Below are 115343 nucleotides of genomic sequence, written 5' to 3'. Positions count from 1 at the left end.
GCACCGATGGCCAAGACCATTCCCATGAAACTGGTGGATGTGCAAGAAGGATATGTTGTGTATGAAGTTACACCGGGTGAAGAACATATTAATTTACAAGGTGGCGTGCATGGTGGATTCTGTGCCACTGTTCTAGACAGCGTAACGGGCGGTGTTGCCCACTCCATTATGGAAAAAGGCAATCGCTTTGCGACTGTAGACTTGAATATTAAAATGATTCGTCCCATGCAAGTCGGAAAAACCTATCGAGGCATTGGGCACTTAATTAATGCTGGACGGACAATTGTCAGTACTGAAGGCAAAATTATTGATGAAAATGATAAAATTTATGCGCATGCTACCGCAACCCTAATGATTATTCAAAAATAAACAAAAAGAGCGGTATCTTTTGAATAGATACTGCTCTTTATGTGATTATAGTAATAGGTATAGCGTCTTAATATCCATTAGCCAAAATCTGTACGAATGTTATTTACCATATGCACTAAACGCGGAGCGATTTCATCTTCCAGCTTTTCACGGCTTAAAATAAAGCTTGGCCCACCACAGTTAAATACCAGTAATCCATGTTGATCGTGATAATAAGGTACAGCCACTGAATTCACATCTTTATGCCAGTCACCGACCGAGAAGCAATATCCAAAATCTTGATAATCTTTAAAAGCCTTATCTAACTCACGATTTATTTTTATCCAGTCTTCTTTGTGTTTGGTGCGAATGGCATTGAGTAAAAATTCACGCTCATCTTCTGGCATAGCTGCCAAACATGCACGACCAACAGAACTTAAATGAATGGGTAAATAGGTACCGACTTGGCGTCGCATAGTAACACTACCCTTGCCTTGCACGACATCTAAGTAAATCATGTTTAAGCGGTCACGAGTTGCCATTGCAACGGCTGCACCTGCATAATCTGCTAATTCTTTCATGTATGGATGAGCAATCGAACGGATTGAAAGATTCGACAACATCGAATAACCAAATGAGAGCACGCCAACAGACAGTTGAAATTTACTTGAGTTTGATACTTGTTTTAAATACCCCAAACGTGACAGTGTATGAGTTAACCGAGTAATGGTCGGTTTCGGCAAACCCGTCATTTGAGACAGTTCTTGATTACCTAAATGTTGATGTTTTGGAGTAAAACAACGTAACAGTTCCAAACCACGGGCAAGAGCGGTAATGTATTGACGATCATTTTCATCCTGCATATCCTCAATAGGATCCAGGAGTTCATGTCGTAAAGGAGCTAATAGCTTCTCCGCTTGTTCCGATTCTGTCACTTCAGTCATTTAAATGGCCTAATTTCTTTAATTCTGTTTCGCATTGCGAAAATTATAATATAAATATCCTATTAATAGCAAAGAAGCAACTTGTAAAAGTTGCTTCTTTATTCATTTTAATAAAGCTTTTAAGATGGATTAACCAATAATACCTTTGCTTCGCAGTTCTGCTAATTTTTCAGCATCCGCTACCCGCGCCAAAATTTCATTGGTATGTTCACCCAGCATTGGCGGTGCCTTCTTGTATTCCACTGGAGTACGAGAAAGTTTGATTGGGGAACCAATTACTTTCAGCTTATCTTTTAAAGGATGTTGCATTTCAACCAGCATATCTCGGGCTTTCACTTGCGGTTCTTCAAAAGCTTGTTCAAGGTTATTAATCAATCCAACCGGTACTTTCACCGCATGAATCACTTCAACCCAATGTTTTGCATTATCGCCAAGGAAATGCGCAGATAATAACTCGCCAATTTCACTGCGGTGTTTAATCCGCAGTGCGTTAGTGGTAAAGCGTGGATCGTTAGGTAAATCAGGCAAACCAATCGCATTGCTTAATGCCACAAATTGTTTGTCATTGCCGCAAGCAATAATAAAGTCTTGGTCTGCTGCTTTAAACACTTGGTAAGGCACAATATTGGCATGCGCATTACCATAGCGCCCTGGCACTTTGCCTGACGCTAAATAGTTCATGCCTTGATTAGCAAGCGTTGCCACTTGTACATCAAGCAATGCCATATCAACGTGTTGACCTAAGCCAGTAATGGTACGATTTAACAACGCTGCTTGAATGGCAATGGTTGAATACAGACCCGTGGTTAGATCAGCAAAGGCCACACCTACTTTTTGAGGACCACCGCCTGGCAAGTCATCTTTTTCACCAGTCACAGACATTAACCCGCCCATACCTTGGATGATAAAGTCATAACCCGGTTCCGGTGCACGTGGTCCGGTTTGACCAAAACCGGTAATTGAGCAATAGACCAGTTTTGGGTTAATGGCACTTAAACTATCGTAATCCAGTCCGTACTTTTTCAGCGAGCCGGCTTTATAATTTTCAATCACTACATCAGAGTCTGTAGCTAAAGCGCGGACCAGTTCCTGACCTTCAGCGGTCGAAATATCAATCGCAACGGAAAGTTTATTTCGGTTCGTAGATTGGTAATAAGCCGCTTCACGTGTGTCCTCACCTTGATTATTCTTCATCCAAGGTGGACCCCATAAACGAGTGTCATCACCCGTTTTTGGACGTTCAACTTTAATCACTTCTGCGCCTAAATCCGCCAAGATTTGACCACACCAAGGACCTGCAAGTACGCGGCTTAAATCCAGTACGCGAATACCCTCTAATGCACCCATGTGTCTTTCCCTTTATACACGTTCAATAACCATTGCGAGACCTTGTCCCACACCAATACATAGACTGATCACAGCATATTTTTTGCCGCTGCGTTGTAGTTCACGTGCCGTTGATAAAGCCAGGCGAGCGCCCGATGCCCCCAATGGATGACCGACTGCAATCGCCCCACCATTTGGATTGACACGTGGATCGTCCAAAGCAACGTCTAAACCTTGAAGACATGCCAACACTTGAGAGGCAAAAGCTTCATTGATCTCGATGATGTCCATATCAGCCAAAGTCAGGTTAGCACGTTTGAGGGCCAGCTTGATGGCATCAACCGGACCTGCACCCATAATACGTGGTTCAATCCCGGCTGCACCCGATGCCAAAATCTTGGCAATCGGCTTAAAGCCCAAGGTTTGCTCAGCCTGCTGTGAACCAATCAACAATACTGCTGCACCATCGTTCACGCCTGAAGCATTCCCGGCAGTAACTACGCCGCCCTCAAACAATGGTTTCAGTTTTTGCAAAGCTTCCATATTAGACGATGGGCGTGGATGCTCATCAATTGCGACTAATTTAGGCGCTAATTCGCGGCCTTGAGGCACTTCGATGCCGACAATTTCACCATCAAAGAAACCGGCCTGTTTGGCTGCTTCATATTTGGTTTGCGATGCTGCCGCGAACGTATCCGCATCTTCACGCGTGATGCCGTATTCAACCGCCACGTTGTCACCAGTTTTTGGCATGGTGTCATCACCAAACTGCTTTTCAATCGCAGGGTTCGGGAAACGTGCACCGATTGCTGAATCAAAGACTTTAAAATCACGACCAAAGGCTTTTTCGGACTTGGCAAAGACAAAAGGTGCGCGTGACATGGATTCAACACCACCGGTGATAAAAATGTCGCCTTCGCCACAACTAATGGCACGTGCTGCATCAATTACAGATGCCAAACCTGATGCACAGAGACGGTTTACGGTTTGTGCCGGGGTTTTGACATCCAAACCTGCAAGCAATGCAGCATGACGCGCGATGTTACGGCTGTCTTCACCAGCCTGATTGGTGTTGCCTAAAATCACATCATCATAAATATTGTTGGGTAAATTATGCTTTTCAAGCAAAGCCTTGATCACATGTGCAGCCAGATTGTCCGGACGAATCGTGGCAAGCTGACCGGCATGACGACCAAATGCAGTACGTACGCCATCATAAATATAGGCATTTAACATAGGAGATTCCTTTTGACTCGCTTAAACAGCTGCGCTGTGAAGTAAAGATAAATTCAATTGTGCACGACGTTTCAGCCATGGGCTTGGACGGTAGCGCTGATCACCAGTATTGGCATAAATTCGCTCTATAATCAACAGGATGCGATCGCTACCCAATACATCGCCCCATGAAATTGGACCATGCGGATAACCCAGACCCAGTTTCACTGCTTTATCGATATCAGAAGCCGTGGCAATTTGCTGCTGTGCAATATCACACGCCAGGTTCACTACCATTGCCAAGACACGCTGTGCAACGAAGCCGACACTTTCTGCAATCACGGTCACGCTCTGTCCATCTTTAGCAAATATCGCATGCGCCTGATCGATGTAATTTTTCGCAGTCACAATGGATGGCATGAGCGTGCGGTGCTTGTCAAAATCAGTCAGCAGATCAATCGACACCACACGCACTGCATCTACGCCCAAACGTAAAGCAGCCGTAGTGCTGTCTTCACCATAAGTAGCAAGTATAATGAGGCTGTCTGCCGCAGGTTGTTCTGCACTGTCCAACACCAAGCCTTGCGCGCGGATGTAATCACGTAAAACGCTGACATCTTGTTCACGATCTGCCGCAATCCACACCGCATTAAAGTGGTTGACTGCCGGAACAACTTGTAACGGTGCTTCGTTGGTTTTCTTGCCATCAATATATTTATAGAAACCTTCACCGACTTTACGACCGACTTTTTTACCGGCCAACATTTGACGGGTTAAAGGGTGTGGACGATAACGGTCTTCTTGATAGTACTGGTTAAAGATCGATTCCATTACCGGATGCGATACATCAAGCGCAGTTAAGTCAAATAACTCAAGCGGCCCCATACGGAAACCCATACCGTCACGTAAAATACGGTCAATGTCTGAAACTGATGCAACCCCTTCACCGAGTGCTTTTAGTGCTTCTGTACCGTATGCACGGCCGGCATGGTTGACGATGAATCCCGGTGTGTCTTTGGTGCGTACACCGAAATGGCCCATACGCTGTGCCAGTTCAAGCAATTCGGCAATCACCTGTTCATCGGTGGCCAAGCCGGCAATCACTTCGACAATTTTCATCAAAGGCACAGGATTAAAAAAGTGGGAACCCGCCATACGCTCTTGATGCTCAAGATTTGATGCAATCGCGGTTACAGACAGTGAAGATGTATTGGTGGCTAAAATCGTGCTAGGCGCAACAATGGCTTCAATCTGTTTAAACAAGCTTTGCTTGATCTCAATGTTTTCAATGATGGCTTCAACCACCATGTCCACACCTGCAATTTGTTCAATGCTGTCTAAAATTTTAAAACGTGCCAAGGTTTCATTCAGCACTTGTTCAGTGAATTTGCCTTTAGCCTGAAGTTTTTCCAATATGCCTTGGAGTTTGGCTAAACCCGCCTCGGCAGCACCGGCTTTGGCATCAAATAAACGAACTTCCACGCCGGCTTGTGCAGCTATTTGCGCAATGCCCATACCCATTACACCAGTACCGATCAACGCCATAGATTGAATGGTCATGTCTTATTCTCCCGTGTACTGTGCAGGACGTTTTTCAAAAAATGCATTCACGCCTTCTTTTTGATCTTTGGTGTCAAATAGAATCTGGAAGGCTTTACGTTCTAAAGTCAGCGCGCCTTGCAAAGACAAGTCCTGACCCAAATTGGTCACTTCTTTAATTTGCTGAACTGCAATTGGAGAGAAACCTGCGATGGTTTTTGCAATCTCAAGTGCGTGGCTGATGGTGTTTTCATCTTCAACCACTTCAGAGACCAAGCCCATTTGGCTGGCTTCTTCAGCACTAATAAATTTACCCGACAACACCAGCAGCATGGTTTTGAATTTACCAATGGCACGCAGTAAACGTTGAGTACCGCCCGCGCCCGGCATCAGGCCGAGTTTCACTTCAGGCTGACCAAATTTAGCCGACTGGCCGGCAATAATGATATCGGCATGCATTGCCAGTTCACAACCGCCACCCAAGGCATAGCCATTGACCGCTGCAATAATCGGTTTGCTGCAATCAACCAGACTTTGCCAGTACTGTTCGGTATGGCGTAAATACATTTGCGCTGTGGTTGCAGTGGTGAAGTCTTTAATGTCAGCACCTGCCGCAAAAACTTTCTCTCCGCCAGTAATCACAATCGCGCGTACCGCGGGATTCTGGTTCAGCGCTTGAAAAGTTTCTGAAAGTGCTTGACGTAATTCCAGATTCAGTGCATTTCTTGCTTCAGGTCGATGTATTTCTACAAGCGCCACGCCATCTTCTTGAAGGGTAAGTTTTAATATTTGGGTGCTTTCCATAATCTTCACATTTCGCACAGCGGTATATTAATTGTAATATACATAAGTTTGACTCAGTTTTAAATCAAATTTTTTCATATCAAAAATAATTAATAGAGACGATAAAGACAAATTTTACTTAAATAACAATAACTTAAAGTTTTAATTTTAATAAATATTAGATACCGCAGTGCGAAATATACTTTCGTATATATTGTGCAAGTAATCTTTTTTGATTAGTATCCGGATAAATTTAGCTTAGTGACTACATCTTGTTCAATTTTATTGATTGAAAAAACAAGCTGTTAATCCTAAAAACGGAGTTAGGACATGATTCGCGATCAGGAAACCTTAGACCAATTAGTCGATATGATTCGTCAATTTGTTGAAGGTGTATTAATCCCAAATGAAGAACTCGTTGCTGAAACAGACGAAATTCCTGCAGAAATCGTTCAGCAAATGAAAGAGTTAGGATTGTTTGGTTTAACAATTCCTGAAGAATATGAAGGTCTTGGCCTAACTATGGAAGAAGAGGTTTATATTGCCTTTGAATTAGGCCGTACCTCTCCTGCTTTCCGTTCGCTTATTGGTACCAACAATGGTATCGGTGCTTCAGGTCTAATCATTGATGGTACAGACGAACAAAAACAATATTTCCTGCCTCGCTTAGCCAGCGGTGAAATTATTGGTTCATTCTGCTTAACCGAACCGGATTCTGGTTCTGATGCTGCATCTTTAAAAACAACTGCAGTAAAAGATGGCAATGAATACATCTTGAATGGTACCAAACGCTTTATTACCAATGCGCCTCATGCAGGTGCTTTCACGGTAATGGCACGTACCAATCTTGAGTTGAAAGGTTCAGCTGCTATTTCTGCATTTATTGTCGACAGCAAAACGCCTGGTATTTCTCTTGGTAAACGTGACAAGAAAATGGGCCAAAAAGGCGCACATACCTGTGACGTGATTTTTGAAAACTGCCGTATTCCAGCATCTGCTTTAATTGGTGGTGTGGAAGGCGTTGGTTTTAAAACTGCAATGAAAGTGCTTGATAAAGGCCGTATTCATATCGCAGCACTGAGCGTTGGCGCAGCAACACGCATGCTAGATGATTCGCTTCAATATGCGGTTGAACGTAAGCAATTTGGTCAAGCAATTGCTAATTTCCAGTTGATTCAGGGCATGTTGGCCGATTCAAAAGCTGAAATTTATGCAGCTAAATGCATGGTGCTTGATGCGGCGCGTCTACGTGATGCAGGCAAAAATGTCAGCACTGAAGCGTCATGCGCAAAAATGTTTGCTACAGAAATGTGTGGCCGTGTGGCAGATCGTGGTGTGCAGATCCATGGTGGCGCAGGTTACATCAGCGAATATGCGATTGAACGTTTCTACCGTGATGTCCGTTTATTCCGTTTGTACGAAGGTACCACTCAAATTCAACAAGTAATTATTGCGCGTAACATGATTAAAGAAGCTACGCGTTAACAGTTTGGCTGGGTCACTCTCCTTGCGACTCAGCCTTTTTTATAAGGTAATGGATTATGGCTGTTAATACTTTATCCAAAATTAATCCGAATACATGGAAAATTGCATTTGTATTTGCGTTCTTGGCCTTATTGGTTGATGGCGCTGACTTAATGCTTTTATCTTATAGCTTAAGCAGTATTAAAGCTGAGTTCGGATTAACATCGGTCGAAGCTGGGATGCTTGGAAGCTTTACTCTGGCAGGTATGGCGATTGGTGGTATTTTTGGTGGATGGGCATGTGACAAATTCGGACGCGTCCGTACTGTTGTTATTTCTATTTTATTATTTTCTGTGTTGACTTGCGGTCTTGGTTTTACGCGATCATTTGTCGAATTTGGTACTTTGCGTTTCTTCGCTTCATTAGGTTTGGGCTCTTTATATATTGCCTCTAATACCCTCATGGCCGAGTATGTTCCGACAAAATACCGTACAACAGTATTGGGTACACTCCAAGCAGGCTGGACGGTCGGTTATATTGTCGCAACTTTACTTGCAGGCTGGTTAATTCCAGACCATGGCTGGCGCATGTTGTTTTATGTGGCTGCAATCCCGGTTGGTTTGGCGATTCTGATGCATTTTATGGTACCAGAACCTGCTGCATGGCAAGAGAATCGTTTCAAGAAGGTTGAATTAACAGACAAACCTGCCGAATCGACTTGGAAAATGATTTTTCAAGACAAGAAAAATCGCAACATGTTCATTCTTTGGGCGTTAACAGCTGGTTTCCTACAATTTGGTTACTATGGTGTAAACAACTGGATGCCGACATACCTCGAAAGCGAATTGGGTATGAAGTTTAAAGAAATGACGGCTTATATGGTAGGTACCTATACCGCAATGATCTTGGGTAAAGTCCTTGCTGGATATATGGCAGACAAAGTTGGGCGACGTTTCACTTATGCATTCGGTGCTGTAGGTACAGCCATCTTCCTACCGTTAATCGTGTTTTATAATTCGCCAGAAAATATTCTTTATCTATTGGTCATCTTCGGTTTCTTATACGGTATTCCATACGGTGTAAATGCAACTTACATGACTGAAAGTTTCCCGACAGCCGTACGCGGTACAGCCATCGGCGGCGCTTACAATGTGGGTCGCTTAGGTGCCGCAATTGCACCAGCAATTATTGGTTACCTTGCAAGTGGGGGGTCTATTGGCCTTGGCTTCCTGGTGATGGGTGCTGCATACTTTATTTGTGGTGTAATTCCTGCGCTGTTCATCAAAGAAAAGCAATACGACCCTCAAAAATCTTAATGCTTTAAATATCTGAAAAAGCCTCTTATGAGGCTTTTTTATACAGATTTAAAAGCCAGATGAGCTTTTAAAATGAACCATTATTTGCTAAAATACCGCTAAGCGAAATAGGATTTTATATAATGGAAGATATTATCAGAGAAGCAATGGAGTTTGACGTCGTTATCGTAGGCGCAGGCCCTGCGGGTCTTTCTGCAGCGATCAAAATTCGCCAACTTGCAATTGAAAACAATCTAAACGATCTGTCCGTTTGTGTCGTGGAAAAGGGCTCTGAAGTCGGTGCACATATTCTGTCGGGTGCAGTACTTGAACCGCGCGCCATGAATGAGTTGTTCCCTGACTGGAAAGAACAAGGCGCACCTTTAAATGTGCCTGTAACAGAAGACAAAACTTTCTTCCTGCTGTCAGATGAAAAATCACAAGAAGCACCGCACTGGATGGTGCCAAAAACCATGCACAATGATGGCAACTATGTCATCTCGCTCGGTAACGTGGTGCGCTGGTTAGGCACCAAAGCCGAAGAGCTGGAAGTGTCAATCTTCCCGGGCTTTGCTGCGTCTGAAATTCTGTACCATGCGGATGGAACGGTAAAAGGCATTCAAACTGGTGACATGGGTATCGGTAAAGATGGCGAACCGACACATAACTTTACTCCGGGTTATGAACTGCATGCCAAATACACCCTTTTTGCTGAAGGCTGCCGGGGTCATTTAGGTAAACGCCTGATTGCAAAATACAACCTGGATAAAGATGCCGATCCACAGCACTACGGGATCGGGATTAAAGAGCTTTGGGAAATTGATCCGGCCAAACACAAACCGGGTCTGGTGATGCACGGTGCGGGCTGGCCTCTTGCTGAAACCGGTTCTTCAGGCGGCTGGTGGTTATACCACGCTGAAAATAATCAGGTGACCTTGGGCATGATCGTGGATCTGTCCTACACCAACCCGCACATGTATCCATTCATGGAAATGCAGCGCTGGAAAACCCATCCTTTAATCAAGCAGTATCTAGAGGGTGGCAAGCGGATTTCTTATGGCGCACGTGCCGTAACCAAAGGCGGCTTTAACTCGCTACCGAAGTTTACTTTCCCGGGCGGCTCTTTAATTGGTGATGATGCAGGCTTCCTGAACTTTGCCAAGATCAAGGGTTCACATACCGCGATGAAATCCGGCATGTTGTGTGGTGAAGCGGTGTTTGAAGCAATTCAATCCGGTGTAGAAAAAGGTGGTGATCTCGCTGTTGCACGTGTGAGCGAGGGTGAAGACTTCTTCGCTAAAGAACTTACTGCGTATACAGACAAGTTTAACAACAGCTGGCTGAAAGAAGAGCTGTATAACTCGCGCAACTTTGGCCCGGCGATGCACAAGTTTGGCCAATGGATGGGGGGTGCATTTAACTTTATCGATCAGAACGTATTTAAAGTGCCATTTACCTTGCATGATCTGGTACAGGATTTCGGTGCATTGAAAACCGTCGATGCGGCGAACTTTAAGCCGAACTATCCAAAACCGGATGGCAAGCTGACCTTTGACCGTCTGTCTTCGGTGTTTGTGTCCAACACGGTACATGAAGAAAACCAGCCGGCGCATTTGAAGCTGACCGATGCTTCAATTCCAGTCAACGTCAACCTGCCGAAATGGGATGAGCCTGCTCAGCGTTACTGTCCGGCGGGGGTTTATGAAATCATGGAAAATAATGACGGTTCGAAACGTTTTCAGATCAATGCAGCCAACTGTGTACACTGCAAGACCTGTGACATCAAGGATCCCTCTCAGAACATCACCTGGGTAACGCCGGAAGGCGGTGGTGGACCAAACTATCCGAATATGTAATTTGGGGATGGTTGGAAAAACAATGTTTGGCATCCTATAAAAATGCATGAATATTGTTTTACTCACAATGTAGACGTTCGAATAACGCCTTCATTTATTTTTTTAGGTAATCTGAGCCTTCTAGGAGGCTCAGATTAAAAATAGCTTTCTAGTGTTTTTGGATAATTTAGAAATAAAAATTTATGAGCTCTATAAAACTTTTTAATTAAACCTGACAAAAAACTTTGAACCTACACTGTTTTTCGATGTTTATTACCAAACTTTTCTCTAGGTAATGCTATTCAATTTGAATCTATAATTATATTCTATGAACTTGATATAAAATAAATTTTTATTCAATATGAAAGTGAATTGATGATTGAGAATTTAACATCCTATTCATTTGGTGATCAGTTTTAAATTGAAAATAAGAAAAACACAAATATATGAAAAATCCATAATAAATACTATTTTATTTATCATAATGCTGACAGAACATAGTACTTCAATACATGTTTTCCGAATAGAAGCTCTGTATGTATAATCTATAACTTCTATTAGTTTTAAAGAAAAACTTACTCAAATCAGTTGAGGTCTAATGATGATAAAAACAACTCTAAGCGTATTAGGACTATCTCTAGTCTCTAGCCTAGCTCTAGCTTCCGATCCCTTACATGGTACCAAATGGAAAACCATTGATGATGTGACTAAAAAGCCATTATCGGTTGTGCAATTTACTGAAACGTCTAACGGTGTGCTCTCTGCAAAAATTGTGGATGTACTGGAGGCGAGTGAAAGTGAAAAATGTACAAAATGTGCGGGTAAATTCCATAACAAACCCCTTAAAGGTATACAGATTGTCTCAGGTCTAAAAAATACTGCAAACAATATGTATGATGGCGGAAAAATTACCGACCCGAAGAATGGTAAAACATATAGTTTTAATGCCAAGCTATCTCAAGATGGTAAAACTTTAGCGGGTCGTGGGTATATTGGGATTTCTGCTTTAGGACGTAACCAAACCTGGGTTCGCGTAAATTAATTCTGACTGACATATTTAAAAAAGCGACTTTATTAAGTCGCTTTTTATTGGGATTTATCCTTATTAATGAGTTTTAATCATCATGAATATTTTCTAATATTTTGATCTCGGCCTCTCCCATTATTGATTAATATCGGGAGGTAGGCAGACGATGGCTAGCCAATCTTGAATCAAGATTAAGCGATATCTTCCAGTTGCAACTCTTGGCGCATCAATTCCTGCAATTTAAATTTTTGCGCCTTGCCTGAAGCAGTCATTGGAAATTCGGTAAAGAAGCGCACATATCGCGGTATTTTATTGTGCGAGATATGCTCTGCACAATACTGCCGAATTGCTTCTTCATTGACCTGATGATGCTCATGCAGAATAATACAGGCACACAGTTCTTCGCCATATCTTGGATCTGGCAGCCCAATAACTTGTACATCTGAAACATCGGGATGCGTATATAAAAAGTCTTCGATCTCTTTCGGAAATAAATTTTCACCACCGCGAATCACCACATCTTTAATTCGGCCTTTAATTTTTACAAAGCCATCTTCGTCCATTTCGGCAATATCACCGGTGTGCATCCACTTGGCAACATCTATCACTTCCTGAGTTTTGTCGTTGTCTTCCCAATAACCCAGCATGACCGAATAGCCGCGTACGCACAGTTCCCCCAGTTTTCCACGCGGTACCACTTTGCCATTTTCATCGACAATCTTGATTTCCAAATGTGGATGGACACGGCCGACAGTTCCGACACGGCGTTCAACCGAATCTGAAGTCGAACTTTGCGCACTGACCGGTGCAGTTTCGGTCATGCCATAACAGATTGTAATTTCGGCCATATGCATACGGTCAATCACACGCTGCATAATTTCACGTGGACATGGACTGCCCGCCATGATTCCGGTACGTAAGCTGCTCAGGTCAAACTCATCGAATTGTTCATGTTCAAGCATGGCAATAAACATGGTAGGCACACCATAGGCTGCGGTGCATTTTTCTTGTTGAATCGTTTTAAGAGTATCTAGCGGGTTAAACACGGCAGATGGATAGACCATGGTTGAACCATGGGTAATACAGGCCAAATTACCCATTACCATGCCGAAACAATGAAATAACGGTACCGAAATACAGACCCGATCTTGGGGGGTTAAATGAATCGCTTCACCGACAAAATAACCATTATTTAAAATATTATTATGCGTGAGCATAGTGCCTTTCGGATTACCTGTCGTACCCGAGGTAAATTGAATATTAATGGTTTCATCAAACTGTAAATCAGCGGCAATCGCTTGCAATTGATTTAACTGAACAGCTGTCGGTTCTGGCAGTAAATCAGCAAAACGGTGAATACCAATATGCTGTTCGTGATCAATTTTAATCACGTGCTGTAAATGCGGCAGGCGTTTTGCAGAAAGTCTTTTATCTAGCGATTGGGTAAGTTCAGGGGCAATTTTGGTCAAAATTTCCTGATAATTACTGGTTTTAAATTGCGCTGCAATCACCAATGCCTTGCAGGACACTTTATTCAGTACATATTCAAGTTCACTGCTTTTATAGGCAGGATTCAAATTGACCAGAATCATGCCGGCTTTAAAGGCTGCAAACTGGGTGATGGTCCATTCCACACAATTGGGCGACCAAATCGCAATCCGGTCGCCCTTTTCCAAGCCTAATTGAAGCAGGCTACATGCAAATGCATTGACCTGATCCTGCAGCTGTTTATAGCTTAAGCGTACATTTTGATGCACACTGACCACAGCATCCTGTTCAGCATATTGCTGACATGCCTGATCAAACTTTTCACCAATGGTCATCCCAAGTAAAGGCTGACTGCTTGTTCCATAGGCATAACTTAACCGTACTTGTGTCATTGAATCACTCTCCTTGATTCTTTGTAATTATGATTCTTTCACTTTAATTGTTTTGACTCAGACAACTTTCCCAAACAGCCTTATTTTTTGTGTTTAACCGATCACTCACCCTCCTTTAAATACACTCCACTCACACAAAAATCGGCAATCTGTTTGACAAAATAGTCTTTATACGCCTGATCAAACCTGACACTTTTAGAAGGATTTAAGGGTTCAATCACCACAAAAGTCATGGCACCCACCACACACAAGGCTGCAGTATTTAAATCTTCAAATCCAAACTCGCCATTAATTTTACCTTCGGCAAGTATTTCATTAATGCTTTGTTTAATCAGTTGTTTGCTGCGAAAACGCTCATGTTCGAGTAAAGGATCGACAGGCTCAAACATCAGCGAATACGCAAGTTGGGGGCTATTCAATGCACGTTTAACAAAAGTGGTCACCGCCTTGTGTAATTTTTCAGATGCAGAAAGATCACTTGCAGCAATGTTGTTCAAAATTTGAACTTCATACTGAATCGCTTCTGACAATACTTCAATCAACACCTGACTTTTGTTATCGAAATAACGATAAACCAGCCCACTGGATACGCCTGCACGATCAGCAATCGCCTGAATTTGCGCATCTTTAAAGCCCCCTTGAGCAATCAGTTCACGCGCAGACTGCAAAATCGTTTGACGATTTTGCTCCATTCTTTCCTGCATCAATGATGATCTTTTATAACTCATAATCTTATTCTCAACCAGATAAAATGAATTGTAAATCATTTTGTGAATATATATTCACTTTTTCAAAAAATAGTTGTATTGTAAAAATCAAGCACAAAAAAATGCTTTTTGGAACAACAAATATAACCATCAGGATGAATGAAGAAATGAATCTACAAAGTTTAAATTTCGGTTTGGATGAAACGCTAATTGCCCTTAAAGATTCAATCGCAGCATTCTGTGCAAAGGAGATTGCACCGATTGCTCAGCAAGTTGACCAAGACAATGTATTCCCTGCTCACCTTTGGAAAAAATTTGGTGATATGGGGCTACTTGGCCTGACTGTAAGCGAGGAATACGGTGGAACTAACCTTGGTTATTTGGCCCATATTATTGCCATGCAAGAAATTTCACGCGCATCAGCATCGATTGGCTTGTCCTACGGTGCACATTCTAACTTATGTGTAAACCAGATTAAGCGAAATGGTAACGAAGAACAAAAACAAAAGTATTTACCTAAACTGGTTTCCGGTGATTTTGTCGGTGCCCTGGCAATGTCAGAGCCTAATGCGGGCTCAGATGTCGTCAGCATGAAGCTAAAGGCAGAAGATAAAGGCGATCATTATCTGCTCAATGGTTCAAAAATGTGGATCACCAATGGCGGCGATGCTGACGTACTGGTAGTGTATGCCAAAACTGATCTGAAAGCCGGTTCTAAAGGCATGACGGCTTTTCTGGTTGAAAAAGGTATGCCGGGTTTTAGTCATGGTACGCATTTAGATAAACTCGGTATGCGCGGTTCAAACACCTACCCGCTTTTCTTCGACAATGTAGAAGTACCGAAAGAAAATGTGCTGGGTGGCGTGGGTAATGGTACCAAAGTTTTAATGAGTGGCTTGGACTATGAACGTGCAGTGTTAAGTGCAGGTCCGCTGGGCATTATGGATGCCTGCCTTGACACGGTACTTCCTTATATTCATGACCGTAAACAGTTTGGTCAGGCACTCGGTGAATTCCAGTTGATGCAAGGCAAAATTGCCGATATGTACTCCACCTGGCTGGCATGTAAGGCGCTGGTTTATGCCGTGGGCGCTGAATGTGACAAGGCTGAACATAGCCGCAGCTTACGTAAAGATGCAGCAAGTGCCATTTTATATGCTGCTGAAAAAGCCACCTGGATGGCAGGTGAAACCATTCAAACCTTAGGTGGTAATGGTTATATCAACGAATTTGCAGCCGGCCGTTTATGGCGCGATGCCAAACTTTATGAAATTGGTGCGGGAACTTCTGAAATCCGTCGCATGCTGATTGGTCGTGAACTGTTTAATGAAACAGCTTAAATCGCGGTCCGTGAGTACACTGAATAACAAGGAAGTTCGAAGATGAATACATTACAAAGCAGAATTAATATCCGAAGCGAAGATTTTAAAATTAACCAAGCTGCCATGCAGGTTTTGGTCGATGACTTAAAACAAAAAGCGCAGCAGATTGCTTTAGGCGGCGGTGAAAAAGCCCGTGAAAAACATTTGGCACGCGGCAAACTGTTACCGCGCGAACGCGTCGATCATCTGATTGATGCCGGAACTGCCTTTTTAGAAATTGGGCAATTGGCAGCTTATCAAGTCTATCCCGATGATGTGCCTGCTGCGGGTGTGATTGCCGGAGTTGGTCAGGTGAATGGCGTCACCTGCATGATTGTGGCCAATGATGCGACAGTCAAAGGCGGCACTTATTATCCCCTAACGGTGAAGAAACATTTACGTGCCCAAGAGATTGCTGAACAAAACCATTTGCCATGTATTTATCTGGTCGATTCAGGTGGTGCTTATTTACCGATGCAGGATGAAGTGTTCCCGGATCGTGATCACTTTGGCCGTATTTTTTATAATCAGGCGCGTATGTCGGGCCAAGGCATTGCACAAATTGCCGTGGTGATGGGAAGCTGTACTGCAGGGGGTGCTTATGTGCCTGCCATGTCGGACGAAACCATTATTGTGCGTAATCAAGGCACGATTTTCCTGGGTGGCCCGCCTTTAGTAAAAGCCGCGACCGGTGAAGTGGTCAGCTCTGAGGACTTGGGTGGCGGTGATGTGCATACTCGCCTTTCAGGGGTTGCTGATCATCTAGCTGAAAGCGATGAACATGCGATTGCGATTGCCCGTAATATTGTGGCGAACTTAAATAAAAAACCCAATAAAAGCGCAGATGAAATTGAAGCGCCATTATTTAATGCAGATGAGCTGTACGGCATCGTACCCAGTGATGCGCGTAAGCCTTTTGATGTGCGTGAAGTGATTGCCCGTATTGTCGATGGTTCACGTTTTGATGAATTTAAAGCCCGCTTTGGTACGACTTTAATCACAGGTTTTGCTGAACTTTTTGGCATGAAAGTCGGCATCATTGCCAATAACGGCATTCTGTTTTCGGAATCTGCACAAAAAGGTGCGCATTTCATTGAACTGTGTACCCAGCGCAATATTCCCCTGCTCTTTATTCAAAACATTACCGGCTTTATGGTCGGTCGCCAGTATGAAAATGAAGGCATTGCCAAAAATGGCGCCAAACTGGTGATGGCGGTGGCCAATGCCAATGTACCGAAACTGACCTTGGTGATTGGCGGTTCATTTGGTGCCGGCAACTATGGCATGTGTGGTCGTGCCTATTCTCCACGCTTCCTTTGGACTTGGCCGAATTCTCGTATTTCGGTGATGGGTGGTGAACAGGCATCAAGCGTGCTTTCTACTTTAAAGCGCGATCAGATTGAACAAAAAGGTGAAAGCTGGTCATCAGAACAGGAAGATCAATTTAAACAACCGATTCGTGATCAATACGAGCGCCAAGGTCATCCTTATTATGCTTCAGCGCGTCTTTGGGATGACGGTGTGATCGATCCTGCACAGACACGTCAAGTCTTGGGCTTAAGTCTGGCAGCGGCGCTGAATGCACCAATTTTACCAACCAAATTTGGCGTATTCCGCATGTAAGGGGTGAGAAAATGACTTATCAATTTTTACAGCTCGAACAACAGAATCAGGTGACTACGGTCTGGATTAACCGTGCTGAACTCCACAATGCCTTTAATACACAGGTGATTGAAGAATTGCATGCCTGCTTTCAAGCTTTAAATAGCCGTGAAGATGTACGTGTCGTAGTTTTGGCGGGTCGAGGCAAAAGCTTCTCGGCTGGCGCCGATCTGAACTGGATGAAACAGGCCGGACAAGCTTCGCAAGCGGAAAATGAAGCCGATGCACTAAAACTGGCGAAAATGTTGCAAAGTTTGGCGACTTTAAAACAACCGACCATTGCCCGTGTGCATGGGATTGCTTTTGGTGGCGGCATGGGTCTGGCGTCTGCCTGCGATATCTGTATCGCCAGCTCTGATGCCAAGTTTGCCACCTCCGAGGTTCGTTTAGGTCTGGCGCCATCGACCATTAGCCCTTATGTAATTCGTGCCATCGGTGCGCGTCAGGCTTCTCGCTATTTCTTAACCGCAGAACGCATCACTGCCGAGCAAGCACAAAAAATCGGTCTGGTGCATGAAGTCACGGCGATTGAAGAACTGGATAGCAAGATTGATGAAATTGTTCAAGCCTTGCTCTTGGGTGGCCCTGAAGCACAGGCATCATCCAAACAACTGATTCAACTGGTCGATCAGCAGGTGTTAACTGAAGAATTACTGCTGCAAACCGCACAACATATTGCCCATGTACGCCAAGGATCAGAGGCTAAAAATGGCTTGAGTGCTTTTTTAGATAAGCAAAGTCCTTCCTGGATTATCTCTACAGCAGAACAATAATAAGGATCATACAATGTTTGAAAAAATCTTAATTGCAAACCGTGGTGAAATCGCCTGCCGTGTGATTCGTAGCGCAAAAAAACTTGGAATCGCAACGGTGGCGGTCTATTCCGATGCCGATGCACAATCACAGCATGTCAAACTGGCCGATGAAGCGATTCATATCGGTGAATCTCCGGCTGCGCAAAGTTATTTACAGATTGATCGCATTATTCAGGCGGCTATAGACACCGGTGCTCAAGCGATTCATCCGGGCTATGGTTTCTTGTCAGAAAATGACCAGTTTGCCGAAGCGTGCCAAGCCAATAACATTACCTTTATTGGTCCACCAGTCGCAGCCATTTTGGCCATGGGCTTAAAAGCGACTTCAAAAGCGCTGATGGAAAAAGCCGGTGTTCCGCTTACGCCGGGCTATCATGGCAGCAATCAGGATGCCGAATTTTTAAAGCAACAGGCTGATGGCATCGGCTATCCGGTGCTGATTAAAGCCAGTGCCGGTGGCGGTGGTAAAGGCATGCGTCTGGTTGAACGCAGTGAAGATTTCCTGGGTTCATTGGCCTCTTGTAAAAGCGAAGCCAAATCCAGCTTTGGCAATGATGAAGTCTTGATTGAACGTTATGTGATTAATCCGCGTCATATTGAAGTACAAGTCTTCGGTGACTCACATGGCAACTATGTGCATTTATTTGAACGGGATTGTTCGGTACAGCGCCGTCATCAAAAAGTCCTTGAAGAAGCGCCCGCCCCACTGGTTTCACAAGACAAGCTCGATGCCATGCGCCAAGCTGCCATTGATGCCGCGCGTGCGGTCGATTATGTCGGTGCAGGCACGGTTGAATTTATTGTCGAGCAAGATGGTACCGCGTATTTCATGGAAATGAACACCCGTCTACAGGTTGAACATCCAGTCACTGAAATGATCACCGGCGTTGATCTAGTTGAATGGCAGTTGCGTGTAGCTTTTGGTGAGCCATTACCAAAACAGCAAGATCAGTTGAAAATTCATGGGCATGCCATTGAAGCCCGCGTGTATGCAGAAGAGCCTGAAAAAGGCTTTATTCCTGCAATTGGTCAAATTAGCTATTTGCACTACCCTGAACAAAATCAGCATGTTCGTGTCGACAGCGGTATTGTTCAAGGCGATGAAATCAGCACTTATTACGATCCGATGATTGCCAAACTGATTGTCTGGGGCGAAAACCGTGAAGCCGCTTTATTACAAATGCATCATGCCTTAGGACAGTTCCATGTCGATGGCTTGGGCAATAATATTGCTTTCCTGGACCGCATTATTCGTTGTAATTCTTTTAAAAATGCCAAGTTGGATACCAACCTGATCCAGCGTGAAGATGAATTCCTGTTTAAAAATATTCAATCACTGCAACCTGAATTAGTTGTGGCGACAGCATTGACCGAATTATTGCTGCGTTTCAGTAAAAATAAACCGGCAAGCAATCCAGTTTGGCAAAGTGAAACACTATGGCGCGTGAATATCAGCCCAAGCTATGCGATTAAATTAAAGCTCGATGAAGCCCTTGTTCAAGTCAATTTAAGCGCTGAACAAGAAGGTTTTGTTGCCGAATATCAAGGTGAAAAATTCCATATTTCCGGCCAGCTTTTAAATGCCCATACCGCACATTTCAATATTAATGGTAAACAGGCCAAAATTGCATTTAGCCAAAATGCGCAAGGTCTGACTATTTTCAAAAATGGTCAAAGCCACAAGTTTGGTTATCTGAATCAGAAATTCAGTTCTGAAGATACACAAAGCACTGAAGGCAACTTGAAAGCGCCAATGCCAGGTGTGATTACTCAAGTTCTGGTTGCCGCTAACGATCAGGTGAAAAAAGACGATGTACTGATGACGCTTGAAGCCATGAAGATGGAATATTCAATTCGTGCACCGCATGATGGCATTGTCGCAGCTTCCTATTTCCAGGCTGGTGATCAGGTCAAAGCCGGTGATGAACTGGTGGAATTTCAAGCCTTGACGGAGGAAGTTGCATGACTGGTTTCGTCAAAATTGTAGAGGTCGGACCGCGCGATGGTCTGCAAAATGAAAAAACGCCCCTCACCCTAGATGACCGTAAAAACCTGATTCTGGATTTAATGAAAACCGGTTTACAGGCAATTGAAGTCGGTTCCTGTGTTTCGGCCAAATGGGTGCCACAGATGGCAGACAGTGATGTGCTGTTTGCTCAATTGCCCCAAGATCCGAACATTCAGTTCAGTTTACTCACTCCAAACTTGAAAGGATTTGAGTCTGCGCTGGCAGTTGGTTGTAAGGAGGTTGCTGTGTTTACCGCAGCTTCTGAAAGTTTTACCCGCAAAAACATCAACTGTTCCATTGATGAAAGTTTTGAGAAGTTTGCCGACGTCATGGCGGCAGCCAAAGCCAATGATATTAAAGTTCGTGGTTATGTGTCCTGTATGGTGGATTGCCCCTATGAAGGTGCCATTGATCCGCAGCAAGTCGCTAAAGTCAGCAAACGCTTGCTGGATATGGGCTGCTATGAAGTGTCCTTAGGGGAAACCATCGGTACTGCCACTCCCGATCGGGTTAAAAAGGTCTGGGATGTTTGCCTTGCCGAGTTAGATAGCCAGGTTTTAGCCGGTCATTTTCATAATACTTACGGCATGGCGATTGCCAATATCTATCAATCGCTTAATCAAGGTATTCGGATATTTGACTCTTCGATTGCCGGTTTAGGCGGTTGTCCTTATGCCAAAGGTGCATCTGGCAATGTGGCCACGGAAGACTTGTACTATTTATTGTCTAAGATGGGTTTTGAAACCGGTATCAATTTGGATGCCTTAATGCAGGCCAGCCGCAACATCAGTCAGATGTTAAAACGTAATAATCCATCAAACTATGCCAATGCCTATTGGCAAACCCAGTGTGCTTAAAACTGCTATGATTTTTTCATTGCTAAAAAATCCTGCATCAAATTGATAAAAAGTTGCAATTCGGTCATACCCAGAAATGACTAGAAATAAAAAGAGGGATCAAATGCCAAATAAAGTTTATGAAAATGCACAGGCTGCATTACAAGATATTGTCAAAGATGGTCAAACCCTAGCGGTCGGTGGTTTTGGTTTATGTGGTATTCCAGAAGCGTTAATTGCAGCGCTTAAAGATACCGGGGCCAAACAACTGACCTGTATTTCCAATAATGCCGGTGTGGACGGTTTCGGCTTAGGGCTTTTGTTAGAAACCAAACAAATCAAAAAAATGATTTCATCTTATGTCGGTGAAAACAAAGAATTTGAACGTCAGTATTTAAACGGCGAACTGGCAGTCGAACTGACACCGCAAGGCACATTGGCGGAAAAACTACGTGCCGGTGGTGCCGGTATTCCGGCATTTTTTACCCAGACCGGTGTCGGTACTTTAATTGCCGAAGGTAAAGAAGTTCGTGAATTTGATGGCAAGGAATACATTCTGGAAAATTCCTTAACTGCCGATATTGCCCTAGTCAAAGCCTATAAAGCCGATAAGTCCGGCAATTTGATTTTCCGTAAAACCGCACAAAACTTTAATCCGGTCTGTGCTATGGCTGGCAAAATCAGCATTGCTGAAGTCGAAGAAATTGTGGAAATTGGCGATTTGGATCCAGATGAAATTCATCTTCCCGGCATTTATATCAACCGGATTATTTTAAATCGCAATCCTGAAAAACGCATCGAACAAATGACCTTAAAAGCGGAGGTGGTATAAATGGCTTGGACTCGTAATGAAATGGCACAGCGTGCCGCTTTAGAACTGGAAGATGGTTTCTATGTCAATTTAGGTATTGGCTTACCGACATTGGTGGCGAACTATATTCCTGAACATATGGATGTCTGGTTACAGTCAGAAAACGGCCTGCTCGGGATTGGTGAATTTCCCACTCAGGAAACGGTAGATGCCGACCTGGTCAATGCAGGCAAGCAAACCGTCACCGCCCGTAAAGGCGCAGCTTTTTTCTCCAGCGCTGACTCTTTTGCCATGATTCGTGGCGGTCATGTCAATATTGCCATTTTAGGCGCGATGGAGGTTTCCCAAACCGGCGATTTGGCCAACTGGATGATTCCGGGTAAAAAAGTCAAAGGTATGGGCGGTGCCATGGACCTGGTCGCAGGCGTACAAAAAGTGGTGGTATTGATGGAACACTGCGCCAAAGATGGCACGCCAAAAATTGTAGAGCAATGTGCCTTGCCACTGACCGGTAAAGGTGTAGTCCACCGGATTATCAGCGATTTGGGGGTACTCGATATTACCGCTGATGGGGTCAAACTGGTGGAACTGGCGAAAGACGTCAGCTTTGAAGAGATTCAAAAAGTCACTGGGGTAAAACTGCTTCAGTAATGCTGTATTGATATGATCTTCTATTTTCCTGCTTCCCTTAAAGCTGACTAAAGTTTTAAGGGGAAATCATTTCTGGCATAGATTTGCCTGCTTTAAAAACAAGAGTTTCAAGTATAAAAAGGAAATTAAAAGTGTGGATAACTCTCAAAATATCTTGCAACGCTTTGCCCTGAAAGTCAGTGACTGGTCAGAAAAATGGTTCCCCGATTCCTATATCTTTGCACTTTTAGGTGTCGTTATTGTTGCGATTGCAGCTATAGGCATAGGTGCACCTGTGCAAGAGGTAGCCATTTCATTCGGTAACGGTTTTTGGAGCCTGATTCCATTTACCATGCAAATGTGTATGTTAATCGTGGTCGGTTATGTGGTTTCCGTATCCAAACCGGTAGAATTGCTGATTCAAAAAATGGCGCAAATTCCGACTTCCGGTCGTAATGCCATTGTGATGGTCGCCACTGTCAGTTTATGTATTTCTTTAATTAACTGGGCCATGAGCACGGTGTTGACCGCCCTTTTGGTGATTGCCTTGGCAAAGCGCAAAGAGCTGAATATGGATTATCGCGCTGCTGCGGCAGCTGCCATTATTGGTATGGGTGCGACCTGGGCACTGGGCATCAGTTCATCCGCTGCGCAATTACAAGCCAATAAAGCCAGTTTACCTGAACCGATTTACAACTTAACTGGCGTAATTCCATTCACTGAAACCATCTTTTTGCCGCAGTCGATGATTATGACGGGTGTACTGATTATTGTCTCGATCGCGATTGCCTTCTGGTCGGCACCGAAAGGCAGTAGCATTAAAACTCTGGATGACTTTCCTATTCAGTTTGAAGAGGAAAACAAAGAGGTTCAGACAAGCAAACGACCGGGTGACTGGCTGGAAAATTCTCCCATTTTAAGTATTCTAATCGTCGCATTGGGTCTGATCTGGATGTTCAACGAATTTACCAAAAGCAATCCCATTATTGCGATCTCCAGCCTGAACACCTATAACTTTATCTTCTTAATGCTCGGAATTGCCTTGCATGGTACACCCCGAAATTTCTTAAATGCCGTATCCAAAGCCGTACCTGCGGTATCGGGCGTACTGATTCAATTTCCACTTTATGGCAGTATTGCTTTCATTATGACCAGTGCAATGAATGCACAGGATCTATCTCTGTCGCACTATATTGCGGAATTTTTCGTCTCGATTGCGTCTAAAGAAACCTTTGCCATTGTGATGGGTATCTATTCTGCAATTTTAGGTTTCTTCATTCCCTCTGGTGGCGGGAAATGGATTATTGAGGCACCTTATGTGATGCAGGCAGCACATGATTTAAAAGTTCACTTGGGCTGGTCGGTACAAATTTATAATGCAGCAGAAGCCCTTCCCAACTTAATTAATCCGTTCTTTATGTTACCGATGCTCGGGATCTTAAAACTCAAAGCCAAAGATGTGATTGGCTTTACCGTGACCCAGCTGATTTTCCATGTTCCTTTAGTGTTGTTCTTATTGTGGATCTTGGGTCGAACTTTAACTTATATGCCGCCTACTTTTTAACAAAAAGCTAAATATTAGATCCCTTTCATAAATCAAAAAATGTTCAATATTAGATTTTTTAAATCAGCACGGCCTCATTTGATTGATTTAATTTTTTATCTTTTTGTAGGCATTTTCTATACTTTTGAAAGGTCAAAATGAGGACTTAAAATATATTTTGAGTCCGCAAGAAAAACCTTTTGTTTCCCATATACGACATTCTTGTCGTGATGGGAAACGTGTAGCATCCATGCCACGCTCATGACTCTAATATTTGCTAAAAATCTATTTTCAATTTTGGTTTTAAGAACAATTTTTAGTTTCTAAAATGATTTATGGAAGAAGTTTGTTTAAGGGCATGTTTACATGCCCTTAAATGTTTAACTCACTTTGATCAAGCAATAAAGTTTAGTAAACATCCCTTCGATAACGTCCTTCGACTCTCAGCTGCTCTAATTGTTCAGCACCTAGAAGACTAAGCAAGGTTTGCTCCACTTCTTGTGCCATACCTTTTAAACTGCCACAGACATAAATGGCGGCACCCGCTTCAATCCAGCTTAAAAGCTGTTCAGATTTTTGCTGCAAGATATGCTGAACATAGATTTTTTCAGCCTGATCACGGGAAAATGCGTAATCCACTTCGGGCAGAAAACCTTGCGCTTGCCACAGTTGAATCTGGTCTTTGTAAAGATGGTCGAACTGCTGTTGTCGTTCACCAAAAATTAGCCAGTTTTGCGGCTCATTCCATTGCTGTCTTTGTGCAAGATGAGCGACCAAACCTGCAATACCGGTACCATTGCCAATTAAAATGAAAGGCTTCTGGGTGGGTTTTAAATGAAAGGTGGCATGAGAACGAATTCTGGCCACAATGTTTTGTCCCAACACAGCATATTCAGTCAGCCAACCCGAGCCTAAACCTAGACCAGTCGCGGTGATTTCCTGTCTAACCACCAATTCAATTCTTCCTCCTTGTTCAGAAATACTGGCGATTGAATATTCTCGAATAGCCAAATCATCAAAGCGTTGAATCCACTCCTCAAAAGACTCATTCAACCCTCGGTCTGGAACTCGTCTTAAATTCTTAAATTGCAATGTAACTAATAAATCTCCATCAACTATTTGTTGCTGAGCTTGTGAAAATGCCTGTATATCTTCAAGTCGATTACCACATTGAACTTCTAGAATGTCTCCAGATGACCAAGTTGTGCTTTCAGCATACGACAGTTGGATTTGATAAATCGGCTTGCCTTGGCTACCTGTATTTAAGCACACCCGATTTTTTAAGATAAAGGTATGCCAGTTTTGCTCTGGCTGATCCGAAGTGAATTGTTGTTGAGTGAGCTGTTCTAAACGTTGTGTCCAGCAATTCAAGTCTGCTTGTTTTAAATGATCGACACAGACCATTTTAAATAAAGCTTTCGCCTGATGCTGCTGTAAATGTTGATCTAAGACTTGTCCAAAACGACAAAAATGCGTATAGCGTTTATCCCCCAAAGCTAAAATGGCATACGACTGATGGGAAAGGTTTAAAGATGAATCGCTAAAAATATTTTTTATCGTTAGCCGTGCCGTATCAGGCGCATCGCCTTCCCCATAGGTACTCACGAACCACAAAACTTTATGGGCTGCTCGCAATTGTTCAACAGTCAAATATTGAATATCAACGACGCTCATTGTTTGGCCGACGCGTTCTAACTGTTGCGCCGTCTGCCGGGCATAATATTCTGCCTGACCGGACTGACTTGCAAAAACAATCAGATCATCATTTTGGCTCAATACTGGCCTTGGTTTTTGCTGATGATTGGTCAGGATCAGACAAGCGATCCATATTGCATAAAGCAACAGTAAAATGGCAAATGCAATTAAAACTATAGCAACAGAATATGTCATGAAATGATCTTTCCTATACCGCAGACCAGATCAGTAAAATAATCATCGCCAAGCTGACTGCTGTCAGCACAAGATGTATGACCAAACGGGTTTTAATGCTTAAAAACAAAATATAGCCTGCTAATGACAACACAATATAAATAATCGCACTGATATCAATCAGCCAGCTCCACGCCAGTCCAGAATTTTTACCCCGGTGCAAATCATTCAGCAGCGATACTGTAGAAGCGGGCTTTTGAGTAATTTCGGTTTCACCGGTATCGGTCGTCACAAAAATATCAGTTGCTCCGGCTGGGCTTTCCAGGCGAATCATCACTTCATTATCCATCACTTCACTACTTTGGTAACGCCCTACCAGATTGTGCTGTTGACGGACAAAATTTAAAATCGTATCGCTAGGGTTCTCGGTTTGCTTAATCGACTTTAAAAGCGACTCAGGTAAAATTAGCTTAGTGGTTTCTTCTGTTGTAGTCGGTTTAAACCATTCAGGATGATTCAGCAACAAGCCCGTCACAGAAAAAAATAGCAAAGTGATAAATGCAAAAGCTGAAAGCCAGCCATGCACATAACGTGCATGGCGGTAAAAATCACAACGTTGATACACGTATTTAGCCTTAGTTCACTTTTTGGAAATTAAGTTTAACTGCGCCAATTTCTTTTTGTGCAGCTAAGGTCTGATTGGAAGCTGTGGCTTTTACATCCAGATCAAAGGTTTGATAAGAATGCTCCCCATGCTCACGCGAGGTTTCAATATGAATCAGATATTTACCTGCTGCTACTGCTTTACCTGTTTCATCCTTACCATCCCAGGACAATTTATACTGTCCAGGTTGGCGTGAAGGTTTTGCTACTGCGTCCAGATTTGGCATTTGGCGTCCATAACGGCGATACCAGACATAATTCGAGTTAATCCATTTCTCATCTTTACCCCAAACCGCCAAGGTACGGACAATTTTTTTATTGGCATCTGTCACCCAAACAGACACATAAGGGGCACGGTAGTTTTCAACGACAATTTTAGGAATGATCAGGTCAATAATGGCTTGATAACCTGCTGGCCACTTTGCAGAGGACTGACTCGCTGCGACAGTTCGCATTTCTGCATGTTGAGGCGTTTGAACCAGGCTGTTCCAACCTGAACTTTGATAAACCTGACCATCCGTCAAAGTAACTTTAGCTTCATATCCAATCAGGGCTTCAATCAGTTCCAAACCTTCTGCTGGTGTCATTGCAGCCAAGGCAGTCGCCAAGGCATCAGCATCTGCTGCACAGGTTCCGACTACAACGCATTGTTCTACTTGCTGTAGCGGCATGCCTGTTTTTGGATACAGTAAATGGGTTTGTCCTGCAAGGCTGCGGTAACCTTTCCCACTAAAGGCAATAGCCTGATCGTTTAAGTTAAGTACTTGTTGAGGCACACTGTTATCCGTATGGTTAAAGGCATCTTGTACCCCAATTTTCCAGCCCTCTTTTTGTGGTGCATTACCCCAAACACGGATGTCACCGCCAATATCTACCAACAGACCTTGAACACCTGGAACAGCTTGACGCGCTGCAACCAGCGCACGGTCAATAATGTAGCCCTTGGCATAGGCATCAGGGGAAAATTTCACAGCTGAATTCATCGCAATGCTTTGTTGTTCCGTATCTAGTTTTACGCTGTCTGCCTTTAACTGATTTAAAACTTGGGTACGGGTGGCTTCATTCAGCTTGGCTACACCCTGCGATTGTTCCCATAGCGTCATCAGTTGACCCAAGCGCGCATCGAAAGCCCCACAGGTTTTATCACGCCAGTTTTCACAGGCAGCAATCACTTCAAAAAGCTCAGCTGAAACCTTGCCCTGTTTATTATTATTTAAAGCAGAGATTTCACTGTCATCACGCCAAGTCGATAACACCTGATCTAACTGGCTAATTTCTTTTTGTATGGCATCTACAGCGCGTTTAGCCTCTTGTTTAGAAGCCCCTTGAACCACCACATCCAAGGATGTACCTAAAATATGGTCACTATGGAAATGATGGGTTTGGGTGACGATTTGTTCTGATCGTTCGATTTTTTCACTCTGCTCAGCAGCATTTGTCTGCAAAGGAGAAATCAGTGCCAGTGCCATAACCAAGGGCGAAAGACGAAATGCCTTATGAGTTGGGTAAAAATTTCTTGCAGCAGATGACATACTGATTCTCCAGAATATTTTTAATGAATATTATTGATAATGATAGTAGTTATCAAGTAGATTACGTGCATTATATTAAATAAATATTTTCTGGAGTTCCTAACAATGAATAACTGGCTCAAAATTGCATTACTGACGTCGCTACCTATTATTTCTCATGCACATAGCATGAGTCCTTTTCTGCTTCCTGAAGTATTCGATACCAAAGCCGCACAAAGCATCAGTTTCCAAAGTGCAATTACAGTCGAGAAGTTTTTTGTTGCGGGAAATAACTTTAAAACCAGCTATGTCATCACCGAACCTGACGGTCAACAAAAAACGATAAATGCGGCAGCAGCGTTAAAACGCTTTAATATTGCAGAATTTGATTTACCAAAAGAAGGCACTTATCGCATTCGCACTCAAGATGCAGTGGGTAATCCCGGAAAATATGCCTGGGTGGATGGTCGCTGGTTACGTGTGCGTCCAGTGCGCGCCGGCATGCAAAATCCTGTACCGGCCAAACCTGCTGAAACAGTCACGACTCAAAAGGCACCTGCGCCGACTCAGCCACCGCGTATGATTGCAGCAGACCAAGTGCCGACAAATGCAAAAACCTTAGAAGTCACCAATCACCTGATTGCTGAAAGTTATGTCACCAAAGGCAAACCGTCTGCAATTCCAGCACCAAGCAAGAAAGGTTTTGAGTTCAAGTTACTGACTCATCCCAATGAGCTGTACGCAGGTGAATCACTCAAAGCTCAGGTATTGATGAATGGGAAAGCGGTGCCGAATCTTGAAATTGATATCTTTAAAGGTGCAGGTAGTTATGAGCCAAATGCAAAACGTGAACAGCCACATGTAAAAACCAATGCGAAAGGCGAAGTAGAAATTAAATTTGATCAGGCCGGTATTTATTTAATTACTGCGTCTTATCCAGAAGCCAATACGGATGCGACTAAAAAACCGGCCACTGAAAACTTTACTTATGGCTTAACGGTTGAAGTCACAGAATAATGTTTATCGTTAGATAAAATCTAAAAATTATTCATATCAAAAAACCCCTATTTTTAAATAGAGGCTTTTTGAATTTGTCGTTATAGCAGATTAAAAGTTATAGATCGCTACAGCATTCAGGCGGTTGTCTTCACCCGTCTTGCTGCCATTTGGTGCAGCACCAAATGCTTCGCGTTCACCATAAACATATTCAAGCCCAAAACTTAAAGGTTTGGTCGGGCTATAAAAAACATTTGCCCAAGCTTGCCAAAGTTCTTTATTGGCTGCAGTTTTATTGGTTAACGCATTGATATAATTTTGATCTTCATCAAAAATCATATAACCATAGCCCACAGTACCGCGTAGTTTTTCATTAAACTGTTGGGTCAAACCTACAGTAATCGAATCAAACTCGCTCTGCACAAGGCTACCATCCGCTTGTTTCACCACACCGCTATTGGTAAAGGAAACAAAACTGCTATCGCCTTTGACATGGTAATAATCGGCTTTTAAGGTTGTTCCTGGCACCACATCATACTTGGCGCCCAAACCCACACCCCAAGCCATTTCTTCATCTGAATTCACACGTTTTTCATGCCCCATAGCACGTGCGCTGACGTTCAAATTGTCGGCAAACTGGTGGTTTAAACGTGCAGTCAAAGCCGGTAAACGTTGCGTAATTGAAGCATCTTTTGGGTCTTCAAGTGCCATCACCAGATTGGTTTGTGGATTGAATTTGGTGGTATGACGCACCTGTGGCGTACGTTTTACAGCTCCCCCCACATATGCCAAGGCATCAATCGTTTCAGGCATATAATCTGGAACCGCAAAGTTTGACCAGGTTTGCCCCATCAGCCAGTTACCGTAACTTAAATAAGCATGACGAATACGCAAATTATCAAAGTTTGATCCACCCAGGAAGTCAACTTCAATTTTACCTTTTACATCTTGTTCAGAGACTTGAGTTTTAAAATCCAAGCCTAAACGTGTTGCCGCTAAAGTCGATCTTAAACGGTCACTGTTTTCACTATTTCCCTCTAATGCAACAGCATTAATATGGTTATAGGGCAAATCTCTGCTTGTGCCTTCAACTTGATAGGACGCATCAGTACGGACATTACCATACAGATTAAACTCGGCACCTTTGGCAGTTTTCAGTACAGGATTTGCTGTAGCCACAGGCGCTGGGCGTTGAACCGCTGCAATAGCAGTAGCAGTCTGCGCAGTCTGTACTTTTTGCTGTTCAACCATGTTGCGTAAAGCTTGAACTTCCTGTCTGAGCTGTTCAATTTCTTTTTGCTGTTGAGTTTGGGCTTGGGCCGCTACGCTGACTCCTCCCATACTTAGGGCAATCATGCTCAGCATAAGCGTGCGCTTCATTGCTGGTTGAACTTTTTTTGACTGAAATTCAGTTGCTTGGGTTAATAGTGTCGTGTTCATCCTAAACTCGCTTGTTATTGTCCGATTAAATTCTAGCAATAGATCGCCATCGCGACGATGGCGATCTATATCATTGATGACATTATGTTTATTAAGAATTATAGAGTTATTGAATCGCTTTTTTAGTCAAAGGCGTATCGCTAGTGCCAGACTGTGTAAGGGCTTTTGCATCAACAGAGACTTTTAAATTCACCAGATAGATAGCAATCGCTGCAATAATTCCTGGAATCGCGATGGCCAAGAAGTTCATTTGATGCGGTAATTCAAAGGTGAGTAAAGTACCAGTCAAGACTGGTCCAACAATGGCACCAATTCGTCCAATTCCTGATGCCCAGCCCATCCCTGTTGAGCGAACTGCAGTTGGATAAAACTGTGCAACGAAGGTATAAAGCAGAATTTGTGAGCCAATGGTCGCTGCACCTGCAATGGCGATCAGAACATACAGCACTGCTTGCGGGCTATTAAAACCAAGCAGAATTAAAGCAATTGCACCCACGGTAAACATAGTGGTCAGTACCGGTTTTAAATGGAATTTGTCTGCTAGAACTCCGCCACCAATTGCACCGATCATGCCGCCGATATTTAAGGCAAACAGGAACATAAGACTTGCACCCAATGAGTAGCCAGCCTGAATCATCAATTTCGGTAACCAGCTGCCTAATGCATAAACCATGAGTAAGCACATAAAGAAGGCTGCCCAAAACATTAAGGTACTGAACATACGGCCTTGCTGAAATAACGCACGTAATGGAGCTTCATCGCCAACAGTTGGTTCATTCAGAATAAAAGTCGTTTGTGAGTCAATCTGCTGTTCCGGTGCAATTTTTTTCACAATTGCACAGGTTCTTTCTGTTTCACCCTTTTTAGTCAAAAACATCAGGGACTCTGGAAGATATTTCCAAATAAACGGCAAAGTAAATAACGGAATACTGGCGATATAGAACATGATTTTCCAGCCATAATCCCCCACTAGCCATGCACCCAACAAGGCAGACGCCATACCACCAATAGCATAACCACTAAACATAATGGCAACCAAGGTGCTGCGAATACGTTTAGGGGCATATTCCGTCATTAGTGCAACCACGTTTGGCATTACCCCACCAATTCCCAGGCCCGCCAAGAATCGTAGAATTCCAAATTCGGTCGGTGTCGTTGCGAATGCACCCAGAAATGTAAAGCCACTGAAAATGGCGATACAGATCATGATGGTTTTTTTACGCCCCAACTTGTCTGAGAGTGTTCCGAAACTCATGGCACCAAACATCATGCCGAATAATGCAGTACTGGCAAGCAAACCTGCCTGCACAGTGGTAAGCACCCATTCTTGCATTAAAATAGGTAAAACGACGCCATAAATGACTAAATCATAACCGTCAAAAATAATAATCATTAAACACCAAATCAGGACTCCCCAATGAAAAGGAGTAAATTTGGCTTCATCCACTAAAGTGTTTATGTTCAGTTTATTGGTATTCACTTTGCGCTCCTGCATATGAATCTTTAGATTTGTAGTCACAATGCAGCAAAGTGATTTTATTGTCCAAAACCGATTACATATATATTCATACCTTAAAAGTAAGACAAGCGGTATTAAAAACCAAAACGATACTTTATAGATATCCAGAAATCCTATAAGGTTGGTTGGGATATTTTATTTTCTATTTCAAGCTTTGTTGTTGTGAAAAAAATGCCGGCTGATCCAATATAAAATACTGATCGGCAGGCATATTATTAAAAATAATCAAGTAATTTGTGGGATAACAATACCAATAATTATAGGAAAATTAGTTCTAATCTGTTAAATCACGGCACGGTCGTAACCAATCGCTTCTAGATCATAGACCTGATAAATACAGTCAAATAATGAACGGATATCCTCACTTTCATCCATACTGCGAATCGCCAGAAATATCGGGCTAACAGCAGCATCATCCAGTATCGGGATATAGTGCAAATGCGGTAACTGGATGGTTCTAGCGCTTTCCGGAACCACGCAAATCCCTTCACCTGCTGCAACCAGCCCTAAAGCCAGCTGGATTTCGCGAACCTCTTTTAAGCTTTTAGGATCAAGACTGTACTCCGAAAAAAGTGATCTCACTTGCGTGGAAAAATTAGGTTTTGGGTGACTTGGGTATAGAAACAGATTCTCATCCACTATATCGGTCAGAAAGACACCTTTCTTCTGCATAGCCAGTGGATGACTAGAATGTACCGCCACCATTAGGGGTTCTTCGCGCAAAAGGATTCGTCTCACCGCAGGATCAGAAATACGTAGTCGACCAAAGCCTACATCTATCCTTCCCTCTTTAAGTGCTTGAATTTGATTTTTGGTGCTCATTTCAATCAGTTCAATTTTCAAATGCGGTTGTTGCTGACGAAATAAATAGACGATTTTTGGTAGTAAACCATACAGCAGTGAACCGACGAAACCCATGGTGACTGTTTTTTCGACCATTCCCACCCGCTGGGTCATTGCCTTAATTTCTTCGGCATTAGACAAAAGTTTAACAGCATGCTGATAAAAGAATTGTCCTGCTTCAGTTGTCATTAAAGGTCGACTTCCACGCTCAAAAAGCTGAATGCCGAGCTCTGCTTCCAGGTTTTGTATCTGACGGCTTAAAGGAGGCTGGGCAATAAACAGTTTTTCAGCCGCTTTCGTAAAGCTTTGTTCCTCAACTACGGCAACAAAGTATCGTAAATGTCTTAATTCCATAATTACCCATACCTTTAAAGCATATTAAAATGCAAATTTGATCTTAGACAGCATATCTTTATTCTTTTAAGGTATACCACATGAGATAGACAAAGCAAGATGCTTGGGAAGCTTAAAGATGTACAAATCCATAGAAACGTTGCTTGTTGAAATTCCAACCATCCGTCCGCACAAGATGGCTGTGGCAACCATGCAAACCCAAACATTAGTGTTGGTGAAAGTCACGACTGAAGACGGTTTTACCGGTTGGGGCGAAGCGACCACGATTGGTGGATTGGGATATGGGGATGAAAGTCCGGAAAGCGTAAAAACCAATATTGAAACATATTTTGCCCCGTTACTGAAATCACTTTCAGGTCTGAATGTCGCTCAAACGATTAAAACGCTCAAACGTAATATTAACGGTAACCGTTTTGCCAAATGTGCCATTCAAACCGCACTACTGGATATTCAGGCACAACGCTTAGGTTTGCCGCTCAGTGAAATTTTAGGCGGCCGTCTACGCGATAGCGTTCCAGTACTTTGGGTGCTTGCTTCAGGTGATACAGAGAAAGACATTGCCGAAGCGAAAAAGATGATTGAGCTGAAACGTCATAACGTATTCAAACTCAAAATCGGTTCACGTCCTGTAGAAGACGATGTTGCCCATGTTTTAGCGATTAAGAAAGCTTTGGGTTCAGACATCTCGATTCGTGTCGATGTCAATCGTGCCTGGTCAGAACTTGAAGCGGTTAAAGGTATTCAGTTGTTACAAGATGGCGGTGTCGACCTGATTGAACAACCATGTGCGATTGAGAATCTGGATGCCATGAAGCGTTTAACCCGTCGTTTTGATATTGCCATTATGGCGGATGAATCATTATACGGTCCGCAGAGTGCTTATCAGATTGCGCGTAACAACGGTGCCTCAGTATTTGCAGTAAAAATTGCCCAGTCAGGTGGCCTGATTGAAGGTTGTGAAGTTGGGAAAATTGCCAAACTTGCAGGCATTGACCTGTACGGTGGCACCATGCTTGAAGGACCAGTCGGTACGATTGCTTCAGCACATGTATTTTCAACTTTTGAAAGTCTTGCCTACGGCACAGAATTATTCGGTCCACTGCTACTGACTGAAGACATTTTAAAAACACCGCTTCAATATCAAAACTATGAGTTGGTTTTACCGACTGCAGCTGGTTTAGGTATCGAACTGGATTTAGACAAAATTGACAACTTACGTCGTCAGTAACTTAAGGAATTAGACATGCTTTTCCACGTACGTATGGATGTAAATATTCCACTAGATATGCCAAGCGATCAAGCCAACGAAATTAAAGCAGTTGAAAAAGCTTATTCGCATGATTTACAGCGTCAAGGTAAATGGCGTCATATCTGGCGCATTACCGGTCAGTACTCAAACATCAGTATTTTTGATGTTGAGAGCAATGAAGAACTACACAATATTTTACAAGGTCTTCCGCTATATCCGTATATGAATATTGAAGTGATGCCATTAAATCGCCATCCTTCTTCTATTCATGAAGACGATCGCTAATTTTAATAATATGCAACATGGTGAATTCATTTACCGGCTGCAAAAAAAGCACCCTTAAAGGGTAATGACAAGGATTGTGGCCAGCCAGCTTTAGCCAGCCAATATAAACGCTAAACAGCCTGCCACTCAAAAATGTATACATACTTCAGGAGCAATAGTATGAATCGCCAACAAATTGATGCACTTGTAAAAGAAATGAATGTCGACACAGCGACAGGCCCTGTTGATGAACGTGTACAACAGGTTGTTGTGCGTTTATTGGGTGATCTTTTCCAAGCGATCGAAGACCTTGATATCTCACAAACTGAATTGTGGAAAGGTCTGGAATATTTGACTGATGCAGGTCAGGCCAATGAATTGGGTCTTTTGGCTGCAGGTTTAGGTCTAGAACACTATTTAGATTTACGTGCAGATGAAGCAGATGCTAAAGCAGGTATTACTGGTGGTACACCACGTACTATTGAAGGTCCGTTATATGTAGCTGGCGCACCGGAATCGGTAAGCTTTGCTCGCATGGATGATGGTTCTGAGTCAGATAAAGTCGATACCTTGATCATTGAAGGTACAGTAACAGATACCCAAGGCAATATCATTGAAGGTGCTAAAGTTGAAATTTGGCATGCCAACAGCCTAGGCAACTACTCGTTCTTTGATAAATCACAATCTGATTTTAACTTGCGTCGCAGCATTATTACAGGTGCCGATGGTCAATACACAGCATTAACCACTATGCCAGTGGGTTATGGCTGCCCTCCTGAAGGCACGACTCAATTTGTTCTAGACAAACTTGGTCGTCACGGTAATCGCCCTTCTCATGTGCATTACTTTGTATCTGCACCAGGTTACCGCAAATTAACCACGCAATTTAACATTGAAGGCGACAAGTACCTTTGGGATGACTTTGCATTTGCAACCCGTGATGGTTTAGTCGCGACTGCTGTTGATGTAACCGACGAAGCTGAAATTGCGAAGCGTGGTCTGAATAAAGCATTCAAACACATTCAGTTCAATGTTGAACTTGTGAAAGATGCTCAAACTGCGCCATCAACTGAAGTTGAACGTCGTCGCGCAAGCGCTTAATGATCTTATGATAAGGAACCGAGATGTCAATTTAATGACATTTCGGGGACTTGCCTAAATTTGGAAAGTCGGAGAACGGACATGCCTCGTATCCCTGTAATTAACACCAGCCATCTCGACCGCATTGATGAATTACTTGTTGAAAACTATGAAACAGGTGAATTTAAGCTTCATCGTTCAGTATTCACAGATCAGGCCTTATTCGATTTAGAGATGAAATATATCTTTGAAGGCAATTGGGTTTACTTGGCACATGAGAGCCAAATTCCGAATAATAATGATTTTTACACGACTTATATGGGTCGCCAACCGATCATCATTGCGCGCAACCGTCAAGGTGAACTCAATGCAATGATCAATGCCTGTTCACACCGTGGCGCACAACTTTGTCGTCATAAGAAAGGCAATAAAGCAACTTATACTTGCCCTTTCCACGGTTGGACATTTAACAACTCGGGCAAATTGTTAAAAGTTAAAGACCCTTCTGATGCAGGCTATTCAGATTGCTTTAACAAAGACGGTTCTCACGATCTTAAGAAAGTGGCCCGTTTTGAAAGCTATAAAGGCTTCCTGTTTGGCAGCTTAAACCCGGATGTTCCACCGTTAGAAGAATATCTTGGTGAAGCAACCAAAATTATGGACATGATTGTTGATCAGTCTGATCAAGGTCTTGAAGTTTTACGTGGTGCGTCTACTTACACTTATGAAGGTAACTGGAAGTTAACTGCTGAAAACGGTGCCGATGGTTACCATGTTTCTGCCGTTCACTGGAACTATGCAGCCACAACTCAACAGCGTAAAGAAAAAGAAGCTGGTGATAATGTCCGCGCAATGAGTGCAGGATCTTGGGGCAAACAAGGTGGTGGTTCTTACGGCTTTGACAATGGTCACATGCTGCTTTGGACTCAATGGGGCAATCCTGAAGACCGTCCAAACTTCCCGAAAGCCGCGGAATATACCGAGAAATTCGGTGCTGCAATGGCGAAATGGATGATCGAGCGCTCTCGTAACCTGTGTATTTATCCAAACGTCTATTTTATGGATCAGTTCGGTTCACAAATTCGTGTACTTCGTCCTTTATCTCCCTCTAAGACTGAAGTCACCATTTACTGTATCGCACCTGTGGGTGAAGACAAAGAAGCACGTACACGCCGTATTCGCCAGTATGAAGACTTCTTTAATGCTTCAGGCATGGCAACTCCAGATGACCTGGAAGAATTCCGTGCATGCCAAGCCGGCTATGCAGGTATTGCGCTTGAATGGAATGATATGAGCCGTGGTTCCAAGCATTGGATTCAAGGTCCGGATGATGCAGCCAATGAAATTGGTTTAAAACCAAAACTTTCAGGCATCAAAACTGAAGACGAAGGTCTATACCTGGCTCAGCATGAACACTGGTTACAGCTGATGAAAGAAGCAATTACTTCTGAAAAAGAACTGGCTGCAACTGAAGGAGAAAACGCATGAGCGCGATTACTTTAGAAAACATTGCTCAATTCCTCTACAAAGAAGCGCGCTTTCTGGATGATGAACAATGGGATGACTGGTTACAGTGTTATGCTCCATCAGCAGAGTTCTGGATGCCAGCTTGGGATGATGATGACAAACTGACAACAGACCCAGAGACTGAAATCTCTTTGATTTATTACCCTGACCGTCAAGGTTTAGAAGATCGTGTATTCCGTATCAAGACTGAACGTTCTTCTGCGACCATGCCCGATACCCGTACCAGTCACAACATTTGCAATATTGAAATTGTTGAGCAAAACGGTGATCAAGTAACGGTTCGTTTTAACTGGAATACTTTGAGTTTCCGTTATAAAACCAATTACAGCTACTTTGGCACGTCACGTTATGTGATTGACTGTTCAAGCGATCAGTTCAAAATTCTAAACAAATACGTGGTGCTGAAAAACGATTACATTAATCAAGTAATCGACGTTTATCACCTCTAAAACTGTTATACCGCCAGATAAAACCTTTCAGTCAGATGGAAAATTGGCTGAAAGGTCCAGTTACAAAGATTTATATAGGATATTCAGCCATGTCAAGTCACAATATTGCACTTCAATTTGAAGATGGCGTTACACGTTTTATTTCTGTTTCAAACGGTGAAACCCTGTCGGATGCGGCTTACCGTCAAAAGATCAATATTCCTTTGGACTGTCGAGATGGTGCTTGTGGTACGTGTCGTGCATTTTGTGAATCAGGTTCGTATGACATGCCTGAAGAAACTTATATTGAAGATGCGTTAACCCCTGAAGAAGCAGCTGAAGGCTACATTTTGGCCTGTCAGTGTAAACCGACTTCGGACGCAGTATTCCAGATTCAAGCGTCATCAGAAGTATGTAAAACTGAAATTCACGCCTTCCAAGGTACGCTTGAGCGTGTTGAAAAATTGTCCGATTCAACCATCACTTTTGATATCCAGTTAGACGAAGGTCAACCTGACATTCATTTCCTCGCAGGTCAATATGTCAATGTGGGTATTCCGGGTACCACAGAAACCCGTTCGTATTCTTTCAGCTCTAAACCGGGTAACCGTTTAACCAGTTTCGTGGTCCGTAACGTGCCAAACGGTCAAATGAGCGAATTCTTAAGTAGCAATGCCAAAACAGGCGACAAAATGACTTTTGCCGGTCCTTTTGGTAGCTTTTACCTGCGTCCTGTGACCCGCCCGGTGTTAATGTTGGCAGGTGGTACAGGTATTGCACCATTTATGTCAATGCTGCAAGTTTTAGAAGAAAAAGGTTCAGAACATCCGGTACGTTTAGTGTTTGGTGTGACCAATGACTTTGACTTGGTAGCGATTGAAAAACTGAATGAACTTCAAGAAAAATTCCCTTGGTTTGAATATCGTACTGTCATCGCCAACCCAGATTCTGCGCATGAACGTAAAGGTTATGTGACCGGTCATATTGAAAATGAATGGTTAAATGCAGGTGATGTTGATATCTATCTGTGTGGTCCTGTATTGATGGTAGAAGCTGTACGTGGCTGGTTAGATGCTGAAGGCGTTAAACCTGCAAGCTTCCTGTTTGAAAAATTCTCTGCAAACTAATTCGGGAATCAATCAAATGTCTAATCGTCAAAGATTTGAAAACAAAGTCGTGGTTGTCACCGGTGCCGCACAAGGCATTGGTCGCGGTGTGGCTTTACAAGTGGCAAGCGAAGGTGCACAGGTGGTCATGGCCGACCTTTCTCCTTACGTGCAAGAAGTGTTAGCGGAAATTGAAAAGCTGGGTGGCAATGCTGTCACCATCAATGCCGACCTGGAAACTTTTGCAGGCGCACAGTCCGTTATTGAAAAAGCAATAGCGACTTATGGTCGTGTTGATATCCTAATCAACAACGTAGGTGGCGCAATCTGGATGAAACCTTTCCAGGAATTTTCTGAAGCAGAAATTCTCAAGGAAGTAAATCGTTCATTGTTCCCAACGCTATGGTGCTGCCGCGCAGTTTTACCTGAAATGATTAAAAATCAGAAAGGGACGATTGTAAACGTATCATCTATTGCCACTCGTGGGATTAACCGCGTGCCTTACTCTGCTTCTAAAGGTGGTGTAAATGGTTTAACCGCTGCCCTCGCCTTTGAACATGCCAAAGATGGTATTCGTGTCAATGCAGTGGCTACAGGTGGAACTGAAGCGCCTCCTCGTAAAGTACCGCGCAATGCCAATCCATTAACCGAATCTGAACAAGCTTGGATGCAGGAAGTGGTTGACCAAACTATTGATCGTACTTTCCTGGGCCGCTACGGCAGCATTCAAGAGCAAGTCAATGCCATCGTATTTTTGGCTTCAGATGAATCTTCATATATGACAGGAACTGTGGTCCCTGTAGGTGGTGGCGATCAGGGTTAAACCTGATCTCATCAAAATTCAACAGGATCATTGAAATCTACGCATGGAGGCAATAGCCCAATGGCATCCCTGTTTAAAACTTTAAAAGATGATTGGTCACTTTCAGCAACAGTCGCAGGATTTTTGGCTGTGCTGATTTCCTATTCGGGTCCACTCATCATCTTCTTTCAAGCTGCACAAAAAGCCAATGTCTCTTCCGAGATGATGATCTCGTGGATCTGGGGCATTTCCATCGGTGCGGCAGTTGCCGGTATTTTTTTATCGATTAAATACAAAGTACCCGTAATTACCGCTTGGTCTGCGCCCGGTACCGCCTTGTTGGTAACCCTGTTTCCCGGTTTAAGTTTGAATGAAGCGATAGCAGCCTACATTACGGCTGCTTTAGTGATTTTATTTATTGGCTTAAGTGGCTACTTCGACAAATTACTACACTGGATTCCGCAATCTATTGCTGCCGCGATGATGGCGGGAATCTTGTTTCAGTTTGGCTTGGGACTCTTTACAGCAACAGACAGTATGCCCTGGATTGTATTTAGCATGCTGCTGGTGTTTTTAGTGTCTAAACGGATTTCACCGCGCTATAGCATGCTTTGGGTCTTGATCACAGGTGTGATCTTAAGTCTGGTACTGGGCAAAATGAATCCGGTTGAAATGAGCTTTAGCTTGGCCATTCCACAATTTATTGCGCCCGAATGGACCCTGAACGGCATGCTGAATTTTGCCATTCCTTTAATTTTGGTCAGTCTGTCTGGACAGTTTTTACCGGGCATGGCCATCATGAAGCTTAGCGGTTATGACACTCCGGCTAAGCCGATTATCACGGCAACCAGCATTGCGTCCTTAGCAGTGGCCTGCGTTGGAGGAATCACCATTGTATTGGCTTCCATTACCGCAGCCTTGTGTATGGGTAAAGATGCGCATGAACTGAAAGAAAAACGTTATATCGCCGGAATTGCCAACGGTATTTTTTACATTCTAGGTGGTTTATTTGCCGGCAGTATTGTCATGTTGTTCAGCTTGCTGCCTAAAGAACTGGTCGCCGCATTGGCCGGCTTGGCTTTATTGGGTGCAATTGGTATCAATATTACAACGGCAATGAAAGATGAACATCAGCGAGATGCCGCACTGATTACATTTTTAGCCACGGCCTCTGGCATGCACTTCTTAGGTCTCAGTTCCGTATTTTGGGGAATTTGTATTGGCTTAATTGCCCATCTCATGCTGAGTAAAAAAGCAGACACCCCGCCTCCTCATTCAATGTCTAATCAAGAAACGCCATTATTGCGTCAGGAAAAACTATGATTGATAAAAGTACAGCGTCTCTCACCGAAGCGCTCTCCCAGATTAAAGATGGTGCCACCATCATGATTGGTGGTTTTGGTACAGCGGGACAACCGGCTGAACTGATTGACGGTTTAATCGAACTGGGTGTAAAAGACCTGGTCATTGTGAATAACAATGCCGGCAATGGCGATTACGGTTTGGCCAAGCTGCTTAAAACCGGTGCAGTGCGCAAGATCATCTGTTCTTTCCCGCGCCAGTCCGACTCTTATGTATTCGATGAAATCTACCGTGCCGGAAAAATTGAACTGGAACTGGTGCCGCAAGGCAATCTGGCCTGCCGGATTCAGGCTGCAGGCATGGGACTTGGTCCCATCTATACGCCAACCGGTTTTGGAACTTTGCTGGCGGAAGGCAAACCGACCCTGAACTATGAAGGCAAAGACTTTGTACTGGAAAACCCGATCAAGGCCGATTTTGCCTTGATTAAAGCGTATAAAGGCGACCGCTGGGGCAACCTGGTCTACAACAAGTCGGCACGTAACTTTGGCCCGATCATGGCCATGGCCGCCGATGTCACCATTGCGCAGGTTGCAGAAGTGGTGGAACTGGGTGCGCTTGACCCTGAACACATTATTACCCCGGGCATTTTTGTACAGCACGTGGTTGCTGTTGGCACCAAACCCCTTGAGCAATCTGCCTAATTACGTGAGGATTAAAAAATGAGCTATAGCAAACTATCCCGCGATCAAATTGCAGAGCGTGTGGCACAAGACATTCCCGATGGTGCTTATGTCAACCTCGGCATTGGTTTGCCGACCAAGATTTCCAATTACCTGCCAAAAGACAAAGATGTGTTTCTACACTCTGAAAATGGCTTGCTGGCGTTTGGTCCACCCCCGGCTGCTGGCGAAGAGGATCCGGAACTGATCAATGCCGGTAAAGAGTTTGTGACTTTATTACAGGGCGGCGCGTATTTCCATCATGGCGACTCGTTCGCGATGATGCGTGGCGGTCACCTGGATATCGCGGTACTGGGTGCGTTCCAGATTGCTGAAAATGGTGATCTGGCCAACTGGCATACCGGTGCACCGAATGCGATTCCTGCTGTCGGCGGCGCCATGGACCTGGCGGTGGGTGCGAAAAAAGTCTTTATCACCACCGATCATGTGACCAAAAAAGGCGAACCGAAGATTGTTTCAGAACTCAGCTATCCTGCCACCGGCCTGAAATGCGTAGACCGCATCTATACCGACCTGTGCGTGATTGACGTGACTGATGAAGGTATGAAAGTGATTGAGAAAGTCGAAGGTCTGTCATTTGAAGAATTGCAGTCTTTGACCGGTGCAAAGCTGATTGATGCAACTCAGGGTTAATACGCTTTAAAGAAATTTTAAATCCCCTAGATTTCCCTGAGCCAGGCTTAAGCACTGCTTTAAGCCAAAGTACAAGAAGGGAGACTTTATGCCAAAGCTCAATGTTGAAGCTCGCTAAGTCTCCCTCCTTTTCAGGAGCGATTAAGGGAGGTAAAAGGATTACATAATGAAAAATGCCTATATTATCGATGCCATCCGTACCCCATTCGGCCGTTATGCCGGGGGTCTCGCTCCGGTACGTGCCGATGACCTCGGTGCACTTCCAATTAAAGCCTTAATGCAACGTAATTCATCGGTTGACTTTGAAAAAGTAGATGATGTGATTTATGGCTGTGCCAACCAGGCCGGTGAAGACAACCGCAATGTCGGCCGTATGTCGGCCCTGCTTGCAGGAATGCCGTATCAGGTGCCTGCAACGACCGTGAACCGTTTATGTGGCTCATCACTGGATGCAGTAGCAATGGCAGCGCGTGCCATTAAAGCCGGTGAAGCAGAGCTGATTATTGCCGGGGGTGTAGAATCCATGTCACGCGCACCGCTAGTGATGGGTAAATCCGAAGGCGCTTATGGCCGCAGTCAGAAACTTGAAGACACCACCATGGGTTGGCGTTTTATCAATCCGAAACTGAAAGAGATGTATGGCGTAGAAACCATGCCGCAAACCGCGGAAAACGTGGCGGAACAGTTTAACATCAACCGTGCCGATCAAGACCAGTTCGCTTTCTCAAGTCAGCAGCGCACAGCAGCAGCACAAGCCAAAGGTTTCTTTGCCAACGAAATCGTGCCTGTGGTGATTCCACAGCGTAAAGGCGAACCCGTTGTCGTGGATAGCGATGAACATCCACGTGCTTCAACCACATTAGAAGGTTTAAATAAACTGAAACCGGTGGTGAAAGCAGAAGGTACGGTAACGGCAGGTAATGCATCCGGGATTAACGATGGTGCAGCAGCCTTGCTGATTGCTTCGGATGAGGCGGTAGAAAAATATGGCTTAAAACCACGGGCCAAGATTATTGGCGCAACCGTGGTCGGTGTGGAACCCCGCATCATGGGCTTTGGCCCTGCGCCTGCAATTAAAAAACTGCTCAAGCAAACCGGTTTAACGCTGGAGCAGATGGATGTGATTGAACTGAACGAAGCCTTTGCCGCACAAGCCTTAGCGGTGACGCGTGACTTAGGTATTGAAGATGGCTCAACCAAAGTCAATCCGAATGGTGGCGCGATCGCATTGGGTCATCCACTTGGCGCATCCGGTGCACGTCTGGTGACGACTGCGCTGAACCAGCTGGAACAGACGGGTGGCCACTACGCGCTGTGTTCAATGTGTATTGGGGTCGGTCAAGGTATCGCTTTAATTATCGAACGTGTTTAATTATTAAATGCTCTTTCCTCCCTCCTTTTGTAAAGGAGGGATCGAGGGAGAATTAGGAAATAAAAATGCCAACTTTTAACTCTAATGGTGCTCAAATCAATTACCAAACCTTTGGTAATGTCAATAAACCGGCGATTATCTTTTCAAATTCGCTCGGAACGAATTATGGAATGTGGCAACCTCAGATTAGTCATTTTCAAAATGATTTCTTTGTGATTTGTTATGACACACGTGGTCATGGCGCATCTTCAGCGCCTCAAGGTCCATATACGCTTGAGCAATTAGGTCAAGATGTCGTGAATCTGCTTGACCATCTTAATATTGAAAAAGCTGTTTTTTGCGGTATTTCGATGGGTGGCTTAACTGGTCAATGGCTTGCTGTTTACAAAGCCAAGCGTTTTAACAAAGTTATTGTATGTAATACTGCAGCGAAAATTGGTCAGGAACAAGCGTGGAATGAGCGTGCAGCACTGGTACGTGAACAAGGTTTACAACCGATCGCTTCAACTGCAGCCGGGCGCTGGTTTACAGATAAATTTATTCAAAGCAATTTAGCAGAAGTTGAAAAGTTGCAAAATAGCCTGGCAGCTGGCAGCGCTGAAGGTTATGCAAGTTGTTGTGAAGCTTTAGCAAAAGCAGATTTACGCGAACAACTCAAAGACATTGCTGTGCCAGTATTGGTCGTAGCAGGTCAGCAAGATCCCGTGACCACAGTAGCTGATGGTCAATTTATGGTTAACCAGATTAAAAATAGTGCTTTATTTGAAATTAATGCCTCGCACATTTCAAATATTGAATGTCCAGATGAGTTCAATCAGGCGGTTCAAGAGTTTATTGCTTGATAGAAAAATAACACAATTAGCCCTCACAACTTTGTGGGGGCTTTTGTTTTTATAGCTGCTTAAAAGTAAAATTAAAGTGTTATGTAAAACTTATAAAAAGCTGAATAATTTATGATAAGTTTATCTAAATTAAAGACAGCGAACCGATAGAAATGCCAAAAATCGTGATTTTTTCCGGTGCAGGAATGAGTGCAGAAAGTGGAATTAATACCTTTCGTGATCATGAGGGACTTTGGGAAAATCACAAGATTGAAGATGTAGCGACACCGCAGGCATGGCAAAGAAATCCAGAATTGGTGCAGCGCTTTTATAATGCACGGCGCAAAAGTGTTTTGGAAGCACAGCCAAATTTAGCACATCAACTCATTGCCAAAATCCAGGACTTTGCAGAATGTGATGTCATTACCCAAAATATAGATGATTTACATGAACGCGCTGGCAGCCGGCATGTTTTACATTTACATGGCAATATTCGCTTAGCCAAAAGCTCTGCACCGGGGGCACAATATTCTAAGACCTTCTACCCTGTTCAAGGCTGAGAATTAAATCTGCAACGCGATAAATGTCCGCTGGGCTATCCGCTACGTCCGCATGTGGTCTGGTTTGGCGAAGCCGTCCCCGCTTATAAATACGCCATTCAACTGGTTCAAGATGCCGATATTTTTATCGTCATTGGATCCAGTTTGGTGGTTTGCCCAGTTGCCGGACTGATTCATGAAATACCTGCAACATGTGAAGCCTATTATATTGATCCTAAAGCTGATCATCTTCGTGTACCCAAGCAATATCATTTAATTCCCCAAACCGCGACTCAAGGTATGCAGATGCTATTTACCCAACTTAAAGAACGATTTCCAAACAAAACTTAAAACAAGAAATATTTTCTATTCATCTTACTGTGCATATTCAGACGAGATATAATTCAGCTCATTCAAACAAAATGTCAGATGAAAATGTTTCAGGGGAAAAAGTTAATTTGTTTTGATTTAGATGGCACCCTGATTGATTCCGTGGGAATCTGGAATCAAGTCGATGCAACCCTGATTCAGCAATTATCGAAGATTGAAGTGGATCTGAATACCATTCAGCAGCAGCGGGATATCCAGCTGAAAAACTTCAGACAATCTCCTGATCCATATTTGGAATATTGTGGCTATCTCAACGAATTTTATGCTTTTAAATTAACTAAAGCAGAAGTTAAGTCACGACGTTATAGTATTTCACGTTATTTTCTTGATCATATTGTTCAACTCAAACCTCAAGCCCACCTATTGATTGATGCGCTCAAACAACAAGGGATAAAATTAGCACTGACTACAACCACCAGTTTGTACAATATTCAGCGTTATCAAGACAACAATACCCTTATCAATAGTAAAATTGATTTCAAGAACGATTTTTCACTCATCTTAACCCGAGAAAATGTCGAAAATATCAAGCCACATCCTGAAGTCTATCTAACCGCACTTCAGCATTTTCGCTTTAAGGCGGAAGAATGTTTAATTATTGAAGACTCACTCATTGGTGTCGAGGCAGCGAAACAAGCCGGTATTGACGTTATTGCCATTTATGACCAATATTCGGCACATGAGTTAGAGGCAATTAAAGCTCAGGCAAATTATTTTGTGCAGGATTATGCCGAGTTATTAAATTCTATTCACGGGATAGAAAAGAAAAGATGTCGTGGCTGAACTAAAATACGGCATCGGCTATAGTCATTCAACTATTTCACTTTTTATAAATTGATTTTGAATCCACCAAATCTTCGGTTCTTCCGGTAGCTTTATCTTTTAACATATGGTTAATGAAATAATTGTCACCATTTTTGTTAATCATGAGTCAACTTTTAAGTTTTGAATTTTCTAAAGCATTTTCCAAGTACCCTAGATAACCTAGTGTTTTGGATCAATCTCAATAATGGCCTGCTCCTCCATTTTAATAAAGTTAACCAAGTTACTGTATGAACCAGAGTGGGAATAACTATCTTTAGTGAGGGAGAATGCTGCGATAACCGCCATATTAGTAAGCAGTAAATTATGATGACGCAGATTATTTTCCATTTCAGACAGGTGCTAACGATAGATTACTTCATCAGCGTTAGTCACTTTACGCCAGCCTGGATCGGCCTGATAGGGAGACAACGACGTAAATGGCATGCGCTTCATTTAAGCGACCAGCAGTTTTATTACTTAGACTTGCACTGATTGTCAGGGTAATTTTTAAAGGATGTTACTGAGCAGAATAGACCAAAGCCAAAGGAACAGTGTCGGCTTCATCTGTACCAGCAAACCCCATTGGACCTACTACAGCACTGTCTTAATCAATTCCTTTTACCATCATCCTAGCGTACTAGAATCATGGCATTTGTTGGGCTTACTGCTGGATTCATTGTGCCAGTTTAAATCAATTCAACCGCAATAGCAGTCGCTTCACCACCACCAATACATAATGCAGCAATACCTTTTTTGCCGCCAGTACGTTGCAATGCATGAATCAAGGTCACAATAATACGTGAACCTGATGAACCGAGTGGATGACCGAGGGCACATGCACCACCGTTCACATTGACCTTAGCTTCATCTAAATTAAAAGCATCCATAGCCGCCATGGTTACCATCGCAAAGGCTTCATTAATTTCCCAAAGATCAACTTCAGCAGCAGTCCAGCCGGTTTTCTTTAGAACTTTCTCAATTGCACCCACCGGAGCAATACTAAATTCAGAAGGATGCTGTGAATGGCTGGCATAAGCTAAAACTTTAGCAACAGCTTCAAGTCCACGTTCAGCTGCAATTTCTTCTGAAGTAATTACCAGTGCAGAAGCCCCATCGCTGATTGAACTGGCATTTGCAGCGGTAATAGTGCCATCTTTTTTAAATGCAGGACGTAAAGTCGGAATTTTATCGGCTTTGGCATTCAGGGGTTGCTCATCTTGCTCAACCACCACATCGCCTTTACGGCTAGAGACGGTTACAGGTGCAATTTCAGCCTTAAAATAGTCGTTCTGGATTGCAGTAACGGCTTTATTTAGAGAGCTGATTGCAAAAGCATCTTGTTGCTCACGGGTATAGCCTTTTTTATCTGCCATTTCTTGTGCAAGTATGCCCATCGAAAGACCGGTTTCCGCATCTTCCAGACCTTCCTGGAACATATGGTCTGTGGTTTTACCATGCCCCATACGGTAACCGGCACGGGCTTTTTCAAGTAAATATGGCGCATTACTCATCGATTCCATACCCCCTGCAACCACGATTTGTGCAGAACCGGCTTTAACTGCATCGGCCGCTTGCATAACCGCTTTCATACCCGAACCACAAATTTTATTGATGGTGGTTGCACCGGTCGAATCAGGCAAGCCTGCCTGGCGCATGGCCTGACGTGCTGGCCCTTGCTTTAAACCTGCAGGCAACACGCAACCAAAAATCACTTCATCAATATCTGTAGGCTGTAAGCCTGAACGTGTGACTACTTCTTTAATAGCCACTGCACCTAAATCTGGTGCTGTACATGCTGAAAGCGAGCCTTGAAAACCACCCATCGCTGTACGTACAGCATTCACAATAACAATCATTCTTTTCCATCCTCATTTATAGATCTTATCTACTGACATGAACAGAATACTCTACCCATATCATTTCCTTTTGAAGTAAAGCATTGGTCTTAGACTTAAGATTGAGCAGTAAAAAAGTAGTCTTCAGGTAACTGCATCATCAAGTTTGAACCGGCTTTAATTTGGGCAATATATGCAGTTAAGCCAGATAATATTTTTTCTGCAAAATACTGCGCCAAAATAAGTTTGTTTTGACAGAGTGCTTCTGTTTTAGCTTGAGCTGCTTGCGAGATTCTTGCAAACTATAACTAAAGCTCAGTAAGCCCAATGTATACAAGTAATCTACCGCAACCCCATTAGCAAAATCAGCTGGCCTTTCGCCTGTTGCAAAATAAACCGGGTAATCGCTTCCACTTCATTACATGCTTTTAAAGTCGCGGCTTTAATCGCAAGTGAATTATCTAATGTAGCAAAAAATTCACGAATTTCAGTGATATATTTCGTCATATTAGTACCATTCTTGCGAATGGTTTTACGGCCGATTAAATCCTGAGCTTGTACACCATTGGTGCCTTCATAAATTTGCGAGATCCGCAGGTCACGCACGCATTGTTGCATGCCCCATTCCCGGATATATCCATGATCACCAAACACCATTTGGGCATCAAGCACAGTATTCAATGCCGTATCGGTTAAATAGGCTTTGGTAATTAAACCCTACACGATCCTTACTTTTTCACCGCTTCTGCATCGCTAGGGCATTTGGTGATATCCAGTTGCTGCTCCACATACATCGCAAATGCATGTGATATTTCATTGTTGGCACGACCATTAAGGAGCGTACGGCGTACATCACCATGAACCAAAATTGAATCGGCTGGCTTCTAATGCTAGCTGAACAAAACCTCTTTTCTATCATTTAAATTGACTTTGACTTAAGAAATTCATTCTAAAACCTCATCTTTAAATGTACGGTTAAAATACCGTTTGATCAGAATATTATTTCTTTGCGTTTAATCTATGATTCCACTTTTTAGGGCTAAATAACAATAAAATAATTATTATCCAATTGGAATTTTATTGGCGATTATTGACCTCTCAGGTTCTCATTTATTGACTTTTAATTTTTGCTATGCACGTGAGCGCTATGAAATTCAAAATGGGGGTCAAATATAAATATCGAATTTTAAATATTAATTTTTACCAATTTCTAACCATAGTGGCATGGTCATAATAATTTTATTAGTATATGTTGAAGACGCTTTTTTAATGTTTGCTTGGAACAATTGCAATGAATACAGTACGCCAACAAAATTTTCTATTACGAAAAGAGAAAATTTTAGCCATGGCAGAAACGCTTTTGCTGGATAACAATCAAGATATTACGCTTGGAGAATTAGCCTCTGAACTGGATATTGCCAAAGGCACCATTTATAAACATTTTAAAAGCAAAAATCAGCTGTATTTAGAACTGATTATTTTGAATGAAAAAAGATTATTAGAAATTTCAAAAAAATATAAAAACAATATTAAAACCTATGTTTCACAGTACATGCTTTACAACATGTTAAATTCTAACCGGACTATTTTATTACACGTGATTGAAGACCGACTAACCAACAATGAAAGAAAATTAAAAGAATTATTTGAAGAATTATATCAGGTGCGTGAAGAACGGATTATTGAAATCAAAGACATGACCGATGAATATTTAACATCCTTAGATAGCGCCATGTCAATTCGCGATTATTTATCTTATATCTGGACCGTGACCTATGGTGCATCTTTACTCCTCAATTCAACCCATTATCAAAAATCCATTGGTTCTCGTGAACGTTTAATCAAGCTGTATATCAATCAGGCACTCATGACCCCGGATAAAATTTCTTCCGTAGATTAGTAAATCGATATGATTTAAATCATTATTCTTGTTGCTGAATCATTCCAGGCATCGAACCATCCAGTTCATTCATTTGGCTGAATAATTCATAACACATCTGACGCAGCCATTGATGACTGGTTTTGTGATGACAAGACATATGCCAATATTGTTTTACGGCATAGCTTGGAAAGGTAATCGGCGCTTCTAAAATTTGTAAATTGCCGCGCGACAATAACACTTTACTTAAATAATAAGGCACGGTTGCTATGGCATCGGTTTCCTGTACCACTAGCCCCACACCTAAATAGCTTGGTAAACGCATTAAAATATTACGTTTTAATTCTAAATTAAGTAACTCATTTTCAATATGGTAATGCCCCATTCCAGCATCAATATCGATATGGGGTTCACTGATATATTGTTCAGTAGTTAAACTGTTTCCACTCAGCCTTGGATGATCTTTAGAAGCAATCACCACATAATATTGTTCAAATAATTTTTGTTGATAAAAACCATTTTCCAAATTGGGTAAAAAACCAATGGCTAAATCAATTTCCCCATTGGCCATCTGATAACTAGTTTCTGAAGTAATCGCGCGTACATTCAAGCGAATATGCGAAGCATGTTGTTTTAAATACTGTGAAATTTTAGGTAATAACACCAAATGTGAAACATCGGTCATGGCAATGGTAAATTTCTGCTGCGAAACCGATTGATCAAAATCAATGGTGAAATTATTGATGATCTCGACCTTACTTAGTGCTTCACTGACCAAGGGAAAAAGCTGTTTAGATAACTCGGTAGGAATCATCTCATTGCCAATTCTTAAAAAAAGCGGATCATTATAATGCTGTCTAATTTTATTCAGAATATTACTGACCGTCGGTTGACTCATCGACAGATTTTCTGCTGCAACCGAAACACTTTTATATTTATAAATATAAAGAAAAACACTGAGTAATTTACAGTCAAGCTCAAACACTAATTAAAATCCTACTTGTTTTAATCCATAACAGATATACATCATCTGCTTTTTTAGTCTTATTTCCAATGCTCATTTATACCGAATATCGTATGAAACTGTAATTAGAACGGCAGTTAATTATATAAGTACAGGTAAGAATAAACCATTTTTTATTTTTTTGAATCAAGCGCTAAACTGTATATCTTTTCGCCTAAAGCTTCAGTAAGATCGAATTAAATGGGTGATAAAACAATAGAAATGTCACTTAAAACAAAAATGATATTGAAGAATAAATAACAGGAACAAGATCCTCTATGGAAAACCAGATGTTTGACTATATTGTCATTGGTGGTGGCAGTGCCGGCTGTGTTTTGGCTGGACGTTTATCAGAAAATCCAGAAATTTCAGTGTGTTTATTAGAAGCTGGCAGTCATGGCAATACATGGATGGTAAATACCCCCGCCGCAGCCGTGATCAGCATACCCAGCAAAATCAACAATTGGGCCTTTGAAACTGTGCCACAGAAAGGTCTAAATGGCCGTAAAGGCTATCAACCGCGTGGTAAATGTTTAGGCGGATCATCTGCCATTAATGCGATGATTTATGTGCGTGGCCATCAAAAAGATTATGACCGGTGGGCGGAACTGGGTAATCACGGTTGGAGTTATCAGGAGGTTCTGCCGTACTTCATTCGTTCGGAAAATAATCACGATATTCAAAATGAATATCATGGCAATGCCGGACCTTTATCAGTATCGAATTTGCGCACCGATAGTCCATGGCATGAACGTTATATCACTGCTGCGAAAGAACAAGGTTATAAAATTCTGAATGACTTTAACGGGGCCGAACAAGAAGGTTTAGGTGTTTATCAAGTCACCCATATTAATGGCGAGCGCTGTAGTGCGGCGCGTGCCTATTTATTTCCGCATCTGGAACGTCCCAACCTGACCATTTATACCCATGCCTCTACCCAGCGCATTTTAATTGAAAATCAGGTTGCAGTGGGGGTCGAGGTTAAACATGGAGGACAACTTAAACAGCTGCGTGCCCATAAAGAAGTGCTGTTAAGCGCAGGTGCGATGCATTCGCCGCAAATTTTAATGCTATCCGGTATTGGAGATGAACAGAAACTGGGCGAGCATAATATTGCCGTGACCAAACACCTGCCCGGTGTCGGTAAAAATTTCCACGATCATCCTGATTTTATTTTTAGTTATACCGTTAGTGATATTGCGGGTACTTTTGGCGTTTCGCTGGCCGGTACGATTGACTTGATGAAGCAAATTTCACGCTATCGTAAAGAGCGCCGTGGCATGCTCAGTACCAATTTTGCCGAGTGTGGCGGCTTTTTAAAAAGTACAGTAGATAAGGACATTCCAAATTTACAGCTGCATTTTGTTGTGGCCTTGGTCGATAACCACGCTCGTACTTTTCATGCCAGTCACGGTATTTCCTGTCATGTCTGCCTGCTGAATCCTAAAAGTCGCGGCAGTATTCAAATCAGTGGCCCAAGCATTGAAGATCCCCTCCTAATTGACCCGAATTTTTTTGATCATGAAGATGATATTGAAGATATGGTCAATGCCTATAAATTAACGCAACAACTGATGCATTCACCTGCCTTAAAAGCATTGCATAGAAAAGATCTGTTTTGTGCTTCGGTCAAAACCGATGACGAAATCCGGCATATTTTACGTGAACGTGCAGATACGGTGTATCACCCTGTCGGCAGCTGTAAAATGGGGGTTGATGATATGGCCGTGGTTGATCCGCAGCTTTGTGTCTATGGGATTGAAAATCTACGCGTGGTCGATGCCTCGATTATGCCCAATGTGGTCAATGGCAATACCAACGCGCCAACCATCATGATTGCTGAAAAAGCGGTGGATATGATACGCGCCAAACAGTTACATGCTTAACTCCAAAGAGAAGCGCATCATGCTCAGTCCACTCAAAATGACTTGAGGATAGATTTGAACCTGTTATGTAATATTTTAAAAGATTTAAAAGTATAACAAAGTGAGAATAACGGAATGATATTGAAAAATTCAAGTTACTCTCTCGCTACTGACAAAGGATATGTAAGATGTTGAATCATAAAATGGATCAAAGTGCAGATCAAAGTATCTGGATTGATTTACAAGCATTATTCGAGAAGCAAAAACAGGCATTTACTGAAAACAGTTACCCGAGTTTAGAGCAGCGCAGGCAGCAGCTTAAAAATTTGCAGCAATTGATTCTGCAAAATAAAACCCAGATCAATGAGGCAATTAGTCAGGACTTTTCTAACCGAAGTCATTCGGAAACTGAAATGTTCGAGGTCATGACCAGTGTATTCGGCATTAAATATGCCTTAAAAAATTTGAAAAAATGGATGCGTCCAAGCAAACGTCATATTGGTATTCTTTTCCAACCTGCGACAGGTTATGTCTTGTATCAACCGGTTGGTGTGGTGGGGATAGTTGTCCCTTGGAATTACCCGCTATTTTTAGCCATCGGCCCACTTTGCCAAGCCCTTGCGGCGGGTAATCGGGTGATGTTGAAAATGAGTGAATATACCCCTGAATTTTCTGCCCTGTTTAAGCAACTGATTGCTCAAGCCTTTCCTGAAGATTTGGTGTGTGTGGTCAATGGTGATGCAGAAGTTGCGCAGCAATTTACCCAATTGCCTTTTAATCACATCTTGTTTACCGGTGCCAGTGAAGTCGGTAAACACGTCATGCGTGCAGCAGCCTGCAACCTTACGCCTGTGACTTTAGAACTTGGAGGAAAGTCTCCAGCGTTGGTCTTGGCCGATGCCAATATTCGTGAAAGTGCACGGCGAATTGCTTTTGGAAAAGCCATGAATGCCGGACAAACCTGTGTGGCGCCCGATTATGTGCTGATTCCTGCGCACTTAGAGGCCCAATTTATTGAAGATTACTCGACAGCCATTCAGGAATTTTTCCCGACACTAGACAATAATCCGGATTACACTGCCATTATTAATGAGCGGCAGCTCAACCGCCTAAATCGCTATATTGAGGATGCAACTGCAAAAAATGCGACTGTGAATGTCATTACTGACACATCTTCAGGTCGACGTTTAGCACATTATGTTTTAAGCAATGTCACAGATGATATGCAGGTGATGCAAAATGAAATTTTTGGTCCCTTATTGCCGATTGTGACTTATCAACAGCTCGATGAAGCGATTGACTACATTAATCAAAGACCGCGACCTTTGGCTTTATATTATTTTGGTTATAACAAACAAGATCAGCAAAAAGTACTCATGCAAACGCATAGTGGCGGTGTTTGCCTCAATGAAACCCTGGTTCATGTCGGACAGGAAGATCTGCCTTTTGGCGGTATGGGTACATCGGGAATGGGTCATTATCATGGCTATGAAGGTTTTATCACCTTTAGTCATGCGAAAGCCGTGTTTAACCGCCCGAAATTTAGTTTGATGTATTTGTTTTATCCGCCTTATGGCACATTTATTCAAAAACTGATTTTAAAACTGTTTATCCGTTAAGATTTTGTGATTCATACGTACTTAATAAAAAAGCTGAAGATCAACTTCAGCCTTTTTATTCTCAAAAAATTCGTGACACATTAATCGGCAGAAATATCTTCAAATAAAACAGATGATAAATAACGCTCACCGGCATCCGGTAAAATCACCACAATGGTTTTGCCCGCGTTTTCAGGACGTGCTGCCAGTTGAGCAGCTGCTGCCATTGCAGCACCACTTGAAATACCCACCAGAATGCCTTCATGAGTCGCTGTTTTACGTGCCCATTCAATTGCTGTTGCACTATCAATTGCAATGACTTCATCCACTAAATCTAAATCCAGATTTTTGGGAATAAAGTTTGCCCCAATGCCTTGAATTTTATGCGGTCCAGGAGTCAAAGGCTCGCCACGTTTGGCTTGTCCAATAATTGGAGATTCAGCCGGTTCAACAGCCACTGAATATAGCGCTTGATTTTTTACCCGCTCAAAATAACGTGAAATCCCTGAAATAGTTCCGCCCGTTCCTACTCCTGAAACCAGAATATCCACCTTACCAGTTGTGGCTTCCCAAATTTCTGGACCTGTGGTTTGTTCATGAATTTTAGGGTTGGCCGGGTTTTCAAATTGCTGCGGTAAATAATACAGTTCCGGTTGTTCAGTGGCCAAACGTACGGCTTCATCCACCGCACCCTTCATGCCTTTTGCAGGTTCAGTCAGGACCAGATTTGCACCAAATGCTTTTAACACTTTGCGACGTTCAACACTCATACTTGCAGGCATGGTCAAGGTGATGTCATAACCTTTTGCCGCAGCGACAAATGCCAGTGCAATTCCGGTATTACCACTGGTCGGCTCTACAATATGCATGCCGGGTTTAAGCAAACCTTTTTCTTCAGCATCTTTAATTAAAGCGGCACCAATACGACATTTTACTGAAAATGCAGGATTACGACTTTCAATTTTAGCCAGTACCGTTGCAGGTGAAGAAATTGAACGGTTAATACGAATTAATGGGGTGTTGCCAATAGACTCAGCATTATTACTATAAACCGCAATGCCTAAATTATTTGGTGTTGGAAATGCAGAATCTGTACTCATTTTAACTCCTTGAGCGATTTTTTGATTTTAAAGCCATACATTCATCATAAGTCATTTAGACCGTGAAGATAAGTTTTTCTATTCCATTTTTTTCGTCTTAACTGTCTGTTTAAGCCTAAAAAATAAAGATTTTTTCATCATATCTCAACTTGGTTTTTCTTAAGTCATTACAACTTAAATGACTTATTTGTCATCAATAAGATTTGTATTTATCCTTGTTATTGCACACAATATCCAGCAAATGAAAACTGATTTTAGGGAAGCAAATGTCTAATAAGGGTTATAGCCGATTCTATCGACAATTTACGCAGAAAATCCTTGATAAAATCGTGACTCCTCAAGTCTTAGGCAATACAGAAGAATTAGAAAAAAATATAAAAAATAAACACGACAAAAAATTAATTTGTTATGTATTACAAGATGCGTCACTCAGTAATACGGTATTAATCGACACTGAAGCGAAAGCGCGCAAACTGCCTTCAGTTTTTGCGCCATTAACGATTCAGGAATTTAAAGAAGATGACTCGATCCTGGCTTTAAATGTACCGAGTTCAAAAAATGAGGCTTATCACTATTCTGCCAAACTGATTCGGCTAATCGAAGTTTTAGAAAAATATCCTGAATACGATATTGAACTGGTACCAGTGACGGTATTATGGGGACGTTCGCCTGAATATGAAGACTCCTGGTTTAAGGCTTTATTTTCTGATGCATGGTCTACCCCATCCAAATTAAAACAGGCCTTGAATATTTCATTATATAGTCGTGATAACTATATTGAATTTCATAAGCCCATTTCACTTAAATCTGCCATGCAAAAAGCCAAAATTGAGCATCCGAATTTTTCTCCCGCCCATTCAATTGTTAAACAACTCAATAGCAATTTTAATAAACATAAAGAAGCAATTTTAGGCCCCGATTTATCTGACCGTCGTAATCTCATTAATAAGTTAATGAAGACTGAAACAGTTCAAGATGCCATTCGTAAAGAAAGTATTGATCATAAAATTAGTATGTTTGAAGCGGAAAATCGTGCCAAAGGTTATTTAACCGAGGTGGTTTCTGATTTCTCCTATTCAACCTTACGTTTTGCTGAACTTGCCCTGACCAAGTTATGGACACAACTTTATGATGGTATTGAAGTACATAATTTCGATACGGTACGTGAGTTAGCCAAGGATTATGAGATCGTCTATACGCCCTGCCATCGCAGTCACATCGATTATTTGCTGCTCTCTTATGTGATTTTTAACCGTGGCCTCATGGTTCCACATATTGCCGCAGGGATTAATTTAAACCTGCCTATTGTGGGTCAAATCATGCGTGGCGGCGGTGCCTACTTTATTCGTCGTACCTTTAGTGGTAATGAACTTTACACCTCGGTATTTAAAGAATATTTACACAGCCTTTTATCGCGTAACACGCCTTTGGAATACTTTATTGAAGGTGGTCGTTCACGCACGGGATTATTGTTGCCGCCTAAAAAAGGCATGCTTTCGATGACAGTACAAAGTCATTTACGCGGCGCGACCAAACCGATTGCTTTTATTCCGACCTATTTTGGTTATGAAAAGCTGATGGAAGGTACTTCTTACTTAAATGAACTGAATGGCAAACCGAAGGAAGCTGAATCAATCTGGGGTATTTTAAGTTCAGCACGTAAAATTGAAAAAGTTTTTGGACAAGTGCATGTTAATTTTGGTGAACCCATTTTTCTGGATAAAATTTTAACCGCTAATCAAGCCGATCAAATTAAATTAAATATTGATGACGAATTACCTCAACCTGTGGTTCAAACTGTCAACCAGGTCGCAAATTCTATTTTAGAAAATATTAATAAAGCAGTGGTGGTTAATCCTATTTCATTGATCTCACTAATTTTACTTAATGCTAAAAATCATGCTTTAAGGGAATATGATTTAATCTTACAAATTGATCAATATCGTCAGTTATTAAATGAGGCGAAGTACGATCAACGAATGATGATGACGGAATTATCCAGCGCTGAAATTGTTCAATATGCTCAAAAATTAAAACAAGTTGAAAATTTTAGTCAAAATAATGAAAACTGGATTCGTGTGGCGGAAAGTCAAAAAATCCTGTTAAGTTATTTTAGTAATAATATTCTGCATTGTTTTATTGTTCCTGCATTAGTCGCCATGCTGATTCAATCTTATAAAAAGATCTCACGTCATTATTTAATGGATAGTGTTAAAAATATGTATCCCTATTTTAAAGAAGAGTTTTTCTTAAAATGGAATCTAGATGAATTGGAAAATGAGATTGGATTAATTTTAAATAGTTTAGAACAGTTGGGCTGGATTATTCAGCAAGAAACCACGGTATCGATTGCGTTAGATGAACAGATGCAAAATAAGCTGTTATCACTTGCGCATCTATCTAGCTCTAGCTTGAATAACATGATCATAATTTCAGGTTTACTTAAGCAGTATGCTCCGTCTCAAGCGCTTACGATGAAGGAGTTAGAGAAAATGGGCAAAACGGTATTGCAAAAACTTTTCCAGGCTCAAAAAATTCCGTCTGGTTATTATTTTGACAGTGCGACCTTAAAAAGTTTTATTTCCATACTTAAACAAAACAGTTTATTAAGTATTCAAGATACTCATTTTGTTCTCAGTGATCATTTTGAAGAAAAAATGTCGGCTATTTTCAATTGGTATGATCCTGATAATCGTCAAGCCATAATTGAAACACTTCATTTTAATGAAAAGGAATTAAAAGAATTTAAACAAACCAGTAAAAAATAAATTATTCACATCTAGCAATAAAACAAGGCATTTAACTGAAATTAAATGCCTTGTTTTATTGATATAAGAATATTTGATATTTAAGTTCATTAAAAACCATTGAAAATAGTGCTTTTTTCTCATGTATTCAACTATACAGGCATTATACTGCGTATATTACTGATGAGTAGTATGGAAATGCTGTTATATGAACACCGAGCTTGAAATTGCTTCTATGCATGATTCTATCGATATCGTTGTCACGATATTAAAATCACTCGCCAATACAGATCGCCTACTTATTTTATGCCATCTTGCCAAACAGGAACTTAATGTTTCGCAAATTGAAGAATTGACCCAAATTAATCAACCGACCTTATCTCAACAACTGATGATGTTACGCAAAAGCAATGTCGTTTCCACCCGTCGTGATGGCAAACAGATTTTTTATTCGATTAAAGATGAAAAACTTGTTCAATTGTTAAATACTTTATACCAACTTTATTGTCCTAAGGATCTAATTTAATTTTATTAATATCAGTAAATTAAATAGATAAAATGATCAGATTAAGACTTCTTAGCATTTTTTATGCATAATATATCTAAAATAGTGATTTAGCTTTAGATATGTCAGATTTAAATTCTCGCTTAACAAGATTATTGCCTGCTTGGCAATGGCTGCGCACATATGACCAAGCCAAATTTAAATCAGATCTTCTTTCTGCGCTGATTGTGATTGCAATGCTGGTTCCGCAAGGCATGGCCTATGCCATGCTTGCAGGTTTACCGCCTATAATGGGCTTGTATGCCAGCATTCTGCCGATGATTATCTATGCGATGATTGGTGGTAGTCCTACGCTATCCATTGGTCCGGTCGCTATTATTTCCATGATGACCTTTGCCACTTTAAATCCATTATTTGAAGTCGGTTCTCCAGTTTATATACAAGCTGCTTGTTTACTTGCAGTGATGGTCGGAATCATCTCCTTACTGCTCGGGATTTTTAGATTTGGATTTCTTATTCAACTGATTAGCCATCCCGTAATTCAAAGTTTTATTATCGCTTCCGCGTTATTGATTGCTTTAGGTCAATTCAAATTTCTGGTTGATGTCCCGTTAAAAGCCAATAATATTCCTGAATTTTTGCTCAGCTTTTGGCAATACATTGGGTATAGCAATATTCAAACCTTTATTTTTGGCATGTTTGCCTTACTCTTTCTGATTTATCTACCTAAAGTTTTAAATTCCAATGCCATTAAAAGTCGTATTGGGTCGACAGCTTTTATCTCTAAAGCATTACCGTTGATACTCGTCGTTGCTTCAATTGCTGCGGTTTATTTTCTAAATTTGCAAGAAATCGGTATTAAAACTGTTGGAGAAATTCCGTCAGGTTTTCCGCCTCTCAGTATGCCGTATTGGAATATGGACTTGGTCATCACTCTATTGCCGGGTGCTGCAATGATCGCCATGATTAGCTTTGTCGAATCCTTATCCATCGCACAAGCGACAGCATTACAGCAGCGCAGTCATTTAAACAGCAACCAGGAACTCGTCGCCTTAGGTTTAGCCAATTTAAGTGCCGGTCTTAGTTCTGCCTTTCCGGTCACCGGCAGTTTATCTCGAACTGTGGTGAATGCAGATTCGGGTGCTAAAACACCACTGGCAGGTGTGTTTTCATCGCTGCTAATTGTGGTGGTCAGCCTATATTTCACCGGTTTTTTCCGTGATTTGCCTCTGGTTATTTTGGCAGCCACCATTATAGTTTCTATCTGGAAGCTGGTCGATTTCAAACCTTTTATTGAAACCTGGCGTTATTCAAAAGCAGATGGTATTGCCATGTGGATTACCTTTTTTGGCGTGATCTGCATAGATATCTCTACCGGTTTAATCATTGGTATTGTCTCCACCTTTATGCTTTTATTGTGGCGAATTAGTCGTCCCCATATTGCGGTGATTGGTTTGGTTGAAGGCACGCAACATTTTAGAAATGTACAACGCCGTCAGGTGCTGACCTCTTCTAAGGTGCTTTCTATGCGTATTGATGAAAACCTGACTTTTCTAAATGCCAATACTTTAAAAGGTTTCTTGATTAATGCAGTAAGTCAGCATAGGGACTTAGAACATGTGGTGATCAACTGTTCAAGTATTAGTGCAATTGACCTGAGTGCTTTAGAAATGCTGGAGGATGTAAATGCAGAATTTAAAAAAATTAATATCAAATTACATTTTTCAGAAATTAAGGGGCCAGTAATGGATAAATTACAGCATTCAAAACTGTTAAAACATTTAAGTGGTCAAATTTATCTGTCTCATTTTCAAGCCATGCAAGAACTTTCCCCTGAAGTTTTTTTAAACTCTTAAGAGGTATATACCTCGCTATAAATGTGTCCAGTCAGTTCGCAACAATCGACTGGATTAAATCTAAACAAGGCTTGGTAATCAAGAGAAAATTTTGAGGGAATTTCGATCTAATAAGGGAGTTTTAAAGTATATCTATAACCAGAATATTTAATTTCTATGAGTTTAAAAATATTTAAAAATAAGAATATCAACTTTAAAAATAAGTAGTTAGTTTTTATATAAAAATTAATTTTTAGCAGCAACTATTTTAGGTATAAAATGGCGAGCATATTTGTAAATTTTTTAGTCCTCGTATTTGTAACAAGGCACCTCTATGTTCACTGCTTTAATGCGTTTAAGTTTAGTCTCCCGAATTATTATCGCCATTATTTTAGGTATTGGTGTTGCTGTTTTGTTCCCTAATCTGGCTCCTTATTTAAGTCTGTTGGGTGACTTGTTTATTAAAGCGCTTAAATCTGTTGCTCCTATATTGGTTTTCGTGCTGGTTTTATCCTCCATTGCTAATTTTAAAGTTGGACATGGCGCTAAAATCAAACCAATTATAGTGATGTATGCTGTGGGGATGTTCTTGGCTGCGTTAAGTGCAGTGATTGCCAGCGTTATTTTCCCAAGTACCTTGTTTCTGGATATCCCTGCAAATACGGACTTACAACCGCCCGGCAGTCTGGTTGAAATTTTAAGAAATCTGCTTTTAAGTTTTGTGGCCAACCCTGTTGTTGCGATTAGTGAAGCGAACTTTATTGGTATTTTGGCTTGGGCTGTTGCTTTGGGTGCGGCATTCCGTCATGCCAATGACAGCACAAAAGTATTGCTCACCGACGCTGCAAATGCGGTAAACACCGTGATTCGTCTGGTGATTAATTTTGCCCCAGTGGGGATTTTTGGTCTGGTGGCGGTCACAGTTGCAGAAGCCGGCTTAAGTACCTTCGAGAGCTATGCCCAATTATTGGCCGTACTGATTGGCACGATGTTCTTTGTGGCCTTGGTGATTAACCCAATTATGGTGGCATTTGTGACTCGTACAAACCCCTACCCACTGGTGTTTAAATGTCTACGTGAAAGCGGAATTACTGCCTTCTTCACCCGAAGCTCTGCAGCAAATATTCCAGTGAATCTGGATTTAGCCAAACGTTTAGGCGTGAATGAATCTACGGCAAATGTGGCCATTCCCCTTGGTGCGACCATTAACATGGCCGGTGCTTCAGTCACTATTACGGTGCTGAGCCTGGCTGCTGTGAATACTTTAGGGATTCCGGTTGATTTCACCACCATGCTGGTTTTATCGGTTCTTGCAACTGTTTCAGCATGCGGTGCGTCTGGTGTTGCCGGTGGCTCTTTACTGCTTATTCCAGTAGCATGTGGCTTATTCGGCATTAGTTCAGATATTGCCATGCAGGTGGTTGCGATTGGCATGGTCATCAGCGTATTGCAAGATTCGACTGAAACGGCATTAAATTCTTCTACAGATGTGCTATTTACTGCTGCTGTAGACCGCGGTTTAGATTAAGATAGTCATTATTAAGAATTTTTCTATGACGTTATGCCTCTTCAAACTTTACCGCTTTGGGTTCAACTAGGTGCTTTTTTTCTTGCAATGAATGCAGGAATGATTAACGTCCTCGGGCTGGTGACCATTTTACATCAGTCCGTTTCACATATGACCGGTAATGTCAGCATGTTGGCCATGGCTTTATTGCACTGGCAACCTGAACAGATCGTTTACTTAGGCCTGGTTGTCCTGTGTTATGTAATCGGTTCATGTTATAGCGGAATAATACTGGGAAATAGCCACTTTAGCTTAGGTCGCCGTTATGGTTTTCCTTTAAGCCTGGTGGCTTTTTTCATTTTGCTGTGCTGGTTTCTATTGCCCTATTTTCCCCGCTATGCCTTGCTTTGGGCATGTGTGGCAATGGGTGTGCAAAATGCCATGTTCAGTCATTACAAAGGCACCATCATTCGGACCACCCATTTATCTGGTGTTTTGACCGATTTAGGTTTAGCGTTAGGTTATCGCTTACGTGGTTTAGAGGTAGATCGCAGACGGATTATTCTCCATTTAGCCATTTTATTTGGATTTTTCATCGGTGGCTTAGTTGCCAGCCTGATTTATCCTTATTTAAAATTAGATTCATTCCTTATCCCTGCGCTGTTGAGTTGGACGCTTAGCGCCGTATATTGGGTTATTTATTTTCGTTATCGACGTATTCAAGAGTAGTTTCGGAATTTATTATGGTCAAAAATGCATTACAGGCTCAATTGTTAAAAGCTGGTTTAGTCGATAATAAAAAGGCTAAAAAATTGTCTAAACAGGCAGTTCATGAACAACGTACTGGACAAAGCAACGAAGCTGAATTGAAAGCGAAAATTGCGCAAGATAAGCAGGAAAAACTCGCGAAAGATCAAGCGCTGGATTTAGAGAAAAAACGCCTGTTGCAGGGTAAAGAATTAAAAGCTGCCATTATCCAAATGATCAATCAGCACAAAATTCGCGATATCGATGGTGAAGTGTCTTATCAATTTATTGACGAGAGTAAAATCAAAAAGATTTATCTCAATCAACAAATTTATAATGCGCTGGTTTCCGGTTCATTGGTGATTGCCAAAGAAAGCGAGAGTTATGCAGTTTTACCGAAAGCCTTGGCAGATCGCATTAATGACAAAATGGAAGGCTTTATTATCGTCAATAATTCTGAGAAGAATGAGCAAATTACTGATGAAGAAGATCCATATGCAGCTTATGTGATTCCTGATGATTTGATGTGGTAAGTTTAGTTTTTCAGTAATTTAAAAAGCGATGCCAATATCGGTGTTGGCATCCCCTTCAAATACATAATACGATTGAATCAAATTTCAAAAATACTCATAGCCTGACCTTAACTTTACTTGGTCGTTAATTCAGTTTGAATTCATGTAGCAAAAACGTTACCGCCTACAATGATAAAATTATAACTCTATAAACTATAAAGAATTTTTAAATTTCTATATTGAGGGTGCATTTTTGGAGCATTTTGCTTTTATCCGTAATATTCAAGATTGGTCAGATCAATATCCATGGTTAGAGATGCTAACCTCCCTAAGTATCCTGATTTTACTGGCAGTTCTCGCAAACTTTATTGCCAAACAAGTGGTAGTTCGGGGTATTCGCAAGCTTGTTTCAAAGATGAAATGGGCTAATTCGAGTATTTTTGCTGAACATAGCGTCATCAGCCGTATTTCAAATATTGTGCCTGCGATTGTCATTATGAACGGCATAGTGACGATTCCGCACATTTCAGGAAAAGTGGTTACCTTGGTCCAGATGGGTGCACAAGCCTTTATTTTCCTGACTCTGGCACTGGCCATCAGTGAATTTTTAAGTATTTTTAACCTGATTTATCAGCGTAATCCAAAATCAAGAAATAAGCCGATTAAAGGCTATTTGCAGTTGGTTAAGCTGATTATTTTTATTGTCTGTGGCTTAATGATTTTAGGGACATTTCTGAAAAAAGATGTCTTTACCTTGCTTGCAGGCTTTGGTGCCATGGCTGCCGTTCTGATGTTGGTGTTCCAAAATACCATTCTGTCTTTAGTTGCTTCAGTACAGATTTCATCTTATGACATGGTGCGTATTGGTGACTGGATTGAAATGCCTACCCTGAATGCAGATGGTGATGTCATTGATATGTCATTACATACCATTACCGTGCAAAACTTTGATAAGACTTTTACCACCATTCCGACCAACAAACTGGTGACGGATACCTTTAAAAACTGGCGTGGCATGGCCTCTGCTGGTGTGCGCCGCATCAAACGATCAATTTATATTGATCAGAGTAGCGTACATTTCATGACCGACAAAGAACAGCAGAAACTCAAAGAATTTCTATTGCTCGATCAATACTTAAACACCAAACATAGTGAACTGGAAAGCTTTAATCAGCAATTGTCGAATCAGGCATCCTATAATCAGCGACGTTTAACCAATTTAGGGACATTTCGAGCCTATGTGGAATTTTATTTAAATCAACATCCAGGTATCGCGCAAAATCAGTCTTTAATCATTCGCCAATTACAACCGACCAGTGAAGGTTTGCCACTGGAGATTTATGCTTTTACAAACACTACGGTATGGAAGGACTATGAGGCAATACAATCGGACATTTTTGATCACCTGATTGCAATTATCCCAGAATTTGGTTTGAAAGTTTATCAAGCTCCTTCTGGCGCTGATTTTAAGCAATTCTCAGCTGTTTCAGCGGCGATAGCAGAACCCAATCATCCATTGGTTTAAACTTTAAAATAAAGCGTTGTTGTATGAATTGAAATAACTCTTTATTTAAGAAAATCAATGATAAATTATATTTTTTATAAGTATTAATGAAATGTAATTAATTTAAATGCCAAACTGATTATGACTTTAAAAAACCCTCAAATGAGGGTTTTTTATATTACTTTTATTTTTCTTATTTTCTAATAAAAACAGTTTTAAAAAACTGAATTCAAAATTTTAAATGAGAACCTTTATGACCCTTTAATTTCAGGAATTTACAAGTTTTTACTGAGGTTGCTTCATTAAATTTGAATGTTGAAGATGTTGGTTGGGTTGATCCAGCTGTGGATTAGGTGGAGTATATCCCTTCTCTTCGTTAGGTCTTTGAGAGAATTCAATATGTAGGTTCGGTTGATCCAGTTGCGGATCTTGTGGTTGGTTATTCATGTTTAATTCCCTGTTCAGATTATGAATCTATATCGCGTGAATTTTACATCGCCTAAATTACGGTACTATCAATTTACTCTTTCTTTTGCTTTATCCTAGTGTAACTCTGTGTCAATTTCATTCATTGTAAACCGGCATCACTTTATATTATTGATTTCCAACTAGACCTTTAAAATCACGTTCACAATTGTTACCTAAAACCACCTATCTTTAATATTAAAGTCATCCTTAAAAATCTCTTTACTTATATTTATTTCAGCATTATTTAATCGTGAAACTTCAAATTTAATATTGTTTAAGATGAGAGAGATTAAATAACTACTGTAAAAAAAATCAGGAATCCGGATTTTGAAAAACTTATTGATTAAGATGATTTGATTAAGATGATCACGTAGAGCTTGAAAAATAGCCATCACTTGAAGCTATAAAAATATGAGAAAAAATATAATTCCGTTTCTTTCATGAAGACTGAATCAAAAAACCAACCCTTTTAAAATTAAAAAGATTGGTTTAAACGTGCTTGAGATTATGGAGTCGCTCTAGGGACGTAAACGATTCCATGCATCACGTGAGGCATGTTTAGCCTCTTCCCAGGACAGGCGGGATTCTGCTTTTGATTGTTCCCATTTAGAACGAAGATCTGGCTCTACATCTTCAAATCTTTTGGATGAATCATATGTAGATAAATCCTCATAACCTACACGATAAGCATGCCGATAATCGCGATCATAGTCTAAATCCGGATAAGTGTTTTGCGAGGACTTATAATAGGGTTGATGAGCACTGTTTTCACGCCAATAGGTATCTTCAACAGTGGGATCTATCGCTTCACCTGCCGCACTGCCGGCTACACCACCCACTATCGCACCCACTGCTCCACCGACTATAGCTCCGATTGGGCCACCCGCACTACCGATTGCGGCACCTGCAGCAGCAGCACCTGCAGCACCTACACCTGTTCCTACTGGGTGTGGATCTCGCTCATCATTATTTGGATTGTTTTTAATACGATCTTCATCAGAATTTGCCATCTTTTTTCTCCTTATAACAGTATTGTGTTTAGAAAAATTGGCTGATTCTAGCCAGTTTCACTTATAAAGGTTCATCTTCATAAAAACGTTAAAATATTATTGCTCTAGTCTATCTTTAGCATGCTGGTACGGCTCTATGCGCTTGAGGTTATCTTGTGCATAGGACTAAGCAGTGTATTACTTTGCCCATTCTTTAAATTTCCCATATTTTCATTTTTGTTTCTTTCATATAGGGAATAAAGAATCACCGCAATGATTACAGCGACTATGACAGCGACTATGATTTTTACATCTTTTGAGTTCATATTATTTTTCCCTTTTGATGATGGATAGAAATAATGAAACTATAAATCTAGTAAAACTTTGAACACAGATAAAACCATGAATAAAAAATTAATATTCAGGAGCAAAAAAATCAAAGTTTTATTTCTGTTGTTTAGGTGGATGTTCTTGTTGGCGGTCGTTTTGTTGATTAGGTTGCTTTTGCAGATTTTGTTGTTGCTGCTGTTGATGATTTGATTGTTTTTTTGGATTTTGTTTAGCTGGTTCTTGAGTAGTCATTTACACTTACCTCCTATAAAATATTTTGGTCTATAACGCCCTCATTCTGACTTTATTCACTTTACTCTTTATATTTCATTCACCAAGTCTTCATCTGTTTCAATTTCATTCAATGTAAATTTTATAAATCTATATGCTTGATCCATAATTAAAACTTGAAGCATTTATTAACATTTATTACTAAAAGCATCATAAGATTTAAGCAATACACCATAAAATAAATCAATATTACACAATGATTCGCTATACTAATTTCTAGATACATAAAAGATAAGTTAGTGTTTTTATATTATTAATATATTTTTATTAAAATAGATCACTAAAAATATAACGTACCGGTTGTAGTCTTTTAAAGACTAGAATTTCTATCCAGCTTTATTTATGCTCTAAATATCCAGATAAGTAATGTATTTTTGAAAAAAGCGATAGCGCTATGAAGCACTTATTTAATCGTAGCAGATTCAATAACTCCCCCTCTAATTGTTAATTAAATATTTTTTAAAGAGCTCTATGAGCTGATGAATTCCTATAATTTACTTTCATGATAGACTTCTGATAAATAGTAGATTTTTGACTAAATTGAGCAAATTAATTTTGGATTTAGGCTTCCGGCTTTTATTATACCCATGAATCTTTATGCCTTAACCGTTTTACCAAGTATGGCGCAATTCGGGCCTCAACCTGATCAGGTTCTAATATCTAGATACTTGTTTGCAGCTATTCAGAAGAGCCTTAAGCGTTAATATAGAATAGTGTTTATACTGTAACAATTGCATAATACTGATATTGAATCGTTTGAATAAATTGGAGCGTAACCTATGTTGCAATGGTTTGAAAAACTGGTCGATCCTTACCCATCCAAAGGTTTAAACGAACCACTTCCAACACGCTTCTTTCCTTTTGTATGGCAAGCTGCAACGGGTGTTCGCCGATATCTGCTGTTACTGGTGTTATGTACTGCGGGAGCGGCAAGTTTTGAAGCGGTACTGTATGCAAAAATTGGCGATTTGGTTAATTGGTTGAGCAAGAGTCAACCCGACACCTTCTTAGCAGAGCATTCGCAAAATTTGACCCTCTTGACAGGTATTTTGTTGGCCAATATTTTATTCGCCAGCATGCAATCCGTGATCAAGCATCAAATTTTATATAGTACCTTTCCCATGCGTCTGCGTTGGCGCTTTCACAACCTACTTTTATTGCAAAGTCTGGATTTTTTCCACAATGATTTTGCCGGCCGTTTATCGGCCAAAGTGATGCAAACTTCGCTTGCAATACGTGAGTTCTGGGTAATTTTGGGTGATATGCTGGCCTATGTGCTGATTTATTTTGTCACCATCAGTTTTGTTCTGGGCGCTATTTCTCCTCTGCTGATTTTGCCACTCATGCTGTGGTTAGTACTATTCATTACGGCTGCCTGCTATTTTATTCCACGTCTAAGCCAAATTTCCAATAAACAGGCCGACGCACGTGCTGTAATGACCGGTCGCGTGACGGATGCCTATACCAATATTCAAACTGTGAAACTGTTTGCCCATGCGGGGCGTGAAAGTCAGTATGCCAAAGAATCCATGCAAGGCTTCATGATCACGGTGTATAAGCAAATGCGTTTAGGGGTGCAGTATGAAATTAGCATTAATTTACTCAGTGTAGTTTTATATGTAGGCGTGTTAGGGACAGCGATTTGGCTCTGGATCAATGGACAAGCTGAACTGGGTATTATTGCTGCAACGACTGCCATGATATTAAAGCTCAACAGCATTGCTGAATTTATGATGTGGCAATCTTCTGCTTTATTTGAAAATGTCGGTACCATTCAAGACGGCATGAAAACTATGGGCCGCCCGATTAACATTCAAGACAAGAAAGATGCCAAGCCTTTACTGGTACAACATGGTGAAATCAAATTTGAAGATGTCAGCTTTGCCTATAACAATAAAAATGTGATAGATCATTTAAATTTAACCATCAAACCCGGTGAAAAAATCGGCATCGTGGGCCGTTCAGGTGCGGGTAAATCTACCCTGATTCAATTGTTATTGCATTTTTATCATCTTAACCAAGGCCGCATTTCGATTGACGGTCAAAACATTGAAGATGTAACCCAGGATAGTCTGCGTAAAAGCATTGCTTTGGTGACTCAAGATACTTCCTTATTGCACCGCACTGTGGCCGAAAATATTAAATATGGTCGCCCCCATGCAAGCGATGAAGAAATGTTTGAAGCCGTCCGTAAAGCCAAGGCAGAAGATTTTATTCCGCAACTGACCGACTTGCGTGGCAAAACTGGCTATGAAGCCTATGTCGGTGAACGGGGTGTCAAACTCTCGGGTGGACAACGTCAACGGGTTGCGATTGCACGGGTATTTTTAAAAGATGCACCAATCTTGATTTTAGACGAAGCGACCAGTGCTTTAGACTCCGAAGTTGAAGCCGCAATCCAATCCAGTCTGGATGATTTAATGGAGGGTAAAACCGTTATCGCCATTGCACATCGTCTATCGACGATTGCCCAAATGGATCGTTTAGTTGTACTGGATGAAGGAAAAGTTGTAGAACAAGGTACACATGATGAACTGGTCGCGCTGAATGGTATCTATGCGCATTTGTGGCAAAGACAAACTGGCAGTTTTTTGATAGAACAACAGGCATTGAAGAAAAAGGAAGCGCATTGATGCTGTATTTAGAAGATATAAAAATCGGGGATCGTTTCATTAGTCGGGAATATGAAATGACCTTGGATGAAATTAAACAGTTTGCGCATACGTATGATCCGCAAACTTTCCATACTGATGAAGATCAAGCTAACGAGCATCCTATTTTTCAAGGTATTGCAGCCAGTGGTTGGCATACCTGTGCCGTGACCATGCGTTTATGGACAGAATGTTTTCCGGTTGCTTATGGCCTGATTGGTTCAGAATCTAACCTGCGCTGGCCACGACCGACCCGTCCTGGCGATAAAGTTCATGTTGGGGTTGAAATTGTTGCGATTACGCCATCAAAAACCAAAACTGACCGCGCTATAGTGAGCTATGTAACTCAGGCATTGAATCAGAATCAGGATGTGCTGCTTATCTCTACAACGAAAATTGTGGTCTTTAAAAAGGAATTCAAACCTGTCTAATTTACAGGCTTTGATAAATTGTCGAACAATTTTAATAGGATACTGTTTCTTTTCATGCCAATATGAAAAATCAACAAATATAAAAATGACTTAAGTGCAATGGATAGCGCATGAAAACGATTTCTCCAAGACAGGATCAGGGAATACCAGGGGTTTACGGTCTATTGCTCCTCGATGTAGTGTCACGCTGGGGCTATAATGCAGAAGCCTTGTTTACTCCTTTCCATTTAAGCAGTGAACAGCTGGCAGAGCCAAATTTTCGCATTCCAACCCCTGTTGCAAATGAACTGGTTAAACATGCATTACGTTTAACCGGCGAGTCGACGTTGGGTTTTCATTTGGGTACCCAAATGCGAATTTCCATTCATGGTTTTATTGGTTATGCCATTATGACGGCACATGATATTACCGATGCCCTGGTCTTGGCTAATCGCTTTATTCAGCTCCGTTTACCATTTTTACAGCTTTACTTCTCAACCTTTGGCGAGAAGGCAACACTGCAATTGCAATGTGATTTTGATATTGAGCCTTTAAGAACTGAAATTACGATAGCATTGACCTTTGGTATTGTCACCATGGCAAAAGCCTTAACGGGCTGTGAGGATTTATCTGGTGAAATTGATTTTGATTTCCCGAAACCAGCCGGTTTTGAGCGTTATATGGCAAAATTTCCATCGCATCATTTTCGTTTTGAACACCCCCATTTGCTCTCAAGTTTTGATAAGAAATACCTGAGTTTAAAAATGGTCAATGCTGACCCCCTTGCCAGCCAGATTGCGATTAACCAATGTGAAGCTGAACTCTCGGCATTAGGTGAACGCCGTCGTTTGGCCATGCGGGTGCGGGATATTTTGACCAATTCAGAGCAGCATTATTTAAGTATCGAAAATGTCGCAGATCGACTGCATATGTCCGATCGGACTTTAAAACGCCAATTAGCTGCCGAAGGTACGTCATTTTCAACTATCGTAGATGAAGTACGTTATCGTCACGCAACATCGCTGCTTTCCCGAACAGACTACACCCTAGAGCTGATTGCAGATGAACTTGGCTATAGTGACGTGGCCAATTTTAGCCGGGCATTTAAACGCTGGAGTGGCCGTAGTCCAAGCAATTGGCGTAAAGATCCTTACTTATAAACTTTTGTTTTTAGCAAAAAACATGTATAAAACATGGCAAAAATGATTTGAATATTTTAAAGGAGTCATCAATGAATCACCCTTCAGAATTAAAGTATGCCAGTACTCACGAATGGGTCAAAATTGAAGGTGATCTGGTTGTTACCGGTATTTCCGATCATGCACAGGATGCTTTAGGGGATTTAGTCTATGTAGAAGCACCAGAAGTAGGCCAGCAAATTACTGCCGGCGAACAAGCAGGTGTGGTGGAGTCGGTTAAAACAGCTTCTGATATTCATGCTCCTGTTTCGGGCGAAGTAATTGAAGTCAATCCTGATCTTGAAGATGATCCGGACTTTGTGAATGATGATCCATATGGCAAGGGCTGGATTTATAAAATCAAGCCAAACAATATGGCAGATGTCGAAAAGTTACTTTCAAACAGTGAATATGAAGCAGGTTTATAATCCTGGTTATATCTATAAAAAATCAGTCTTTATGACTGGTTTTTTTTATTTCACGCGAACCCTAGTTAAATATATAAATACTGGATCTAAAATCACAATATGAGATTAATAATTAAAAAAATGAAAAATTAAACAAATTAATATATTTTATTATTGATTCAGCTATACTTTTTAATAGTAATCATCTAAAATCTATACAATCTAACGATGATCTGACTTATCTTTATTTATTATAAAAACATTTTTCTAGCCTACAAAAATAATTGCCTCGATAAGCCTGATAAATCGTCTACTTCTTACGAATCTAGGTAAATTATGTCTCCTGCAAATACACAACAGTTATGGAATAAATCCTTTATTCTATGTCTGGCCAATAATCTATTCTTGTTTGTGTTTTATTTTGCCCAAACGACTATTTTACCTATTTATATTTTAAATGAGCTACATGGAACTTTAGCGCAAGCGGGTTTAGCCATGACACTATTTATGGCATCATCAATTGCGGTTCGTCCCTTTAGTGGTTTAATTATTGAAAAATTTGGACGTAAAAAAACCTTATACGTTTCCGAAGCCTTATTTTGTCTGTTTTCTTTTGCTTATTTATTTGCTGACAATTTAAGCTTTCTTTTAGTTATTCGATTCTTGCATGGAATTTGGTTCAGCATTTTAACTACGGTGACGGTACCGATTGCCAATGATTTCATTCCTGCACAGCGTAAAGGCGAAGGTATGGGATATTTTGTCATGTCTATTAATTTGGGTATTGTACTTGGCCCTTTGCTCGGCTTGACCTTAATCCAGCCCCTGTCTTATACCATGGTCGCAGCAATTCTAGCTGCTATTATCTGTATAGGCTTTATTTTTTGTTTTATGATTCCCATTCAGACAGAAGCCAAACCAGTGCTAACAAAAGGGAAACAGCGTTTATCTATGCAAGATTTTGTAGAGAAGAAGGCTTTGCCCGTGTCAATTATGGCCATGATCATTTCTTTTTCTTATGCCAGTATCATGTCGTTCATTTCAACATTTGCCGAATCAAAAAATCTGCTTCCCTATGCCAGCTTATTCTTTGTGGTCTTTGCAATTTCAATGATGAGCTTGCGACCAATCACTGGGAAAATTTATGATCGTAAAGGCCCCAACTATGTGGTTTATCCTGCTATTGCCTTATTTTCCATTGGGCTGATTGTTTTAAGCCAAATCAATACAGTGACTGGATTGATGCTTGCTGCAGTATTTGTGGGTATGGGCTTTGGTTCGGCTCAACCCTGCTTGCAGACCATTTCCATTCAGCGCTCACCCAAAGATCGAATTGGGCATGCAACCTCAACCTTCTTTACCTGTTATGACATCGGAATTGCGATTGGTTCGATCTTGCTCGGTGCGGTGATTGCTCACCAAGGCTACAGTTTTGCCTATCTCCTCTGTGCATTGATCACGGCATCAAGCTTAATTTTTTATAAGTTATTTGTAGATCGTAAACATACTGTAGCCTAAAAAGGCTATCTAGATGGGTACAAAACAAATAAGCATCCTCCCAAAATGGAATAATGCTTATTTTTATCATATCGTTGGACATTACTTGCCCATGACTCAACTAGGTTAGGTTCTCTTGCTTGCTTTCACTTTCTTCTGGATTACTTTCTTGCACCATGCTAAATGATGTTGCTGTACCAGCTACAGATTGATCATCTCTCGGACTTTTTAATTTGATTTGTAAACGTAATTCGTTCATAGAATCGGCATTACGTAAGGATTCCTCATAACTAATTGCACCTTGATTATACAAATCAAATAAGGCCTGATCGAAAGTTTGCATGCCGAGTTCACGGGATTTCTTCATGATTTCTTTGAGTTCATGCAATTGACCTTTAAGAATATTATCGGCAATTAAAGGAGTATTCAGTAAAATTTCAATCGCCGCACGACGTCCACGTCCATCTTGAGTACGGACTAAACGCTGTGAAATAATGGCTTTCATATTGGAAGACAAATCCATCAGTAATTGATTTTTTCGTTCTTCAGGGAAAAAGTTAATAATCCGGTCAAGGGCCTGATTGGCATTATTCGCGTGTAGCGTTCCTAGACATAAGTGCCCGGTTTCCGCAAAAGCAATTGCATGTTCCATTGTTTCAGTATCACGGATTTCACCAATTAAAATAACGTCTGGTGCCTGACGTAAAGTATTTTTCAAAGCATTGTGCCATGAGTGACTATCCACCCCAACTTCACGGTGAGTAATCATGGATTTTTTATGTTTATGTACAAATTCTACCGGGTCTTCAACCGTAATAATATGCCCTGCTGAATTTTCATTGCGATGATCAATCATGGCTGCTAAAGAGGTTGACTTGCCCGAACCGGTCGCGCCCACCACTAAAATCAAGCCACGTTTTGCCATCATCACATCTTTAAGCGATTCAGGTAATTTTAACTGGGCAAAATTTGGAATTTCCGCAGTAATGGTACGAATCACCATACCCACTTGTAACTGTTGTTGAAATACATTAATACGAAAACGCGAAACATCGGGAACGCTAATGGCAAAGTTACATTCGAGTTCATTTTCAAATTCCTGTCGCTGCTTTTCATTCATTAAACTATAGGCAAACAGTTTGGTTTTATCCGCTGTTAGCGCTTGTTGTCCAATCGGTTTCATCATCCCTTGATGTTTAATACTCGGCGGAAAATCTGCTGAAATAAACAAGTCTGAGCCACCATATTCCACGACCTTGGTGAGCATATGAAATATTATTTTACGCGCTTCTTCCAATAATTCCGCACTATACATATTTGTTCCCATTTAAAATTATTTCAAGTACCAAGCAACACATAGAGTGAATTGTATTTATTAACCAATCAGTTATTACTTAGTCTCAATTTTTATTATTCTGCCTAAAGAAATCATACCACTCAAATCTGTTAATTCTAATCAGTTAAAGAAATTGACAAAAAATGTATAGAGCATCAACAAAGTATTGTTCTAAATTTAAACAGATAATACAAAGGTGCTTATGAGCAACAATGCAGCCGCGATTAACGGGGCTGCATCATAAAATAAGCATGTTGGTTCAGAAATATTAAGCACTGCGCTTTAATTGAGAAATACGAAGTGAATCTACAACTTCTAATAAAAGTTGCTGTGTTTTATCCCACCCTAAACAACCATCAGTAACAGATTGACCATAAGTCATATTACATGAAATCTTTTGCTGACCGTCCGCCAAATGACTTTCTAACATCACGCCACGAACATGGGTATGAACGCGTTCATCTATAATGGTACGTAAAACTTCAGATTGTAATAAAGGGTTTTTGTGGCTGTTACCATGACTGCAATCAATCACTAAAGCAGGTAATTCCCCTTTGGTTTTTTCTTTAATTTTTTCAATTTCAGCCAATGCGTAGTTAGGCCCTGAATTTGCACCGCGTAAAATCAGATGGGCTTTCGGATTGCCTTTAGACTCTAAAATACACGGTAGGCCAGATTGACTCATGCCTAAAAATTGATGTGGATGTGCAGCCGATTGAATGGCATCAAGTGCAATTTGAATAGAGCCATCTGTACCATTTTTGAAACCAATGCTGTACGGCATGTGACTTGAAATTTCACGGTGAATTTGTGATTCGCTGGTACGTGCACCAATTGCACCCCAAGCCAGTAAATCATCGAAATATGCAGTCGCCATCGGGCTTAAAATTTCAGAAGCAAGGGGTAAACCCATTTCTATAATTTGTAAGTATAACTGACGTGATTTCTCTAAGCCCAATTGCATATTCGATGAACCATCTAGATTTGGGTCATACAGGAAACCTTTCCAGCCAATAGTGGTACGTGGTTTTTCAATATATGCACGCATAACCAGAAAAATTTGATCAGCGATTTGGCTTTGTAATTGTTGTAGTTTTTCAGCATATTCGAGTGCAGAAATGGGGTCATGAATTGAACATGGGCCTGTTACCACCATTAAACGATGATCTTTGCCATCTAAAATGTTTTGAATAGTTTGACGCTGCTCGGCAATTTGCTGAGCCAATTTTCCAGATAAAGGCAATTGTGCCTTCAATTGATGAGGCAAACTTAAAATAGTTTCTTTTTCAGGAGTTTGCGTTTGTTGTAAAGCAGTATTTAAAGCATTCATTGGTCTTTCCTGGGGACTTTTTCCAGTCCAATCTTTTATTTGAGCGTTATGGGTCTAACGGATTGCGAGGCAAGGGTCATTACTTGACTAAAATAAAACCAATAGAAGTTACTAAAATATGAGTAGTTTAATGTTTTCATGAAGTAACTCCAAAAGTATATAAAAAATAAAGCATAAAAAAACCTGATCAGGGTTGCCGATCAGGTTATAAAACTTGGTGGGCAACCATTTATTGCCCGAACGCATTCAGGCAACTATCTAAATTGCCAAAAATAATAACGTGCGTTTGAGGTGACTGGTTGCTTTAACATCTTTATTTCTTCAAAAAAGTATGTGTATTAAAATTAAAATACGCTGTATTCATACATTTGACAAGGGTTTTATACAAAATAAAAATACATAAATTGGTCAACTTTTACTTATCTATGGTTTAAAAAAACACCAAAACAATAAGCTTTGCTTTTTTTTCAAATTTTATAAACATGCCCCCCTCACTTTCTAATCAAACTTTTATGGCCCATTTTCCTTGATTCCGAAAATTCACAATGCGCCATTGAGCAATCTACTCATAGATTGATCTATTACGATAAGTTGAGAAAAAAATTTAATTATTAAATTTATGGACTGATGAGTAAGAGCTCTTTTCGAATTTATATGTAGACGAGATCGCCTTATGCAAAATTACTGCCTTGATCATTTAGCTTTGATTATGCAGCAGGGTTAATTTTTATTTTATAATTTCTCTCTTTTTTGTATAAATTAATAATTTAAGACATTAATAAGTAAAACAAAATTAGTTTTTTATGTTTACGGCTTGATATTTTGAACAGTTTTTTCAGTTACAAAAAAACACAATTACAGATTTAGGAAGTGATGTCAAAAATACAAAACATTATTTTATAAATATCATTACTTTATATTATAAGAAAACTTATCAATCTAAATTATTACGCAATACGTAATTAAATTATGTATTGAATAATAAAAAAGCCGCCGTATGATGAGAAAATAAATTAATTTTATCGTATAAGGTTTTGTTTTCGAGCAAAAACTCGAACGATAAAAGAGTATCAGGCAAACGGATTTGTCATAAAAATTGAACTGATTAATATGATTTTTCTTGTTTGTTTAAAAGTGAATAGGTTAAAAACAGGCAATAGGATTGCTTTTAATAAAATGAGGATGTTGTATGAATAAGCTAGCCAACCCTTTAGAACTTTGTGGATTTGAATTTATTGAATTCGTGTCTAAAGATGGAGATCTAGATGAAATTTTTCAAACCATCGGCTTTAGCAAAGTTGCCAAACATAAATCGAAAAATGTGTATTTATGGCGTCAAGGCAACATTAATATCATTCTCAATTATCAGCCTGAATCTTATGCAGCGTTCTTCTTTAAAGAACATGGTCCCTCTGCATGCGCAATGGGTTTTAGGACCAAAGATGCCGCGAAAGCATTTAACAAAGCTGTTGAATTGGGCGCAGAACCGATTTATTCAAAAATCGGCCCAATGGAACTAAATATTCCGGCGATTAAAGGCATTGGTGGCTCGCCTATTTTCTTGGTCGATCGTGATATTTATCAAAGTGATTTTATTTTCTTTGATGATATGAATTCGCATCCAGTTGGAACAGGCTTAAAAGAAATCGATCATTTAACCCATAACGTCTACAAAGGTCGTATGCAGTATTGGTCAGATTTTTATGGGAAAATTTTTAATTTTCAGGAAATTCGCTATTTTGATATTAAAGGTGAATATACCGGTTTGACTTCTAAAGCGCTCACTGCACCTGATGGGAAAATCCGTATTCCCCTGAATGAAGATTCTGACAAAGGTAATGGTCAAATTGCTGAATTCTTAAACGAGTTCAATGGTGAAGGCATTCAACATATCGCTTTTATTACCGATGACCTGATTGCGACATGGGATAAGTTAAAAGCCTTGGGTGCCAAATTTATGACCCCCCCTCCAGCCACTTATTATGACATGCTTCCTGATCGTTTACCGAACCACGGCGAACCGACTGATGAACTTCAAAAACGCGGCATTTTATTAGACGGCAATATTGAAGGCGAAGACAAACGTCTGTTATTGCAAATTTTCTCGGAAAATATGCTAGGTCCCGTGTTCTTTGAGTTTATTCAACGTAAAGATGATGACGGTTTTGGAGAAGGCAACTTTAAAGCATTGTTTGAATCAATTGAACGCGATCAAATCAAACGTGGTGTACTGGATATTTCAAAAGCCTAATCGCAGTGTGAACATTTAAGTTGTCCTTTATTTTCATGCGCATACATTGAGTATGTGCATGCAAAATATACATCTTATTTAAATATTTTAATAAAATTTCTGATACTGCTCTGATGATTGCATAAAATAAGAATTAGAAATGATCACAATCATCCCGATATAGAGCACTATCTCAGCACGGATGAAGATAGAAAATGCAGCAAATTGAACAAGGAAACCTGAAAAAAGGTTTAAGTAATCGTCATATCCAGCTGATCGCATTAGGTGGTTCGATCGGTACAGGGCTATTTCTCGGTATTGCACAAACCATTAAGCTTGCGGGTCCATCGGTCATTTTAGGTTATGCCATAGCCGGAATGATTGCTTTTTTAATGATGCGCCAATTGGGTGAAATGATTGTAGAAGAACCCGTCAGTGGCTCGTTTAGTCATTTTGCTTATAAGTACTGGGGCAAATTTGCCGGCTTTATGTCTGGATGGAATTACTGGGTTTTGAATATTCTGGTCTGTATGGCAGAACTCAGCGCGATTGGTCTTTATATTCATTACTGGTGGCCGGAAATTCCGACCTGGGTTTCAGCACTGGTATTCTTTATTTTCATCAATGTAATTAACCTTTTACACGTCAAATTGTTTGGTGAAATGGAATTCTGGTTAGCCATTATTAAAGTTCTGGCCATTATTGCAATGATTGCTTTTGGTAGCTATTTACTGGCAAGTGGCAGTGGTGGCACCCAATCCAGTCTGCAAAATTTATGGGAATTAGGCGGCTTCTTCCCGAATGGTGTCATGGGATTGGTCATGGCAATGGCGATGATTATGTTTGCTTTTGGTGGCATTGAATTGGTGGGGATTGCGGCTGCAGAAACGGATAATCCGCAAAAAACCTTACCCAAAGCGATTAACCAAATCGTTTACCGGGTCCTGTTATTTTATATCTTAAGTCTAGTGATTATTTTATCGCTTTATCCATGGAATCAAATGGCACAAGGTGGCAGTCCTTTTGTTCTTATTTTTGATTCTCTGGGCAGTCAAACCGTCGCAACGATTTTAAATTTTGTAGTGCTGACTGCGGCTGTTTCTGTATATAACAGTACCAATTATTGTACCAGCCGTATGTTGTTAGGCTTGGCTCAACAAGGAAATGCACCTAAAATTTTAAGTAAAATTAACACGCGTGGTATTCCAGTGAATGCGGTTATGGTCTCTGCATTTTTTACATTAATGTGTGTGTTGGTCAATTACTTATTTCCTGAAAAAGCGTTTAGCCTGCTGATGATGCTGGTGGTTGCAGCGATTGTGATTAACTGGGTGGTCATTTCATATACACATTTGAAATTTAAGAAACATAGAATTGCGATGAATGCACCAACGCAATTTCCAAGCATTGCCTACCCTTTTACAAATTATATCTGCATTATCTTTATGTGCGGAATTTTGCTGATTATGAGCCAAACCCCTGATATGCGCATTGCGGTACTGATGATTCCCGTCTGGATTGCAGTTTTGTCGATTGCTTATTATTTTAAAAATAAGAAAATAACCGATCCTCAATTGGCAATAAAAGATAAAATGCGCTCTGTTCCGAAGGCTTGATTTGTTTACTACATATAACGAAGGATGTATTCATGTTCCACCATGTTGATACTTATGCAGGTGATCCGATTCTTTCTCTAATGGAAGAATTTGGAAAAGACCAACGCTCTCATAAAGTTAATCTAAGTATTGGCTTGTACTACAATGAAGACAATATTGTTCCTCAACTCAATGCCGTTAAAGCGGCTTATAAAAATATTGAAGCGAGCAATGATCAGGTCAAGCTCTATTTACCTATGGATGGCTTGAAATCTTATAATCAAGCTACTCAAGCGCTCGTTTTGGGACAAGAAAGCCAAGCACGTCGTGATGGTCGTGCTGTGACCATTCAAACTTTGGGCGGTTCTGGCGCACTCAAAGTCGGTGCAGATTTTCTTAAAAAATATTTTCCTGAATCTGATGTTTGGGTCAGTCAACCGACTTGGGAAAATCATATTGCCATCTTTAATGGTGCTGGTCTGCATACGCATTTCTATCCATATTTTGATGCAGCAACCAATGGTGTCAATGTGCCAGCGATGCTGGAAAAATTAAAACAGCTTCCTGCTAAAAGTATTGTGCTGTTACATCCTTGTTGTCACAACCCGACAGGTGCAGATTTAACGCCTGCTGAATGGGATCAAGTGATTGAAGTATTACAGAAACGGGATCTGATTCCATTTTTGGACATTGCTTATCAAGGTTTTGGCCAGGGTCTGGAACAAGACGCTTATGCCATTCGCGCTTTAGATCAAACCGGGATGAATTTTATTGTCAGCAATTCATTCTCTAAAATTTTCTCTCTTTATGGCGAACGTATCGGCGGTTTAACATTTGTCTGTGATGATCAAGCTACTGCACAAAAAGTGTTAGGACAATTAAAGGCAACAGTACGCCGTATTTACTCAAGCCCTCCAACCACAGGCGCTTTGTTGGTTGATAATGTTTTGAATAATGCCGATCTGACTGCTCAATGGGAAGCTGAACTGAAAGAAATGCGCGAACGTATTATTAAAATGCGTCAAATTTTAAATGAAAAACTAAGCCAAGCCTTGCCTGAACGTGACTTTAGTTATCTGGTCAAACAGCAAGGCATGTTTAGCTATACCGGTTTAACGGCTGAACAGGTTGATATCTTGAAAGATCAATACGGTATTTATTTGGTACGTAGTGGCCGTATGTGTGCAGCCGGTCTAAATTTAAATAATATTGATTATGTCGCAGATTCAATTACAGAGGTGATTAAGGCAACTGCTTAAACCAGCCAATATAAAAAACGGGCGATATGCCCGTTTTTTATATTGCAGAAGATTAGTCTTTAAAATTTACTACGGTACGAATTGATTTACCTTGGTGCATCAAGTCAAAAGCTTCATTAATTTTGTCTAACCCCATGGTATGCGTGACAAAAGGTTCAAGTTGAATCTCGCCTTTCATTGCATCTTCAACCATACCCGGAAGTTGTGAACGACCTTTCACACCACCAAATGCTGTACCCATCCATTTACGACCGGTTACCAATTGGAATGGACGAGTCGAGATTTCCTGACCTGCACCCGCTACTCCAATAATTACGGATTGTCCCCAACCTCGGTGTGCACATTCAAGCGCAGAACGCATGACATTGACGTTACCAATACATTCAAACGAATGGTCTACGCCCCAACCGGTCATTTCAACAATCACTTCTTGAATCGGTTTGTCATAATCTTTAGGATTTAAGAAGTCTGTCGCCCCAAATTCTTTCGCGAGCTCGAACTTTTCCGGATTGGTATCAATCACCATAATCCGACCGGCTTTGGCTTGACGGGCGCCTTGTACAACTGCAAGACCAATACCGCCCAAACCAAATACGGCAACCGAGTCACCGGCTTGAACTTTTGCAGTATTATGTACTGCACCAATTCCTGTGGTTACGCCGCAACCCAATAAACAAACCTGTTCTGGATTTGCTTCCGGGTTGATTTTCGCTAACGACACTTCTGCAACAACGGTATATTCACTAAAGGTTGAACAGCCCATGTAATGATAAATCGGCTGACCGTTATAAGAAAAACGTGTTGTTCCATCCGGCATTACACCTTTACCTTGGGTTGCACGAACAGCGACACACAGGTTGGTTTTTCCAGATTTACAGAACAAGCATTCACCACATTCCGCAGTATAAAGTGGAATCACGTGATCGCCAGGTTTAACACTGGTCACGCCTTCTCCCACCTCCACCACAATACCCGCACCTTCATGTCCCAATACCGCAGGGAAAACACCTTCAGGATCATCGCCAGATAAAGTGAATGCATCGGTATGACATACGCCGGTATGAGTGATTTTCACCAGAACTTCACCTGCTTTGGGTGGAGCTACATCAATCTCAACAATTTCGAGGGGTTGACCCGGACCAAATGCAACAGCAGCACGTGATTTCATGAATTAATCATCCTTTATAGGGTTCTTTAACAGATGAGCTACAGTAACCGCTTTTTATTGTCCGATTCAACCTTTAACATGATGATAATATGTACTTATAACTTTATGACTTTATAATAATTATGCAGATTAGATCATCTATTCATGCTGTCTTGTTTTCTTTTACAGTACTCATACTGACAGGATGCAGTTTGCCGATGAATGAATCAAAAAAACAGCCTCCTATTCAGGTTCATGCTAAACACTGGTTAAACGGTTCAAATGTTGACACACAAATAGCACAAGGTCTCACTGCTTATTTGACTTTGGATGATGCGTTTATCAGTATTGCCTCAAGGCTGCATTTGATTAATAAAGCGCAACATAATCTCGATTTGCAGTACTACATCTGGGAAGATGATTCGATTGGACACCTGATGCTGGCAGAGCTTTTAAAAGCCGCAGATCGTGGAGTAAAAGTTCGATTACTGATTGATGACCAGAACGGAACAAAACTCGATTTCACCTTAAAACAACTGGCGAAACATCCAAACTTTGAAATCAAACTTTTTAATCCATATAAATTCAGAAAGTTGCGCGTGATTGATTACGTATTTCGTCTAAAAAACATTAACCGCCGTATGCATAACAAGCTGATTATTGCGGATGGTGCGATTGCGGTTACTGGCGGGCGCAATATCAGCCGTGAATACTTTGATGCCAGTGAAAATTTCCAGTTTACCGATATGGATATTTTGTTCTATGGAAATGCAGTCAAAAATGCTAATCAAGTTTTTCAGGACTTTTGGAATGATGATTTAAGTTATTCTACCGTGCAGTTACTGGGCACTGCTCGACAAGAGCAACTCTCCAAATTACGCAAGTTTTATCAACTTACCGCCTTGCAAAAAGATCAGCTCAAAAAACGAATTGAATTGGCCGAAAAGCAGATCAATCAGCACTTAAAAGACCGTCCCATCAATTGGGCTAAAGCACATTTTATTGCAGACTCGCCGGATAAAATTCGTGGAGAAGCATCAGGTGATCAACTGATTTATCGTCAGATGTTAAATATTATGGGTGAGCCAAAGCAACACCTTGAGCTGGTTTCCGCCTATTTTGTCCCGACCAAAAAAGGTACAGAGTATTTAACCCAACTGGTGAAGAACAATGTGGAGGTTCGGGTACTGACCAATTCATTCATGGCCAATGATGTTCCCTTGGTACATGCTTTTTATAAAAAGTATCGTCATGATCTGCTGCAAGGCGGGATTAAACTTTATGAGTTCAAACCTTATATTGAACGGCATAAACGTACTTGGTATGAAGTGGTCACAGGTAATGTCATTCCAGCTAAAAATAAAAATGCCTCTAGCTTGCATGCAAAATTTTTTGATATCGACGGCATGGTGTTTATTGGTTCATTTAACTTTGACCCACGTTCAGCCAATTTAAACACCGAAGTGGGATTGGTGGTTGAATCAAATCTACTTCAAGATCAGATTTCAACCTCACTAGATCAATATTTACCGCAAATTGCTTATGAATTAAAACTCAACTCGCAAAGTGAAGTGATTTGGCTGGATCATCAAAAAGATGGATCTATAGTTAGATATAGCCAAGACCCTGAAAGTACGAAATTTCAACGTTTTGCCATGAAAGTAGTGTCTTATTTACCTATTGAATGGATGATGTAATGACAAGTTAATGACACTTACATCCATAATACCTTTTTAATTCCCTTGGTCTTTTGGTTTGTAAAATATGGTTGATGATTTAAATCAATAGAACTCGGTACTTATTTAATTAACATTATGGTTTTGACTTATACAAGATCGCATCTCATTTATACATATTTTAGATCAATCAGTACAATGGTTTTACTCATTTCCTGATTTGATTTAACATTGCCTTCTTTCGAGTTTCTAACTCACATTCTCCCTATCGTGATCATCTGTAATGCAATTTTTTGATTTAAGTCGTCAATTTAATTTGATTGATATTTTAGCGCCCAACAAAACATTGAATGAACTTGGACAACAAGAATGGTTTTTAGCTCAAGTTCGTGTGGAATATGATTGCCTATCAGATTCTGAAATTGTTGAAGGTCAGACTGTTTTGAAATCCAGTGAAAATATTCAACTGGAACTGGAATGGTTAATTCAGGATACCGGTGCAGAATTGCAGGTTTTATTTAAAGGTATTGAAACTGAAGCCAATGAAGAAACCTTGCTCTTGGTTAAAGGCGCTCAAATTGTAGATCGTGATCGAAATAAAATTTCTGCACAAGCTTTAAGTTTATGGATTAATGGCGCCTTACTACCCCTGCTACCGAATATCCGCCGTGAAATTAAATCCCGTTTAAATCTATGGGACTATGTTGAATATGATGGATAAGTGTTGAAATCTATTCAAACGGATTTAAACAGTTTCATTTAATTTTTGAAGCTCGATTTTGGTATGAATGACCAGTCAGATAGCTAAAACTGTATTTAAATTTACTTTATCTTATTAAAAATAATAAAAAGGAAAATCAAAATGAATCTACAACAATGGCAGTATATTCGTAAAATAGTGAATGACGCTCAAAAAGCTGGCATGCACTGCTCTATTGCACAGTAGATGCACAGTTGCAGCCGACCATCACACCGATTGGTACTTTATTTCTTAGAGAAAGCCAAACCGGTTTTTTCTTTGATAGTTATGCTGAGTCTTTCAAAGAAAATTTGCCGTAGAATAATAAAGACTGTATTCAAGCGATTAATAGCAGCCGGTTATTTTGGTTAAAATCTTTATTGAAAGGTGAATTTAGTGATTATGCGGGTGTACGACTTTATGTCGAAATTGGTGAACTACGCCCTGCCATGAATGAAGAGTTAACTCAAATTGCAAAACGTATTCAAAGTCTGAAATGGAGCAAAGGTAGTCAATTAATTTGGTCTGATTTTACCCAGGTCCGGGATTTTACCGTTCATTCTTTTAGAGGGGTAAAATATCCCAAAATAATGCCTTTTAATCAAATAACTTACTTATAGTAAGCCTGTTTCTTTAAATAACTGGGCATATGCTTCGGCTTTCTTTTCAACTGCTAAAGGATAAGCTCTTGAAGATGAAGGCATGCGATATAAAGTTAATTCACGATTTGCGAAATTAGCTTGAGAAGACTGTCCAATTTGCGGTTTTTCAGTATGCTCTGGCATAGAAAGCATGAGGGTGTCTGTCGCTTTATCGCCCGTGGTCATAATGCTGTGACACGCCGGAATCTGTTGTAGCAGTTTGGCTAAATCAGTCGGTTTGGCTATTTGCAGGAATTTATCCGAGGCATTGCCTTTTAAGCGAACAATTTGATATGCCGTGTCAAAAATTGCAATGCCTTTTTCAGTCAGAAAATCTCGGATTTGTTGTTCTTTAAAATTTTTATTCTTGATATCTAAAAAGTATTCTTTATTTTGAAAGAAAACCAAACCAAAAATTTTCCACATATCATTTTGATAGTTTGGATAATAAAACTCCATTTTCCAACGACTTTTGGGTGGTGGAAAGCTGCCCATCATGAGCAACTTGGCATTTTCTGGTAGAAATGGTTTAAGTGGATGAGTTTCAATTTGCAGTTCAGTGCTCATAACAGCCCATTTATCAATCTTTAACTTAATTTAAAACATTTGACGGATTTTATCTGCCATTTGTTGTCCTCAAAATGTATAGATTTCCTTACCAGGATGAAAACCATTCTCTGCCATTTCTAAATTAAGCATTTTAAATCGTTCCAAATCATACTCGATCAATTGCATATTGACCTGCTGCTGCACAAACCTTCCAAGAGTTTTATTCATGCCTTTGGCATATTGCCCAAATAACCATGCCAAGGGATTGGGTAAAGCTGAGAATCTATTCATTGGCGGTACGCTAGAGGCAATAATCAACTCGGGCATGAATTTCTGATTAATTTCTGCATAAAGTTGTTGCTGTTTTTTCATCCAGTTTTTAGGTGGCGTCAGTTTGGTAATGTCATTTACTCCTACAGAAGTAATGACGACATCAAAATGTCGAGGCGACATATTTTTGACAGTTTTGATTACTTCTCCAGTGGTATGCCCTGTTTTTGCTTCAAGCCTATAACTGATTTCGTATTGATTTTTTAATTGATTCAACACTACACCCAGTAAAGCATCCTCCTGAGTTTCCACCCCGACACCTGCCGCCGCAGAATCACCTAAAATTAAAATAGACAAGGGCTTTCCTGTCCCGATAATCCCATGACGATTGCCATCCGGTTCTGGTAAGCGCAAGGTATTTTTTTTGACTGCATTGCCTTGAATAATCAGTGATGGAATGAGGACAATAGTCGAAATTTTTAAAAACATAACGGATACAAGTCACGGAAATATTCTGAGCAATATACAATTTTAGCTTGTTAAAATCATTGACTCAATGGATGTAGGACGCAAAAATTAAAACAATATCATGGTCTTAAAATATGAAATATTATTCTATTTTGCGGTATCACTATATTACATCACAGCAATTCTCTTTGATGGTCAGTAATATGCTCAATTGCAAAATACCTCTAAATCTTTATCTATCTAAGTTAAATATGGAAAAGGGTCATCTCTTTTGTCTATTTTCATTTTCCTCATCCTGAATTTTAAAAATTCTTTAATCAAAAACTTATCCTCTAGATAGAGGCTGAAGTTGTGAATCAGCGTGACGCTCAAAACGGTATTACTTGGTTCCACTTTAGGTGGAGCGTATTGGGGATTACAAAATGCTAAACGTATAGAGTATGATCATTTTAATGATTGGAATTTAGGGTCTTTTGATATCTGAGAAGAGACTTCTATTCAGTAAATATATTCTTTTAATTCTTTGTAAAATTCAGCGCTATCTATTTAGAATAAAAAATTAGCTTTTCAGTAAATTAATAAAAATTAATTCATAAAAAAGCTAAAGGACTCCATTTTTGGAATAAATTGTCTACGTTTCACACGGGATTCATATTAAAGTGATTCTAATAATTTAAATACGAAACTCTTATACTTTTATTATTGACTTGGTCAAGAGTAATCAATATGGACTATTGGAATAGTGTCTTTTTAATTGCAATCATTGCAATAGTTGGTCTTACCGTTATCACATTAATCGTTGGCTGCAAAATTTGGAAAAACCTTATAGTTACGCTCATAATTTCTACCCTGATCAGCTTTCTAGTTTTATGCACGATTAGCTTTTTGTGGAAACAAGGTATCTATATATCATGGAACAATAATAACCTTTTGAACCAGGTATTGACTGCTGAAATGGGACTCATGAGTTTTGTTGTAGGTGGAGTGAGTACCTTTATTATGATGTTAGGAATTCTGATTTCTAAAAATAATAGATAATTTTGTCACTTATTGCGATCTTATAACTGCTCTTTTATAGGGTTTCAGTATCTGCTAAATATAAATCACTGTCTTATAAATATATTATTTTTATCAGCATAAGCTTTTAAAGTTTATTAAAAAATAAAAGGCGCATTCAGCGCCTTCAATTCATTAGATCCTCAACCCAACTTATTTATCCACTTTAAAGGCAATACTTTCATGGCCAAACCCAGTGGCAACCATGGCCATTGTGGGACATAAGCTTTGACCGGTACTTTTTCAATGGCTTGAGCAAGTAAATGGGAACCGGTTTTCTCATCTACCTCAAAAGGTAATTTCTTCGCGCCTTCATTCAGTTCGGTACGAATATAACCCGGGAATATGGTGCTGACTTTAATGGGTGTATTCATGAGTTCAGCGCGTATACCTTCAGCCAAATGTGCAACCCCTGCCTTGCTTGCACCGTACGCCGTTAAATGTTTAGGCATACCACGCATCGCACTCATGGAGGAAATCATCACCAGATGACCTGAGTTTTGCGCACGGAAAATTTCAACAGCCGCCTCACATTGCGCTAAAGCAGAAATAAAGTTGGTTTCTACTGTGGCACGGTTAACCTCAAAATTCCCCTTACCAATACGACGACCTTCCCCTACGCCCGCGTTTACGATCACGCGGTCAATTGTGCCAAAGTCTGCTTTGAAAGCTTTAAATACTTCAAAGACTTGATCGTAATTAGTAACGTCCAAAGTTTTTGCAATCACTTTGATACCATATTTACTTTCAAGTTCTTGTTTTAAAGTTTCAAGACGTTCCAAACGACGTGCGCAAATCGCAAGGTTATAACCCTTTTGTGCAAATTCACGTGCCATACCGGCCCCAATCCCCGAACTTGATCCGGTAATTAATATTGTTTTTGTCATGATCTATTCCTTTTCCTATTTTTTTTAATCTTAAATCCATGTCAGTAATTGAGAATCTGCTGCTTTAATAAAATGATGTTCATTTAAACTCAGTAATTGCGGCTCGTTTCCAACCAAACGTAATGTCGTCATACTGGTGTTGGCAATCGCCCAATTCAATGCAAAAGTACGATTTGCATTAAGTTCGAGTAATTTTCCTGCAGCCACTGAAATCACACCACCGGATGTAAACACCACCGCATAACGAGGCTTGGTTTTTGCCAGTTCATCACTTAAATTTTGCAGTGCTGTTTCTACACGGCTTTTAAAATTTGGCCAAGATTCGTCATATTCATGGTGATAATCTCCCCCAGTCCAGCGTTCAATGGCACCTTCGAAAATTTTGGCTAAATACGCACGTGGATTGGCTTCATTTTCGACATCCTGTTTTAACAAATGTGGTTCATTAAAACGCGGTTCATACTGGGCAAAAACCTGTTGATGATTAAACTCATTCCAAGCATTGTTAGTGATGATGTGGGTATCAGGAAAACATTCAGCCAAAGCAAGATTGGCGGTTTGTTGATGGCGCTGCATCGAACCGGCAACGACATAAGGTTCTTCTTTCAGAATCTGATTAAAATACTGACCCAATAATTTTGCCTGTAATTCGCCATTCGGTGAAAGTTTGTCATAGCTTTCCGCACCAAAGGATGCCTGTCCATGACGAATCAGATAAATCGTGGTCATTTTACTTTTCCTAAAATTTCCTGAAGTTTTGCTTTATATTTTTGCGCAATATCATTGGCTTCAAACTTTTGCTTACCAATCAATTTTAATGCACGAATATGTAAGGCATGGATCACGATCCAAAAATCCTTAAATGCGGGATTATTGGTTTGTTGATGATAATAACGATAATAAATTTGTTGCGCGATAACTGCTAAACGGAAGATGCCAAAAACTTCATAAAAGGTCCAGTTTTCGGTTTGCATATCCATTTTTTTTAAATAGTAATCGACTACTTGTTTACGGGTAAACATCCCTTTTAAATGAGTGGGCTGACGACGTGTCGATTTAAAAATCATATTGTCAGTCTCTTCGACCCAATAAGCCAAAGCCGAACCCAAATCCATCAATGGATCACCTAGAGTTGCCATTTCCCAATCCAACACGCCAATTACTTCAGTGGGATCGTTCGGATCTAGAATCACATTATCAAAACGCCAGTCATTATGAATAATACAGGTATTGGTATCGTCAGGAATATTTTCTAATAACCATTTACGCACAAATTTGAATGAAGGAACGTTGAGGGTATGCGCTTTCTCAAAACGTGCGTCCCAGCCTTCAACCTGACGTCGACAATAACCGTCGCCCTTACCCAGTTTTTCAAGTTCAGTACCTTGATAGGGCACCTGATGCAATTCAATCAATTTATCAATCACATTGACACAAAGTTTATTTACTTCAGCTTCACCAAACTGTAATTCAGGCGGTAATTTTGCCCGTGGGATAATGCCTTTAATACGTTTCATCACATAAAAGTCACAACCAATCACCGATTCATCCTGACACAGCGCAACCATTTCCGGCAGTACAGAATAAAAAGGTGAAAGATGATGTTGAACATGATATTCACGTGCCATGTCATGGGCAGATTTGGCTTTTGTGCCTTTTGGGGGACGACGCAAGATTAAATCGGCATTGTTATATTTCAAACGGTAAGTCCAATTCGATGCACCCCCCGAATATTGAGTGACATCTGCCTGACCATGTAGCTCAATGCCTTGTTGTTTAAGCCAATTTTCTACAGCAGTCACGTCCAGTTCTTCACCTTCCCGGACATTTCCACCGACATCAATCACCGACATGATTATTTCCCTAAATCATCAATTTCAAAAGACTTCTTACTCTCCTTATTTACACCTTTTTCATTTTCCATTGATAGGAAAATTTGCATGAAGTTGTAAGAAGTCTCATCTACACGCTAGATTTTTAAATCTTATTTACGATGTGAACCATAACCATGTTTGGCCAGTTCAAGTTTTGCAATCATTCCTTTATGCACTTCATCAGGACCATCAGCCAAACGTAGACTACGTGCTTGGACAAAGAAACTTGTCAGTGGTGTATCACGGGAAACACCCGCACCGCCATGCATCTGGATCGCCATGTCCACCACTTTTTCCAGCACACTGGGCGCAACCACTTTAATCGCAGAAATTTCACTCAAAGCAGCCATATTGCCTAAAGTATCCATTTTATAAGCAGCATACAAGGTTAAAAGTCGGGCTTGATCAATGGCGACCCGCGCTTCAGCAACGCGTTCCAGATTACCGCCCAGTTTTAAAATTTCTTTACCAAAAGCAGTTCGAGTCATGCCACGATCAATCATTAATTCTAATGATTTTTCCGCAGCCCCAATACAACGCATGCAATGATGAATTCGGCCAGGGCCTAAACGACCTTGTGCAATTTCAAAACCTTGCCCAGCACCACCAATAAAGTTGGCAACTGGTACACGGACATTATTGAAGCTGATCTCGCCGTGACCATGTGGTGCATCATAATCACCAAACACCGGTAACATGCGTTCAATTTTCACACCCGGATTATCAATAGGCACTAAAACCATAGAGTGTTGATGATGTCGGTCTTTGCTTTCATCTGGCGTGTGTGCCATAAAAATGATGATTTTTGCATTGGGATCGCCTAAACCTGACGACCACCATTTACGACCATTTAAAATAATTTCATCACCTTCTATCACTGCGGTAGCTTGCATATTAGTTGCATCACTTGAAGCTACCTCTGGTTCCGTCATACAAAATACAGAACGGATTTTTCCTTCAAGTAATGGCATTAACCATTGCTGTTTTTGCAGTTCACTACCATAACGCCATAACACTTCCATGTTGCCACTGTCAGGTGCATTACAGTTAAATACCGTGGGTGCAATTAAACTGCGTCCTGTCAGTTCAGCAATATGGGCATACTCCTGTACAGATAAACCTTGTCCTAATACAGGATCAGGCAGAAACATGTTCCAAAGCCCCGCTGCTTTGGCTTTACTTTTTAGGACTTCGATTTGCGCGGGCCATTGCCATGTTGTCCAGTTACCCCCCTGATTTAGCGTATGAACATCATTCCAAAACTCTGTTTCAACAGGTTCAATTTCATTTTTAATAAAAATTTTGGTGCGTTCTATAAAATCTTTTGCACGTGCTGATAATTCAAACATGGCAACTTCCCTCTAAATATTTTCATCACTGCTCTTTACAACACCTTAGCTTGAAAAATATTATGAACAAAATGATTTAATTCAATAGAACACTATGAACAATATTCATAATAAAAGTACGATTGGTAGTACTGTTGATATGGCAATTTTCCACCGTATCGATATTAATTTATATCCACTTTTTATTGCGATTTATGAGCAAAAAAGTATTTCCAAAGCTGCACAAATTTTATGTATCAGCCAATCTGCGGCCAGTCATGCTTTACAACGCTTAAGACAACATTTGCAGGATGATTTATTTGTCCGTGCGGGCAGTAAAATGTTACCTACTCCCTTTGCGGAACAAATTTATCCTGTGATTAAAAATGCTTTGATTGCAATTCAAGGTATTTCACTACAAAAACAAAATTTTGATTCAAGCATGGTGCAAACTTTAAAAATTGCAGTGCATGATGAAATTGAACCGATTATCTTCCCTAAACTGGTGAAGCATTTTCATCAACTTGATTTAGCCATTCAGTTTTCCAGTATTAAGCTAGACCGTAAAAATGTGGTTACCGATCTTGCTACTCAGCAAATAGATTTTGTGATTGATTTAGAAAAAAACTTTGGAGAAAAAACTCAGTTTGAAAAACTGGTGCAAGACCAATTTGTGGTATGTACTCAACAGCAAAGTATGACCGAAGATATTTATCTGGCCTCACCACATATTGGCGTTTCATCACGACGTACTGGGGTTTTGGTTGAAGATATTTATTTGAATCGAAAACAACTTTCCCGTCATATTTTTTTACGTTGTCAACATTATTCAACTGCCCTACAGATTTTAAGTCAACAATCTCAAGCAATTCTTACCATTCCTAAACATATATTGGTTCATTTACAATTGGCAGATGGTTTAAATGTTTTTGATGTTCCAGTTGAATTACCTAATCTTGTTATGGGGATGTATTGGCATAAGGAACGTGAATTAAATTCACGGCATAAATTTTTACGAAGTGAAATTTCTAAAATTTTTGCTTAGGCTATTTTAGCAAGAATGATTTATTTAACTTAGGCTATTTATCCACGCATCTATAGTCTTTCAGCATTTAGAGGAAATGCTTAGGCTATTTTTAATAGTACAAAATGAAACACTAACTGTTTAGCTTTTAAGCCCTACAAACTCTGGCTTTCACCTACAATGATCCATCTCCTAGCTGTGTCTATATAGCTAATTTTTAAGGATTTGGATTATAACTTTGTTGCATCTCTCCCCTACCTCGCAAATTGTGCTGGGGCTATTAGCCTTATGTTTTTCCTATTATGTGCTGCATAAAATCACCATTTATTTAAAGAATTTATTTCAGCCGTTTAAGAAAGGTAAAAAATACTGGTGCCGTGTGAGTGCAGTAAGTGATGGCGATACTCTTACCTGCTACCGTTTTAATATAAGACGTTCTGAAACCAAATTACGCTTTGCTTATGTGGATGCACCTGAATCTAGCCAAAGCTATGGCAAGGAATCCCAGCGCTTGGTCCAAAGCATGGTAAAAAATAAAATGGTTCGGGTAAAAATTACCGATATCGACCGTTATGGACGCTGTGTCGGTGTGGTATATCGCTATCGCAAGAATATTAATGAAGAGATTGTTAAACGCGGTGCTGCATGGGTATATGAAGAATATATCAAGGATAAAAACCATTTGCACTATATGCTGGACTTGCAAAATAAGGCCAAAAAACAGAAAAAAGGTTTATGGAAAAGTTCCCGCCCTGTACGCCCGAGTGTTTATCGTAAACAGGGCAAATAATATTTTTATAAATTCGAATATTAAGATAGATGTATCTAAGTTTTAAATACATATCAAAATTAAAATAAATTTTTATATCAAACGCGCTAATTCATTTTGTATGAGTTGGCGTAATTTTTTCATGCATAATTTAATTTCAGTGTCGTTAAGTGAACTAAACCCCAGTACAAAACCATATTCATTATCATATTCATAAAACTGGCTTAGACGGGTAATGGCAATATTATGTAGTTCTGCACCATTGACCAAAGCTTGCTCCAGTGCATTTGCAATCTCTGCTTTAAAATAACATGCAACCTGCATACTCGGATGATGCTGTTTCACAAAACAGAATTCAGATAAATAGAACTCAAAACAACTCATAAACGTTTGATAACGCTTTAAATAGAGCTGTTGCATCTGTCTTAAATATTCAGCGTAATGGCCGCGTTGCATAAAATTTCCAAGCAAAACCTGAAAATATTGGGACGGCGCACTGCCATCAATATAATTACGATAACGCTTAAAAGGCTCAATTAGAGCTTTGGGCAAAATCATATAAGAGAGTCGTAAACTTGGTAAAATATATTTACTGAAAGAGCCAAGATAAATCGTCCGTTGATAAGGATCTAAACCTAAAATGGCAGTATTTCCTATTTTATTTAATAACAGTGCATCATAATCATCTTCAAGAATATAACAATTATTTTTTTCTGCGTATTCAAGAATTTGCTTTTTTCGTGCTCTACTCATTTGAATACCACTCGGATACTGACTAGCTGGTGTTACATAAATTGCTTTTGCATCGTAAATATTGGCACAATCCTGTATTTTTAATCCTTCATGATCTAAGCCAATACATTTTAAATCCAGATTCATATGCTTAAAAAGTTGATAGGCATTGGAATAATATGGATTCTCCATAATAATTTTATCATTCGAATTGAATAGTACCCGTCCACACAGATATAAGGCTTGCTGGGTACTATTCACAATAAGCACTTGTTCTGCAGATATTTGAGCATTACGATTCAAATTAATATGTTGGGCAATTTGCTGACATAATAAATCATCACCTGCAGTATTATCTTTTAAGAAGATATTTAAACCATACTGATTTAGCGCATTTTTTTCTGTTTCGTACCATTTTTTAAATGGGAAATTACGTATTTCAGGCATACCGTCAGCAAAAAAATTCAGGTTTTGATCAAAAAATAAATTCTCTAATTGTTCGGTATTTTCCGGAAGTCGATATTCAACCGTTTCAGATGGTAGCTGTTCTACTTTTAATTGTGCTTTAATAAAAGTGCCTTTCCCTTTGATTCGTTCAAATATTCTTTCTTGTTCTAATTGGGCATACACTTTTTCAATGGTATCACGTGATACCCCTAAGTATTCGGATAAAAATCGTGTGGATGGGCATTTAAAATCAGACTGCAAATGTAATTGTGGCAAGGTTTCTTTAATGGCTAAATATATTTTAGTTCTTAATTTATTCTCATTATTCTGTGCAAGATTTTGATTTAATAACTGGATAAATTCATTTTTTTTCATTTCATAACCTGCACGTATCCTGCTTATTTAGACAACAATTAAAACCGCCTTATCGAAACAAGGGAGTGTCTTCAAAAAACTTAATATTAAGAGTGAATTATCTTTTTGAGCGTGTACCTTTGTTGCTTCAGGCAGCCTCTTCTGATGTGAAAGCATATACTGTGGTTCATTGCTTTTTGCCAAGAAGAAAAAACTAAGGAATATGCAGCCTAACAGCAGAATGATTCACAGCACCAAATATGATAAGGGTTATTTAGCTCATTCATTAGCATATCTCAATTTTGATTCAAGATTGTTTTTAAAGATGGTTTCGGTAAATTCACCAAAAACAGATAATTTTTCAAAAAGATGTTCGCTGTACATCAAATCATCAATCAAATGCGCTGCATCATTTAATTTCATATGAAACTGACGACTGACTAAAGGTGCATTTTCATTTGTGATGTTTTGACAAACTCGTGCTAATTCGGGAGTCTTTCTTTTCCAGAATAGTGTTTTAAAATCAATTTCTGTCAAATTAAACTGTTTTTGCTCCAGTAATATCTCATCAAGCTGGACTTGAAATAGACTTTCTAACTGTTGTTTGGCGGCAGAATCAATTCCCCTCTGCCCGATTATGGTTATATGCTGACAAGCAGGATCAAGCAAGGCTTTGGCTAAAGCATACATTTTAAACTCAACCGCATTAAATTCTGTTGGCACCAAATCCAGACATAAATTCATTTCAGCAATGGATTGCTGATTTTTCAGTTCTAACGCATCAAGACGAAAATAATGGGTATAGACCTGTTCAACAATATTCTGTCTGGGGGCGATATAAATCGTATTCTGATTCAGGATGGCATGAATAAAAGGTGTAAATAAATAGCTTAGGCTATTTTCTAAAGTGGAGCTTTGAAGGATGTAATTATGGGATGATTGCTGCATAGACCGGACGGCTAGACTTTGCTGAAGAATGGCATCAAATTCGTCAAGAGATCGAATTCCCAGTCTTTGCAGGATTTTTTCCAAATCAATTTGATTCAAGTCAAAAAAATATAAAATAAATTGGAAGCTTAGACTTTGCAGCATGATCGCCTCGGACAATACGTCCTATAAAATGAATAAACATAATATAGAACTTAAATCATGATAAAGCGGTCTGTTATACATGTGAAAAGTGGTCTGTTTTTAGCAGACCACTTTTATAGTAACTTGAGTTGTTGATTAGATATAGGCCAATTGAATCAAGAGCCTGAATGCACCCGCCACTAGAGCTAAAGCGAAAAATCCACCAAGCCACAACACAATAAACCACTGGGTTTGTGAGAGTTTCATATTCACTCCTTAATGATAGCCTTTATCACCAATCCGGACTTTATCGCGGAATACCCAATAGGATAATCCTGTATACATCAGAATAATGGGAATCAGCAGTAACGCACCAATTAAGGTAAATAACTGGCTACTCTGTGGGGCGGCGGCCTCCCAGATGGTAACGGATGGCGGGATGATATAAGGCCATAAACTGATGAGAAAGCCGGTATAAGCCAAAATCACCAAAGCTAGAGTGTACATAAACGGGCTAAGTTCTTTGCGCTGTTTACAGGCACGTAAAGCCATAAAGGTAAACACTAAAACCAGAATCGGGACAGGACTAAAATAGGTCAGTTGTGGTTGACTAAACCAGCGTTCGGCAATTTCCGGATGAGCTAAAGGCGTATAAATACTAACGCAGCCAAAAATAATGAATAAGGCAACAATCATTTTCGGCATGATTTGATACATTCGACTTTGCAAGTCGGCATCTGTTTTAAAGATGAGCCAGCCACAGCCCAGGGTGGCATAAAGCACCACCACACCTATACCTGTAAAGACTGAAAATGGGGTTAACCAGTCTAAACCACCACCAGTATATACGCCATTTGTAGTTTTAATTCCTTGAATGTACGCCCCTAGAATAATGCCCTGGAAAAATCCGGTTAAAATAGATCCCCCAATAAAGGCCATATCCCAAAAATGTCGGTTACGTCTGGATTTAAAACGGAATTCGAAAGCTACTCCACGGAAAATAAGCGCCACCACCATCAGAATAATGGGCAAATACAGTGATGAAAGTACCGTTGAATAAACCAAGGGAAATGCAGCAAATAATCCGGCTCCTCCCAACACCATCCAGGTTTCATTGCCATCCCATACTGGAGCAACAGTATTCATCATCACATCACGTTCTTGTTGACCTTTAAAGAAGGGAAATAAGATGCCGATGCCTAAATCAAAACCATCCAGTACCACATAAATCAGTACACCAACAGCAATAATTACAATCCAGATAAAAGATAAATCAATCATTTGTCATTCTCCTGGTGGTTGTCGAGAGGCTGACCATCCAGCTCTTCATCGGTACTACCCAATGGACGATGCGAAGCTTGAATAACCTTTTCTTCGCTATGTGGTACTGAATGAACAAATTCCGGACCTTTATGCATGATTCGCAACATGTAATAAATGCCAATACCAAAGACCACGCAATACACCACTACAAAAATAATCAGGGTTAATCCGACTTGTTCTGCCGACACCGGGGATAAGGCATCTTTAGTTCGCATCACCCCATAGACTACCCAAGGCTGACGTCCTACTTCTGTGGTAAACCAGCCCGCCAACATTGCGATAAAGCCGGAGGGCCCCATAATCAGTGCAAAACGGTGAAACCATGGACTTTCATAGAACCTGCCAGTTTTTCTAAGCCACAAACCTATTAGTGCTAATAACAGCATCAACACGCCTAGACCGACCATGATCCGGAAGCTCCAAAACACAATGGTTGAGTTTGGTCGGTCTTCAGGTGCAAATTCTTTCAAGCCTTGAACTTTGCCCTGCATGGAATGGGTTAAAATCAGGCTTCCCACATTTGGAATACCTATTGCATATTTCGTTTCTTCTGCCTGCATATCTGGAATACCAAATAAATACAAAGGCATGCCTTCATTATGATTGGTTTCCCAGTGCCCTTCTATCGCCGCGATTTTCGCCGGTTGATACTTTAAGGTATTGATCCCATGCATATCTCCAATCAGAACCTGCAAAGGTGTAAGAACCAACAGCATCCATAAGGCCATGGAAAAAGACGTTTTTACCAACGCATCACGGCGACCTTTGATTAAATGCCATGCTGCTGTGCTGGCCACCAGCAAGGCTGAGACCAAGAATGCAGCCATTGCCATATGCGCCAGGCGGTATGGAAAAGAGGGATTAAAAACTATCGCCAGCCAGTCTTGTGGAACGATAATGCCATTTTCAATGCTGAAACCTTGTGGGGTCTGCATCCAGCTGTTTGAAGATAGAATCCAGAACATGGAAATACAGGTTCCGACTGCCACCATGACAGTTGCAAAGAAATGTGCCCGAGGACCAACGCGCCCCCAGCCAAACAGCATAATGCCCAAAAATCCGGCCTCCAGAAAGAAGGCACTCAGCACCTCATAGGCTAAAAGTGGTCCTGTAACACTACCCGAGATTCGCGAGAATTCGCTCCAGTTGGTTCCGAACTGGTAACTCATGACCACGCCTGAAACCACCCCCATACCAAAGGCAATCGCAAATATTTTAACCCAAAACTTAAACAGGTCTTGATATACCGGGTTTTGAGTTCTGAGCCAGCGCCATTCTAAAACAGCAAGGAAGCTTGCAAGACCAATCGAAATTGCAGGAAAAATAATATGAAATGATACGGTGAAAGCAAATTGAATTCGTGCCAGTTCAAGTGCGGTTAATCCTAAATTCATAACATCACCTTTTTTAATTCGTCGATATGGTGAGTGAACACGCAGATACACAATCGCGTTATTTTTTTGTTTTGACCTGTTTCAGAATACTCTCGAAACTTTAGCAAAGTATGTTGATTTATTATTTCAGCATTATTTAAAGGACTTAAAATTTGGGCACAGGCTGTCTTTTTCCTCATATATGAAGGAAAAAAATAAATATTCATGGCAATCTCTATAAAAATGGTTCATTAGTTTCATGTCTAAAACATGGCATCCAATTTTTTATATAGATCAAGGTGGAGCTCGACCCTGCGGTATTAAAAACAGCCGTTGTAGCTCAAAATAAACGTATTTAAAGCGCTGTACAAATACCAAAAAACGTACCTGTATCCGCTCTATCACTGTTTTAATAGCAAAATCAGGATGCAGAACCAGGTCGGAATAAACTTTGCAATATTGACATTGATGATTTTGTGCATGATGTATAGGGTCATGCTGATAAGAAAAATAATGGCCTAAAAATTCTAAATGATATTTTATTTCACGAACTGGATTAGAAGTATCGACCTGATCAAATGAAGGTGCAATTAAATGATGGGTCATGGACAGACAGACCGGAGTAATATGATATTTTCCCGGCAGCAATGGCTGTAAATATACAGCAAGCTGTAAAAGTATTATTGCAAAAGCAAGCAGCAACCCATTACGTAGAAGCAAAATTTAATCTCAAACCATGTTCACCTGGCGATTTTAGAAGCATTTAAAGGCAGGATTTAAATTCCATGCCCTTCAATTCAACTTCTATCTACCTCTCTAGTTTATAAAAAAGTATTTTCAAGGTGGTCTGAATATATTTAAGTCATTGGTCTTTTTTGTCTAGAAAATTTATTTTCAACCTGATTAATACTTGAATCATCTTATAAAGAGGCGTAAAGTTGAATTAATTTAGTTACCCTGGCTAACTATAATGTCACCTCAACTTAAATTCCGAGCTTCATTATTACGCTGCGCGCGTCTCCTGAGTGATGAAATCAATACCATTTTATTGCCCCATCAATTGAATTATTCCTTATGGCAAGTGCTGTATGTAATTCAGTTAAAACAAGGCTGCACCTCGATCGACATTGCAGAGTATCTGAATGTTTCCAAGCCATCCATTGCAAAACGTATCCATGCACTGATGCAACTAGAAGTACTTGAACAAGTCGATACTGAAGACAAACGGCAAAAGAAACTGATCCTGAGTCAAAAAGGTATACAACTTTTTCAAATTTGCTCTGAAAAAATGGATGTTTTTGAACAGCAATTGCTCTTTTCACTAGATCAAGATATGCAAAAAATTACCCTGACTACCCTTCATACGCTTATGGATCATCTGCAAGATCTTAAATCAGGTACACAACCATGAATGAAAATGCCCCCTTATGGTCGAGAAATTTTATTCTTGTTAGCGCTATTAACTTTCAACTGGTACTGACCTTTTATCTGCTTGTAGTGGTGATCGTCGGTTATGCGGTAGCTGAACTCGGTGCAACCACGGCGCAAGCAGGCCTAGTCTCGGGTTTATTTATTGTCGGTACGCTAATTGGCCGTTTGTTTGTAGGCAAATTTCTAGAACGCTTTGGAGGTAAAACCACACTGACTGTGGGTTTAACCGGCTTCCTGATCTTTTCTGGCTTCTATTTTATGAAGTTCGATGTAGGTATGCTTTTACTTGTGCGATTTATGCATGGTTTTATGATGGGCATGGCCTCTACTGTTTTAGGAACCATTATTGCGCAAATATTGCCGCCAACTCGTCGCGGTGAAGGCATTGGTTACTACAGCATGAGCAGTACTTTGGGAACAGCGATTGGTCCTTTCCTCGCCATATGGATGATGCTGCACATTGGTTATGATTCCATTTTTATTGTTTCAAGCATTATCGCATTGAGTTGTCTTATAGTGGCTCTGCTGGTTCAAGTACCTAATCTTGTGCAACAAAATAACCTGCTTGATATTTCTGTGCCCGCTGAGAAACCCAGCTGGATTTCCCAATTTATTGAACACAAAGCACTGCCGATTTCTTTTGTTATGTTATTGGCATCTGTTTGCTATTCAGGTGTGTTGTCCTTTATCAACTTTTACGCCAAAGAAATTGATCTGGTTGAAACCGCCTCCTTTTTCTTCTTGATGTATGCCATTGCAATCTTGATATCGCGTCCCTTTACCGGTCCATTGCTGGATCGTAAGGGTGAAAATATCATCATGTATCCTGCTTTTATTATTATGGCAATTGCCATGGTTTTATTAAGCCAGGTACAAAGTTCGTTGATGCTTCTGGTTTGTGCAGGCTTACTGGGTTTTGGTTATGGCAATATTCAATCTGTTTGCCAAACTGTTGCGGTAAAAAGTGCCAGTATTGAGCGGATGGGTTTTGCGACCTCAACCTTCTTTATTTTTCTCGATGCAGGTTTAGGTTTTGGTCCTTATTTCATTGGTCACACACTGGATTATATTGATTATTCACAACTGTATTTCTACAGCGCAATGTGTGTTTTAGTCTGTATTGTAGTTTACTATCTATTACATGGCCGCAAGGCAAGCAAACGCCGATACATCTCTGCTTAAAAACAGGTATCTAAAAATAGCGCTGGTAGAAAGTCCCCTTTTACAAAAGCGGATTCAAAAAAAGAGAGATCAATCTGACCTCTCTTTTTTATTTTCTTTCTTGCAAAATCAACAATTATTTAAACACTTTAAAGCGCACTGCATCATCCATATAAGCTTTGTCTTTGGCTTCACCTTCGACTGAACCAAACACGAGCTGTGCACGGAGTTTCCAGCTTGCAGGAATATTCCATTCAGCATGTACTTGCTCATCGACAATTGGGTTGTAATGCTGTAGTGATGCACCTAAACCATCGGTATGTAAGGCAGTCCAAGTCGCGAATTGTGCAATGGCTGTAGAATGCTCTGCCCAAACCGGGAAGTTATCGGCATAAGATGGGAACTGCTCTTGCAAGCCTTGAATCACGTCCATATCTTCAAAAAATAGAACGGTACCTACACCGGCAGCAAAGCTATCCATTTTAGCTCCGGTTTTTGCAGCAGCGTCTTCATCTTTCGCATAAGACTTGAGTTTTTCTTTCACAAAGCCCCAAAACTTTTCATGCTCATCATTAAATAAAATTACGGCACGTGAAGATTGCGAGTTAAAAGATGATGGACTTTGCTTAATTGCATGTTGAATCAATTCAATTAAGTATTCTGGACTTTGTTCTACATTTTTACCCACTGCATAAATGGTACGGCGTTTATTAATTAAATCTAAAAACTGATTCGACATTTACTGAAATCCTTTGATATTTCCTCGGGAAGATTTGAACCAATCTGCTTACGCTGTTAAGAAAATGTGAAATATTAAATTTCATAACAATGAAAATGCAAATTTGTTACTGCCTTACCATATGCAATAATAATTCCAATATCTAGTACATTTTATTGATAATTAAATCTTTAATTTTTTATATAGAATCTTGCCTACAATTCAGTCAAAGCTTTTATAAACGACGAGGCTATAAAAAACCCCCCAATATTTGGAGGATTTTTATACTATTAACTTCTATTTTAGAATTTAGCATTTAATATACTTTGTGATACTTTTTGCTTCCAGATATCACGTAAAGTTGGTAAATAGAATTTTTCACCAATTTCAACCAGTTCAGCATCAATTAATGCATGAATTTCGTGCATAAACAAATAATCCAATTCAACTGTTTTCAGGGTCTTATGAGCTTTGGCAAACTCTCTACGCTTTTGTTGCGCGGCTTTAACCAATTGATCTGCATAATTCTTATTTTTAAATTGAGAAATCGCATTTAGACGTAATTCAATCACGCCCCAGCCACTTAACAGTAATTTAAATAACTCAAAATCTTTTGTGGTCGATTCCCACGTCATTTCATCCAGATTCTCATCGTTAGGAAGCACCGGAAGCAGCAGCTCCATCACACTCGGAAAAATCTTTTTAAAATTCAAAATAAATTTAACAGGATGCTCACCAGGATAATCCTTAAATTGCACCTTTTTCTGAACATCTGTTAAATAAACATATAACATTAAAAATTTCCATAGATAGATTGCTGTTTAACAAAGGTTTATTTTCTGGCTTGCAAAACCAATGCAAAATAAGTGCAAAACAGTAATAAAAAAACGAAATGCATTTTAGCAATTATGACATTTTATTCAATGTGTATTGGGTAAGTATTAGGCTAATAAAAGCTTCTTTTAGAGCACTTACTTGGGCGGGCTTAAATAACTCTTTCTTAAATCAAAAAAACGAACAGCTTTTTAATTTATGAAAGATATCTAATGTAAAAAATATAATTTATACAATCTAGAGTGTTAAAAGAATAAAATACATTATTTCTCGCTACTATTATTTTTTATGAGTTTTGCTTACAGATCAGATATCGATGGCCTTCGTACCATTGCGGTATTACTGGTCATTTTCAATCATTTAGGCTGGTCACTATTTTCTGGCGGTTATATTGGTGTAGATATCTTCTTTGTCATTTCAGGTTATCTCATTACCCTTATTTTGACGCGCGATATCCAGTCTCAACAATTTTCAATTGCACGGTTTTATAAAAAACGTGTAGTTCGTTTGGCACCTGCTTATTTTACCGTAATCGCAGTTGTCAGTGTCGTTGCCTGGTGGATTATGCTGCCGAGTGAGCTGACTGAATATTTTGAGAGTGTCATGTATGCCACTTTACTCATTGCTAATATCTATATGCGTAATGAAGTCGGGGACTACTTTAGCCCCAGCGTGGAAAATGTACCGCTGCTACATTTATGGTCATTGGGGGTAGAAGAACAGTTTTATATTTTTTGGCCTTTATTGTTGTGGCTGTTTCTTATTAAATCATCACGTAAATATCTTTGGATGATGATTAGTATATTTATCATTGTTCTACTGGCATATGCGCAGTACCAACTGGCTCAAAATTCAGCTAAGGCTTATTACAGCATGCCAGTACGTGCTTTTGAGTTGCTGCTGGGGGCATTGATTACTTGTTTACCCCAACCAAAGCTGCCGAAAAAAATACTGCAAGGGCTAGTCTGGGTTGGGGTTATTATTCTATTTGTAGCAGCGGTTTATTTTGATAAACAGACGCCATTTCCTGGTCTTATGGCACTGATTCCATGTTTGGCAACAGCAGTCGTTATTTATTTGGGGCAATCTGTACCTTCTAGCAATCTATTATTGAGTAATCAGTTTAGTACTTGGATTGGGAAAATTTCTTATCCGCTGTATTTATGGCATTGGCCGATTATTGTGTTATTCGGGATTTACATGCTGCCATTAAATCTGGAAAATCAGATCATCATTATTCTACTATCTCTGTTCTTGGCATATTTAACCTATATGTTAGCAGAAAAACCACTGAAACGGTTTGTGATGGCAGCAAATTACAAAGTCATTATTTTAGGTTTCTTGGTGCCTGCGATCGGTTTTCTCAGCATTGCCCTGACTATCAAGAGCAATGATGGCTTTCCAGATCGGTTCCCGCCGTCGGTTTATGCTAAAGAGGAAGCATTGCATACATATGCACATGTGATCCGCAGCAAATGTATAGATACTGTGGATCCCAAAGTCTTACCCGATCCAAAGGATTGTGTATTGGGACAGTCTAAAGAAGAAATTGATTTCTTATTGATCGGTGATTCTCATGCCAACGCCTATACTGCAATGCTAGATGAGTGGGCGAAAGATGCCAGTCTGCGGGGTTATGACATTACACAAGGCTCAACATTCTATCTACCTGGAGTCAAGAGGTATATATTTAAGCTGAAGCAGTGGGAGGAACTATCCAAGTTCCAGCAACGTAATAATGCCATTACAGCTCATCTTGAAAATACGCACTATCCAATGATTATTATGGCTGGCTCCTATGCATCATATTTTAGTGATGTGATCAAACTCAAAGATGGTATTCATCAGAGTGAAGAAGATATCTTTAAAGCAGGCTTGCTGAAAGCTTTAGAAATTGCCTACCAGTCTAGCGATCAGGTGATTTTATTGAATGATGTGCCGCGTCTGGATTGGGATGGTATACCTTCCGACTGCAATATCCGTAATGAAATTCTAAATCGTCATTCTCAATGTACAGTTTCGAAAGCGAGCTATGAAATGCAGCTAAAGCAATTTAATCAGATTGTGGCTGAAGCCAAATTCAAATATCCGCAATTAAAAATTATTGATCCGACCAAGGTTATATGTAATCAGCAGGTATGTAAAATTATGCTGAATAATGTGCCTTTATATCGTCTGAAAGATGACAATCATATTAATGATCAGGGTTCGCGACAGTTGGGAGTTGAATATTTGAAGCAGTTTGGTAATCCCCTGAAAAATTTAACTGTAAATTAGATCCTGAACTAAAAATCTATAATCAGGAAATCAACAAAAGAAAAACCGGGATTGAGAATGTATCTGAATGATTTATGAGAGAGGTCTATTATTTTTTCTACAGAATGTATAAAGAATCTACCACCTAAAAAATCCTCAAACACATATACCTACACCCACATTCGTCGTAATCGAATGAGCTGTGCAGCCCTCACTTGAGGGCCTTCACAATCGCACCATGACGTGCCTTACAGTCGTTATATTTCGCTACGGTATCAATAGACCACAACATCACCGCTTTACCTTGCCCCGACTCTAATTTGTGCAAATCAGGGCATGGTTGAATTAGGTTTGCTGGAATCACCGGCGATAAGGGAATTGACTGCTGACACCCCATCAGTATCAAAGCAATTGTTGATATAAATAGGATGCTCCACGATCTTTTGCACGGTATGTGTAATATATTCTGTCCTGACTCGTTCAGCTTCTCTGGTTTCTTCATATTGTTCACTCACTTCATTAGATTTTTCTTGTGCTGCTTTTTCTGCATCAATGTAAGGTTTAAGTGCTTTAGCCACACGCCCATCACATGCAATTTCTGCATCACGCAAGTCACCACCTAAACTATTCACTTGCCATGTTTGAAAAAACAGACATAGCAAAAGAACAATGATTAATGTCCAGCGCTTGTTGTTCCAAATGATTAATAGGAATGGCATTAATTAGCCTCCATACATTTTGAATGACGTTCAACTTGTCGAGTCCAAACCCCATAACAACCATTAGATCGCACAGAGCAATCGCGCTTGGCCACGTATTTCCATTTCAAAAGCGAATCACATGCTGCTTTATACTTCCCGACTTTGAGATTGCGAAGCATGGATGATCCGTTCCATGCTGTGATGCCAAACTGATAAACAAAGTCGTTGTATAAATCATATTCAACCTGCGAAACTTTTACACCTTGCAACGACTTATTAAATGCTGGTGCATTCTTTTCGATATGACATTTCAGTTGCTGAAGCGCTTTTTCTTTAGAAATAGTTGGGTCTTTCAATGTGACTTTCTTACCATCGCAGTAGACAGTTGTACCATTACCAATAGTAGGCACATCGCCTTTCACTGGGATTACGGGTTTAGGTGTGTATCCTTCTTTAATAGCAGTTGCTTGAACCTGCTCAGTGCTAACCCCAGATATAAAAAAACCGCCTAAAGAGGCGGCTAAAGCGGTACCAATAACAAAATATTTAGTCTTTGACATTACATTGCTCCAATTCTTTTCGCATTTGAACTTCGTGTAACTCTTGTTCACGCTGATCTTTACGCTTTTGAAATGACTTGTTTGATAAGTAGTTAGCAAAACTAATTGCTAGACCTGCAAGACCGATTGCAACCCCGATCAGAAACCCCCAATCCCACGTTGCAAGCCAAGAGATAATCGTAATCCCTGTACCTGCAGTAGTTGCGACTGGACCTGATGTATCAACTATTTGTGTCGCGTTCGACATTTCGCCCCCTAAATTTTGGCAATAAAAAAAGCACCCGAAGGTGCTCTTGTTTTTGAAACTCTAACTATCCGAAGTTGCCTGTGTAATACGTGTTGAATAATTCCATGAAGTCGGCTTCCATACGTCACGTGCAGCAACTCGAACATAATATGTTGTCGTTGATTGCAAACCGCCAATCGTGCAAGCATTTTCAGTGCCCGTCCATTTTGCAGCAGTTGAATCAGGATCAAAATTCGCATTAGTGCTGATCCACACCTGGTAATCTTTCAGGTCCGGTACTTCACTTGGAATCCATGTCACTGTGATCGAATCAGCCGTTGCAGATGTATACACATTCAATAATTGTGGCGGTACTGGATTGCTGATATTTAATTCAGCAAAGGTACTGACAATTGATCCGTTTTTACTTGCGACTCGAACCGTGTATGCACGCTGAATACCGTCTATTTTGGCTTCTTCCATTGAATAACTATAATCAGTATTGGTTGTTTCAACCTCACGAAGTAGCACACCACCCGATCGGATTTGTACAATATAACTAGTGGCTCCTGCTGTTGACTGCCATTGCACTTTAAAACTAGTTCCAATGAATGGGGATTGAAGCGAAAGCCCTTTCACTAAAGGTGGTTTTCCTCCTGTGATGGTGTAATCATAAGCAGTGACTTCATCTAAAGTTTCTTCTTTTTGCTGCAATCCATTGAAGCTGGTGAACTTCAGATAAACCTGTTTATCAACTAGATTGGATTTAAAGTCATATTCAAAGATTGCCCGATCAATACGAACAAATGACTCACCGGCATTATGTGCCTGAGTATCATCAAAACGACCACGAAGCAGACCGCTTAATGTGTACAGTCCTGATCCATCAAGTGTGGCCTCCTGATAATTGACAAACTCATCACCAACCTTACACAATGTCGCATCAACCTGGGCATCTTCAAGCGTACCGCTAAAAATCTGACTGGATGTATTCAGCTGTATCTGCATTGCCGTAGCAGTTGCATTAATGCCCGACACCAATGTGCCATATCGTGCCGAGCCATAAATGGTACCAATCATTTCGTAAGTGGTATTATCAAGACTGACCCAAACATTACAACCGCCCCAATTAATACCACCCGATGCCGCAACCCAAAGCTGATTTTTACCATCGGTCAAATCTAAAGGCGGTTCAAAAATTACCGGTGCATTGATATTGCCCGGCTCTTCATTTCCGCCTTGGTATCCGTTAGATGATTGCATATCATATTCAACTGCAGAACGAGATCCGACTGCCAGCTCTTCAGCTGTAATCGAAAGTACGCCATCTTCATCTTCTTCAACACGGGTGATTCGTACCAAAAAACGGTTAAGACCCAAAGATTCATCTGTAATAGTCACAATGTCCATGGGTTCAAGACGGCAGTATTTCCACCCCAGTTCAAACTCATACTCATTACGAACATACAGCATTCGTTGAAGCAGCAATTGAACTGCATGGCGTGCAATCTTAGGTTCACAGAAAAAGTCATATTTGACTGGATCTTGTGTCCGCAAACCAAACATTTCAATATTGGCTTGATCCTTGGCTTCAACCGTTTCAGTGTTGTACTGATTGAATCGGTTTACATATTCAATTTGAGTATGATTATAAGCATCGGTATCACGACTGCGACGAACTCGAACCGGTTCATCATCACCGATAAAATCATCATCTGTTAAGTGATACACCGGTTCTAAATTTGGCGTAAATGTCACACCATTACCTGTGACCGCACTATCACCAAATGAGCGGATTTTTAAACCGTCTGGACTTGGTACCACGGCACAATTCACTGCCTCAACAATTTCATTGATAATTTCAAATGCTTCACGCTGTTCAGTCATTGCAGGACTAACCAGCAAATTAGTTGCTGCACAATAGGTTCGCAATTCGGATAAATCAGCCATATCCAAATTTGGCGCTGCACCATATCGTGGATTTGTAATGAAATCCTGAATCACATCAGCCGGATTCGCATCATGAATTGTATTTGAAAAGGTAATGTCGCTCATCACTTCAAAAGTATGGTTTGCAAGGCTAGCACTGCCACCTAAATCATAGTTGGCACAAGCGACATAGCCTAAAAATGGATAATGCACAGCTTCATCAGGATGCTTAGATGCTAAATACCCCCATGCTGGATTTCGATCACCATTGAATAGCTCAAAACCGATTTGATCAATTGGCTGCAGCTGCACACCGCCTTCAGTTTTAGCCACGATCTGTTCTTTATCACGCCAAATAATGCCAATATCTTTGATTTTGTTTTCACACAGACCCAGCATTAAAGATGCTGAATAAGTATAGGTCGTATTTGTAGTTTTAGTTTTACCGCCCTTCCCACCTGATTTAGTCGTTGTGGTATGTGCAATCGCTTTAAAATCGCCATACCAGAACATGTTTGCAGAAACACGGTTTTTTCCATAAACCAATGGCTGACAAAGTCCATAAGCTGACTGTTGAATCCGCATAGAATTAATACGCTTGTCAGACGTGCTAATCGTGGTACCGCCAAACAATCCACCCATATTATTCTTTTAGCCTCTTCATACGAAAAAACCCGGCGATTCGCCGGGCTAAACTTCCTTTGGTGCCATCCTGCAGGATGACCCCCTGATGGATGTATGAGTGAATGATCGTCGGCCATTCAACGACAATTGCGCCATGACTGATGCACTTGCCAAAATGATATAAAACAATGTCACCAGGCTGTGGCTCATCGACTTCAAAGCACACGCTTTTGACGTGTTCTAAGTATCGCTGTCCAAGCTGGTGCATGTGCCAGTCTGGTGGATATGGACGCGGATCTAAGTGATCCATGAGGTCCACTTTTTCATAGACTTCACAGATTAAGGTTCCACAATCCACACCTACACCTTTGACACGTCCCTGGTGATGATATGGTGTGCCTAGCCAAGTCCTGGCCTCGGCAACGATCTCAAGTGTTTTTTGCACACATTCACAATTATGAGAACAATTTATCAATAGAATCTCCCTATTTAAATTGGCATCATCACTCAAAATTTGAGTTTATAAATTATGAAATTGCGGTATTTAATATACTTTATTATCTTTAGCTGTTTTTCCTCACCTGTATATGCTCTTTCAATAACTGAGGGAACTGACATTACACATCAATTAAATCAAGAAATTAGTAAACTTCCATCAGGCGGAGTTTTAAAGATTCCAGCAGGTAGATATAAAGTAGATGCTACTAAATCAATTATTCTTAAGAGTAATATCTCTGTTGAGCTATCCTCTAAAACACACCTTGAAGTAATCCCCAATAAAAATACAAGTTACAGATTGTTCAAAGTTCATAATGTAAAAAATGTAAATATTAGTGGGGGCAATCTAAGCGGTGATAAATACACCCATTTAGACAATAAAGGTCAATGGGGCATGGGTATAGATATAAAAGATTCCCAAAATATTAAAATTCGTAATATGAATATTAATAAAATGTGGGGGGATGCAATCTATGTAGGCACATTAGGTAAAAACACTACTGCAAATATTAAAGTCCAAAATATAAAAATGAATGATAATCGCAGACAAGGTATTTCTATAACCTCGGTAAATGGATTTATCGGAAACGATTTAACTATTACCAATACAAGCGGTGTTGGTCCTCAAAATGGTATTGATATTGAGCCCAATGATAATAAAGCATTACTGCAGAATATTAAATTTAGGAACCTCAAAACCAATAATAATGAAGGTGTAGGCTTTCAAGCATCTATGCGACACTACAATGGCTCCAAGAAACCCCTATCTATATCGTTAGACCAACATACAGATAAAGGTTCTGCTTTTGGTTTTGTAATGAGTGGAATTACTTCACCCGTAAGTGGAACAATTAACATTTCCAATGTAAATTATACAGTCAACTCCAGATCAAACTTTTGTTTCAGCAACTGGAAAAATAATAAAATTGAAGTTCTTGTAAACGGGATCTCTCATGATATTAAAGATCAACTTAAAGCTAATCCATGGTGTGAAGATCATAAGAAGAATTCTTTAGTTATGATTAAGGATGCTAATTTTATACAGCCATAAATTTACATTCAAAATAACTTTCATGTTTTTCGCCAACAGCAACATTACCCGCAGGTGTTTTACGATAGTATTTTGAATCTGTACTGCGGTCGTGCACAAAGAATTCACTCAGTGCATCCTTGTCACCTGGTGTAACTTGGTAGGCTGCTGCTTCCACGGCCAGACCGTTCGCTTCATTGCGGCCCTTATATAAACGCGCACCAATTGCATTGAAGTAGTTATTTGTACTCGCTGTCATCGACTGATCAGTGTACGTATCATCACTAAACACAATCATTGATGCGTCTTTGTGAATACAGGCAATCCCGTGATAGATCAGTGTTAATAGCCCATCATAATTCCACTTGACCAAGTTTCTTGTCTTATATCCTGCATTTCTAAATACCGTATGCTTCAAATGGTCGGCAATTTTAGGATGTCCTGGGATAAAGCCATTGGCATCTGCAGTTTCATGCATCGTAGATTTTTCAATATACTCAAACTGCTCACATGCTTTTAATGCAATATTTGCGGACATTGGAATAAATACACCATCGGCTAAAAACTTAACATCAGTGAAAATCTCATCACCATGATAGCCGCCAGTGAAATCCACTTTGGTTGAATTTGTCTTGAGTACAAATTCAGACTCACCAACACCTAATGCTGTCTTCCCTGTCGGCTGCATAATCCCATCAGTAAGCTTATAAAAAAGCGCCTGATAGATGCGCCAGTAATTTTGATAAACCAGATCACTCATATCGTATTCATGCTTGACTTCAAAACCTACATATAGGTCACCTTTAACTTGAGTGTAAGCTTTGAATGTGCCGAGCAGAGGGGCAACACCCACTTCAAATGAGTAGTAGCATTTTGAAAAAACACCCTTCGCCACTTCTGCAATTTCTGTTTTTACATACTCACGGATTGGGTCGGTTGAAGCGCCAACGATTGATGACTCGTATTGACTGAAACCACCTTGGCCAATAACCAGTACACCTGCTGTCGAGGATAGTGTCTGCTGTGCCTTAAATACTTCATTTACATATACTTTAACAGTGCTGCCTGACAAAACAAATTTAACAGTATCCCCGACACCATAGCCACCTAAACCACTGGTCACTAATGTGTTGGTATAGCCTGAAACGGTGCTCAAGTTTCCTGAATTTGAAAATGCAACAATATTGTAGTTTTCACCATTTTTAAAACCGACTCCAATGATATCGCTTACAATATCTTGCGTGATCACCTTAAATTCGGCAGTTAGTTCTTGGGCTGCGATCGCACTCACAAAGTAATGCTTAATCGCGGATGAACCTGCTTTTAATACATCGAGATTTACCTTTGAGCCATTCAATGTCTGATATGTACCAGATGTATATGTATTCGAAGTGGCTGCTGCAGTAAACCGCGTGACCGTCATATTGTTTGAGTAAGGTATTGCCACAGTCTTTTTAAACAAATCGATTGACTGGTCTTCAACATATGTTTCGGTGTACGTTTTGGCTTGTGGCAAAATGGTTGGATCTGGGGTAGGAATTTTTGATAATTCCTGTGCAACATACTCACGGATTGGATCTATAGCCTGACCGTTCAGTTGTACCAAGTAACGGCTAAAACCCATCTGACCAAAGCAGACTGCATCACCCGCAGTAATGGTTGCTTCGCCTTTTTTGACCTCATTTACATATACTGAAATCTTTGCACCGTCATATTTAAACTTGACGGTATCCCCCAGCACATACCCGCCTAAACCACTTTGAATTGTAGCGAGGGTGTAGTTTGAAATTCGAGAAAAATTACCGCTGTTTGAGAAAGCAATAATTTCAAAGTTATTTCCTGTTTTGAATCCTACCCCAACAGCGTCACCACCAAAATTCTGTAGAGTCACTTTAAACTCAGCTTCAAAATTCTGAGGTGCAAGGCTGGTCAGATAAAAATGCTTTATCGCGTTACTGCCCGATGCCACAACATCCAATTGAACTGACTGTCCCACTTGGGTTTGATATGTACCAGCAGCATAATCATTGGATGTGTCGGCTGCCGAATATCTACGAACAGTCATGTTTGACTGAAGGTTTAATGGGTTTTGTTGTTTGAATAAATCTTGCGACTCTTGAATGGTGAAGTTTTTTGCCTGATCCAGATCACTCAATCCGGTATCGGTCCACGTCCCTGTCACCGGTGTCACACCCTCAGCACTAATACGATTCCAGCGCCAGATCTTACGGGTATCATCCGCACGTGCACGCATTTCTGATACTGTAGGCAGACTGGCTTTTAATGCGGTTTCAGTTGCATAGCCGGTGTAAAAACCTTTGGCGATGACATCGTCGGCTTTGATATTAAGCTCTTCAATAGCTAAAGGTAAGGATTTGAAAGGTGCACCATAGCGTGGATTCACTATCTTTTTTTCATTAACCGCTTCACCTGCATTCTTTACGTCAATTTTTGCAGCTTCAAGTTCCTGCTTTGTCACCATGTCAGCCATGCTTTTCTCCAGGCATTAAAAAACCACCCGAAGGTGGCTGTTAATCTTTAAAAATTTAGTTAAAAGAAGTCGTGATCTTGTTGGTAATATCTGGCGTCATAATTGACCGCTTTAAGTGAATTGGTCATTTTTCCGGATGGTGACATCTCAGTGACCAAGAAGGCTGATTTACCTGCATTCTCGGAGTTAACGATCTGATAAGTGGTTTTTAGATACCGATCAGATTTCACCACAAGCGAATCAAGCGGTGCACGACTCAAAACGACTTGATTTGTCATTGCCCCTGCATAACAGTCGATCATATCAACAGAGCCATTCGGCATTTGCAGATAGATTTTCTTAACCTGATTTTGTGAAAATTCTACATTTTGTGAAAGTGTTAAAGTCAGACCATCCACCGAATTTACTTCGCCATCTTCCGTACCAAGCAACGTGTTATCAGCCACCAGAATCTTGTCATTTCGCGCAAGCAAATTAGACTCATCTAGGGCATCAAACTGGCAGATAATACGCTTGAATAGCAACTTGTTCCATTCTCGCCAAGCGCGTGTCTTAGCTTGTTCATCGGTACGAATACCGGTGGTCTTGATGGTCATCGGGTTATTTGCAGATCCATTTTCAGGAATAGAGTATTTGATGCGCGCATCATCTGCCGGACTTGTGTACTCAATTTCAATGCCGTCATACCCCTTATCAATCCGGTTTGAATAAGATCGTTTTTCAGATTTCGGCACCTTATTGCGATGATTAAAAAGCAAGACTGCATTAGATTGCGGCTTCTCTAGCTTCATTCGTAATTTAGATCCAAACCGATAGGTTTCACAAAAACATGAACTGGCGATCATTCCCGCCATCTCTTCAAATGACAGGTTTGAATCGTCGAAAGTGTAACTAAACTCACTTGCTTTTGATGAGCCAAAATAAGTGTTTACTTCCTGCTCAACAGTTAAGATTTGATTTATATCGATTTCATAATCACTTCTTCGTCCATTCTTGTGGTCTAAAGCTAAATAAATTAGCGCTTGCGCAGCTGACCTTGTTGCAGTGAGTGAACCCGTACCGTTTACCGGTAATTTTCGAGTGACCAGCATGTTTAACTTTCGCTCTTTCAGGGATAAAGCGCCTTCAGTCCCCAAGGTTTTAGATCGTACGATTGTCACGTCACCATAATTTAAAGTTTTACTTTTTGAAGTTGCATACACATCCTTAATTTTGGTTAAGTCTTGATAAGTACTATTGTTTGTTGGGGTGGTGCGTGCAATCCGGAAGCGTACCCGTCCTGGTGTTGATAGTGCTATTCGTCTAGTGGTTCCAAATGGGCTTTTTGAACTAGATTCAATATGAAAGGTGGTTGAATAAATTGGTCCTATGGGTGTGTTGTCACTGGCAATGTATTGGTATTCAACCTTTGCTGTCATACCATTTACCCAAACTCCCCCTTTGGAATCTTGATAAAACAATCCATTCTGGTAAAACAAATTAAAAACCAGTTCTTCAGTATTTTCCAATTCAAGGTTATACCAACCGACCCAGCTGTTGTTTAATTTATCCAGTCGGATTGCCAAAGGCTGACTCTGTGTATTCTGGTTTGGCAAAAAATTAACTTTAGCCCAATCACTATTTAGCAGGTCCGGATTGATTAACTTGATTTCACCTGTGCTCGCGGAATCAACAATATACGAACCATTCAAATTAATCGATCCGCTATTATTGGTGAAAAGAATATTCGCGCCAACTGTAAAGTCCTGCGTCACATATTGCCAGTTTGGGTTGGTCGCTTGGGCATTTTGCAGTGAAATAACATAATTGAATCCACCGGATACTACTGTTTTGGTTGTATTTGTTACTTTGTAGCGTCCAGATAAATCATAGTAATTATCTACAGACGTTGGCTCTATCTCTGGTGGCTCAGCTGTAATTTCGGTAGTGACCTTAATTAATGCCCCCGTCAAAACAATATCTTCAAAGTTATTCACACTCGCAATATCCAATGCTGAATGAATGGTCAACTGTTTTTCAGGTGTAAGTGTGATATCACCTGCCAGCGTTGCATCATCAATAAGAAACTCGGCACCATAAATACCTATTGAATCATTCGCATCAAAAAGCAGATCAAAATTAATATATGGAGATGCGGTCTTAATGATATTTGGAAATTGAAAGTATATTTCAGGCGATTCTATTTTTTGATCATTTGGCACATTTAGAGTTTGACCATTAATTGATTTCGATTTAATTGAAAAACGAGGTGGCTCAGTAAACGC

97 protein-coding genes and 3 pseudogenes (2 of these 100 cut by a window edge) are annotated in these 115343 nt (G+C 40.4%); 56 read left to right on the top strand and 44 right to left on the bottom strand.

Annotated elements, in window-relative coordinates; all coding sequences use genetic code 11:
* Positions 1–369, top strand: the 3' portion of a protein-coding gene (locus AC3CAU_RS00835) for a PaaI family thioesterase (RefSeq protein WP_447053062.1). Its footprint begins 66 nt before the window's first position; 369 of the gene's 435 nt are visible here — the last part of the coding sequence; the start codon falls outside the window, past its left edge; its stop codon occupies positions 367–369.
* Positions 370–446: 77 nt separating this feature from the next.
* Here AC3CAU_RS00835 and AC3CAU_RS00830 read toward each other — a convergent pair whose 3' ends face one another.
* From AC3CAU_RS00830 to AC3CAU_RS00810, 5 genes are all read right to left on the bottom strand, one after another.
* Positions 447–1292, bottom strand: a complete 846-nt coding sequence (locus AC3CAU_RS00830) for an IclR family transcriptional regulator (RefSeq protein WP_447053061.1) — start codon at positions 1290–1292, stop codon at positions 447–449.
* 129 nt (positions 1293–1421) lie between these two features.
* On the bottom strand, positions 1422–2639 hold the full coding sequence (locus AC3CAU_RS00825) for a CaiB/BaiF CoA transferase family protein (protein WP_447053060.1): 1218 nt from the start codon (positions 2637–2639) through the stop codon (positions 1422–1424).
* A gap of 12 nt (positions 2640–2651) precedes the next feature.
* The gene (locus tag AC3CAU_RS00820) at positions 2652–3854 is read right to left on the bottom strand and encodes a 3-oxoadipyl-CoA thiolase (RefSeq protein ID WP_131218025.1); all 1203 of its coding nucleotides are present in this window, start codon (positions 3852–3854) and stop codon (positions 2652–2654) included.
* 21 nt (positions 3855–3875) lie between these two features.
* Complete coding sequence (locus AC3CAU_RS00815) at positions 3876–5393, bottom strand: 3-hydroxyacyl-CoA dehydrogenase (protein WP_447053059.1); 1518 nt, start codon at positions 5391–5393, stop codon at positions 3876–3878.
* A gap of 3 nt (positions 5394–5396) precedes the next feature.
* Positions 5397–6185: an enoyl-CoA hydratase gene (locus AC3CAU_RS00810; protein WP_447053058.1), complete on the bottom strand. Its 789-nt coding sequence runs from the start codon at positions 6183–6185 to the stop codon at positions 5397–5399.
* A 300-nt stretch (positions 6186–6485) separates the two neighbouring features.
* Between AC3CAU_RS00810 and AC3CAU_RS00805 the strand changes: the two genes are divergently transcribed.
* From AC3CAU_RS00805 to AC3CAU_RS00790, 4 genes are all read left to right on the top strand, one after another.
* Positions 6486–7640, top strand: coding sequence for an acyl-CoA dehydrogenase family protein (locus AC3CAU_RS00805; protein ID WP_447053057.1), 1155 nt, complete (start codon positions 6486–6488; stop codon positions 7638–7640).
* 56 nt (positions 7641–7696) lie between these two features.
* Positions 7697–8935, top strand: coding sequence for an MFS transporter (locus AC3CAU_RS00800; RefSeq protein WP_447053056.1), 1239 nt, complete (start codon positions 7697–7699; stop codon positions 8933–8935).
* A 122-nt stretch (positions 8936–9057) separates the two neighbouring features.
* The gene (locus AC3CAU_RS00795; protein ID WP_488368404.1) at positions 9058–10770 is read left to right on the top strand and encodes an electron transfer flavoprotein-ubiquinone oxidoreductase; all 1713 of its coding nucleotides are present in this window, start codon (positions 9058–9060) and stop codon (positions 10768–10770) included.
* Between the two features lie 583 nt (positions 10771–11353).
* Complete coding sequence (locus AC3CAU_RS00790; protein WP_447054313.1) at positions 11354–11791, top strand: DUF2147 domain-containing protein; 438 nt, start codon at positions 11354–11356, stop codon at positions 11789–11791.
* A gap of 176 nt (positions 11792–11967) precedes the next feature.
* On the opposite strand, the gene AC3CAU_RS00785 is transcribed toward AC3CAU_RS00790, so the two are convergent.
* Positions 11968–13656 carry an AMP-binding protein gene (locus tag AC3CAU_RS00785; RefSeq protein WP_447053054.1) on the bottom strand — a complete coding sequence of 563 codons (1689 nt, stop codon included), beginning with the start codon at positions 13654–13656 and terminating at the stop codon, positions 11968–11970.
* Between the two features lie 101 nt (positions 13657–13757).
* The gene (locus AC3CAU_RS00780) at positions 13758–14384 is read right to left on the bottom strand and encodes a TetR/AcrR family transcriptional regulator (RefSeq protein ID WP_447053053.1); all 627 of its coding nucleotides are present in this window, start codon (positions 14382–14384) and stop codon (positions 13758–13760) included.
* Between the two features lie 146 nt (positions 14385–14530).
* Between AC3CAU_RS00780 and AC3CAU_RS00775 the strand changes: the two genes are divergently transcribed.
* The 8 genes from AC3CAU_RS00775 (at position 14531) to AC3CAU_RS00740 (ending at position 24050) form a co-directional block, all read left to right on the top strand.
* Positions 14531–15703, top strand: a complete 1173-nt coding sequence (locus tag AC3CAU_RS00775; protein WP_131218009.1) for an isovaleryl-CoA dehydrogenase — start codon at positions 14531–14533, stop codon at positions 15701–15703.
* Positions 15704–15745: 42 nt separating this feature from the next.
* Entirely contained in the window at positions 15746–17347 is a 1602-nt protein-coding gene (locus tag AC3CAU_RS00770) for a carboxyl transferase domain-containing protein (protein ID WP_447053052.1), read from the top strand.
* Positions 17348–17358: 11 nt separating this feature from the next.
* A complete protein-coding gene (locus AC3CAU_RS00765) occupies positions 17359–18159 on the top strand; it encodes an enoyl-CoA hydratase/isomerase family protein (protein WP_131218005.1) in 801 nt (266 codons plus the stop codon).
* 13 nt (positions 18160–18172) lie between these two features.
* Positions 18173–20167: an acetyl/propionyl/methylcrotonyl-CoA carboxylase subunit alpha gene (locus AC3CAU_RS00760; protein WP_131218003.1), complete on the top strand. Its 1995-nt coding sequence runs from the start codon at positions 18173–18175 to the stop codon at positions 20165–20167.
* Entirely contained in the window at positions 20164–21066 is a 903-nt protein-coding gene (locus AC3CAU_RS00755) for a hydroxymethylglutaryl-CoA lyase (protein WP_447053051.1), read from the top strand. Before AC3CAU_RS00760 ends, AC3CAU_RS00755 begins: the two co-directional genes overlap by 4 nt.
* A gap of 103 nt (positions 21067–21169) precedes the next feature.
* Positions 21170–21877, top strand: coding sequence for a CoA transferase subunit A (locus tag AC3CAU_RS00750; RefSeq protein WP_447053050.1), 708 nt, complete (start codon positions 21170–21172; stop codon positions 21875–21877).
* Entirely contained in the window at positions 21878–22507 is a 630-nt protein-coding gene (locus tag AC3CAU_RS00745) for a CoA transferase subunit B (RefSeq protein WP_447053049.1), read from the top strand.
* Between the two features lie 133 nt (positions 22508–22640).
* On the top strand, positions 22641–24050 hold the full coding sequence (locus AC3CAU_RS00740) for a short-chain fatty acid transporter (RefSeq protein ID WP_447053048.1): 1410 nt from the start codon (positions 22641–22643) through the stop codon (positions 24048–24050).
* Positions 24051–24437: 387 nt separating this feature from the next.
* Here the strand turns inward: AC3CAU_RS00740 and AC3CAU_RS00735 are convergent, their stop codons facing one another.
* The 3 genes from AC3CAU_RS00735 to AC3CAU_RS00725 are packed head-to-tail and all read right to left on the bottom strand — an operon-like array spanning position 24438 to position 28093.
* Positions 24438–25919, bottom strand: coding sequence for a sulfite reductase subunit alpha (locus AC3CAU_RS00735; protein WP_447053047.1), 1482 nt, complete (start codon positions 25917–25919; stop codon positions 24438–24440).
* A gap of 13 nt (positions 25920–25932) precedes the next feature.
* Positions 25933–26523 carry a PepSY-associated TM helix domain-containing protein gene (locus AC3CAU_RS00730; protein WP_447053046.1) on the bottom strand — a complete coding sequence of 197 codons (591 nt, stop codon included), beginning with the start codon at positions 26521–26523 and terminating at the stop codon, positions 25933–25935.
* A 10-nt stretch (positions 26524–26533) separates the two neighbouring features.
* Positions 26534–28093 carry a DUF2271 domain-containing protein gene (locus tag AC3CAU_RS00725; protein ID WP_447053045.1) on the bottom strand — a complete coding sequence of 520 codons (1560 nt, stop codon included), beginning with the start codon at positions 28091–28093 and terminating at the stop codon, positions 26534–26536.
* Between the two features lie 105 nt (positions 28094–28198).
* On the opposite strand from AC3CAU_RS00725, the gene AC3CAU_RS00720 reads away from it, so the two are divergent.
* Positions 28199–29089 carry a DUF4198 domain-containing protein gene (locus tag AC3CAU_RS00720; protein ID WP_447053044.1) on the top strand — a complete coding sequence of 297 codons (891 nt, stop codon included), beginning with the start codon at positions 28199–28201 and terminating at the stop codon, positions 29087–29089.
* A 90-nt stretch (positions 29090–29179) separates the two neighbouring features.
* Here AC3CAU_RS00720 and AC3CAU_RS00715 read toward each other — a convergent pair whose 3' ends face one another.
* The 3 genes from AC3CAU_RS00715 to AC3CAU_RS00705 all read right to left on the bottom strand — a co-directional run bounded on the left by AC3CAU_RS00715 (position 29180) and on the right by AC3CAU_RS00705 (position 33224).
* The gene (locus AC3CAU_RS00715) at positions 29180–30508 is read right to left on the bottom strand and encodes a DcaP family trimeric outer membrane transporter (protein WP_447053043.1); all 1329 of its coding nucleotides are present in this window, start codon (positions 30506–30508) and stop codon (positions 29180–29182) included.
* Positions 30509–30614: 106 nt separating this feature from the next.
* The gene (locus AC3CAU_RS00710; RefSeq protein ID WP_447053042.1) at positions 30615–31988 is read right to left on the bottom strand and encodes an MFS transporter; all 1374 of its coding nucleotides are present in this window, start codon (positions 31986–31988) and stop codon (positions 30615–30617) included.
* 321 nt (positions 31989–32309) lie between these two features.
* Positions 32310–33224 (bottom strand): LysR substrate-binding domain-containing protein, encoded by a 915-nt coding sequence (locus tag AC3CAU_RS00705; protein WP_425917393.1) that lies wholly within the window; start codon positions 33222–33224, stop codon positions 32310–32312.
* Between the two features lie 118 nt (positions 33225–33342).
* Between AC3CAU_RS00705 and AC3CAU_RS00700 the strand changes: the two genes are divergently transcribed.
* From AC3CAU_RS00700 to AC3CAU_RS00635, 14 genes and pseudogenes are all read left to right on the top strand, one after another.
* Positions 33343–34452, top strand: coding sequence for a muconate/chloromuconate family cycloisomerase (locus AC3CAU_RS00700; RefSeq protein ID WP_447053041.1), 1110 nt, complete (start codon positions 33343–33345; stop codon positions 34450–34452).
* A 15-nt stretch (positions 34453–34467) separates the two neighbouring features.
* Positions 34468–34758 (top strand): muconolactone Delta-isomerase, encoded by a 291-nt coding sequence (catC, locus tag AC3CAU_RS00695; protein ID WP_131217987.1) that lies wholly within the window; start codon positions 34468–34470, stop codon positions 34756–34758.
* 159 nt (positions 34759–34917) lie between these two features.
* The gene (catA, locus tag AC3CAU_RS00690; RefSeq protein WP_131217986.1) at positions 34918–35838 is read left to right on the top strand and encodes a catechol 1,2-dioxygenase; all 921 of its coding nucleotides are present in this window, start codon (positions 34918–34920) and stop codon (positions 35836–35838) included.
* A gap of 81 nt (positions 35839–35919) precedes the next feature.
* Positions 35920–37305 (top strand): benzoate 1,2-dioxygenase large subunit, encoded by a 1386-nt coding sequence (benA, locus tag AC3CAU_RS00685; RefSeq protein WP_131217985.1) that lies wholly within the window; start codon positions 35920–35922, stop codon positions 37303–37305.
* Positions 37302–37793 (top strand): benzoate 1,2-dioxygenase small subunit, encoded by a 492-nt coding sequence (benB, locus tag AC3CAU_RS00680; RefSeq protein ID WP_424622240.1) that lies wholly within the window; start codon positions 37302–37304, stop codon positions 37791–37793. Before benA ends, benB begins: the two co-directional genes overlap by 4 nt.
* 89 nt (positions 37794–37882) lie before the next feature.
* The gene (benC, locus tag AC3CAU_RS00675; RefSeq protein WP_424622238.1) at positions 37883–38899 is read left to right on the top strand and encodes a benzoate 1,2-dioxygenase electron transfer component BenC; all 1017 of its coding nucleotides are present in this window, start codon (positions 37883–37885) and stop codon (positions 38897–38899) included.
* Positions 38900–38915: 16 nt separating this feature from the next.
* Entirely contained in the window at positions 38916–39701 is a 786-nt protein-coding gene (locus AC3CAU_RS00670; RefSeq protein WP_447053040.1) for a 1,6-dihydroxycyclohexa-2,4-diene-1-carboxylate dehydrogenase, read from the top strand.
* Between the two features lie 60 nt (positions 39702–39761).
* Positions 39762–41003, top strand: a complete 1242-nt coding sequence (gene benE, locus AC3CAU_RS00665; protein WP_424622235.1) for a benzoate/H(+) symporter BenE — start codon at positions 39762–39764, stop codon at positions 41001–41003.
* Complete coding sequence (locus AC3CAU_RS00660; RefSeq protein ID WP_447053039.1) at positions 41000–41686, top strand: 3-oxoacid CoA-transferase subunit A; 687 nt, start codon at positions 41000–41002, stop codon at positions 41684–41686. Before benE ends, AC3CAU_RS00660 begins: the two co-directional genes overlap by 4 nt.
* 18 nt (positions 41687–41704) lie before the next feature.
* Entirely contained in the window at positions 41705–42358 is a 654-nt protein-coding gene (locus AC3CAU_RS00655; protein WP_131217963.1) for a 3-oxoacid CoA-transferase subunit B, read from the top strand.
* 166 nt (positions 42359–42524) lie between these two features.
* Positions 42525–43730, top strand: coding sequence for a 3-oxoadipyl-CoA thiolase (pcaF, locus tag AC3CAU_RS00650; protein WP_447053038.1), 1206 nt, complete (start codon positions 42525–42527; stop codon positions 43728–43730).
* Between the two features lie 65 nt (positions 43731–43795).
* Complete coding sequence (gene pcaD / locus AC3CAU_RS00645; RefSeq protein WP_424621120.1) at positions 43796–44572, top strand: 3-oxoadipate enol-lactonase; 777 nt, start codon at positions 43796–43798, stop codon at positions 44570–44572.
* Positions 44573–44724: 152 nt separating this feature from the next.
* Positions 44725–45441, top strand: a pseudogene (locus AC3CAU_RS00640) (SIR2 family NAD-dependent protein deacylase).
* Between the two features lie 84 nt (positions 45442–45525).
* Positions 45526–46263, top strand: a complete 738-nt coding sequence (locus AC3CAU_RS00635) for an HAD family hydrolase (RefSeq protein WP_131217599.1) — start codon at positions 45526–45528, stop codon at positions 46261–46263.
* A gap of 707 nt (positions 46264–46970) precedes the next feature.
* On the opposite strand, the gene AC3CAU_RS00630 is transcribed toward AC3CAU_RS00635, so the two are convergent.
* Positions 46971–48140, bottom strand: coding sequence for a thiolase family protein (locus tag AC3CAU_RS00630; protein WP_131217425.1), 1170 nt, complete (start codon positions 48138–48140; stop codon positions 46971–46973).
* A gap of 95 nt (positions 48141–48235) precedes the next feature.
* Positions 48236–49003, bottom strand: a pseudogene (locus AC3CAU_RS00625) (acyl-CoA dehydrogenase C-terminal domain-containing protein); the annotation flags it as partial.
* A gap of 407 nt (positions 49004–49410) precedes the next feature.
* Between AC3CAU_RS00625 and AC3CAU_RS00620 the strand changes: the two are divergent.
* A complete protein-coding gene (locus AC3CAU_RS00620) occupies positions 49411–50019 on the top strand; it encodes a TetR/AcrR family transcriptional regulator (RefSeq protein WP_131217426.1) in 609 nt (202 codons plus the stop codon).
* A gap of 22 nt (positions 50020–50041) precedes the next feature.
* Here the strand turns inward: AC3CAU_RS00620 and AC3CAU_RS00615 are convergent, their stop codons facing one another.
* Positions 50042–50983 (bottom strand): LysR family transcriptional regulator, encoded by a 942-nt coding sequence (locus AC3CAU_RS00615; RefSeq protein WP_131217428.1) that lies wholly within the window; start codon positions 50981–50983, stop codon positions 50042–50044.
* Positions 50984–51279: 296 nt separating this feature from the next.
* Here AC3CAU_RS00615 and AC3CAU_RS00610 point away from each other — a divergent pair, with 296 nt between their 5' ends.
* Together AC3CAU_RS00610 and AC3CAU_RS00605 are read left to right on the top strand one after the other, a co-directional pair.
* Positions 51280–52887 (top strand): GMC family oxidoreductase, encoded by a 1608-nt coding sequence (locus AC3CAU_RS00610; RefSeq protein ID WP_447053037.1) that lies wholly within the window; start codon positions 51280–51282, stop codon positions 52885–52887.
* 167 nt (positions 52888–53054) lie between these two features.
* Positions 53055–54485 (top strand): coniferyl aldehyde dehydrogenase, encoded by a 1431-nt coding sequence (locus AC3CAU_RS00605; protein WP_447053036.1) that lies wholly within the window; start codon positions 53055–53057, stop codon positions 54483–54485.
* An 80-nt stretch (positions 54486–54565) separates the two neighbouring features.
* On the opposite strand, the gene cysK is transcribed toward AC3CAU_RS00605, so the two are convergent.
* The gene (gene cysK / locus AC3CAU_RS00600) at positions 54566–55564 is read right to left on the bottom strand and encodes a cysteine synthase A (protein WP_131217434.1); all 999 of its coding nucleotides are present in this window, start codon (positions 55562–55564) and stop codon (positions 54566–54568) included.
* A 266-nt stretch (positions 55565–55830) separates the two neighbouring features.
* On the opposite strand from cysK, the gene plsB reads away from it, so the two are divergent.
* From plsB to AC3CAU_RS00565, 7 genes are all read left to right on the top strand, one after another.
* Positions 55831–58332 carry a glycerol-3-phosphate 1-O-acyltransferase PlsB gene (gene plsB / locus AC3CAU_RS00595; RefSeq protein ID WP_131217436.1) on the top strand — a complete coding sequence of 834 codons (2502 nt, stop codon included), beginning with the start codon at positions 55831–55833 and terminating at the stop codon, positions 58330–58332.
* Between the two features lie 187 nt (positions 58333–58519).
* Positions 58520–58837 (top strand): metalloregulator ArsR/SmtB family transcription factor, encoded by a 318-nt coding sequence (locus AC3CAU_RS00590; RefSeq protein ID WP_424619826.1) that lies wholly within the window; start codon positions 58520–58522, stop codon positions 58835–58837.
* A 101-nt stretch (positions 58838–58938) separates the two neighbouring features.
* On the top strand, positions 58939–60672 hold the full coding sequence (locus AC3CAU_RS00585; protein ID WP_447053035.1) for a SulP family inorganic anion transporter: 1734 nt from the start codon (positions 58939–58941) through the stop codon (positions 60670–60672).
* 313 nt (positions 60673–60985) lie between these two features.
* Positions 60986–62179 (top strand): serine/threonine transporter SstT, encoded by a 1194-nt coding sequence (sstT, locus tag AC3CAU_RS00580; protein WP_131217442.1) that lies wholly within the window; start codon positions 60986–60988, stop codon positions 62177–62179.
* A 33-nt stretch (positions 62180–62212) separates the two neighbouring features.
* Positions 62213–62887, top strand: coding sequence for a YoaK family protein (locus tag AC3CAU_RS00575; protein ID WP_447053034.1), 675 nt, complete (start codon positions 62213–62215; stop codon positions 62885–62887).
* A 14-nt stretch (positions 62888–62901) separates the two neighbouring features.
* Positions 62902–63438, top strand: coding sequence for a DUF2058 domain-containing protein (locus AC3CAU_RS00570; RefSeq protein ID WP_131217446.1), 537 nt, complete (start codon positions 62902–62904; stop codon positions 63436–63438).
* Between the two features lie 232 nt (positions 63439–63670).
* Positions 63671–64942, top strand: coding sequence for a mechanosensitive ion channel family protein (locus tag AC3CAU_RS00565; RefSeq protein WP_424621025.1), 1272 nt, complete (start codon positions 63671–63673; stop codon positions 64940–64942).
* Positions 64943–65206: 264 nt separating this feature from the next.
* Here the strand turns inward: AC3CAU_RS00565 and AC3CAU_RS00560 are convergent, their stop codons facing one another.
* The 3 genes from AC3CAU_RS00560 to AC3CAU_RS00550 all read right to left on the bottom strand — a co-directional run bounded on the left by AC3CAU_RS00560 (position 65207) and on the right by AC3CAU_RS00550 (position 66960).
* Complete coding sequence (locus tag AC3CAU_RS00560) at positions 65207–65368, bottom strand: hypothetical protein (RefSeq protein WP_424621023.1); 162 nt, start codon at positions 65366–65368, stop codon at positions 65207–65209.
* Between the two features lie 539 nt (positions 65369–65907).
* On the bottom strand, positions 65908–66399 hold the full coding sequence (locus AC3CAU_RS00555) for a hypothetical protein (protein ID WP_447053033.1): 492 nt from the start codon (positions 66397–66399) through the stop codon (positions 65908–65910).
* A 423-nt stretch (positions 66400–66822) separates the two neighbouring features.
* Positions 66823–66960: a hypothetical protein gene (locus AC3CAU_RS00550; RefSeq protein WP_424620264.1), complete on the bottom strand. Its 138-nt coding sequence runs from the start codon at positions 66958–66960 to the stop codon at positions 66823–66825.
* An 818-nt stretch (positions 66961–67778) separates the two neighbouring features.
* Between AC3CAU_RS00550 and AC3CAU_RS00545 the strand changes: the two genes are divergently transcribed.
* The 5 genes from AC3CAU_RS00545 to AC3CAU_RS00525 all read left to right on the top strand — a co-directional run bounded on the left by AC3CAU_RS00545 (position 67779) and on the right by AC3CAU_RS00525 (position 73163).
* Entirely contained in the window at positions 67779–69632 is a 1854-nt protein-coding gene (locus AC3CAU_RS00545) for an ABC transporter ATP-binding protein (protein ID WP_447053032.1), read from the top strand.
* Positions 69632–70081 (top strand): MaoC family dehydratase, encoded by a 450-nt coding sequence (locus AC3CAU_RS00540; RefSeq protein WP_447053031.1) that lies wholly within the window; start codon positions 69632–69634, stop codon positions 70079–70081. The genes AC3CAU_RS00545 and AC3CAU_RS00540 overlap by 1 nt, the downstream gene beginning before the upstream one ends.
* Before the next feature lie 110 nt (positions 70082–70191).
* Positions 70192–71220 (top strand): helix-turn-helix domain-containing protein, encoded by a 1029-nt coding sequence (locus tag AC3CAU_RS00535; protein WP_131217455.1) that lies wholly within the window; start codon positions 70192–70194, stop codon positions 71218–71220.
* 71 nt (positions 71221–71291) lie between these two features.
* On the top strand, positions 71292–71666 hold the full coding sequence (gcvH, locus tag AC3CAU_RS00530) for a glycine cleavage system protein GcvH (RefSeq protein WP_131217457.1): 375 nt from the start codon (positions 71292–71294) through the stop codon (positions 71664–71666).
* 315 nt (positions 71667–71981) lie between these two features.
* Positions 71982–73163: an MFS transporter gene (locus tag AC3CAU_RS00525; RefSeq protein WP_131217459.1), complete on the top strand. Its 1182-nt coding sequence runs from the start codon at positions 71982–71984 to the stop codon at positions 73161–73163.
* 100 nt (positions 73164–73263) lie between these two features.
* On the opposite strand, the gene AC3CAU_RS00520 is transcribed toward AC3CAU_RS00525, so the two are convergent.
* Together AC3CAU_RS00520 and AC3CAU_RS00515 are read right to left on the bottom strand one after the other, a co-directional pair.
* The gene (locus AC3CAU_RS00520; protein WP_488368402.1) at positions 73264–74457 is read right to left on the bottom strand and encodes a PilT/PilU family type 4a pilus ATPase; all 1194 of its coding nucleotides are present in this window, start codon (positions 74455–74457) and stop codon (positions 73264–73266) included.
* Positions 74458–74746: 289 nt separating this feature from the next.
* Positions 74747–75808: a 3-deoxy-7-phosphoheptulonate synthase gene (locus AC3CAU_RS00515; RefSeq protein ID WP_131217464.1), complete on the bottom strand. Its 1062-nt coding sequence runs from the start codon at positions 75806–75808 to the stop codon at positions 74747–74749.
* A 1189-nt stretch (positions 75809–76997) separates the two neighbouring features.
* Between AC3CAU_RS00515 and hppD the strand changes: the two genes are divergently transcribed.
* From hppD to AC3CAU_RS00500, 3 genes are all read left to right on the top strand, one after another.
* Positions 76998–78059, top strand: a complete 1062-nt coding sequence (gene hppD / locus AC3CAU_RS00510) for a 4-hydroxyphenylpyruvate dioxygenase (RefSeq protein ID WP_447053029.1) — start codon at positions 76998–77000, stop codon at positions 78057–78059.
* A 194-nt stretch (positions 78060–78253) separates the two neighbouring features.
* Positions 78254–79654, top strand: coding sequence for an amino acid permease (locus AC3CAU_RS00505; RefSeq protein WP_447053028.1), 1401 nt, complete (start codon positions 78254–78256; stop codon positions 79652–79654).
* A gap of 32 nt (positions 79655–79686) precedes the next feature.
* The gene (locus AC3CAU_RS00500; protein ID WP_447053027.1) at positions 79687–80892 is read left to right on the top strand and encodes an amino acid aminotransferase; all 1206 of its coding nucleotides are present in this window, start codon (positions 79687–79689) and stop codon (positions 80890–80892) included.
* A 52-nt stretch (positions 80893–80944) separates the two neighbouring features.
* Here the strand turns inward: AC3CAU_RS00500 and AC3CAU_RS00495 are convergent, their stop codons facing one another.
* On the bottom strand, positions 80945–82060 hold the full coding sequence (locus AC3CAU_RS00495; protein ID WP_131217472.1) for an S-(hydroxymethyl)glutathione dehydrogenase/class III alcohol dehydrogenase: 1116 nt from the start codon (positions 82058–82060) through the stop codon (positions 80945–80947).
* Between the two features lie 122 nt (positions 82061–82182).
* On the opposite strand from AC3CAU_RS00495, the gene AC3CAU_RS00490 reads away from it, so the two are divergent.
* The 3 genes and pseudogenes from AC3CAU_RS00490 to AC3CAU_RS00480 all read left to right on the top strand — a co-directional run bounded on the left by AC3CAU_RS00490 (position 82183) and on the right by AC3CAU_RS00480 (position 85074).
* Complete coding sequence (locus AC3CAU_RS00490; RefSeq protein ID WP_131217474.1) at positions 82183–83736, top strand: phospholipase D family protein; 1554 nt, start codon at positions 82183–82185, stop codon at positions 83734–83736.
* 262 nt (positions 83737–83998) lie between these two features.
* Positions 83999–84436: a hypothetical protein gene (locus AC3CAU_RS00485; RefSeq protein ID WP_447053026.1), complete on the top strand. Its 438-nt coding sequence runs from the start codon at positions 83999–84001 to the stop codon at positions 84434–84436.
* 141 nt (positions 84437–84577) lie between these two features.
* Positions 84578–85074: pseudogene (locus AC3CAU_RS00480) on the top strand (pyridoxamine 5'-phosphate oxidase family protein).
* Here the strand turns inward: AC3CAU_RS00480 and AC3CAU_RS00475 are convergent.
* Both AC3CAU_RS00475 and AC3CAU_RS00470 read right to left on the bottom strand, forming a co-directional pair.
* The gene (locus tag AC3CAU_RS00475) at positions 85069–85662 is read right to left on the bottom strand and encodes a uracil-DNA glycosylase family protein (protein ID WP_447053025.1); all 594 of its coding nucleotides are present in this window, start codon (positions 85660–85662) and stop codon (positions 85069–85071) included. The pseudogene AC3CAU_RS00480 and the gene AC3CAU_RS00475 overlap by 6 nt on opposite strands.
* Before the next feature lie 69 nt (positions 85663–85731).
* The gene (locus AC3CAU_RS00470; protein ID WP_447053024.1) at positions 85732–86403 is read right to left on the bottom strand and encodes an SGNH/GDSL hydrolase family protein; all 672 of its coding nucleotides are present in this window, start codon (positions 86401–86403) and stop codon (positions 85732–85734) included.
* 705 nt (positions 86404–87108) lie between these two features.
* Here AC3CAU_RS00470 and AC3CAU_RS00465 point away from each other — a divergent pair.
* Positions 87109–87420, top strand: coding sequence for a hypothetical protein (locus AC3CAU_RS00465; protein WP_131217480.1), 312 nt, complete (start codon positions 87109–87111; stop codon positions 87418–87420).
* A gap of 161 nt (positions 87421–87581) precedes the next feature.
* Here AC3CAU_RS00465 and AC3CAU_RS00460 read toward each other — a convergent pair whose 3' ends face one another.
* The 4 genes from AC3CAU_RS00460 to AC3CAU_RS00445 form a co-directional block, all read right to left on the bottom strand.
* Positions 87582–88325: an SDR family oxidoreductase gene (locus tag AC3CAU_RS00460; protein ID WP_447053023.1), complete on the bottom strand. Its 744-nt coding sequence runs from the start codon at positions 88323–88325 to the stop codon at positions 87582–87584.
* A 30-nt stretch (positions 88326–88355) separates the two neighbouring features.
* Positions 88356–89054 carry a histidine phosphatase family protein gene (locus AC3CAU_RS00455; RefSeq protein ID WP_447053022.1) on the bottom strand — a complete coding sequence of 233 codons (699 nt, stop codon included), beginning with the start codon at positions 89052–89054 and terminating at the stop codon, positions 88356–88358.
* Positions 89051–90178 carry a phosphotransferase family protein gene (locus AC3CAU_RS00450; protein WP_447053021.1) on the bottom strand — a complete coding sequence of 376 codons (1128 nt, stop codon included), beginning with the start codon at positions 90176–90178 and terminating at the stop codon, positions 89051–89053. Before AC3CAU_RS00450 ends, AC3CAU_RS00455 begins: the two co-directional genes overlap by 4 nt.
* A gap of 131 nt (positions 90179–90309) precedes the next feature.
* On the bottom strand, positions 90310–91548 hold the full coding sequence (locus AC3CAU_RS00445; RefSeq protein ID WP_447053020.1) for an acyl-CoA dehydrogenase family protein: 1239 nt from the start codon (positions 91546–91548) through the stop codon (positions 90310–90312).
* Positions 91549–91642: 94 nt separating this feature from the next.
* Here AC3CAU_RS00445 and AC3CAU_RS00440 point away from each other — a divergent pair, with 94 nt between their 5' ends.
* Together AC3CAU_RS00440 and AC3CAU_RS00435 are read left to right on the top strand one after the other, a co-directional pair.
* Entirely contained in the window at positions 91643–92572 is a 930-nt protein-coding gene (locus AC3CAU_RS00440) for a LysR family transcriptional regulator (protein WP_447053019.1), read from the top strand.
* Between the two features lie 217 nt (positions 92573–92789).
* Entirely contained in the window at positions 92790–93341 is a 552-nt protein-coding gene (locus tag AC3CAU_RS00435; RefSeq protein ID WP_447053018.1) for a thermonuclease family protein, read from the top strand.
* A 72-nt stretch (positions 93342–93413) separates the two neighbouring features.
* Here the strand turns inward: AC3CAU_RS00435 and AC3CAU_RS00430 are convergent, their stop codons facing one another.
* The 6 genes from AC3CAU_RS00430 to AC3CAU_RS00405 form a co-directional block, all read right to left on the bottom strand.
* On the bottom strand, positions 93414–94874 hold the full coding sequence (locus AC3CAU_RS00430) for an aminotransferase-like domain-containing protein (protein WP_447053017.1): 1461 nt from the start codon (positions 94872–94874) through the stop codon (positions 93414–93416).
* 258 nt (positions 94875–95132) lie between these two features.
* Positions 95133–95945, bottom strand: a complete 813-nt coding sequence (locus tag AC3CAU_RS00425) for a hypothetical protein (RefSeq protein ID WP_447053016.1) — start codon at positions 95943–95945, stop codon at positions 95133–95135.
* Positions 95946–96080: 135 nt separating this feature from the next.
* Positions 96081–96191 (bottom strand): DUF2474 domain-containing protein, encoded by a 111-nt coding sequence (locus tag AC3CAU_RS00420; protein ID WP_086193303.1) that lies wholly within the window; start codon positions 96189–96191, stop codon positions 96081–96083.
* A gap of 9 nt (positions 96192–96200) precedes the next feature.
* Complete coding sequence (cydB, locus tag AC3CAU_RS00415) at positions 96201–97205, bottom strand: cytochrome d ubiquinol oxidase subunit II (protein WP_424621794.1); 1005 nt, start codon at positions 97203–97205, stop codon at positions 96201–96203.
* Positions 97202–98641 carry a cytochrome ubiquinol oxidase subunit I gene (locus tag AC3CAU_RS00410; protein WP_131217500.1) on the bottom strand — a complete coding sequence of 480 codons (1440 nt, stop codon included), beginning with the start codon at positions 98639–98641 and terminating at the stop codon, positions 97202–97204. Before AC3CAU_RS00410 ends, cydB begins: the two co-directional genes overlap by 4 nt.
* Before the next feature lie 273 nt (positions 98642–98914).
* The gene (locus tag AC3CAU_RS00405) at positions 98915–99340 is read right to left on the bottom strand and encodes a DUF2946 domain-containing protein (protein ID WP_447053015.1); all 426 of its coding nucleotides are present in this window, start codon (positions 99338–99340) and stop codon (positions 98915–98917) included.
* 250 nt (positions 99341–99590) lie between these two features.
* On the opposite strand from AC3CAU_RS00405, the gene AC3CAU_RS00400 reads away from it, so the two are divergent.
* Both AC3CAU_RS00400 and AC3CAU_RS00395 read left to right on the top strand, forming a co-directional pair.
* Complete coding sequence (locus AC3CAU_RS00400) at positions 99591–100031, top strand: MarR family winged helix-turn-helix transcriptional regulator (protein WP_424621800.1); 441 nt, start codon at positions 99591–99593, stop codon at positions 100029–100031.
* Positions 100028–101233, top strand: a complete 1206-nt coding sequence (locus AC3CAU_RS00395) for an MFS transporter (protein ID WP_447053014.1) — start codon at positions 100028–100030, stop codon at positions 101231–101233. Before AC3CAU_RS00400 ends, AC3CAU_RS00395 begins: the two co-directional genes overlap by 4 nt.
* 115 nt (positions 101234–101348) lie before the next feature.
* On the opposite strand, the gene AC3CAU_RS00390 is transcribed toward AC3CAU_RS00395, so the two are convergent.
* Positions 101349–101951: a nitroreductase family protein gene (locus tag AC3CAU_RS00390; RefSeq protein WP_447053013.1), complete on the bottom strand. Its 603-nt coding sequence runs from the start codon at positions 101949–101951 to the stop codon at positions 101349–101351.
* Positions 101952–102232: 281 nt separating this feature from the next.
* Positions 102233–102724: a hypothetical protein gene (locus tag AC3CAU_RS00385; RefSeq protein ID WP_447053012.1), complete on the bottom strand. Its 492-nt coding sequence runs from the start codon at positions 102722–102724 to the stop codon at positions 102233–102235.
* Positions 102725–103052: 328 nt separating this feature from the next.
* Here AC3CAU_RS00385 and AC3CAU_RS00380 point away from each other — a divergent pair, with 328 nt between their 5' ends.
* On the top strand, positions 103053–105041 hold the full coding sequence (locus AC3CAU_RS00380) for an acyltransferase family protein (protein ID WP_447053011.1): 1989 nt from the start codon (positions 103053–103055) through the stop codon (positions 105039–105041).
* A 308-nt stretch (positions 105042–105349) separates the two neighbouring features.
* Here the strand turns inward: AC3CAU_RS00380 and AC3CAU_RS00375 are convergent, their stop codons facing one another.
* Genes AC3CAU_RS00375 through AC3CAU_RS00355 form a run of 5 tightly spaced genes read right to left on the bottom strand, consistent with a single transcriptional unit; the run spans position 105350 to position 109505 of the window.
* The gene (locus tag AC3CAU_RS00375; protein ID WP_447053010.1) at positions 105350–105739 is read right to left on the bottom strand and encodes a hypothetical protein; all 390 of its coding nucleotides are present in this window, start codon (positions 105737–105739) and stop codon (positions 105350–105352) included.
* Positions 105739–106281, bottom strand: coding sequence for a glycoside hydrolase family protein (locus tag AC3CAU_RS00370; protein ID WP_447053009.1), 543 nt, complete (start codon positions 106279–106281; stop codon positions 105739–105741). Before AC3CAU_RS00370 ends, AC3CAU_RS00375 begins: the two co-directional genes overlap by 1 nt.
* A complete protein-coding gene (locus AC3CAU_RS00365; RefSeq protein ID WP_447053008.1) occupies positions 106268–106528 on the bottom strand; it encodes a phage holin family protein in 261 nt (86 codons plus the stop codon). Before AC3CAU_RS00365 ends, AC3CAU_RS00370 begins: the two co-directional genes overlap by 14 nt.
* Positions 106529–106588: 60 nt before the next feature.
* A complete protein-coding gene (locus AC3CAU_RS00360; RefSeq protein WP_447053007.1) occupies positions 106589–109078 on the bottom strand; it encodes a phage tail protein in 2490 nt (829 codons plus the stop codon).
* A 1-nt stretch (position 109079) separates the two neighbouring features.
* A complete protein-coding gene (locus AC3CAU_RS00355) occupies positions 109080–109505 on the bottom strand; it encodes an NlpC/P60 family protein (RefSeq protein ID WP_447053006.1) in 426 nt (141 codons plus the stop codon).
* Positions 109506–109589: 84 nt separating this feature from the next.
* On the opposite strand from AC3CAU_RS00355, the gene AC3CAU_RS00350 reads away from it, so the two are divergent.
* On the top strand, positions 109590–110609 hold the full coding sequence (locus AC3CAU_RS00350) for a glycoside hydrolase family protein (protein ID WP_447053005.1): 1020 nt from the start codon (positions 109590–109592) through the stop codon (positions 110607–110609).
* On the opposite strand, the gene AC3CAU_RS00345 is transcribed toward AC3CAU_RS00350, so the two are convergent.
* Both AC3CAU_RS00345 and AC3CAU_RS00340 read right to left on the bottom strand, forming a co-directional pair.
* Positions 110596–113079: a hypothetical protein gene (locus AC3CAU_RS00345; protein WP_447053004.1), complete on the bottom strand. Its 2484-nt coding sequence runs from the start codon at positions 113077–113079 to the stop codon at positions 110596–110598. The genes AC3CAU_RS00350 and AC3CAU_RS00345 overlap by 14 nt on opposite strands.
* A 59-nt stretch (positions 113080–113138) precedes the next feature.
* Positions 113139–115343, bottom strand: partial view of a host specificity factor TipJ family phage tail protein gene (locus AC3CAU_RS00340; RefSeq protein ID WP_447053003.1) — the 3' portion only. 624 nt of this gene lie beyond the right edge of the window; only the last 2205 of its 2829 coding nucleotides appear in the window; its start codon lies beyond the right edge, outside the window; its stop codon occupies positions 113139–113141.

It is taken from the genome of Acinetobacter sp. GG23 (genome assembly GCF_057766365.1).
The sequence above is the reverse complement of the archived record's forward strand: the minus strand, read 5'-3'. Positions and strand labels throughout refer to the sequence as shown.

What these genes read in the sequence shown, in the direction of transcription:
- AC3CAU_RS00425 (WP_447053016.1), bottom strand. Translation starts at nt 95,945, where the DNA reads ATGCTGCAAAGTCTAAGCTTCCAATTTATTTTATATTTTTTTGACTTG.
- hppD (WP_447053029.1), top strand. Translation starts at nt 76,998, where the DNA reads ATGAATAAGCTAGCCAACCCTTTAGAACTTTGTGGATTTGAATTTATT.
- AC3CAU_RS00700 (WP_447053041.1), top strand. Translation starts at nt 33,343, where the DNA reads ATGTACAAATCCATAGAAACGTTGCTTGTTGAAATTCCAACCATCCGT.
- AC3CAU_RS00750 (WP_447053050.1), top strand. Translation starts at nt 21,170, where the DNA reads ATGCCAAATAAAGTTTATGAAAATGCACAGGCTGCATTACAAGATATT.
- AC3CAU_RS00735 (WP_447053047.1), bottom strand. Translation starts at nt 25,919, where the DNA reads ATGACATATTCTGTTGCTATAGTTTTAATTGCATTTGCCATTTTACTG.
- AC3CAU_RS00450 (WP_447053021.1), bottom strand. Translation starts at nt 90,178, where the DNA reads ATGTCGGTGATTGATGTCGGTGGAAATGTCCGGGAAGGTGAAGAACTG.
- AC3CAU_RS00540 (WP_447053031.1), top strand. Translation starts at nt 69,632, where the DNA reads ATGCTGTATTTAGAAGATATAAAAATCGGGGATCGTTTCATTAGTCGG.
- AC3CAU_RS00535 (WP_131217455.1), top strand. Translation starts at nt 70,192, where the DNA reads ATGAAAACGATTTCTCCAAGACAGGATCAGGGAATACCAGGGGTTTAC.
- AC3CAU_RS00805 (WP_447053057.1), top strand. Translation starts at nt 6,486, where the DNA reads ATGATTCGCGATCAGGAAACCTTAGACCAATTAGTCGATATGATTCGT.
- AC3CAU_RS00500 (WP_447053027.1), top strand. Translation starts at nt 79,687, where the DNA reads ATGTTCCACCATGTTGATACTTATGCAGGTGATCCGATTCTTTCTCTA.
- AC3CAU_RS00375 (WP_447053010.1), bottom strand. Translation starts at nt 105,739, where the DNA reads ATGCCATTCCTATTAATCATTTGGAACAACAAGCGCTGGACATTAATC.
- AC3CAU_RS00420 (WP_086193303.1), bottom strand. Translation starts at nt 96,191, where the DNA reads ATGAAACTCTCACAAACCCAGTGGTTTATTGTGTTGTGGCTTGGTGGA.
- sstT (WP_131217442.1), top strand. Translation starts at nt 60,986, where the DNA reads ATGTTCACTGCTTTAATGCGTTTAAGTTTAGTCTCCCGAATTATTATC.
- AC3CAU_RS00575 (WP_447053034.1), top strand. Translation starts at nt 62,213, where the DNA reads ATGCCTCTTCAAACTTTACCGCTTTGGGTTCAACTAGGTGCTTTTTTT.
- AC3CAU_RS00820 (WP_131218025.1), bottom strand. Translation starts at nt 3,854, where the DNA reads ATGTTAAATGCCTATATTTATGATGGCGTACGTACTGCATTTGGTCGT.
- AC3CAU_RS00720 (WP_447053044.1), top strand. Translation starts at nt 28,199, where the DNA reads ATGAATAACTGGCTCAAAATTGCATTACTGACGTCGCTACCTATTATT.
- AC3CAU_RS00775 (WP_131218009.1), top strand. Translation starts at nt 14,531, where the DNA reads ATGAATCTACAAAGTTTAAATTTCGGTTTGGATGAAACGCTAATTGCC.
- pcaF (WP_447053038.1), top strand. Translation starts at nt 42,525, where the DNA reads ATGAAAAATGCCTATATTATCGATGCCATCCGTACCCCATTCGGCCGT.
- AC3CAU_RS00460 (WP_447053023.1), bottom strand. Translation starts at nt 88,325, where the DNA reads ATGACAAAAACAATATTAATTACCGGATCAAGTTCGGGGATTGGGGCC.
- AC3CAU_RS00385 (WP_447053012.1), bottom strand. Translation starts at nt 102,724, where the DNA reads ATGTTATATGTTTATTTAACAGATGTTCAGAAAAAGGTGCAATTTAAG.
- AC3CAU_RS00465 (WP_131217480.1), top strand. Translation starts at nt 87,109, where the DNA reads ATGGACTATTGGAATAGTGTCTTTTTAATTGCAATCATTGCAATAGTT.
- AC3CAU_RS00825 (WP_447053060.1), bottom strand. Translation starts at nt 2,639, where the DNA reads ATGGGTGCATTAGAGGGTATTCGCGTACTGGATTTAAGCCGCGTACTT.
- AC3CAU_RS00630 (WP_131217425.1), bottom strand. Translation starts at nt 48,140, where the DNA reads ATGATTGTTATTGTGAATGCTGTACGTACAGCGATGGGTGGTTTTCAA.
- AC3CAU_RS00570 (WP_131217446.1), top strand. Translation starts at nt 62,902, where the DNA reads ATGGTCAAAAATGCATTACAGGCTCAATTGTTAAAAGCTGGTTTAGTC.
- AC3CAU_RS00445 (WP_447053020.1), bottom strand. Translation starts at nt 91,548, where the DNA reads ATGTTTGAATTATCAGCACGTGCAAAAGATTTTATAGAACGCACCAAA.
- AC3CAU_RS00590 (WP_424619826.1), top strand. Translation starts at nt 58,520, where the DNA reads ATGAACACCGAGCTTGAAATTGCTTCTATGCATGATTCTATCGATATC.
- AC3CAU_RS00545 (WP_447053032.1), top strand. Translation starts at nt 67,779, where the DNA reads ATGTTGCAATGGTTTGAAAAACTGGTCGATCCTTACCCATCCAAAGGT.
- pcaD (WP_424621120.1), top strand. Translation starts at nt 43,796, where the DNA reads ATGCCAACTTTTAACTCTAATGGTGCTCAAATCAATTACCAAACCTTT.
- AC3CAU_RS00670 (WP_447053040.1), top strand. Translation starts at nt 38,916, where the DNA reads ATGTCTAATCGTCAAAGATTTGAAAACAAAGTCGTGGTTGTCACCGGT.
- catC (WP_131217987.1), top strand. Translation starts at nt 34,468, where the DNA reads ATGCTTTTCCACGTACGTATGGATGTAAATATTCCACTAGATATGCCA.
- AC3CAU_RS00390 (WP_447053013.1), bottom strand. Translation starts at nt 101,951, where the DNA reads ATGTCGAATCAGTTTTTAGATTTAATTAATAAACGCCGTACCATTTAT.
- AC3CAU_RS00725 (WP_447053045.1), bottom strand. Translation starts at nt 28,093, where the DNA reads ATGTCATCTGCTGCAAGAAATTTTTACCCAACTCATAAGGCATTTCGT.
- AC3CAU_RS00715 (WP_447053043.1), bottom strand. Translation starts at nt 30,508, where the DNA reads ATGAACACGACACTATTAACCCAAGCAACTGAATTTCAGTCAAAAAAA.
- AC3CAU_RS00505 (WP_447053028.1), top strand. Translation starts at nt 78,254, where the DNA reads ATGCAGCAAATTGAACAAGGAAACCTGAAAAAAGGTTTAAGTAATCGT.
- AC3CAU_RS00470 (WP_447053024.1), bottom strand. Translation starts at nt 86,403, where the DNA reads ATGTTTTTAAAAATTTCGACTATTGTCCTCATTCCATCACTGATTATT.
- AC3CAU_RS00815 (WP_447053059.1), bottom strand. Translation starts at nt 5,393, where the DNA reads ATGACCATTCAATCTATGGCGTTGATCGGTACTGGTGTAATGGGTATG.
- cysK (WP_131217434.1), bottom strand. Translation starts at nt 55,564, where the DNA reads ATGAGTACAGATTCTGCATTTCCAACACCAAATAATTTAGGCATTGCG.
- AC3CAU_RS00430 (WP_447053017.1), bottom strand. Translation starts at nt 94,874, where the DNA reads ATGAAAAAAAATGAATTTATCCAGTTATTAAATCAAAATCTTGCACAG.
- AC3CAU_RS00380 (WP_447053011.1), top strand. Translation starts at nt 103,053, where the DNA reads ATGAGTTTTGCTTACAGATCAGATATCGATGGCCTTCGTACCATTGCG.
- AC3CAU_RS00555 (WP_447053033.1), bottom strand. Translation starts at nt 66,399, where the DNA reads ATGGCAAATTCTGATGAAGATCGTATTAAAAACAATCCAAATAATGAT.
- benB (WP_424622240.1), top strand. Translation starts at nt 37,302, where the DNA reads ATGAGCGCGATTACTTTAGAAAACATTGCTCAATTCCTCTACAAAGAA.
- AC3CAU_RS00785 (WP_447053054.1), bottom strand. Translation starts at nt 13,656, where the DNA reads ATGACACAAGTACGGTTAAGTTATGCCTATGGAACAAGCAGTCAGCCT.
- AC3CAU_RS00345 (WP_447053004.1), bottom strand. Translation starts at nt 113,079, where the DNA reads ATGGCTGACATGGTGACAAAGCAGGAACTTGAAGCTGCAAAAATTGAC.
- AC3CAU_RS00520 (WP_488368402.1), bottom strand. Translation starts at nt 74,457, where the DNA reads ATGTATAGTGCGGAATTATTGGAAGAAGCGCGTAAAATAATATTTCAT.
- AC3CAU_RS00800 (WP_447053056.1), top strand. Translation starts at nt 7,697, where the DNA reads ATGGCTGTTAATACTTTATCCAAAATTAATCCGAATACATGGAAAATT.
- AC3CAU_RS00550 (WP_424620264.1), bottom strand. Translation starts at nt 66,960, where the DNA reads ATGACTACTCAAGAACCAGCTAAACAAAATCCAAAAAAACAATCAAAT.
- AC3CAU_RS00440 (WP_447053019.1), top strand. Translation starts at nt 91,643, where the DNA reads ATGAACAATATTCATAATAAAAGTACGATTGGTAGTACTGTTGATATG.
- AC3CAU_RS00485 (WP_447053026.1), top strand. Translation starts at nt 83,999, where the DNA reads ATGCAATTTTTTGATTTAAGTCGTCAATTTAATTTGATTGATATTTTA.
- AC3CAU_RS00620 (WP_131217426.1), top strand. Translation starts at nt 49,411, where the DNA reads ATGAATACAGTACGCCAACAAAATTTTCTATTACGAAAAGAGAAAATT.
- AC3CAU_RS00795 (WP_488368404.1), top strand. Translation starts at nt 9,058, where the DNA reads ATGGAAGATATTATCAGAGAAGCAATGGAGTTTGACGTCGTTATCGTA.
- AC3CAU_RS00655 (WP_131217963.1), top strand. Translation starts at nt 41,705, where the DNA reads ATGAGCTATAGCAAACTATCCCGCGATCAAATTGCAGAGCGTGTGGCA.
- benC (WP_424622238.1), top strand. Translation starts at nt 37,883, where the DNA reads ATGTCAAGTCACAATATTGCACTTCAATTTGAAGATGGCGTTACACGT.
- AC3CAU_RS00605 (WP_447053036.1), top strand. Translation starts at nt 53,055, where the DNA reads ATGTTGAATCATAAAATGGATCAAAGTGCAGATCAAAGTATCTGGATT.
- AC3CAU_RS00455 (WP_447053022.1), bottom strand. Translation starts at nt 89,054, where the DNA reads ATGACCACGATTTATCTGATTCGTCATGGACAGGCATCCTTTGGTGCG.
- AC3CAU_RS00755 (WP_447053051.1), top strand. Translation starts at nt 20,164, where the DNA reads ATGACTGGTTTCGTCAAAATTGTAGAGGTCGGACCGCGCGATGGTCTG.
- AC3CAU_RS00360 (WP_447053007.1), bottom strand. Translation starts at nt 109,078, where the DNA reads ATGGGTGGATTGTTTGGCGGTACCACGATTAGCACGTCTGACAAGCGT.
- AC3CAU_RS00490 (WP_131217474.1), top strand. Translation starts at nt 82,183, where the DNA reads ATGCAGATTAGATCATCTATTCATGCTGTCTTGTTTTCTTTTACAGTA.
- AC3CAU_RS00400 (WP_424621800.1), top strand. Translation starts at nt 99,591, where the DNA reads ATGTCACCTCAACTTAAATTCCGAGCTTCATTATTACGCTGCGCGCGT.
- AC3CAU_RS00395 (WP_447053014.1), top strand. Translation starts at nt 100,028, where the DNA reads ATGAATGAAAATGCCCCCTTATGGTCGAGAAATTTTATTCTTGTTAGC.
- AC3CAU_RS00370 (WP_447053009.1), bottom strand. Translation starts at nt 106,281, where the DNA reads ATGTCAAAGACTAAATATTTTGTTATTGGTACCGCTTTAGCCGCCTCT.
- AC3CAU_RS00365 (WP_447053008.1), bottom strand. Translation starts at nt 106,528, where the DNA reads ATGTCGAACGCGACACAAATAGTTGATACATCAGGTCCAGTCGCAACT.
- AC3CAU_RS00765 (WP_131218005.1), top strand. Translation starts at nt 17,359, where the DNA reads ATGACTTATCAATTTTTACAGCTCGAACAACAGAATCAGGTGACTACG.
- AC3CAU_RS00560 (WP_424621023.1), bottom strand. Translation starts at nt 65,368, where the DNA reads ATGAATAACCAACCACAAGATCCGCAACTGGATCAACCGAACCTACAT.
- AC3CAU_RS00635 (WP_131217599.1), top strand. Translation starts at nt 45,526, where the DNA reads ATGTTTCAGGGGAAAAAGTTAATTTGTTTTGATTTAGATGGCACCCTG.
- AC3CAU_RS00525 (WP_131217459.1), top strand. Translation starts at nt 71,982, where the DNA reads ATGTCTCCTGCAAATACACAACAGTTATGGAATAAATCCTTTATTCTA.
- gcvH (WP_131217457.1), top strand. Translation starts at nt 71,292, where the DNA reads ATGAATCACCCTTCAGAATTAAAGTATGCCAGTACTCACGAATGGGTC.
- catA (WP_131217986.1), top strand. Translation starts at nt 34,918, where the DNA reads ATGAATCGCCAACAAATTGATGCACTTGTAAAAGAAATGAATGTCGAC.
- AC3CAU_RS00770 (WP_447053052.1), top strand. Translation starts at nt 15,746, where the DNA reads ATGAATACATTACAAAGCAGAATTAATATCCGAAGCGAAGATTTTAAA.
- AC3CAU_RS00760 (WP_131218003.1), top strand. Translation starts at nt 18,173, where the DNA reads ATGTTTGAAAAAATCTTAATTGCAAACCGTGGTGAAATCGCCTGCCGT.
- AC3CAU_RS00475 (WP_447053025.1), bottom strand. Translation starts at nt 85,662, where the DNA reads ATGAGCACTGAACTGCAAATTGAAACTCATCCACTTAAACCATTTCTA.
- AC3CAU_RS00495 (WP_131217472.1), bottom strand. Translation starts at nt 82,060, where the DNA reads ATGAAATCACGTGCTGCTGTTGCATTTGGTCCGGGTCAACCCCTCGAA.
- AC3CAU_RS00350 (WP_447053005.1), top strand. Translation starts at nt 109,590, where the DNA reads ATGAAATTGCGGTATTTAATATACTTTATTATCTTTAGCTGTTTTTCC.
- AC3CAU_RS00610 (WP_447053037.1), top strand. Translation starts at nt 51,280, where the DNA reads ATGGAAAACCAGATGTTTGACTATATTGTCATTGGTGGTGGCAGTGCC.
- benA (WP_131217985.1), top strand. Translation starts at nt 35,920, where the DNA reads ATGCCTCGTATCCCTGTAATTAACACCAGCCATCTCGACCGCATTGAT.
- benE (WP_424622235.1), top strand. Translation starts at nt 39,762, where the DNA reads ATGGCATCCCTGTTTAAAACTTTAAAAGATGATTGGTCACTTTCAGCA.
- cydB (WP_424621794.1), bottom strand. Translation starts at nt 97,205, where the DNA reads ATGATTGATTTATCTTTTATCTGGATTGTAATTATTGCTGTTGGTGTA.
- AC3CAU_RS00705 (WP_425917393.1), bottom strand. Translation starts at nt 33,224, where the DNA reads ATGGAATTAAGACATTTACGATACTTTGTTGCCGTAGTTGAGGAACAA.
- AC3CAU_RS00745 (WP_447053049.1), top strand. Translation starts at nt 21,878, where the DNA reads ATGGCTTGGACTCGTAATGAAATGGCACAGCGTGCCGCTTTAGAACTG.
- AC3CAU_RS00410 (WP_131217500.1), bottom strand. Translation starts at nt 98,641, where the DNA reads ATGAATTTAGGATTAACCGCACTTGAACTGGCACGAATTCAATTTGCT.
- plsB (WP_131217436.1), top strand. Translation starts at nt 55,831, where the DNA reads ATGTCTAATAAGGGTTATAGCCGATTCTATCGACAATTTACGCAGAAA.
- AC3CAU_RS00830 (WP_447053061.1), bottom strand. Translation starts at nt 1,292, where the DNA reads ATGACTGAAGTGACAGAATCGGAACAAGCGGAGAAGCTATTAGCTCCT.
- AC3CAU_RS00660 (WP_447053039.1), top strand. Translation starts at nt 41,000, where the DNA reads ATGATTGATAAAAGTACAGCGTCTCTCACCGAAGCGCTCTCCCAGATT.
- AC3CAU_RS00515 (WP_131217464.1), bottom strand. Translation starts at nt 75,808, where the DNA reads ATGAATGCTTTAAATACTGCTTTACAACAAACGCAAACTCCTGAAAAA.
- AC3CAU_RS00585 (WP_447053035.1), top strand. Translation starts at nt 58,939, where the DNA reads ATGTCAGATTTAAATTCTCGCTTAACAAGATTATTGCCTGCTTGGCAA.
- AC3CAU_RS00780 (WP_447053053.1), bottom strand. Translation starts at nt 14,384, where the DNA reads ATGAGTTATAAAAGATCATCATTGATGCAGGAAAGAATGGAGCAAAAT.